General features: G+C 59.0%; 96 protein-coding genes (1 of these 96 running past the window's edge). 39 read left to right on the forward strand and 57 right to left on the reverse strand.

Annotated features, from left to right (window positions below):
• Nucleotides 1–34 precede the first annotated feature (34 nt).
• Nucleotides 35–1,063, forward strand: coding sequence for a metal-dependent hydrolase (locus Q669_RS17020; RefSeq protein WP_022993205.1), 1,029 nt, complete (start codon nt 35–37; stop codon nt 1,061–1,063).
• A complete protein-coding gene (locus Q669_RS17025; RefSeq protein WP_022993206.1) occupies nt 1,063–1,758 on the forward strand; it encodes a pseudouridine synthase in 696 nt (231 codons plus the stop codon). The genes Q669_RS17020 and Q669_RS17025 overlap by 1 nt, the downstream gene beginning before the upstream one ends.
• A gap of 10 nt (nt 1,759–1,768) precedes the next feature.
• Here the strand turns inward: Q669_RS17025 and Q669_RS17030 are convergent, their stop codons facing one another.
• Together Q669_RS17030 and pbpG are read right to left on the reverse strand one after the other, a co-directional pair.
• Nucleotides 1,769–2,248, reverse strand: a complete 480-nt coding sequence (locus Q669_RS17030) for an asparaginase domain-containing protein (RefSeq protein WP_022993207.1) — start codon at nt 2,246–2,248, stop codon at nt 1,769–1,771.
• A gap of 16 nt (nt 2,249–2,264) precedes the next feature.
• The gene (gene pbpG, locus Q669_RS17035) at nt 2,265–3,191 is read right to left on the reverse strand and encodes a D-alanyl-D-alanine endopeptidase (RefSeq protein ID WP_022993208.1); all 927 of its coding nucleotides are present in this window, start codon (nt 3,189–3,191) and stop codon (nt 2,265–2,267) included.
• Between the two features lie 229 nt (nt 3,192–3,420).
• On the opposite strand from pbpG, the gene Q669_RS17040 reads away from it, so the two are divergent.
• Complete coding sequence (locus Q669_RS17040; protein WP_022993209.1) at nt 3,421–6,024, forward strand: EAL domain-containing protein; 2,604 nt, start codon at nt 3,421–3,423, stop codon at nt 6,022–6,024.
• On the opposite strand, the gene Q669_RS17045 is transcribed toward Q669_RS17040, so the two are convergent.
• Nucleotides 6,021–6,311, reverse strand: a complete 291-nt coding sequence (locus Q669_RS17045) for a type VI secretion system PAAR protein (protein WP_022993210.1) — start codon at nt 6,309–6,311, stop codon at nt 6,021–6,023. The two genes, Q669_RS17040 and Q669_RS17045, sit on opposite strands and share 4 nt — an antisense overlap.
• Before the next feature lie 180 nt (nt 6,312–6,491).
• Here Q669_RS17045 and Q669_RS17050 point away from each other — a divergent pair, with 180 nt between their 5' ends.
• On the forward strand, nt 6,492–8,912 hold the full coding sequence (locus Q669_RS17050; protein ID WP_022993211.1) for a D-xylulose 5-phosphate/D-fructose 6-phosphate phosphoketolase: 2,421 nt from the start codon (nt 6,492–6,494) through the stop codon (nt 8,910–8,912).
• Here the strand turns inward: Q669_RS17050 and Q669_RS17055 are convergent.
• The 3 genes from Q669_RS17055 to Q669_RS17065 all read right to left on the reverse strand — a co-directional run bounded on the left by Q669_RS17055 (nt 8,893) and on the right by Q669_RS17065 (nt 14,282).
• A complete protein-coding gene (locus Q669_RS17055) occupies nt 8,893–11,625 on the reverse strand; it encodes a cation-translocating P-type ATPase (protein WP_022993212.1) in 2,733 nt (910 codons plus the stop codon). The genes Q669_RS17050 and Q669_RS17055 overlap by 20 nt on opposite strands.
• A gap of 103 nt (nt 11,626–11,728) precedes the next feature.
• On the reverse strand, nt 11,729–13,459 hold the full coding sequence (locus Q669_RS17060) for an alkaline phosphatase D family protein (protein WP_022993213.1): 1,731 nt from the start codon (nt 13,457–13,459) through the stop codon (nt 11,729–11,731).
• 211 nt (nt 13,460–13,670) lie between these two features.
• Nucleotides 13,671–14,282: a Yip1 family protein gene (locus tag Q669_RS17065; protein WP_011787018.1), complete on the reverse strand. Its 612-nt coding sequence runs from the start codon at nt 14,280–14,282 to the stop codon at nt 13,671–13,673.
• Nucleotides 14,283–14,542: 260 nt separating this feature from the next.
• Between Q669_RS17065 and Q669_RS17070 the strand changes: the two genes are divergently transcribed.
• Nucleotides 14,543–15,346, forward strand: coding sequence for a dienelactone hydrolase family protein (locus tag Q669_RS17070; RefSeq protein ID WP_011787019.1), 804 nt, complete (start codon nt 14,543–14,545; stop codon nt 15,344–15,346).
• A 62-nt stretch (nt 15,347–15,408) separates the two neighbouring features.
• Here the strand turns inward: Q669_RS17070 and Q669_RS17075 are convergent, their stop codons facing one another.
• From Q669_RS17075 to cysZ, 5 genes are all read right to left on the reverse strand, one after another.
• Nucleotides 15,409–15,615, reverse strand: a complete 207-nt coding sequence (locus Q669_RS17075) for a cold-shock protein (protein WP_008172950.1) — start codon at nt 15,613–15,615, stop codon at nt 15,409–15,411.
• Nucleotides 15,616–15,875: 260 nt separating this feature from the next.
• On the reverse strand, nt 15,876–16,256 hold the full coding sequence (gene crcB / locus Q669_RS17080; protein ID WP_011787020.1) for a fluoride efflux transporter CrcB: 381 nt from the start codon (nt 16,254–16,256) through the stop codon (nt 15,876–15,878).
• A 14-nt stretch (nt 16,257–16,270) separates the two neighbouring features.
• A complete protein-coding gene (locus Q669_RS17085; RefSeq protein ID WP_022993214.1) occupies nt 16,271–18,718 on the reverse strand; it encodes an acyl-CoA dehydrogenase in 2,448 nt (815 codons plus the stop codon).
• A gap of 138 nt (nt 18,719–18,856) precedes the next feature.
• Complete coding sequence (gene rapA, locus Q669_RS17090) at nt 18,857–21,718, reverse strand: RNA polymerase-associated protein RapA (protein WP_011787022.1); 2,862 nt, start codon at nt 21,716–21,718, stop codon at nt 18,857–18,859.
• Nucleotides 21,719–21,736: 18 nt separating this feature from the next.
• Entirely contained in the window at nt 21,737–22,486 is a 750-nt protein-coding gene (gene cysZ, locus Q669_RS17095; RefSeq protein ID WP_011787023.1) for a sulfate transporter CysZ, read from the reverse strand.
• Between the two features lie 95 nt (nt 22,487–22,581).
• Between cysZ and Q669_RS17100 the strand changes: the two genes are divergently transcribed.
• Nucleotides 22,582–22,986, forward strand: a complete 405-nt coding sequence (locus Q669_RS17100; protein ID WP_011787024.1) for a teicoplanin resistance protein VanZ — start codon at nt 22,582–22,584, stop codon at nt 22,984–22,986.
• A 463-nt stretch (nt 22,987–23,449) separates the two neighbouring features.
• Here the strand turns inward: Q669_RS17100 and Q669_RS17105 are convergent, their stop codons facing one another.
• Nucleotides 23,450–24,106, reverse strand: coding sequence for a 50S ribosomal protein L11 methyltransferase (locus Q669_RS17105; RefSeq protein ID WP_011787025.1), 657 nt, complete (start codon nt 24,104–24,106; stop codon nt 23,450–23,452).
• A 114-nt stretch (nt 24,107–24,220) separates the two neighbouring features.
• Here Q669_RS17105 and mnmH point away from each other — a divergent pair, with 114 nt between their 5' ends.
• From mnmH to Q669_RS17130, 5 genes are all read left to right on the forward strand, one after another.
• On the forward strand, nt 24,221–25,324 hold the full coding sequence (gene mnmH, locus Q669_RS17110; RefSeq protein ID WP_011787026.1) for a tRNA 2-selenouridine(34) synthase MnmH: 1,104 nt from the start codon (nt 24,221–24,223) through the stop codon (nt 25,322–25,324).
• A 133-nt stretch (nt 25,325–25,457) separates the two neighbouring features.
• Entirely contained in the window at nt 25,458–26,291 is an 834-nt protein-coding gene (locus Q669_RS17115; protein WP_011787027.1) for a mechanosensitive ion channel family protein, read from the forward strand.
• A 161-nt stretch (nt 26,292–26,452) separates the two neighbouring features.
• Nucleotides 26,453–27,010: an aminoacyl-tRNA deacylase gene (locus Q669_RS17120; protein WP_014422884.1), complete on the forward strand. Its 558-nt coding sequence runs from the start codon at nt 26,453–26,455 to the stop codon at nt 27,008–27,010.
• 77 nt (nt 27,011–27,087) lie between these two features.
• Nucleotides 27,088–28,383 (forward strand): FAD-dependent monooxygenase, encoded by a 1,296-nt coding sequence (locus Q669_RS17125; RefSeq protein WP_011787029.1) that lies wholly within the window; start codon nt 27,088–27,090, stop codon nt 28,381–28,383.
• Between the two features lie 36 nt (nt 28,384–28,419).
• Nucleotides 28,420–28,785, forward strand: a complete 366-nt coding sequence (locus tag Q669_RS17130; protein ID WP_011787030.1) for a histidine triad nucleotide-binding protein — start codon at nt 28,420–28,422, stop codon at nt 28,783–28,785.
• Between the two features lie 64 nt (nt 28,786–28,849).
• Here Q669_RS17130 and Q669_RS17135 read toward each other — a convergent pair whose 3' ends face one another.
• From Q669_RS17135 to Q669_RS17160, 6 genes are all read right to left on the reverse strand, one after another.
• A complete protein-coding gene (locus Q669_RS17135; protein WP_011787031.1) occupies nt 28,850–29,872 on the reverse strand; it encodes a CNNM domain-containing protein in 1,023 nt (340 codons plus the stop codon).
• Between the two features lie 102 nt (nt 29,873–29,974).
• Nucleotides 29,975–30,697: a phosphate signaling complex protein PhoU gene (gene phoU / locus Q669_RS17140; RefSeq protein WP_011787032.1), complete on the reverse strand. Its 723-nt coding sequence runs from the start codon at nt 30,695–30,697 to the stop codon at nt 29,975–29,977.
• 31 nt (nt 30,698–30,728) lie between these two features.
• A complete protein-coding gene (gene pstB / locus Q669_RS17145; protein WP_011787033.1) occupies nt 30,729–31,616 on the reverse strand; it encodes a phosphate ABC transporter ATP-binding protein PstB in 888 nt (295 codons plus the stop codon).
• An 11-nt stretch (nt 31,617–31,627) separates the two neighbouring features.
• Nucleotides 31,628–32,902: a phosphate ABC transporter permease PstA gene (pstA, locus tag Q669_RS17150; RefSeq protein ID WP_011787034.1), complete on the reverse strand. Its 1,275-nt coding sequence runs from the start codon at nt 32,900–32,902 to the stop codon at nt 31,628–31,630.
• Nucleotides 32,895–34,283, reverse strand: coding sequence for a phosphate ABC transporter permease subunit PstC (pstC, locus tag Q669_RS17155; protein ID WP_011787035.1), 1,389 nt, complete (start codon nt 34,281–34,283; stop codon nt 32,895–32,897). Before pstC ends, pstA begins: the two co-directional genes overlap by 8 nt.
• 141 nt (nt 34,284–34,424) lie before the next feature.
• Nucleotides 34,425–35,477 (reverse strand): substrate-binding domain-containing protein, encoded by a 1,053-nt coding sequence (locus Q669_RS17160; RefSeq protein WP_036149910.1) that lies wholly within the window; start codon nt 35,475–35,477, stop codon nt 34,425–34,427.
• 192 nt (nt 35,478–35,669) lie between these two features.
• Here Q669_RS17160 and Q669_RS17165 point away from each other — a divergent pair, with 192 nt between their 5' ends.
• Nucleotides 35,670–36,074 carry an acyl-CoA thioesterase gene (locus Q669_RS17165; protein WP_011787037.1) on the forward strand — a complete coding sequence of 135 codons (405 nt, stop codon included), beginning with the start codon at nt 35,670–35,672 and terminating at the stop codon, nt 36,072–36,074.
• On the opposite strand, the gene Q669_RS17170 is transcribed toward Q669_RS17165, so the two are convergent.
• The 8 genes from Q669_RS17170 to Q669_RS17205 form a co-directional block, all read right to left on the reverse strand.
• Complete coding sequence (locus Q669_RS17170) at nt 36,071–37,162, reverse strand: DUF3524 domain-containing protein (RefSeq protein WP_022993216.1); 1,092 nt, start codon at nt 37,160–37,162, stop codon at nt 36,071–36,073. The genes Q669_RS17165 and Q669_RS17170 overlap by 4 nt on opposite strands.
• 40 nt (nt 37,163–37,202) lie before the next feature.
• Nucleotides 37,203–38,378, reverse strand: a complete 1,176-nt coding sequence (locus Q669_RS17175; RefSeq protein ID WP_022993217.1) for an MFS transporter — start codon at nt 38,376–38,378, stop codon at nt 37,203–37,205.
• Between the two features lie 78 nt (nt 38,379–38,456).
• Nucleotides 38,457–39,254 carry an ABC transporter permease gene (locus tag Q669_RS17180; RefSeq protein WP_011787040.1) on the reverse strand — a complete coding sequence of 266 codons (798 nt, stop codon included), beginning with the start codon at nt 39,252–39,254 and terminating at the stop codon, nt 38,457–38,459.
• Nucleotides 39,241–39,849 (reverse strand): ATP-binding cassette domain-containing protein, encoded by a 609-nt coding sequence (locus Q669_RS17185; RefSeq protein ID WP_049756947.1) that lies wholly within the window; start codon nt 39,847–39,849, stop codon nt 39,241–39,243. The genes Q669_RS17180 and Q669_RS17185 overlap by 14 nt, the downstream gene beginning before the upstream one ends.
• Before the next feature lie 7 nt (nt 39,850–39,856).
• Complete coding sequence (locus tag Q669_RS17190; RefSeq protein WP_022993219.1) at nt 39,857–40,528, reverse strand: SDR family oxidoreductase; 672 nt, start codon at nt 40,526–40,528, stop codon at nt 39,857–39,859.
• Nucleotides 40,521–41,732, reverse strand: a complete 1,212-nt coding sequence (gene arsJ, locus Q669_RS17195; protein WP_011787043.1) for an organoarsenical effux MFS transporter ArsJ — start codon at nt 41,730–41,732, stop codon at nt 40,521–40,523. Before arsJ ends, Q669_RS17190 begins: the two co-directional genes overlap by 8 nt.
• Before the next feature lies 1 nt (nt 41,733).
• Nucleotides 41,734–42,738, reverse strand: coding sequence for an ArsJ-associated glyceraldehyde-3-phosphate dehydrogenase (locus Q669_RS17200; RefSeq protein WP_011787044.1), 1,005 nt, complete (start codon nt 42,736–42,738; stop codon nt 41,734–41,736).
• A 45-nt stretch (nt 42,739–42,783) separates the two neighbouring features.
• Nucleotides 42,784–43,140: a metalloregulator ArsR/SmtB family transcription factor gene (locus Q669_RS17205; RefSeq protein WP_022993220.1), complete on the reverse strand. Its 357-nt coding sequence runs from the start codon at nt 43,138–43,140 to the stop codon at nt 42,784–42,786.
• Nucleotides 43,141–43,230: 90 nt separating this feature from the next.
• Between Q669_RS17205 and arsH the strand changes: the two genes are divergently transcribed.
• From arsH to Q669_RS17220, 3 genes are all read left to right on the forward strand, one after another.
• Nucleotides 43,231–43,947: an arsenical resistance protein ArsH gene (arsH, locus tag Q669_RS17210; RefSeq protein ID WP_022993221.1), complete on the forward strand. Its 717-nt coding sequence runs from the start codon at nt 43,231–43,233 to the stop codon at nt 43,945–43,947.
• Between the two features lie 9 nt (nt 43,948–43,956).
• Entirely contained in the window at nt 43,957–45,027 is a 1,071-nt protein-coding gene (gene arsB / locus Q669_RS17215) for an ACR3 family arsenite efflux transporter (RefSeq protein WP_022993222.1), read from the forward strand.
• Between the two features lie 124 nt (nt 45,028–45,151).
• Nucleotides 45,152–45,949: an undecaprenyl-diphosphate phosphatase gene (locus tag Q669_RS17220; protein ID WP_011787048.1), complete on the forward strand. Its 798-nt coding sequence runs from the start codon at nt 45,152–45,154 to the stop codon at nt 45,947–45,949.
• A gap of 370 nt (nt 45,950–46,319) precedes the next feature.
• Here the strand turns inward: Q669_RS17220 and uvrD are convergent, their stop codons facing one another.
• Nucleotides 46,320–48,485, reverse strand: a complete 2,166-nt coding sequence (gene uvrD / locus Q669_RS17225; protein WP_022993223.1) for a DNA helicase II — start codon at nt 48,483–48,485, stop codon at nt 46,320–46,322.
• A gap of 189 nt (nt 48,486–48,674) precedes the next feature.
• A complete protein-coding gene (locus tag Q669_RS19960; protein ID WP_227501142.1) occupies nt 48,675–49,298 on the reverse strand; it encodes a hypothetical protein in 624 nt (207 codons plus the stop codon).
• Between the two features lie 21 nt (nt 49,299–49,319).
• Here Q669_RS19960 and Q669_RS17235 point away from each other — a divergent pair, with 21 nt between their 5' ends.
• Entirely contained in the window at nt 49,320–49,676 is a 357-nt protein-coding gene (locus Q669_RS17235; protein WP_052000837.1) for a phosphate ABC transporter substrate-binding protein, read from the forward strand.
• A gap of 66 nt (nt 49,677–49,742) precedes the next feature.
• Here Q669_RS17235 and Q669_RS17240 read toward each other — a convergent pair whose 3' ends face one another.
• On the reverse strand, nt 49,743–51,191 hold the full coding sequence (locus Q669_RS17240; RefSeq protein WP_022993226.1) for an NAD-dependent succinate-semialdehyde dehydrogenase: 1,449 nt from the start codon (nt 51,189–51,191) through the stop codon (nt 49,743–49,745).
• A gap of 205 nt (nt 51,192–51,396) precedes the next feature.
• Here Q669_RS17240 and Q669_RS17245 point away from each other — a divergent pair, with 205 nt between their 5' ends.
• On the forward strand, nt 51,397–52,410 hold the full coding sequence (locus tag Q669_RS17245; protein ID WP_022993227.1) for a histone deacetylase family protein: 1,014 nt from the start codon (nt 51,397–51,399) through the stop codon (nt 52,408–52,410).
• Here Q669_RS17245 and thiI read toward each other — a convergent pair whose 3' ends face one another.
• Nucleotides 52,411–53,865: a tRNA uracil 4-sulfurtransferase ThiI gene (gene thiI, locus Q669_RS17250; protein WP_022993228.1), complete on the reverse strand. Its 1,455-nt coding sequence runs from the start codon at nt 53,863–53,865 to the stop codon at nt 52,411–52,413.
• Between the two features lie 122 nt (nt 53,866–53,987).
• Between thiI and ppnN the strand changes: the two genes are divergently transcribed.
• Nucleotides 53,988–55,370 (forward strand): nucleotide 5'-monophosphate nucleosidase PpnN, encoded by a 1,383-nt coding sequence (gene ppnN, locus Q669_RS17255; protein ID WP_011787057.1) that lies wholly within the window; start codon nt 53,988–53,990, stop codon nt 55,368–55,370.
• A gap of 26 nt (nt 55,371–55,396) precedes the next feature.
• On the opposite strand, the gene Q669_RS17260 is transcribed toward ppnN, so the two are convergent.
• Nucleotides 55,397–55,735, reverse strand: a complete 339-nt coding sequence (locus tag Q669_RS17260; RefSeq protein WP_011787058.1) for a c-type cytochrome — start codon at nt 55,733–55,735, stop codon at nt 55,397–55,399.
• Between the two features lie 214 nt (nt 55,736–55,949).
• On the opposite strand from Q669_RS17260, the gene Q669_RS17265 reads away from it, so the two are divergent.
• Nucleotides 55,950–57,059 (forward strand): enoyl-CoA hydratase/isomerase family protein, encoded by a 1,110-nt coding sequence (locus Q669_RS17265; RefSeq protein WP_011787059.1) that lies wholly within the window; start codon nt 55,950–55,952, stop codon nt 57,057–57,059.
• Between the two features lies 1 nt (nt 57,060).
• Here the strand turns inward: Q669_RS17265 and Q669_RS17270 are convergent, their stop codons facing one another.
• Together Q669_RS17270 and Q669_RS17275 are read right to left on the reverse strand one after the other, a co-directional pair.
• On the reverse strand, nt 57,061–57,648 hold the full coding sequence (locus tag Q669_RS17270) for an ankyrin repeat domain-containing protein (protein ID WP_022993229.1): 588 nt from the start codon (nt 57,646–57,648) through the stop codon (nt 57,061–57,063).
• A gap of 69 nt (nt 57,649–57,717) precedes the next feature.
• A complete protein-coding gene (locus Q669_RS17275) occupies nt 57,718–59,859 on the reverse strand; it encodes a tRNA(Met) cytidine acetyltransferase TmcA (protein ID WP_022993230.1) in 2,142 nt (713 codons plus the stop codon).
• A 57-nt stretch (nt 59,860–59,916) separates the two neighbouring features.
• Here Q669_RS17275 and Q669_RS17280 point away from each other — a divergent pair, with 57 nt between their 5' ends.
• Nucleotides 59,917–62,241: an ATP-dependent helicase gene (locus Q669_RS17280; protein ID WP_022993231.1), complete on the forward strand. Its 2,325-nt coding sequence runs from the start codon at nt 59,917–59,919 to the stop codon at nt 62,239–62,241.
• A 168-nt stretch (nt 62,242–62,409) separates the two neighbouring features.
• Nucleotides 62,410–63,615, forward strand: a complete 1,206-nt coding sequence (locus Q669_RS17285; RefSeq protein WP_022993232.1) for an OmpA family protein — start codon at nt 62,410–62,412, stop codon at nt 63,613–63,615.
• A 77-nt stretch (nt 63,616–63,692) separates the two neighbouring features.
• On the opposite strand, the gene Q669_RS17290 is transcribed toward Q669_RS17285, so the two are convergent.
• Nucleotides 63,693–64,937 carry a methyltransferase gene (locus Q669_RS17290; protein WP_036149911.1) on the reverse strand — a complete coding sequence of 415 codons (1,245 nt, stop codon included), beginning with the start codon at nt 64,935–64,937 and terminating at the stop codon, nt 63,693–63,695.
• Between Q669_RS17290 and Q669_RS17295 the strand changes: the two genes are divergently transcribed.
• Nucleotides 64,936–65,307, forward strand: a complete 372-nt coding sequence (locus Q669_RS17295; protein ID WP_022993234.1) for a hypothetical protein — start codon at nt 64,936–64,938, stop codon at nt 65,305–65,307. The genes Q669_RS17290 and Q669_RS17295 overlap by 2 nt on opposite strands.
• A gap of 2 nt (nt 65,308–65,309) precedes the next feature.
• Here the strand turns inward: Q669_RS17295 and Q669_RS17300 are convergent, their stop codons facing one another.
• Together Q669_RS17300 and Q669_RS17305 are read right to left on the reverse strand one after the other, a co-directional pair.
• Nucleotides 65,310–66,581 (reverse strand): D-amino acid dehydrogenase, encoded by a 1,272-nt coding sequence (locus tag Q669_RS17300; RefSeq protein ID WP_022993235.1) that lies wholly within the window; start codon nt 66,579–66,581, stop codon nt 65,310–65,312.
• A gap of 10 nt (nt 66,582–66,591) precedes the next feature.
• On the reverse strand, nt 66,592–67,422 hold the full coding sequence (locus Q669_RS17305) for a polyphosphate kinase 2 family protein (RefSeq protein WP_022993236.1): 831 nt from the start codon (nt 67,420–67,422) through the stop codon (nt 66,592–66,594).
• 119 nt (nt 67,423–67,541) lie between these two features.
• Here Q669_RS17305 and Q669_RS17310 point away from each other — a divergent pair, with 119 nt between their 5' ends.
• The 3 genes from Q669_RS17310 to Q669_RS17320 all read left to right on the forward strand — a co-directional run bounded on the left by Q669_RS17310 (nt 67,542) and on the right by Q669_RS17320 (nt 71,233).
• Nucleotides 67,542–68,351 (forward strand): TatD family hydrolase, encoded by an 810-nt coding sequence (locus Q669_RS17310; protein WP_022993237.1) that lies wholly within the window; start codon nt 67,542–67,544, stop codon nt 68,349–68,351.
• Nucleotides 68,348–69,556: an HD-GYP domain-containing protein gene (locus Q669_RS17315; protein WP_022993238.1), complete on the forward strand. Its 1,209-nt coding sequence runs from the start codon at nt 68,348–68,350 to the stop codon at nt 69,554–69,556. Before Q669_RS17310 ends, Q669_RS17315 begins: the two co-directional genes overlap by 4 nt.
• 69 nt (nt 69,557–69,625) lie before the next feature.
• Nucleotides 69,626–71,233, forward strand: coding sequence for a Na/Pi cotransporter family protein (locus Q669_RS17320; protein WP_022993239.1), 1,608 nt, complete (start codon nt 69,626–69,628; stop codon nt 71,231–71,233).
• On the opposite strand, the gene Q669_RS17325 is transcribed toward Q669_RS17320, so the two are convergent.
• The 7 genes from Q669_RS17325 to Q669_RS17355 form a co-directional block, all read right to left on the reverse strand.
• Nucleotides 71,215–73,494 (reverse strand): diguanylate cyclase domain-containing protein, encoded by a 2,280-nt coding sequence (locus Q669_RS17325; RefSeq protein WP_022993240.1) that lies wholly within the window; start codon nt 73,492–73,494, stop codon nt 71,215–71,217. The genes Q669_RS17320 and Q669_RS17325 overlap by 19 nt on opposite strands.
• Complete coding sequence (locus tag Q669_RS17330) at nt 73,491–74,447, reverse strand: ABC transporter substrate-binding protein (protein ID WP_022993241.1); 957 nt, start codon at nt 74,445–74,447, stop codon at nt 73,491–73,493. The genes Q669_RS17325 and Q669_RS17330 overlap by 4 nt, the downstream gene beginning before the upstream one ends.
• Before the next feature lie 108 nt (nt 74,448–74,555).
• Nucleotides 74,556–75,464 (reverse strand): lysine exporter LysO family protein, encoded by a 909-nt coding sequence (locus Q669_RS17335; protein WP_022993242.1) that lies wholly within the window; start codon nt 75,462–75,464, stop codon nt 74,556–74,558.
• A gap of 61 nt (nt 75,465–75,525) precedes the next feature.
• Nucleotides 75,526–75,846, reverse strand: a complete 321-nt coding sequence (locus tag Q669_RS17340) for a DUF2288 domain-containing protein (protein WP_011787074.1) — start codon at nt 75,844–75,846, stop codon at nt 75,526–75,528.
• Nucleotides 75,847–75,915: 69 nt separating this feature from the next.
• Complete coding sequence (locus Q669_RS17345) at nt 75,916–76,308, reverse strand: response regulator (protein WP_022993243.1); 393 nt, start codon at nt 76,306–76,308, stop codon at nt 75,916–75,918.
• Nucleotides 76,305–77,444, reverse strand: coding sequence for a response regulator (locus Q669_RS17350; RefSeq protein ID WP_022993244.1), 1,140 nt, complete (start codon nt 77,442–77,444; stop codon nt 76,305–76,307). Before Q669_RS17350 ends, Q669_RS17345 begins: the two co-directional genes overlap by 4 nt.
• Before the next feature lie 24 nt (nt 77,445–77,468).
• Nucleotides 77,469–79,154, reverse strand: coding sequence for a diguanylate cyclase (locus Q669_RS17355; RefSeq protein WP_022993245.1), 1,686 nt, complete (start codon nt 79,152–79,154; stop codon nt 77,469–77,471).
• A gap of 161 nt (nt 79,155–79,315) precedes the next feature.
• On the opposite strand from Q669_RS17355, the gene Q669_RS17360 reads away from it, so the two are divergent.
• The 3 genes from Q669_RS17360 to Q669_RS17370 are packed head-to-tail and all read left to right on the forward strand — an operon-like array spanning nt 79,316 to nt 85,001.
• Complete coding sequence (locus tag Q669_RS17360; RefSeq protein WP_022993246.1) at nt 79,316–81,040, forward strand: ATP-binding protein; 1,725 nt, start codon at nt 79,316–79,318, stop codon at nt 81,038–81,040.
• Nucleotides 81,027–83,072, forward strand: coding sequence for a GAF domain-containing protein (locus Q669_RS17365; RefSeq protein WP_022993247.1), 2,046 nt, complete (start codon nt 81,027–81,029; stop codon nt 83,070–83,072). The genes Q669_RS17360 and Q669_RS17365 overlap by 14 nt, the downstream gene beginning before the upstream one ends.
• Before the next feature lie 12 nt (nt 83,073–83,084).
• A complete protein-coding gene (locus Q669_RS17370) occupies nt 83,085–85,001 on the forward strand; it encodes an ATP-binding protein (RefSeq protein WP_011787080.1) in 1,917 nt (638 codons plus the stop codon).
• Here the strand turns inward: Q669_RS17370 and acnA are convergent.
• On the reverse strand, nt 84,998–87,760 hold the full coding sequence (acnA, locus tag Q669_RS17375; protein ID WP_011787081.1) for an aconitate hydratase AcnA: 2,763 nt from the start codon (nt 87,758–87,760) through the stop codon (nt 84,998–85,000). The two genes, Q669_RS17370 and acnA, sit on opposite strands and share 4 nt — an antisense overlap.
• A gap of 215 nt (nt 87,761–87,975) precedes the next feature.
• On the opposite strand from acnA, the gene Q669_RS17380 reads away from it, so the two are divergent.
• From Q669_RS17380 to Q669_RS17390, 3 genes are all read left to right on the forward strand, one after another.
• A complete protein-coding gene (locus Q669_RS17380; RefSeq protein WP_022993248.1) occupies nt 87,976–90,876 on the forward strand; it encodes an MHYT domain-containing protein in 2,901 nt (966 codons plus the stop codon).
• Complete coding sequence (locus Q669_RS17385) at nt 90,870–91,856, forward strand: two-component system response regulator (RefSeq protein ID WP_022993249.1); 987 nt, start codon at nt 90,870–90,872, stop codon at nt 91,854–91,856. Before Q669_RS17380 ends, Q669_RS17385 begins: the two co-directional genes overlap by 7 nt.
• Before the next feature lie 120 nt (nt 91,857–91,976).
• Nucleotides 91,977–93,431 (forward strand): hypothetical protein, encoded by a 1,455-nt coding sequence (locus Q669_RS17390; RefSeq protein WP_036149913.1) that lies wholly within the window; start codon nt 91,977–91,979, stop codon nt 93,429–93,431.
• Between the two features lie 18 nt (nt 93,432–93,449).
• On the opposite strand, the gene Q669_RS17395 is transcribed toward Q669_RS17390, so the two are convergent.
• Nucleotides 93,450–94,901, reverse strand: coding sequence for a rhomboid family intramembrane serine protease (locus Q669_RS17395; protein WP_022993251.1), 1,452 nt, complete (start codon nt 94,899–94,901; stop codon nt 93,450–93,452).
• Between the two features lie 226 nt (nt 94,902–95,127).
• On the opposite strand from Q669_RS17395, the gene Q669_RS17400 reads away from it, so the two are divergent.
• Nucleotides 95,128–95,568, forward strand: coding sequence for an OmpA family protein (locus Q669_RS17400; protein WP_022993252.1), 441 nt, complete (start codon nt 95,128–95,130; stop codon nt 95,566–95,568).
• A 57-nt stretch (nt 95,569–95,625) separates the two neighbouring features.
• On the opposite strand, the gene Q669_RS17405 is transcribed toward Q669_RS17400, so the two are convergent.
• The 5 genes from Q669_RS17405 to Q669_RS17425 all read right to left on the reverse strand — a co-directional run bounded on the left by Q669_RS17405 (nt 95,626) and on the right by Q669_RS17425 (nt 99,834).
• On the reverse strand, nt 95,626–96,027 hold the full coding sequence (locus Q669_RS17405; protein WP_022993253.1) for an MAPEG family protein: 402 nt from the start codon (nt 96,025–96,027) through the stop codon (nt 95,626–95,628).
• A gap of 1 nt (nt 96,028) precedes the next feature.
• The gene (locus tag Q669_RS17410) at nt 96,029–96,271 is read right to left on the reverse strand and encodes a GlsB/YeaQ/YmgE family stress response membrane protein (protein ID WP_011787088.1); all 243 of its coding nucleotides are present in this window, start codon (nt 96,269–96,271) and stop codon (nt 96,029–96,031) included.
• Between the two features lie 71 nt (nt 96,272–96,342).
• On the reverse strand, nt 96,343–97,062 hold the full coding sequence (locus Q669_RS17415; RefSeq protein WP_022993254.1) for a lysophospholipid acyltransferase family protein: 720 nt from the start codon (nt 97,060–97,062) through the stop codon (nt 96,343–96,345).
• Nucleotides 97,063–97,111: 49 nt separating this feature from the next.
• Nucleotides 97,112–97,699, reverse strand: a complete 588-nt coding sequence (locus Q669_RS17420; protein WP_022993255.1) for a class GN sortase — start codon at nt 97,697–97,699, stop codon at nt 97,112–97,114.
• Nucleotides 97,696–99,834, reverse strand: a complete 2,139-nt coding sequence (locus tag Q669_RS17425) for a marine proteobacterial sortase target protein (RefSeq protein WP_022993256.1) — start codon at nt 99,832–99,834, stop codon at nt 97,696–97,698. Before Q669_RS17425 ends, Q669_RS17420 begins: the two co-directional genes overlap by 4 nt.
• Nucleotides 99,835–100,023: 189 nt before the next feature.
• Here Q669_RS17425 and pdsR point away from each other — a divergent pair, with 189 nt between their 5' ends.
• From pdsR to Q669_RS17440, 3 genes are read left to right on the forward strand one after another with little or no spacing between them, the layout of a single operon-like run.
• A complete protein-coding gene (gene pdsR, locus Q669_RS17430) occupies nt 100,024–100,725 on the forward strand; it encodes a proteobacterial dedicated sortase system response regulator (RefSeq protein WP_011787092.1) in 702 nt (233 codons plus the stop codon).
• 3 nt (nt 100,726–100,728) lie between these two features.
• Nucleotides 100,729–102,765 (forward strand): proteobacterial dedicated sortase system histidine kinase, encoded by a 2,037-nt coding sequence (gene pdsS / locus Q669_RS17435; protein WP_022993257.1) that lies wholly within the window; start codon nt 100,729–100,731, stop codon nt 102,763–102,765.
• Entirely contained in the window at nt 102,762–104,069 is a 1,308-nt protein-coding gene (locus Q669_RS17440) for a DUF3422 family protein (RefSeq protein WP_022993258.1), read from the forward strand. Before pdsS ends, Q669_RS17440 begins: the two co-directional genes overlap by 4 nt.
• A 4-nt stretch (nt 104,070–104,073) precedes the next feature.
• Here the strand turns inward: Q669_RS17440 and Q669_RS17445 are convergent, their stop codons facing one another.
• Nucleotides 104,074–104,853, reverse strand: coding sequence for an ATP-binding protein (locus tag Q669_RS17445; protein ID WP_022993259.1), 780 nt, complete (start codon nt 104,851–104,853; stop codon nt 104,074–104,076).
• Between the two features lie 181 nt (nt 104,854–105,034).
• On the opposite strand from Q669_RS17445, the gene Q669_RS17450 reads away from it, so the two are divergent.
• A complete protein-coding gene (locus Q669_RS17450) occupies nt 105,035–107,911 on the forward strand; it encodes a transporter substrate-binding domain-containing protein (RefSeq protein WP_022993260.1) in 2,877 nt (958 codons plus the stop codon).
• Between the two features lie 16 nt (nt 107,912–107,927).
• Nucleotides 107,928–108,899, forward strand: coding sequence for a cysteine synthase A (gene cysK, locus Q669_RS17455; RefSeq protein ID WP_022993261.1), 972 nt, complete (start codon nt 107,928–107,930; stop codon nt 108,897–108,899).
• Nucleotides 108,900–108,971: 72 nt separating this feature from the next.
• Here the strand turns inward: cysK and Q669_RS17460 are convergent, their stop codons facing one another.
• The 3 genes from Q669_RS17460 to Q669_RS17470 form a co-directional block, all read right to left on the reverse strand.
• Nucleotides 108,972–109,550 carry an outer membrane beta-barrel protein gene (locus tag Q669_RS17460; RefSeq protein ID WP_011787098.1) on the reverse strand — a complete coding sequence of 193 codons (579 nt, stop codon included), beginning with the start codon at nt 109,548–109,550 and terminating at the stop codon, nt 108,972–108,974.
• A gap of 120 nt (nt 109,551–109,670) precedes the next feature.
• Nucleotides 109,671–109,967: a hypothetical protein gene (locus tag Q669_RS17465; RefSeq protein WP_014422941.1), complete on the reverse strand. Its 297-nt coding sequence runs from the start codon at nt 109,965–109,967 to the stop codon at nt 109,671–109,673.
• Nucleotides 109,964–110,881 (reverse strand): esterase/lipase family protein, encoded by a 918-nt coding sequence (locus tag Q669_RS17470; RefSeq protein WP_227501135.1) that lies wholly within the window; start codon nt 110,879–110,881, stop codon nt 109,964–109,966. Before Q669_RS17470 ends, Q669_RS17465 begins: the two co-directional genes overlap by 4 nt.
• Nucleotides 110,882–111,085: 204 nt before the next feature.
• Between Q669_RS17470 and Q669_RS17475 the strand changes: the two genes are divergently transcribed.
• On the forward strand, nt 111,086–111,685 hold the full coding sequence (locus tag Q669_RS17475) for an ATP-dependent zinc protease (protein ID WP_011787101.1): 600 nt from the start codon (nt 111,086–111,088) through the stop codon (nt 111,683–111,685).
• A 1-nt stretch (nt 111,686) separates the two neighbouring features.
• Here the strand turns inward: Q669_RS17475 and Q669_RS17480 are convergent, their stop codons facing one another.
• The 3 genes from Q669_RS17480 to Q669_RS17490 form a co-directional block, all read right to left on the reverse strand.
• A complete protein-coding gene (locus tag Q669_RS17480; RefSeq protein WP_031211824.1) occupies nt 111,687–112,574 on the reverse strand; it encodes a DNA ligase in 888 nt (295 codons plus the stop codon).
• A 51-nt stretch (nt 112,575–112,625) separates the two neighbouring features.
• On the reverse strand, nt 112,626–113,063 hold the full coding sequence (locus tag Q669_RS17485; protein WP_014422944.1) for a YtoQ family protein: 438 nt from the start codon (nt 113,061–113,063) through the stop codon (nt 112,626–112,628).
• A gap of 88 nt (nt 113,064–113,151) precedes the next feature.
• Nucleotides 113,152–114,471 carry a glycerophosphodiester phosphodiesterase family protein gene (locus tag Q669_RS17490; protein WP_022993264.1) on the reverse strand — a complete coding sequence of 440 codons (1,320 nt, stop codon included), beginning with the start codon at nt 114,469–114,471 and terminating at the stop codon, nt 113,152–113,154.
• 201 nt (nt 114,472–114,672) lie between these two features.
• Between Q669_RS17490 and Q669_RS17495 the strand changes: the two genes are divergently transcribed.
• Nucleotides 114,673–115,343 carry the 5' portion of an SPFH domain-containing protein gene (locus Q669_RS17495; RefSeq protein ID WP_022993265.1) on the forward strand. It continues 739 nt past the right edge of the window, so the window shows 671 of its 1,410 coding nt (coding positions 1–671); it begins with the start codon at nt 114,673–114,675; its stop codon lies off the right edge, out of view.

A 115,343-nucleotide genomic window follows, 5' to 3' on the forward strand; every position in this document is an offset into this window, starting at 1 on the left:
CTGGTATCACCCAGTCACCACGAATCGGGACATTATGGACTCCATCACACAGGCCGCCCTTGGCGCTTCCATTGCGGGCGCGGTTGCCGGCAAAACCCTGGGGCGATCGGCCCTTCTTACCGGTGCGTTGCTCGGCACATTACCCGACCTGGATGTGGTCATCGACTATGGCACAGCGGTTGCCAACTTTACCCAGCACCGGGGGTTCAGCCACTCTCTGTTTATTCTGGCACCACTGTCTCTGCTTATCGCCTGGGGCCTGTGGCGCTGGAAACCGCTCATTTCCTATCAGCGATGGCTGGCTCTGGTTGGTCTGATCCTGATCACGCACCCGTTGCTGGATGCCTTTACCACCTACGGCACCCAGCTGTTCTGGCCCATTGGCCCGCCCGTGGCGATCAACAGTATCTTTATTATTGATCCGCTCTATACCTTGCCACTACTGGCGGGTTGTCTGGCCTTTCTGTATCGCCCACCGGCGTCAAGAACCGTTGCCGCCGGACTGCTTCTTTCCAGCCTTTATCTCGGCTGGACCCTGATTGCACAACAGATCATCACCGATCGGGTGCGACCGGCGCTGGCGAACGCCGGTATGGAGCAGGCGGCCCTGATGGTTCAACCCATGCCATTCAACACCGTTCTCTGGCGTGCCACAGCGGTCAGTGCCGGGCAAAGAATCGAAGTAGTGACCGGTTTCCTCGATGCCAGCGACGAGCTGGTACTGGAACGCTTCCCGCGGCAACCAGAGCTTGCCCGCCTTGTCGCCGAGCTGCCGGAAGCCCGGCGGCTGGAATGGTTTACCGGCGGTTTCCTGGACTACCAGCAGAACGGCACTCAGATAACCGCAACGGATATCCGGCTGGGCATACCCGGCGCTCACCCTTTCACCTTCATCCTGGCGGAAACCGCCGAAGACGGACTGCAGCCACTGGCCAGCGATCGCCTGCCCCGCCCGGCGCTGAACCGGGCCGCCCTGCCCCTGTTGTGGAATCGAATGACCGGCCAGGTACCGGTATTGTGCCTGGCCACGCTGTCTGCTCCCAACCACGGGAGCTCCTGCTGATGCGGCTGGATCAATATCTGAGCAACGGTACAGAGCTTTCCCGCAAAGAGGCGAAAAAGGTCGTGTCAGCGGGACGAGTGAAGGTGGATGGCGAAACCTGCCGGCAGGCCAATCGCCAGGTGGAGGCCGAACAGTCCGTTCATCTTGATGGAAAACCGGTTAACCCACCCGGCGATATCTACCTGATGATGCATAAACCCGCTGGAGTGCTCAGTGCCACCACCGACAGCAGCCAGCCAACGGCACTCGACCTGCTGCCCCGCGGCCTGGCCAGTCGGGTTCATATCGCCGGGCGGCTGGACAAGGACACCACTGGCTTGCTATTGCTGACCAGTGATGGCCAATGGTCCCACGCGGTCACATCCCCCCGCCGGGAATGCCGCAAAAGCTATCGGGTCTGGCTGGCTGAGGCTATCCCGGAACAGGCCTGCCGGGCGCTTGAGAAGGGAGTCATGCTGAACGGTGAAACCACAGAGACCAGACCCGCCGAAGTTCGTGTACACAACAACCAGCTGATCGACCTGACCATCAGCGAGGGCCGTTACCACCAGGTCAAACGGATGCTGGCGGCGGTTGGCAATCGTGTTGAGGCCCTGCACCGTTTCCGTATCGGCAGCATTGAACTGGACGATAAGCTGGCGCCCGGAGAATTCCGGGCACTGACCTCTCAGGAAATCCGCTCAGCAACAGAGTGAACTCTTCGGCCTAGGCACGTTCGAACCGCTGGGCTGCCAGATTTTTCCGCACTGAACCTGCTTCAAACACCTCACCGTTCATGGCGATATAGACCCCCGCCGGTAACAGCGACACCGCGGCCCAGGCAAAGCCAACGTTGAAGGTAGCATCGCTGCGCCGCATGCGCGCAGGTTGCATGGCGCCCGTCAGCACAATCGTGCGATCGGCTACCGATTTCAGTACCTCGGCGGTCTGCGCCATGGTATCGGTGCCATGGGTAATCAGGATACGCTGGCTGGCCGAAGCCTTGACTGCTTCCAGAATGGTTTGGCGGTCCGCATCGGTCAGCTCCAGGCTGTCCTTGCGCATCAGGGGGCGAACCTCATAGCCGTCATGGATGTTGGATTCCGTCAACAGTTCCGGCAACAGGCTGTCCCCGATTTCAAACTTGCTGTTGGCATCAAAATAGACCTTATCGATGGTGCCACCGGTGGTCAGTATCTCAATCATGGTCTGAGCTGTTCCTTTATTGTGAGGACGCCGTGGTGGTTCGAGACTGTTCTGCCTCTGCCGCCATCAGAGCTGAATTTTTTTCCTGTGCATAACGCTTCGCGGCGGGCGCCACCGAACCTGGTTGACCCGTGGCAAGCCAGCGCTTGATTCGGCCGGCATCCCCCATCGGAGACCGGGTACCCAGAGAGTCCAGCAAAACCGTGATCACGGGCGTTCCGTTCATCTCCGACACCATCACCAGACAACGCCCCGCCTCTGTCAGGTATCCGGTTTTACTCAGGCTCACGCCCCAGCTGTCCCGATGCACCAACGCATTGGTATTGCCAAACGACAGGCTGTACCGGGGTTTGCGGAACTCGGCCCGGTAGTAGCCGGTGGTCGAGGCTTCACGAATTTCGGGATGCTTGAGCGCAGCACGCGCCAGGATCACCAGGTCCGCTGCCGTGGACACATTGCCGGTAGAGAGACCGGTCGGGTCAACAAATCGGGTCTGAAGCATCCCCAGAGCTTTTGCCTTGGCATTCATCGCGGCAACAAAACCGTCGAAGCCACCCGGATAGACACGCGCCAGAGTGTAGGCAGCAAAGTTCTCGGATGACATCAGGGCAATCCGCAGCACGTCGCGGCGCCGAAGCTGAGAGCCCACCCGGATCCTGCTCCAGGCGTTCGCAGCAGCCTCGACATGACGCTTCTCGAAGGTCAGCCACTCGTCCATAGCCTGGCCGGATTCCACCACCACAAGCGCTGTCATCAGCTTGGTAATCGACGCTACAGGCACCGGACGGTCAGCATGCTTCCCGAACAGCAAGCCCTCTTGGCCAACCTCCGCCGCAGCTGCCTGCACCGACGCCAGGTTCGGAACCCGCTCCGTACTGGCAGCACTCTGGCAGGACGCCGCCAGGAGAAAGACGACAACAGTGAGAAATACGGAGTAACGCATGGTGAACTACCTGCCTCTTAGGCCTTAACTGTGAATTGATCGATAGCGCGAACTATATCAGCGCACATGGGCCGGGCGCAGGTCTCATTTTCAATCATGCGTTTTAAACAGCAAATGCAAAAAATCTTAAATTCATGTAAAATTCCATTCAAATCAATTTGTTACACCTTGTTAATTATTGTAAACAGAGTGTAACGGTACCGCTTTCCAGTTTCAGGATGCGTTCAGGATGGACTCTCCGTCGCTCGGCCAGACTCTCTCCAGGGAAACCCGCTCGGACAGATTACCGGCGTGGCTGCACCAGTCGTTCCCGTTTGTCATCCTTCTCCTGGCCATTACCTACGGACTTGCGACGACCTTCTGGCAGGATCCGCCGACTCTTTCGGTCAGTCCTTCGGTGCAGACCGACAGCGCCACAAACGGCCCTCGCATCGCTGGCCAGATCGAATATCTGATCCACCCACTGGGCAAGGTGCTGCAAGACAAGCTCTGGCAATCCCAAGCCTGGAGCCGCACGGATACCCGCTATTCCGGAATCGGGTATCCCTACAAACCCGCAACTTTCCGGCTAACACTCGAGAATCCGACATCAGAACCTGCCACCAGCCAGGTGACGGTACCTTCACCTTACCTGGACCACCTGCAGCCGGCCCTGATTCATCCGGACGGAAGCATCGAACACCTACCCGCCATGGGCGATCGATACCCCTTCGATCAACGATACCTGGCATTACCGCAGTGGGTCTGGCCGGTCACGCTGCAACCGGGCACCACCACCCTGCTGATGGAAGTGCAGAATCGCGGCCCGGTGCTGTTGCCGGTCACCCTGTCAGACAGCGCCGAGGCTCTCGGCGCTGGCACTGCCATCACCGCCTGGAAGTCCTTTGTCACCGGCCTGCTGGTGTTTGCCCTGTTACTCAACCTGAGCATCGTCGCCAAGCTTCGCCGACCGGGCTTGGCGTGGCTAAGCGTGCTGATGATCAGCGTTATCTACAGTCAGCTGGTGATGGACGGCCTGGGGCTATGGCTGATATGGCCGGCACTGCCAGAGCTCAACGCCCTGCTCAACATCAGTCTGCCGCTGTGCCTGATCGCGCTTTGCGAATTTACCCCGCATTTTCTCCAGCTGGCCCGCACTGAGGCCCGAATACTCCGGGCCTTCAGCCTCCTTGCCGGAGCGCACCTGCTGGCTGCGCCTTTGGGGTTTCAGTTCCTGGGACAACACGCCTTCCTGATGAGCAGCGCCATCGGCGGGCTGTTCATCGTTGCCCTGAGCCTGCGCCAGCTGAACAACCACGTTTACGCCCGTTACTACGCCTTGTCGGTGCTGGCGATTTTGCTTGGCGCCGTTACTTCATCGCTTCGCACCATTGGCTGGTTACCCGTCAACGCACTGACCGACTCCGCCTTTTTCCTGGGCGCGGCAACCGGCTCCCTGATCCTGACCAGTGGTGTGGGTAAACTGCTGCTGGAAGAACGCAAGAAACGCATGAGTTCGGATATACGGGTGCAGGAGGAACAGAAACTCCGGGCCAGCATTGAGCGCGATTATGACCGCCTGCTGAAAACCCACAGGGTAACCGGCAAGCCCAATCGGCCCATGCTGGAGGAAACCCTGGGCGCTCTGGACTGCCATAAAACGCCCTACACCCTGTGCATGATCCGCCTGGCCCGGTTCAATGAACTGGAACAAGCCCTGGGCTACCGTGCGGCAGAAGAGCTCCTGAAGCAGTATCTCCGGCAACTCAACCGGTATCTCAAGCAAACGGTGGGCGATCAGCTGGTCATGATCAATGGTTACAGCGTAGCTACCCTGGACACCGTCAACCATGCCTTTGCCCTGTTGCGCCACCCCGACGAGGCGCTGGAGAGACAACGTCTGCAGGCCATTAGCCGCTGGTTGTCCGAGAATTTCCGCGAAGGCCGTTTTTCATTTTCCTGGGCCGCCTCGGTTGGCGTCGCCCACGCCCCGGAACACGGAGCGGAACCGGCAGGGGTACTTGCCTGTGCCGGCTTTGCCTCACTGGACGAGAGCCAGCCGCTGGTGGTTTATGACCCCGCCATTGCCGAGTGGCAATACCGCCAGCAAATGTTGATGCTGGATGTGGAACAAGCGCTGCGTTCCGGCGAAATGTGGCTGGAGTACCAGCCCAAGATCAACATCCGCGATGGCCGGATTGGCTCACTGGAAGCCCTGATTCGCTGGCAGCATCCGGAATTCGGCAGAATTTCGCCCAGTCAGTGGATTCCCCTGGCCGAGGAGGTGGGGATCATTCACACGGTTACACTCTGGGTGCTGGACCGTGCCTGCAGGGACAGCCATCAGCTCCGTGAACAGTATGGCCGCGATATCACCGTAGCTGTGAACATTTCCGCCAAGGACCTGGCCCACAGCCTGTTCCACGAGGAAGCCGGTGCCATCGTTCGACGGCACAAGCTGGAACCGGCCAATGTCAGCCTGGAAATTACCGAAACCGCCATGATGACCGACCCGGACACGGCCCGCAGCACCATCCGGACTCTGAGCGCGATGGGCTTCCGGATTGCACTGGATGACTTCGGGTCCGGCCACTCCTCACTCGGAGCCCTTGCACAGTTCGAGCTGGATGAGCTGAAAATCGACCGGAGTTTTCTGGAGGGTGTGCTGGATTACCCGTCGAGACAGAAAATCCTGCGTGCGGCCCTGGAGCTGGGCACAGCCCTGGATCTGGATGTGGTGGTCGAAGGCGTGGAACACGAAACCATCGCCCTCTGGCTGCATCAGTTTCCCGGTTTGCAGGGGCAGGGTTATTACTGGGGCCGCCCGTTCAGCCTGGAACACAAAAACCGTTAACTGCCGATTATTACCGTTCCACTACCAACGGTGACACCGCCGCAGGATACTGCACTACCGGTAACCGCAGCCGGCTTGCCATTGATCATCACGGTACCGGAACCGGCCGCAATGGCCCGGGGATGGGGCGGGTGTTTGGGCTTCGAATGGGGTTGCAGCGGATCGCCAACCCGGGCAACCGGTTTGCCGTCAACAAGAACGTCGGGGGAACCGGCAATCACCGGTGTGGGGGGAAATCCCTCATGATCCATACCGAGATCGCCCAGCAATACAATCGCCTTACTCATGGATTGATTCCTTTCATCATTGAGTCCAGAACCGCCATCCTATACCGAAAACCGTACTGACCCAAGCCCCGCACCAGCCCAGTGCATGCTAAAAGATGCAGATACGACTGACCTGCATCAAGGGGGCTGACCGCGGTCCGTTTTACACTTCCTTCACACTCATCAGCCATCGAGGCCGTCATGTCATCGCCCACTGAACCCGTTCAGGCGCCCAACGAGGCAACACCAGGCTCAGCCTTCCAGTGCTGGCAGCAGGGCTATGGCGTTATCCGGCACTCCGAACAGACCTCCGCCAGAGTCCGGGAACTCGCTGGAAAACTGGTTAGTGCCGGGCACCAACCGGATGAAGATACGGTGTACCGGAAGCTGATCGCCCTGGACCGGCTCACCAGCGCCGGCCTGTGGCTGGTGGTACACATGACCTATTGCAACCGGGTGGACATTGCCGGCGCCCCCCTGGTCGCCCAGGATTTCAAGGCTTCGCCGGAAGGCCATACCGGAGGCGCCCTGAACATGGTGCCTGCCTACGCGGCCTACCTGGCCCTCAACAACCTGACCGGAAAAACCCGCAGCTGGCTGATGGGACAAGGGCATTGTGTGGCCGCCGTGGATGCACTCAACGTTCTGACCGGCAATCTGCATCCCGAGCAACGCGCCCGTTACCTGGCGCCTGAGGGGCTATCTCGACTGGCCTCCGACTTCTACAGCTATCGCCAGAAACCGGATGGCACGATGGCGGCGCCCCTCGGTAGCCACGTGAACCCCCATACCGCCGGGGGCATTATCGAAGGTGGCTACCTTGGGTTTGCCGAGCTGCAATACGCTCATATGCCTCTGCCCGGTGAATCCCTGGTGGCCTTCCTTTCCGACGGAGCCGCTGAAGAACAGCGCGGCAGTGACTGGATACCCCGGTGGTGGCGGGCCGAGGACTGCGGACTGGTCTTGCCGGTGATGATTGCCAATGGCCGTCGCATTGAACAACGAACCGAGCTTGGTACCCGAGAGGGTCTGGAACGGTTTGAGCAGCACCTGCAACACCGGGGCTTTGACCCGGTACGATTTGACGGCCGTGATCCCGCGGCCTTCGTCTGTGCCATGTACGACATGGAGCAGGCACTAGCAGCCCATGGCACTGCTGCGCAACAAGGTGAGACCGGCTACCCGGTTCGCATACCCTACGGTATCGCAGAGACCGTGAAAGGCTATGGTTTCTATGGCGCCGGAGAAAACGCAGCTCACAATCTGCCTCTGCCCGGCAATCCTCGTATGGATGCCATATCCCGGGAGCTGTTCAATGAGTACGCAACACCGCTATGGGTAAAGCCGCAGGAGCTAAACCTGGCGGTATCCGAGCTGAATGAACACAGCCAACAGGGCCGGCCACTGGAGCGGGATCACCCGCTGGCGCTTCGCCGTCCCTCGGAACCTGCCATTCCGGTTTTGCCCTGGGCTCAGAACAAATGCTCACCCATGACTGCCGTTGATGAATTCTTCAAGGCTCTGGTCGCGGACAACCCGGAACTCCGGCCCCGGGTCGGCAACCCGGACGAACTCGCCAGCAACCGACTCAAAGGCGTGCTCCACAGCCTCAAGCACCGCGTGAACGACCCGGAGAACGAGGCCGAGTCAGTACACGGCAAGATCATTACGGCACTGAATGAAGAGGCGGTCGTCTCTGCCTGCCTGGCCAACAAAGCGGGATTGAATCTGGTGGCCAGCTACGAAGCCTTCTGCGTGAAAATGCTCGGCGCTATCCGCCAGGAGTTGATCTTCGCCCGACATCAGAAAGAAGTGGGCCGGCCACCCCAATGGCTGGGACTGCCAGTGATTGCCACCTCGCACACATGGGAAAACGGCAAGAACGAGCAATCCCACCAGGACACCAGCTTCTGTGAGGCTTTACTGGGAGAAATGAGTGATGTCTCCCGGGTGATTTTCCCGGCTGACTACAACAGCGCCCTGGCGATTCTGCCATCGGTTTACCGGGAGCGGGGCCGCATCAGTTGCCTCGTTATCCCGAAACGGGAGCGCCCGTGCGTCTTCAACGGCAGCGAAGCCGAAGCACTGGCAAGACACGGCGCACTGGTGGTGGACGAGGATACCTCAGCTGGCGAAGAACCACTGCTGCTGATTGCCAATGGCGCCTATCAGCTTTCCGAGGCCATACGGGCTTGCGAGCGTCTGCGCGAGACCGGCACACCGTTCCGGCTGGTCTATCTGCAGGAACCCGGGCGCTTCCGTCAACCCCGGGATCCGATGGAAGCCACCTCCTGCCTGACCGAGTTTGAGCGGGAGCGTCTGTTCCCCCATCGCATGCACCGACGGGTTGCCCTGACCCATATGCGGCCGGAAGTGTTTCGCGGACACCTGCACACGCTGTTCCCGCAGCCCGGCCATTCCCGGGTACTGGGCTACATCAATCGGGGTGGTACCCTGAATGAAGCGGGCATGCTGTTCGCCAACCGTTGCTCATGGGGCCATGCCCTGGCGGCCTGCGCCGAGGTGATGGACAAACCTCCCGGAGAATGGCTCTCCAGCGCCGAACTGGCCGCGGTGGAGGGCCGAGGCGATCCGGGAGTGATTACCCGCGGACTGCCTTGACCCGGTTACGTATCGCAGTTTCCAGTTCCAACACCAGCAGAACCACAACACCAGCCACCACAGAAAACGCCAGCTGCTCCAGGCTCAGGGCCGCAGTGGTAAAGGTGTGCTGGAACCAGGGCAGGTAGGTGAACAACAACTGCAATATCACGACCGCCGCGATCGCTGCCAGCACAACGGGGGTGCCGAGCACCCCCCGCAGGGTAATCGAGGCACTGTCGAGATAACGCACCGCAAACAGGTAGAAGACCTCCATCGCCACCAGGGTGTTGACCGCCAGGGTGCTGGCCAGCACTGGGTCCTGATGGCGATGCATGACCCAGAACCAGGCCGCGAAGATGCCCACCAGAAACAGCAGGGATACAAACGCCACCCGCCAGACCACAAAGCCCTGCAGCAAGGACTCGTCCCGCGGTCTGGGAGGTTGCCGCATAACTCCGGGCTCGGGCGGTTCAAACGCCAGTGTCATGGCCAGCAACACCGAGCTGACCATATTCACCCAGAGAATCTGCAAGGCGGAAATGGGCAACGTGAGCCCCAGCAACAAGGCGGTGATCAGGCTGACGGATTCCCCCCCGTTAATCGGAAGCATAAAGGCAATGCCCTTACGCAGGTTGGTGTAAACCGTGCGCCCTTCCCGGACAGCCGCAGCAATGCTGGCGAAGTTATCATCCAGCAGCACCACCGATGACGCCTGCCGGGCCGCTTCCGAGCCCTTGACACCCATGGCAATGCCAACATCCGCCCGCTTCAGTGCCGGGGCATCGTTGACGCCATCACCGGTCATGGCCACCACACCATGCAGTGCCTGCAGCGCTTTCACTAACCTGAGTTTGTGCTCGGGGCTGGTGCGGGCAAACACATCCACCTCTCCGGCCAGACTCCGGAGCTGATCTTCATCCAGGTCATCAAGCTCATTGCCGGTCAGTACCCGGTCGGCATTACGCAGCCCGAGTTTTCGGGCAATGGCACCGGCCGTCAGGGCGTGGTCGCCGGTAATCATCTTCACCCGAATACCGGCATCGTGGCACTCTTTGATAGCGCGGATAGCCTCCTGCCGGGGCGGATCCAGCAAGCACACCACCCCCAGCAATTCAGCGCCCTGTTCCAGCTCTTCCAGCACCAGTTCCCGGCTGCCTTTCGCCATTGGCCTGCGCGCCAGTGCCAGCACTCTCAGACCTTCGGAAGCCATCTCCGTGATGACCTGTTCCCAGTGCTCTTTGCTCAGCGATTCGGTTCCACCATCCGGGGATACCTGGTGCGCGCACATAGCCAGGATCCGTTCCGGAGCGCCTTTGAGATAGGCAATACCGTGGCCGTGGTGGTCATGGTGCAATGTGGCCATGAACCTTATGCGGGTATCGAAGGGAACCTCATCAACCCGTGGCCAGGCGGAGGCACTGTCCACATGATCAAATTCCGCCTTGCCGGCAAACACTTTCAGCGCGGCTTCCATGGGGTCACCATGAATAGAAGGCTGCCCGTCTTTGCCAATAATGCTGGCGTCGTTACACAGTGCCGCCGCCCGGGCAAGCTCAGCCAGCACCCCGTCGCCGGTGACCGGCTGACCCTCCCGGCAGACCATGCCATCGCGACCATAACCTTCGCCGGTAATCTCATAGCGCTCACCAGAGGTCACAGCTGTGGTCACCATCATTTCGTTACGGGTGAGCGTGCCGGTCTTGTCCGAGCAGATGACCGAAACCGCGCCAAGGGTTTCAATCACCGGCATCCGGCGTACCACCGCCTTGCGACGCGCCATCTGGCGCACACCAATGGCAAGGGTAATGGTGAGAATCGCAGGCAAGCCTTCAGGAATGGCTGCCACCGTCAGGCCCACCACCGCCATGAACAACTCCCGGAACTCCAGGCCACTGAACGCCAGGCCGCCAAAGAAGATGAGAATGCCGGTCACGATGACAATCAGAGAAAGCCCCCGAGCAAACCGGTCCATCTGTTCCAGCAGGGGCGTTTTCAGGCTGGTAGTGTCGGCCAGCAGGCCGGAAATGCGGCCGATTTCGGTATGCATACCGGTACGTACGACAACGCCCCGGGCGGTGCCCGTGGCCACCATGGTGCCGGAGAACGCCATGCCAGTCTGGTCGCCGAGGGCCGACTGCTCTTCCACCGGATCGGGGAACTTGTCCACCGCCTCGGATTCGCCCGTCAGGATAGCTTCCTCAATCTTGAGGTTGTTGGTTTTTTCCAGGCGAAGATCGGCGGGCACACGGTCACCAGCCTCCAACAGCACGGTATCACCAGGTACCAGCTCGCCGGCATCCACCTGATGCTGGCCGCCGGCCCTGACAATGCGGGCGCGGGGAGCCAGCATATGACGGATAGCGGACAATGCCTGCTCGGCCCGACCTTCCTGGATGAAGCCGACCAGGGTCTGGACAATCACCACCGCCAGAATCACCCCGGCGTCGACCCAGTGTCCGAGAGCACCGGTGATGGCCGCTGCGGTCAGCAGTACATAAATCAGGAAATTACGTAACTGGCGACCGAGCCGGGCCAGGGGGCCGGACGTCCTACCCTCTGGCAACTGGTTGGGACCAAACCTCTCATACCTGGCCCGCGCACTTTCGTCGGTCAAAGGCTCCGGCGCTTCCAGAAGAACCCGCGCCTGTTCTGCGGCCAGGGCATGCCAGGCCTGAGACTGTGCGCCCCCGGCTAGTGTCCGCTGTGAACCTGGCGTGCTGACTTCTGACATATCCCTGCTCCCTGCCTAAGGTCTGGGTCAACTACACAGGATTCTGCCGATACCGCCAATGCGCCAGGTCAAACCGAAGGCTGGTATAGCCGCGCCCGGTTGGCTATACCGGATCGACCGTTCGGTTCCCGGCACCCGGCAAGGTCTTCCGCGCCGCAGACCGACTGTTATCAACGGTGTATTCCCGGCTCTTGACGGTATCCACGAAATACCAGTTAGCCAGGGCTTCGTCCTGAGTGAAAGTAACCACCATATAACCACGTTGATTGATGTTCAGGTAGTCTAGGCCATCCACCAGCAGGCCAATGCCCTGCTCCGCATCGGCAATCAGGGCATCAGGCAGTCCCAGATAGTCCTCCAGTCCGGGAGAAGACACCGAGGCGGTGGCAAATTCCACACCCACCTGCTTGCCATTCATATCCTTCAGATTATTGGCCCAGGCGTTATGGGTATCTCCGGCCAGCACCACCAGGTTTTTGTCCAATTGCCGCGCCATGCCAAGAACAACTTCTCTTTCTGCCTGATAGCCGTCCCAGGCATCGAGATTGTAGGGCGCGGCCGTGCTGATTCGGCTCAGTTCCTGCTCAGTGAGTGTGGGGTCGCCCTGCAGGGCTCGGAATTTGATAGTCGCGAGTTCCGCCAGGGCTTGCGGCAGTTCCGAAACGTTTCCAGTGGCAATACCCAGCAACAATTCCGCAGGCAAATCCATACGCCCCATCAACACCTGCTGTCCCAGCACCTGCCATCGCCCGGTCGACGTGGCCAGCTTGTTCTGCAACCACAGACGCTGCTCTGCTCCCAGCAATGTCCGGTTTGGATCGGTCACATCGGCCCTGAATTGATCCACGTTCAGTCCGGCTTCGCTAAGATAGTTCAGGTAATCCAGTTGCTGATCGCGCCCGATAACACGGGTGTCCAGCATGTGCAGATCCACCAGATCGCCAAAGCGGAAGCTGCGATAGATGGCCTCGTCATTACCTTCAATCACCGGTCGGATCGGCATCCACTCGAAGAAGGCCTGCAGCGCCGACAGCTTGCGCTGATCAAAATCGCCTTCAGAATCATCGTGATTTTCAGCACCGTTTCGCCAGGTATCGTTAGCCACTTCATGGTCGTCCCACACCACAATGAACGGTAACCGCTGATGGGCCAGCTGCAGATCCGGATCCTGCCGGTAAATGGCATACCTGCGGCGATAATCGGCCAGTGTCAGCAACTCCCGGTTATTGTTTTCCGGGAAGGTCCGGCCCAAAGCGCGGGCATCTTCCGAGGCATAGCTGTCCGGGTCACTGCTGTACTCATAGATATAGTCGCCCAGATGAATCACAGCATCCAGGTCCGCCTGGTTTGCCACTTCACGGTATACGTGAAAGTAACCGGCCGGGTAGTTGGAGCAGGACACCACAGCCAGTCGCACCTGCTCTACCGACCCTTCCGGCAAGGTAGTCGCGGCCCCTACGGGAGAGGTGGCACCCGAGGAGCGGAAACGGTAATAGTAACGCTGGCCCGGCATCAGCCCCTGGGCATCCACCTTAATGGTGAAATCATGATCTTCGGTGGTTTCGGCGGTTCCTGAGCGCACCACCGAGGCAAACTCCGCATCGGTGGCGATTTCCCAACCTACTTTCACCTTGCTGCCACGCTCGGGCACGGCCCGGGTCCAGAGAATAACGCTGTCCTGTAGCGGATCACCACTGGCCACACCATGGGTAAAATCAACCCGCCGTTTGTCGTCGCTGTCCAGCACACACCCCGCCAGGCCGCTGGAAATCGCCACCGCCCCCATACCCAGTGCCGATGCTTTCAGAAAATCCCGTCTCGTCAGTCTAGCCATTGTCCACCCCTGTCATGTTCGTCATATGCTTTTTATCGTGCCCGGAAACCAAAACCGGTTGGCCTGAAAAGCTAGACCAGAGATATGAAGAACGCGTTGCCGGATTACGACAAGGCTATGGCAAATTCCGACAGGTGCATCGCAAGCAGACGGCAGTCACAAAAAACGGGAGCCGAAGCTCCCGTTTTGACAGAGTGATTAACGTGTTTGGCTAGCCGCTGACGAACACCGGCCCGAGCCCCAGATTCCAGAGAATGACCGAACCGACACGGGTGGATACCAGGATCACCAGTGCCACCGTGAGTAGAGCCCCTCCGTACATGACCGCCCGCTCCTTTTCGATGCCCATGACGATCGGTAAGCCGTCGTACATCAACCAGGCGCCGTAACAGGCCGCTGCCAGAAACACCACAGCATTGAACCAGGGCACCGGGTACAGCAGCGCAAAACCGGCCAGGAACAGTGGCGTACAGGAATAGGCTGCCAGGGCAATACCGTTAGACGGCACGTGCTCTTCCTTGGCGCCATAGGTTTTCGCCATCCAGTTAATGGCGTACCCGAGGGCGAAGACCCCCACCAGCATGGCGAGGTAGGTCAGAACGCTCATCTGGAGGGCACTGATTTCGGTGAGCTTGATCAGCCGTTCGCTACCGATAGACCAACCAAAATGGGCCGTCGAGATGTAGGCACAGATTGGCGCTATGGCCGCCAGAACGACGACGTACGCCACATAAAGACGAGTTGGATGTTCGTGTTCTTTCTTAATGGATACCCACTCATCTTCCGGGTGGGTGAAGAGACCAAACGCATGGGACAGAAGCATAAACCACCCCCTTTATTGCTGTTGTTGGTATGGGTGGATACGGTGCCCGAACCATTTCGGACTTAAAACCGTTCCTGTTCTTAACTATAGTCAAGAATCAGATTCGGGAAAGCCGGCATTGATTCTCTTTACTTATCAGATCCGGCCTATAAGACCGTTTTGTTCTGAGAACAGGACACGCCAGTGAGTCTGGATCGATTTTCTGGCTGCCAACGTAATCATGGAAGTGTCACCAATCCTGGCAAGGAGTAAAAAACGCGATGATCCGTATCAGAACCGCAGTACCCACAGCAATCCTCTCCCTTTTTATGACCAGCACACAGGCGCTTGCAGAAATGCAGACCGAAACCATTGAATACACCGTAGACGGCCAAACCTTCACCGGCTACCTGGCCTGGGACGACGAGTCCGACCAGAAACGCCCCGGCGTGCTGGTGGTACACGAATGGTGGGGCCACAATGACTTTGCCCGGGAGCAGGCGGAAAAGCTGGCAGCCTCCGGCTATACCGCCTTCGCACTGGATATGTATGGCTCCGGCAAACAGGCCGACCATCCGGATACCGCCCAGAAGTTCATGCAAGAAGCCACAAGCAACATGGAGCAGGTTAAAGCCCGCTTCCTGAAAGCCAAGGCACTTCTGCAGAACCATGACAGCGTTGACCCAGACCGTATTGCTGCCCAAGGCTATTGCTTCGGTGGTGCCGTGGTCCTGAACATGGCTCGTATGGGCGTGGATCTGGATGGCGTAGTCAGCTACCACGGTGCCTTGGGCAGCCCGCTGCAGGCCGAAGCTGGCGCTGTAAAAGCAAAAGTGCAGGTCTACACAGGCGGCGCAGATGACATGGTTCCCTCGGAACAGGTGGCCGGGCTGGTTCGGGAAATGCAGAATGCCGAAGTGGATCTGACGCTTGTCAGCTTTCCCGGCGTGAAACATTCCTTCACCAATCCCAATGCCGATAAGGTGGCCGAACAGTTCGGCATGCCAATCGCCTATGATGAAGCAGCTGCGCGGCGCTCATGGCAGGGCACCATGCGTTTTTACGAGGAAATTTTCGGGGAATAAACAGGCAACAAAAAAGGCAGCCTCGGCTGCCTTTTTTGGGTTATTGCTGAATCCTCAGGGGATTACAGAGCAACAACGTTCTCCGCCTGAGGACCTTTCTGGCCCTGAGTTACGGTGAACTCGACCTGCTGGCCTTCGGCCAGGGTCTTGAAACCAGAGCCCTGAATGGCGCTGTAGTGAACGAATACGTCCGGGCCGCCTTCACGAGTGATAAAGCCAAAGCCTTTTGCTTCGTTGAAGAACTTAACAGTACCGGTAGTAGTAGACATACTTAAACTTCCTGAAATCAATCATATTATCTGCTGCCACACACTCATAGGGTGCTGGTCAGCGTGTAACGGAAAAACAGAACTCGCGGGATCAAAAACAGGACGGTCACTACTAACTGCGGAGGTACGTCTTATTCATGAACTGCTTTACTGATTCTTTCCTACGAACCCACTCTACTCTGGAATTTCGGGCTTGCCAAGCGTAATTTCAATAATTTGTGTAGGTAGTGATACCCACAGATTCTGACTCGCCCGCAGGCTTACCCACGCACCAGGGAAAAAGTCAGAAATCCGAGTGCTGTCATCAGGATAGAGCCAACAACATGGGCCAGAATTCCGACCAGGGCCATACCCCACTTGCCTTCCTGAAGCGCGGCGAACATCTCCAGCGAGAAGGTCGAGAAAGTCGTCAGGGCGCCACACAAACCTGTCACCGCAAACAGACGCCATTCCGGCGAAAGCACACTGCTCTGGCTGAAAAAAGCCATCAACACGCCAATCAGCCAGCCACCACTGAGGTTGGCAACCAGTGTGCCCCAGGGAACGGCGTGATAACTGGCGTTAAGCCAGAGCCCAAGCCCCCAGCGCAGGTTGGCGCCTATAACGGCACCAACGCTGACTGCAAGAACCGACCACCACATGCTACCCGGCCGCCTCAGGCCGGGTTGTGGTCGATCAGGGTTTCCCGGTTTCGGGCAAACTCGTCAAACGGGAAATCATCCACGGTGAGCATTTCCAGCACCACCTCTTCATACTGGCGCATGAAGTCGGCTTCTTCCTTGCTGAATACACCGGCCTCCAGGGCGGCCTCAAAACGCTCCTCGGGATGCAGTGCGGTCATCGGCAGTTCGCCCTTGGCGTAAGCCTTGGTGGCCTTCCGATACAGCTGCTCGGCCTTGTCGTAGTCTTTCAACAGACCGTTATAGCGGGCGACGGGATTTTCCACCGTGCCTTCCCCGTCTGTAGTCCAGGCACCAGCCATCAGCTTGTTGCGAACCGGAGTATCGGTGGTGATGGAACGGGCCAGCTTGCGCGCCAGATCATCATGGGGCGCATCCCAACGGCATCCCAGCGGCAGGGTAATAGCTCGCAGAGCCAGTGCCACCGGTCGGTTCGGCAGGTTCTGGAGGAACTCGTCCAGTGCCAGCTCGGTACGATGCAGCAGATAGGCCAGGCTGTACTGCATCAGTTCTTTCTCGCCATCCACCGGCTGGGTTTCGTGCCAGTTCTTCAGCACCATGGAAGCCAGGTACAGATTCGCCAGCATGTCACCCAGGCGTGCCGAAATCAGCTCGCGCATTTTCAGCTCGCCGCCCAGGGTTGTCATGGCCGCATCGGCACACAGGCCGAAGGCAGAGCTGAACCGCGCCAGGGCCTGGGCATACTTGCGGGAGGCACTGTCGAATGGCACATCAGCCTTGCCCAGGCCCAGCGCCTGCGTAAAGGCGCGGGCGGCATTGCCAAAGATTAGCCCGGCATGACCAAAGAACGCCTCATCAAACGCCTTGATATCGTCATTGTCCTTCGCGGCAAGCTCTTTCAGCACATACGGATGACAACGGATGGCACCCTGACCGAAGATCATCAGGCTGCGGGTCATGATATTGGCGCCTTCAACGGTGATCGACACCGCCGCACCACTGTAACCAATGCCCAGGTAGTTGCGGGGTCCAAGGGTTACGGTTTTACCACCGTGCACATCCATGGCATCGGTGAGGATTTCACGCTGAAACTCGGTCAGGTGATACTTGAGGATAGCGGACGGTACCGCCGGCTTCTCGCCCCGATCGATCATATTAGCGGTGTGATTAACCGCCGCCTGAGCAATGTAGGTTTTAGCCGCAATGCGGGCCAGCGGGGCTTGTACCCCTTCCATCTCCGCCACCGGCGTATTGAACTGGCGGCGAATTCGGGTAAAGCCACCGGCCGTGCCCACAGCATAGGCAGCGGCGCCGGCAGCACCGGACGGCAGGGTGATACAGCGACCCACCGAGAGACACTCAACCAGCATACGCCAGCCCTGGCCCGCCATTTCCTGGCCACCAATAATATAGTCCAGCGGGATGAACACATCCTTGCCCTTGATCGGGCCGTTCATGAACGGGGACCCGATGGGGCAATGGCGCCGTCCGATTTCCATGCCCTCGGTATCCCGGGGGATCAGCGCACAGGTAATGCCGTAGTCTTTGGTGTCCCCCAGCAGCCCGTCCGGGTCAAACATCCGGAACGCCAGCCCGACCACCGTGGCGACTGGCGCCAGCGTAATCCAGCGCTTTTCAAAGTTCAGGCGGATACCCACCACTTCTTTACCATCCACTTCCTGCTTGCAGACGATGCCGGTGTCTGGCAGCGAAGTGGCATCAGAGCCTGCGCGAGGCCCGGTCAGGCCAAAACAGGGGACTTCCCGGCCATCGGCCAGTCTCGGCAGATAATAGTCTTTCTGCTCTTCGGTACCGTACTTCACCAGCAGCTCGCCCGGGCCGAGGGAGTTGGGCACGCCGACCGTGACCATCAGCATTTCGTTGGCGGCCAGCTTCTGCAGCACTGCAGTCTGGGCCTTGGCGGAAAACCCGAGGCCACCGTATTCCTTCGGAATGATCATGCCGAAGAACTTCTCTTTCTTCAGGAAATCCCAGAGTTCCTTGGGCAGATCGGCACGCTCAACCGCCAGATCCCAGGCGTTACACATGGAAATGGCGTGGGTGCACTGGTCGTCGACGAAGGCCTGCTCTTCCTCACTCAAACCGATGTGGCGGTTAATCAGCAGGTTGTGCCAATCCGGGCGACCGGTGAACAGTTCGCCATCCCAACCAACGGTACCCGCTTCCAGAGCCACTTTCTCAGTGTCTGACACCTTGGGCGCCACCTTCTTGAACATGGCAAACACCCGAGGGGTGAGCCAGCTCTGCCGGAACTGGGGCAAACCCGCAACAGCGGTAACGGCCGCGCCCGCCAGAAGGACAAAAGCAAGCCAGCCAGAGGCCAGAAACAGGGACAGCACACCTACCACAACCATCACGCCAATGGCGGGTTTGGCACCGGATTCCCGGCGCATCACGTACAGCAGGCCGGCCAGAGCCACCAGAAAAAGAATCAAAGTCATCTCAGGATCTCTCTGTCTTCCATGGATTGGAGTCTCCGGCCAGTGCCGGAGCCCTTTGACTACACTTCGTTACGTTCAACTTACCCTAACAGATGTCTGTTCGCCAGATAATGACCAGTGTTCAGTCGGTTAGCACCATTACGATGTGACAATCACACGGATACCTTCCAGGGCCAGGGACGCATGCTCTACAGCACTGCGGGCGGCATCCAGCTGGGTGCGCAGGAAGTCGATTTCTTCGTTGCGGATGGCCGGGTTCACTTTCTGCAGTGCTTCCAGACGCCGAATCTCCGGCATGAAGCTGTCTTCTACCCTCGCCAGCGCCTGTTCGCGAAGCGGTGACAGATGCGGCTCCGCCAGTGTCTCGACGTGGTCGACCATGGTTTCCACCTCGGCCCGGATTTTCGGCACGATGGCCTGGGCCGTGCGTCGACGGATATTGGAACAAAGCTCATTCAGCCTTTCATGGGGCAGAGCCTTGGACAGATCCCGGCCATTCACATCCACCACCAGGCGCAGGGGCGAAACGGGCAGATACCGAGTCAACTGCAGCGATTCGGGCGCCGGACAATGCACCGCGAATACGGCTTCCAGCAGGAGCGTCCCCGGGGGCAGAGCCTTGACCGAGAGATTGGCCAGGGCAGCCTTGCCCAGACCGGAACTATTCACCGAATCCATCACCCCGGTAACCATCGGGTGCTCCCAGCTCATGAACGCCATATCTTCGCGCTGCAACGCCTGCTGACGATCCCAGGTAACGGTCAGCCCGTCTTCCGGAAGCTCCGCCACCAGGCCGGCCTGGAACTGCTCGCCCGGCTTCAGGATATCCGCATGCTCACTGTGGTCTTCCAGGTCGACGCCGAGGATATCGAAAGCCTGAATCATGTAGTCCCGAACTTCAGCGGCGTTCTCCTCTTCCTCGATCCCGGCGATCAAAGCCTCAGCCTCATCAACACGACAGGAGTTCAGTTCAATCAGCGCATCCCGGCCGTTGTGCAATATGTCTTTCAGACGCGCCGTCTCAGACGCACTGGCCGCCACCAGTGGCTCCAACTGGCTTTCGTCTCCGTCCAGGGCCTGCTGCCACTGGCCCTGAACATGTTCCTGAACAGCAACACCCACGGCGCAGCTCTCGGCAAACGCATTCAGCCCTTCCTGGAACCAGCGGTACTGTACCTCCTGACTGGTGCCCTGAAGATAGGGTATGTGAATACGGATCGCTTCGGTCTGGCCGATCCGATCCAGGCGACCAATGCGCTGTTCCAGCAGATCCGGATTAGCCGGCAGATCAAACAGCACCAGATGGTGGGCAAACTGGAAGTTGCGCCCCTCGCTGCCGATTTCCGAACAGATCAGCGCCTGTGCCCCCTGCTCCGTATCGGCAAAATAGGCCGCGGCCCGGTCGCGCTCAATCAGACTAAGGTGTTCGTGGAAGGCTGCACTGCGAATACCGGCCCGTAACTGCAGATAATGCTCAAGTGCCATGGCCGTGCTGGCTTTGGCACAGATCACCACCACCTTGGCCGGGCGCAGGCTGGCCAGTTTCTTCTCCAGCCAGCTCACCCGGGGATCCTGAGCCAGCCAGTCTTCTTCATCCACTGACTGCTCGGGCGCCAGCCCGGTGACACCGTATTGATGGTGTTCATACAGGTCCGGGCACGGCAGGGGTTCCGGTAACGGCTGTCGCTCCGGGAAGCCCTGAATGGCGGCCCGGGTATTCCGGAACAACACTCGCCCGGTGCCGTGACGATCCAGCAACGCATCAATCACCGCCTGGTGGGCATCATTCCGGGCCAGCAATTCGTCCAGCTCATCTCCCAGCCAACCGGCCAGGGCCTGCCGATCGTCTTTTGAGATAGTATCCGGCGCCTGCTGCAGGCGCCGGACCACCTGATTGATCACTTCATAGTGCTGTTCTTCTTCCCGGAAGGTCTCCAGATTGTGGAACCGGGCCGGGTCGAGCAAGCGCAGGCGGGCAAAGTGGCTGGCCACGCCGATCTGTTCCGGTGTTGCGGTCAGCAGCAGCAGGCCCTGGCTGGCACCGGACAACTGCTCAACCACATCGTATTCCGGGCTGGACTGTTCCGGCGACCAGGCCAGGTGATGAGCTTCGTCCACCACCATCAGATCCCAGCCCGCCGCCACTGCGTCTTTGCGGGCCTTCTCGCTGCGCACCAGGAAGTCGAGGCTACACAGCACTAGCTGGTCAGATTCAAACGGGTTAACCGCATCGTCATCACCAAAAATATGGTTAACCAGAGCGTCGACATCATCTTCTTCGGCCTTGAGGTCGTCGTACCGGGCCTGATCAATAATGGAAAAGCGCAGATTGAAACGCCGCAGCATTTCCACCAGCCACTGGTGGATCAGTGAATCGGGCACCACAATCAGCGCCCGGCGGGCTCGACCGGTCTGCAGCTGATAATGAAGAATCAGACCTGCCTCAATGGTTTTACCCAGACCGACCTCATCGGCCAGCAGAACCCTGGGAGCATGCCGGCGTGCCACTTCGTGGGCAATATAAAGCTGGTGCGGCAGGTGCTGGGTGCGTGCCCCAATCAGCCCCTGGGCCGGCGACGCCCGCAGACGGTCCATGTGCTGAAGGGTGGCGACTCGAAGCCGGAAGGCACCGTTGCGATCAAACTGGCCGGCAAAGAGGCGCTGATGAGGCGCGGAAAAATTCACAGAGCCCGCCAGCTTAACCTCGGAAATCGGCTGAATATTCTCACCGTCATCGGCGTGATACACCAGAACGCCATCGAGATCTTCCACTGCGCGCACGGTATAGCGCTCACCGTCAAAGGTCTCTATTTCCTCGCCCTGTTGATACACGATCCGTGACAAGGGCGCATTATCGATGGCATAGGTGCGCTCTTCATCGGCAGCGGGGAACCCCAGGGTGACTCTGCGCCCCGAGATGTCCGTTACGATACCCAGACCCAGGGCAGTATCGCTGTGGCTGACCCAACGCTGGCCGATGACAAATTCCGATGTTTCCAAGAAACCTCCGATGACTGATTACTGAGTGTTTGAACCGTTTTCCCGAACCCAATAGGCCGTTGCACCACACACCGCCGCTGGCACCACAAACAGGTTGAGCACCGGCACCATCGCCGCCAGGGCGACCGGCAGGCCGAACCCGAGAGCCGACAGCCGGGTATCTCCCAACAGCTTGCGCAGAGCCGGAAAACTGACCTTGTGGTTGTCGGCCGGATAATCCACATATTGCAGCGCCATCATCCAGCTGTTGAACAGAAACCAGAGCACAGCGGCCACCAGGTTGACCACGGGAATCAGGCCAATAATGAACAAGCCCAAAGCCCTGGGCAGGTAATAGGCAATCTTCTGAACCTCCCGCCAGAGCGCACGGGGAATGTCCTTGATAATGGCGGACCAGCTATCGTCAGTAGATACCTCCTGGCCGGTCAGCTGTTTCTCGGTGAGTTCCGCCAGGTAACCATAGAAGGGAGAGCCGATCAGGTTGGCCACGATCACGAAGCCATAGGCCAGCATCAGCAGAATCACCACGCCGTACAGCAGCCAGAAAAGCCAATCGAGTGCCTGCAACCAGGCCCAGTCCGGCAACCAGGCCATGGCCGCAGCGATCATGGCGGTGAACAGTTCGGCCAGAAAATAGAACAGCAGACCGAAAAGCAGGATGTTGATGATCAGCGGGATGACAACAAACAACCGGAGGCCCGGCTGGCGAATCAGCCCGAAGCCTTCCCCCAGATAGCCCAGTCCACGAAAAAAGTTACCCTTGAGCATTACTGGTGTTCCTCCGCTGCCATGACAATAACGGGGCGCAAAGCATATCATGTCGGAACCATTCCCACAGCCCGCGAGGACTCTCGGATTCCACTATGCCCCGCATCCGTTCCATTATCGTCTCCATTCTGGCCATGCGACGGCTATGGCAGGCAGCGCTGTTTGTTTCCATTGCAGCCATCCTTTACCTGGCAACCACCAGTAACAGTTACCCCATCCCTGCGGCGCCCAATGACAAGATCAATCATCTGATTGCCTTTCTGGAGCTCACCCTGGTGACCCGCCTGGCATGGCCACGGCTTTCTGTGCTTTGGTTTGCCCCCGCCTTGCTGGTTTTCGGCCTGATACTGGAGGTGGTGCAAGCCAACCTGCCGTACCGGGATTTCTCCCTCGCAGATCTGACAGCGGATGCCGTTGGCATCGGGCTTGGCCTGCTGCCTTGGCCGGGACTTCGACTGGCTCAAGAAACGGATTTGCGAAAATCGCCCGAATCCTTGTGAGACATTTCCTACATGCCTGTAGGAACTCCCTGTGACATCTCGTACGCAGTCTGTAACTCCAGTTACAAACCAAAATCTACATGAATGATTTGTAACAACTTTCCCATGCTTGACGAGTTCGGCAACGCGTTCTGCGTGCATAGTTCACACGTTTGTAAAGCTGGCATTGGTAATATGAACACCGTCAAGGATGACAGGGAAAGGACGACGCACTGGATGCACCCCGGCACGGACTGCGGGGAGAAGCAGGGACACAGGGACGCTTCGCTTAAGGGATAACGAATCGGATCGCCGGCTCGGATGCTGGCACCAGGGAACGGCAGCAAGGAATGGCAACACGGCGGTTGCCCATCGCGCACGGAGGCGCCAACCTGTTCCGAATCTGAACTGCCCCGGACGGCGGTTCAGTACCTGTTCAAGGGCAGCTTGATGGCTGCCCTTTGTTTTTTCTGGTCAGAAAAATTCAGTCACCGCCGGCCAGATAGATCCTCACCTTGTTGAATTCCTCAAACTCATTCAGATCCGGCCAGGTTCTGGCTTCGATCACAGCCTGCTGCACATAACCGGAATGACCAAGATCCTTCACTCGCGAATCCGCCAGCAGCACTTGGGTCGAGGCTGCTTCGAAGGCCGCCAGTAACGGGCGATTTTCAGGGTCGTACAGAACATCCGCAGCGGTAATCAGATCGACGCTCCCGGGCCGGTTTGCCCAGTCGTCACACAGATCAATCTCCACATTGTTCAGGCGGGCATTGGCGGCCGCGGCATCCAGCGCTGCCGCGTCGATGTCGCAGGCTATGGACCGGGCAGCACCGGCCAGTGCGGAGGCGACAGCCACTACCCCTGAACCGGAGCCAAAATCCAGCACGGTCTTGCCAGCCACCACGTACGGATGCTGCAGAATCCACCGGGCCAGCACCTGCCCGCTGGCCCAGCAGAACGACCAGTACGCCGGTTCGGCCACCACAGCCTGGGCTTCATCATGGCTCAACGGTCCATCCAGCACCCCCGGGTCAAACAGATACAGCTGGATATCCGGGCAGCCCGCAGGCGCCGAAACCGCCACCCGACCTCGACTCAGTGTTTTCTGAAGATGCCGATTGAGAACATCCGGGCTCATAATTTTCCCTCGCCAGTGCTGAAAGGACGTGGGATTGTACCCTTGTCCGGGATGCCGGGATATCGCCGGTTCGGTATACTGCCGCCTCACCCTGAATCACAGTGATCCGTTGATATGGCCAGCAGACCCGATACCGACGACTACCTCAACCTGTTCCTGAACGATGTGCCGCTGATGGACGTCCGGGCGCCGGTGGAATTTGCCAAAGGTAGCTTCCCGTCTGCAGAAAACGCCCCGCTGATGAACGACGAAGAACGGCACCGGGTGGGCATCTGTTATAAGGAAAAGGGCCAGGACAAGGCCATTGAACTGGGGCACCAGTTGGTCTCCGGCGACATCAAGGCCCAGCGAATTGAAGCCTGGAAGCGCTTTGTGGCACAACACCCGGAGGGGTATCTGTTCTGTTTCCGGGGCGGATTGCGCTCGCGCCTGACCCAGCAGTGGATCAGGGACTCCGGCATCGACTACCCGCTGGTGAAAGGCGGCTACAAGGCCCTGCGTCGCTTCCTCATTGACAGCCTGGAAGCACAGATCGAATCAGGTCAGTTCCGGATTCTCAGCGGCCGCACCGGTACTGGCAAGACCCGGGTACTGATGCAACTGCCCAATCCGGTCGATCTGGAGGGCCTGGCGAATCACCGGGGCTCCAGCTTTGGCCGGCAGGTAACTCCCCAACCCTCCCAGATCGACTTCGAGAACCGGCTGGGGGTGGCCATGCTCAAGGCCAGGCACCAAGCGGGAGGGCCAATCTACCTTGAAGACGAAAGCCGCCTGATTGGCCGCTGCGCCCTGCCGGAAACCCTTCGGGCCCGGATGTCTGAATCACCCCTGCTGATTCTGGAACAGGCCATGGAAGAGCGTATTGCCATCATCCGGGCCGACTACGTTGAAGGCATGCTGGCCAGTTACCGGGCCAGGGACGGTGAAGACGCCGGCTGGCTGAATTTCCGGGACTACCTGTTGAGCGCCATCGACCGCATTCGCAAACGCCTGGGCGGCGAGCGTTACCAGAAACTCCGTAACCTGATGCTGCAGGCTCTGGATCAACAGGAAGCCAATGGCTCCCTGGAAGGGCATCATGGCTGGATTGAGGCCCTGCTGACCGACTACTACGACCCCATGTACGACTACCAGCTTACCCAGAAACAGGGCGAAATACTGGTACGGGGCGGCCCCGAAGTCATCACCGAGTGGGCCAGATCCCGCACCAGCACGTAATCCTGGGCGTTGGCAGTAATGCCGTGTACAGCTTTCTCTGCTATATAGTTGGTTCAGACAAATCCCGCTGAACCACGTCATTTGTCGATAAGAACTCACTCAGAAAATATTAACGATCAAGGAGTTTTTCCCTATGGAAGAGTTATTCGGTGCTAACGGGCAGGCCTCTGAATGGGCGGATCAGGCCATTGCCCTGATCATGGCTTATGCCCCAAAGGTTCTGCTGGCGATTGTTACGCTGATTATCGGCCTCTGGCTGATCAACCGGTTCGTCAGGGTGCTGGACAACCGCCTTGGCAAAAAAGATCCGACCCTGAACAAGTTTCTCTGTGGCCTGATCAGCGCCATTCTGAAGATTCTGCTGCTGATCTCCGTCGCCTCCATGGTGGGCATCGCTACCACTTCGTTTGTCGCCATCATCGGTGCCGCCGGCCTGGCGGTGGGCCTGGCCTTGCAGGGCAGCCTGGCCAACTTTGCCGGTGGCGTGCTGATCCTTATCTTTAAACCCTTCAAGGTCGGCGATGTTATTGATGCCCAGGGCTTTCTGGGCTCGGTGCGGGAAATCACCATCCTCTACACCATTGTCGACACCTTCGACAATCGCCGGATCGTGATCCCCAACGGCCAGCTTTCCAACGCCAGCCTGACCAACCTGAGCGCCTACGAAACCCGCCGCTGCGACATGAGCTTCGGCATTGGCTATGGCGATGACATCGACAAGGCCAAGGCCATCTGCAAACGCCTGATCGAAGAGGATGAGCGCGCCCTGAAAGACCCGGCGCCGCTGATCGTTGTTGGCGCCCTCGGCGAAAGCTCGGTAGACCTGACGGTGCGCGCCTGGACCAAGGGCGCCGATCTGTGGCCGTTCTACTGGGATATGCAGGAGCGGGTGAAAAAGGCCTTCGACGCCGAGGGCATTTCGATTCCTTTCCCGCAACGGGACGTGCACATGTACAAGGCTGATTAAACGGAACCATTTCACATGGAAACATCCGGTAACTCGCAAAGTGCGTATCCTGAACTAAGCTGACGACAAGGCGGGGTAAAAACCCCGCCTGCCATCGGGGCCCGGCCCGGGAAAGGCGGATGGCTCCACAACACTGTCGATGCTGTCAGGAGGTTGTGAACATGCCGGCAAAGCAGCTGAAAACATTTCTGGATGAGGCAGGTGTGGACTACATGTGCCTCTCTCACCCCCCAGCCTTTACCGCCCAGGAACTTGCCCATCACGTCAAGATCGCCGGAGATCGGGTAGTCAAAACCGTCATTATCGAACTCGATGGCAAAATGGCCATGCTGGTGATGCCGGCCACCTGGCGTATTCGCTGGGACAGACTGAGCAAGATTCTGGACACCGATTTTGTCGACCTGGCCGACGAACAAGCCTTTCAGGATCGCTTCCCCGATTGCGAAGTGGGCGCCATGCCGCCGTTTGGCAACCTCTTTGGCATGAGCGTTTACTGCGCCGAGGCTTTAACCGAGCAACCGGAACTGGCCTTTGCCGCCGGCAGCCACAGCGAATCCATTCACATGAACACCCGGGACTTCCTGAGCCTGGTACAACCCATGGTTATCAACCAGGGCTTCACCCGTCCGGGCGCCCGCAAACCGGCCTGGCTGGTCCGCAACCCCCGCCGCTCCGGCAATCGGGAGGAGACACCGGCTACCTCCATGGCCGGCTACTGATCCACCCGGGATTGACCCCGGTCGCTTGTCTGCAGCACGGCATCGCGTAAACTGAGGCCAGCAGACAGGAACCGGATATGACACAGACCTTTGACACCATCATCGTAGGCGCCGGCATGGTCGGCGCCGCACTTGCCACCGGGCTGGGCCAGCAGGGCATCCGCGTGGCCCTGATCGACCAGGCTTCCCCCGCCCCCTATCAGCCAGACAGCCACCCGGATATCCGGGTATCCGCCCTCAGCGCCGGCAGCGAACGCTATCTGGCCAGCCTGGGTGCCTGGCCACGAATACTGGCCATGCGCGCTACCCCATATTGCCGCCTGGCGGTCTGGGACGAGACACCAAATCCGCTCAAACGACTGGTGCCCCGAAGCCTGACCGAGGTGGAATTCGACGCCAACAGCCTGGGCGCGCCGCATCTTGGCCATATCGTTGAGAACAGCATTACCCAACTGGCTCTGTGGCAAACCGCCGAAACGGAAACTGACGTCACCCTGATCACAGGCCACAGCGTTCGGGACCTGGTCCAGAGCACAGAGTACGCCACGGTGACCCTGGATGATGGCAGCCAGTTGCAGGCCCAGCTGGTGGTCGGCGCCGATGGCGCTATGTCCCGGGTGCGGGAGTTAGCGGGTATCGGTGTTACCCGGGATCAGTACGAACAGCAGGCCCTGGTGATCTCGGTGCGCTATCGGGGCAATGTGGAAGACATTACCTGGCAGGGCTTTTACCCCAGCGGTCCCAGGGCCTTCCTGCCCTTGCACAGCGCTGGCGAGCAGCACCCTGGAGAGAGCTGGGCCTCCCTCGTGTGGTACGACCACCCGGCCCGACTGGACGAACTCAAGGCCATGGGCGAACAGCAACTGATGGCTGAGATCCAGCAGCATTTCCCCGAACGACTACCGGAGCTGACCCACATTGACGCCAGGGCCAGCTTTCCCATCGCCCGCCAGCATGCCAAGCACTATTACCAGAACCGGGTGGTGCTGGCAGGCGACGCCGCCCACACCATCAATCCGCTGGCGGGCCAGGGCGTCAATCTGGGCTTCCAGGACGCCCAATGCCTGCAGGGCGTGCTGAAAGAAGCCCGGCGCGGGGGCGAAGACCTGGCCAGTGCGCACTGGCTCAAACTCTATGAACATCGCCGCCGGCCCGCCAACCAGCGGATGATGCTGACCATGGATCTGTTCTACCACCTGTTCAGCAATGCCATTCCGCCAGTGCACCTGGCCCGCAATCTCGGGCTTGGCGCTGCTCGGGTACTACCGTTCGCACGCAATCGCGTCGCTCGCTACGCCATGGGCCTGGATGAACAGTTGCCCGCGCCGATTCAACAAATCGTTAATCGCCTGCCCGGCCTGGGTGGCCTATAGTGGCGTACGCGCATTTACTCGACACAAGGAGCCGTTATGTCTGAAACCATCTTCACCAAGATCATCAACCGGGAAATTCCCGCCGACATCGTGTACGAAGACGACATCAGCCTGGCCTTCAAGGACATCAATCCACAGGCCCCGGTGCATCTGCTGATCATTCCGAAGAAAGCCATTGCCACCATCAATGACATTGGGGAAGACGACCGTGAGCTGGTCGGCCATCTTTACTGGGTGGCGGCAAAGCTGGCCAAAGACATGGGCTTTGCCGACGATGGCTACCGGGTAGTGATGAACTGCGGTGAGAATTCCGGCCAGACCGTGTTCCACATTCACCTGCATCTGCTCGCCGGCAAACCCCTGGGCTGGCCGCCGTACACCGACAAGATGAAACAGGCCTGAGCATCCTTCTCACAGACTTGTCGCACAGAATGACAAAGGGCAGCACTGAGGCTGCCCTTTTTGATTACTGCACGGCCGACCGCTTCAATCGTCGGCTCCAACGCTGTTTGGCATAGCGGCGCAGGTTGGAGACATTATCGGTCTCATCCATGATCTCCGTACCCAGCAGGGTTTCCAGAATATCCTCCAGAGTCACCACCCCGAGCCAGGTTCCCAGCTCGTCGTACACCACCGCAATGTGCTGGCGCTCCCGCAGCATTTCCGAAAACAGGAACTCGATGTTGGTGTTGGCCTTTACCTGTTTGATCTGGCGCAGCCGGCTTTGCAGGTCGTCATCGTCGCTCATGCTGATCAGGTCTGCCCGATGCACGTACCCCAGGGTCTCCCCGTCTTCATCAATCATCGGGTAGCGTGAAAACGGCGACTTCATCACCTTTTCCCGGAATTCCGGCACGGTGGTGTCCGGATCGATAAATTTGCACACCGTACGGGGGGTCATGACGGAACTGACCTTGATCTCGTGGAAACGAAGTACGTTGTGGATAATCCGGCGCTCTTCCTCATCCAGAGCCTGCTGATCACGGCCGATCTCTACCAGCGCACTGATTTCGGCGCGAATATCGGTATCGCCGTCACCCGGGGCAATCCTGCGCGTAACCTGCTTCGACAGCCAGACAAAAGGTAGCAGGGCTTTCATCATGAATCCCAGCACCGCCGGCAGCGAAGGGGCGATCACACGCCAGTACTTGGCGCCGATGGTTTTCGGGATAATTTCCGAAAAGATCAGGATCGCCAGGGTCATCGCCGCTGATGCCGCACCCAGCCAGACCTCACCGAAGACAACCGCCACCTGGGCTCCAACGCCGGTAGCGCCGGCCGTATGGGCAATGGTATTGAGGGTCAGGATCGCGGAAAGCGGATCGTCGATTTCATCCTTGAGCCGGCGCAAGCGTGCAAACAGTTGCGGCCGATCATTTTTCAGGGACGCAATGTAACTGGGCGTGATAGACAGCAGGGCTGCTTCGAGAATAGAACAGAGAAATGAAAAGCCGATGGAGATAATCGCGAATGCGACAAGGAGAATCATAGGGCCTCAGAAATGAATTTGTCCCCGCCATGATAGCGCAACTGCGGGCAGGGACAAGAGCGGAAACGGCCACCGAAAGCAGCCGTTCCCAGCCACCCGGGATTAGCGGCCAACCACCCGTTCCGCTTCCTCCATCGGGGTATGGCGAACGTCTTCGCCCTTGACCATGAAGATCACGTTCTCGGCAATGTTGCAGGCATGATCCCCCACCCTTTCCAGGGCACGAAGCACCCACATCACTGACATGCAGCGGGAAATATTGCGGGTATCTTCCATCATGAAGGTCAGCAGGGTACGGGCGGCAGCCTGGTACTCTTCATCCACCCGCTTGTCCTCTTTCATGATCCGCAGTGCCTGCTCGGAATCCAGCCGGGCAAAGGCATCCAGTGCATCATGCAGCATGGTCAGCACGTGGTTGCCAATGTGACGGATTTCGACGTAACCGCGGGGTGCCTGACCTTCCTCCACCAGCTTGATGGCCATTTTGGCAATCTTCTTGGCTTCGTCTCCAACCCGCTCCAGATCCGCCACCATCTTGATCACAGAAATTACCAGGCGCAGGTCCCGGGCAGTGGGCTGACGACGGGCGATGATCAGGGTAGCCTCTTCGTCCAGGTCCACTTCCATTTTATCGACTTTCTTGTCGTTGGCGCGCACTTCCTCCGCCAGGTGGCTATCGCCATCGACCAGGGCCTGCACTGCCCTTTCAACCTGGGTTTCCACCATTCCACCCATCTTGAGGAACTGGGTCTTCAGCTCCATCAGTTCATCATTGAACTTGTGGGAAATGTGATCCCCGTAAACATCATCCTTTTTATTAGGCATAGTGTCTGTCTCCGTTATCCCCGAACATGCATCAGCCGAAACGGCCGGTAATGTATGACTCCGTCAGCTCATGTTCCGGAGAGGTGAATACTTTGTCGGTTTCGTTCACTTCCACCAGGTGGCCAAGGTGGAAGTAGGCGGTGCGATGGGAAACCCGGGCCGCCTGCTGCATGGAGTGGGTCACAATGACAATGGTATAGCTCTCGGACAGCTCCGCAATCAGCTCCTCAACCTTGGCCGTGGCAATCGGGTCGAGTGCGGAACAGGGTTCGTCCATCAACACCACCTCCGGGCTCACGGCAATCGCGCGGGCAATACACAGCCGCTGCTGCTGCCCACCGGACATCCCGGTGGCGGTGGCATCCAGACGGTCTTTTACTTCGTTCCAGAGCCCCGCCTTGCGCAGGCTGTTCTCCACAATGTCATCCAGATCGGACTTGCGATTGGCCAGGCCGTGGATGCGTGGGCCATACGCCACGTTATCGTAGATCGACTTGGGAAACGGGTTCGGCTTCTGGAACACCATGCCCACTCGGGCACGCAACTCCACCACATCCCGCTTGGAATCGTAGATGTCCTGCTCGTCCAGCTGCAGCGAGCCCTTGACCCGACAGATGTCGATGCTGTCGTTCATGCGGTTCAGGCAACGCAGGAAGGTGGACTTGCCACAGCCCGACGGCCCGATAAACGCAATCACCTCGTTACGGGCAATATCCAGGCTGATGTTCTTGATGGCCCGGTCTTCACCGTAGAAAACCTCGACGTTGCGCAACTTGAACTTGGGATCGTCGGCAAACGGCGTTCCGACCGTTTTACCCTCTTCAATCACTGTCTCTGCCGGTCGTTCGTCCTGCACCGGAATGGCCTTCTCTTCGGGCACATCAGCCTCACTGGTTACCGTTGTATTCAGGGTATTCATATAACTCCTCCTCACCACCGGCGCTCAAGACGCTTACGAAGCCAGATGGCCAATGCATTCATTCCAATCAGGAAAGTCAGCAGCACCATGATGGCTGCTGACGCTCGTTCGATAAAGGCAAGCTCCGGGCTGCCGGCCCACAGGAACACCTGTACAGGCAATACCGTGGCGGAATCGAAGAAACCATCGGGCACATCCACGATAAAGGCCACCATGCCAATCAACAGCAAGGGCGCAGTCTCTCCCAGGGCCTGGGCCATGCCGATGATGGAACCGGTCAGCATGCCAGGCATGGCCAGCGGCAGCACATGGTGCAACACCACCTGCATCTTGGAGGCACCGATGCCCTCGGCCGCCTCACGGATGGAAGGCGGCACACTCTTGATCGCCGCACGGCTGGAAATAATGATAGTGGGCAGGGTCATCAGGGTCAGTACCAGACCACCCACCACTGGCACCGAACGCGGCATGCCGAACAGGTTGATGAACACGGCCAGACCCAGCAGACCGAAGATGATCGAGGGTACCGCCGCCAGGTTGTTGATGTTGACCTCAATGAAGTCGGTCAGTTTGTTCTGGGGCGCGAACTCCTCCAGATAGATGGCCGCAGCCACCCCGATCGGGAACGACAGCGCCAGAGTCACAACCATGGTCAGCAAAGAGCCAACAATCGCCCCGAGAATGCCGGCACGGGACGGATCCCGGGAATCGCCCCGGCTGAAAAACACGTCATTGAAACCGGTATCCACCACGCCGCGCTCGTACAATGTATCTACCCACGCCTGCTGCTTCTCGTTCAGCTTGATGGAGTAGTTCTCATCCCCGGCATGTTTGACGTACACATCCACATCGGTATGGGACAGGAAGGTCATGGTCTGGGTGGTATTAAGCAACTCCGGGTTTTCCCGAAGCGCATCCCGCAGCTGATTGGAGGCATAGGGGTTGATCAGATCTCGGACATCGTCCCTGTCCGACTCCCCGGCTTCCGGGATTTCTTTCATCAAGGCGCGGATCAAGGGCTCGACAAAGTCGGCCATTTTCATCTGGCGTTCGTCGGACGCGTCGTCCAGATACATGGCCTCACCGTCGATATCCACCTCCAGGGTAACGGTGGTTTTGATAAAGGCGGTATGGCCCTTGCCAATAATATCGGCAAACAGGATCACCAGAGCCGACAGGGCAATGGCGATGGCAGCGATACCATAGGCACGGAAGCGGCGCTCCTTGCGGTAACGGCGCTTGAGTGACTGGCGGACAAGTTCCGCCTGTGAACGTTGATCAGTCATACTGTTCCCGATATTTGCGGACAATTTTCAGAGCAATAACGTTAAGCAGGAGCGTGGCCAGGAACAGCATCGCACCCAGGGCGAAGGCGGCCAGAGTTTTGGCGCTGTCGAATTCCTGGTCACCGGTCAGCAGGGTGACAATCTGCACGGTTACGGTGGTCACCGATTCCAGCGGGTTAGCGGTCAGATTCGCCGCCAGGCCTGCAGCCATCACCACAATCATCGTTTCACCAATGGCCCGGGATACCGCCAGCAGTATCCCGCCCATGATCCCGGGCAACGCCGCAGGAAAGATAACCTTTTTCATGGTCTCGGACTGGGTGGCGCCGAGTGCCAGCGAACCATCCCGGAGTGTTTGCGGCACGGCGTTGATAACGTCGTCGGAAAGAGAGGAAACGAAAGGAATAATCATGATGCCCATCACCCCACCGGCTGCCAGGGCACTTTGGGAAGACGCATTGATACCCAGGGAAGCGGCAAAATCACTGATAAACGGCGCCACCGTCAGGGCGGCAAAGAAGCCGTAAACCACAGTCGGAATACCCGCCAGCATTTCCAGCAGCGGCTTGAAAATACCCCGTACCCGCTTGTTGGCATACTCAGACAGATAGATGGCCGATAAAAGCCCTACCGGTACCGCAACCACCATGGCAATGGCAGAGATCAGGAGCGTGCCTGTAAACAGGGGAACCATCCCGAAGGCGCCCTCGGCTGCCACCTGATCGGCGCGCAACGCCGTCTGGGGGCTCCATTGGGTGCCGAAGAAAAACTCAAAGAAGGAAATCTTCTGGAAGAAACGGAAGGTTTCAAAGGCAACCGAAAAGACAATGCCAACCGTGGTGAGGATCGCCAGCGCAGCGCAGGCGAAAAAGATCCATTTCAGGGTGGTTTCAACCTGGCTCCGGGCATTCAGCTTCGGGCTGATCCGGATCCAGCCCAGAAAGCCGGCCAGCACCGCAACGGCAACAACCAGAACCGACATGTAGAGCCGACTTTGAGCACGCAAAGCCTGCAACCGCTCGGCTGCCTCGGCAATCGGAGCCTCGACAAAGCCCGGAGGCAGGGCGCCACTGGCCACGTTGCTGATTTTGCTGAGCAGCAGACTGGCTTGCCCTGCCCCTTCCGGCACCAGGTCTGGTGGCAGGGAGCCGATCACCAGCAACTGAATGACTTTACCCTGAAATGCCGCCCACAGTGCCAGCACAATCAATGCCGGAATGCCGCACCAGAGCGCAGCACGGGCACCGTAATAGAACGGCAGGGATTTGAGATGCCGGATACCACCCATCGGCATGGCCAATGAGCGGGAGCGGGCATATCCAAGACCATAAGCCACCACCACGAAGGCAATGACCAATAGCATGAGGTTAGCCGGTTGCATGAAAATTCCTGTTTGACACGTTTAGCAGGTCACAAGTGTAAAGCGTAAAAAACCAATTCGCACTTTCAACTATCTTACGTGCGAAAGGGTGCGGCCCTTCAGAGCCGCACCCTTTCGCTCACTACTCGCGGTAGTCCGCGCTCACATCAGCTCGTCTTTGGTCAGGTTAGGCATCTTTTCAGCCTTCTCCTGCAGATCCATCAGCGCATCGCGCGGCGGAACGATCAGACCAACGCTTTTCAGGTAGCCATTCGGGCCCATGGCGCCCATGCCGGTAAACTCCTGAGCGTACTCCTGGATGCCAGGAACAACACCAACGTGGGCTTTTTTCACGTAGAAGAACAGTGAACGGGCAACCGGGTACTCATCGGCAGCGATACCTTCGGCAGTTGGCACCTTCCCGTTCAGGGTAGCAGCCTGCAGACGATCAGCATTCTCTTCCAGGAAGCTGTAACCGAAGACGCCGTACATGCCGGTATCACCAATCAGCTTCTGGACGATCAGGTTGTCATTCTCACCCGCTTCGATGAAAGCGCCGTCTTCGCGAATGCTCTGACACACACCTTCCATGTCATCTTCACTCATGTTGGCAACTGCAGGCAGGTCTTCACAGCCGCCCTGCAGAGCCAGCTCGTTGAAGGAGTCACGGGTACCGGAAGTCGGAGGCGGCCCCATCACACGGATCGGCTTGTTCGGCAGGCTGGAATCGATGTCGCTCCAGTTCTTGTACGGGTTGGCGATCAGCTCATTCTCGTTTTTCGGGTTGGGTACTTCTTTACCCAGCGCCAGGAACAGCTGCTCCAGAGTTACTTCAAGATTTTCGGCTTCTTTGGAGCTGGCGATCACGATGCCGTCAGAACCAATGCGGAACTCGGTGATGTCCTTCACGCCATTGCTCTGGCACAGATCAAACTCGGACGGCTTCATACGACGGGAAGCGTTGGTGATGTCCGGGTGCTGGGTGCCTACGCCCTGACAGAACAGCTTCAGGCCGCCACCGGAACCAGTGGATTCCAGCTTGGGTGTCGGGAAATCGGTGTTGGCACCAAAACGCTCGGCTACCACAGTAGCGAACGGATACACGGTGGAAGAGCCCACGATGCTGATGGTGTCACGGGCCATGGCCGGTGCAGACAGGGCGGCAACAGAGCCGGCCAGCGCAACGGTTGCAAGTGCTTTGTTCAGTTTCATCACGTCGAGTCTCCATTATTTACTTTGGACGTTGTGTCGGATCTGCTTTACCGATGAATGCATCCTAGGGGCACTCTGTGACAACTTTGTTACAGCTTTTGAAATATAGCTGTCATTGTTCAAATTTTCTTGCAGCCCCGCGCCAGCCCGTTACCATGCACAGAAAACAACTCACAAGCTGTACAGGCGATCCTGATGACTGCGTACGATGATGACAAACCGGCCCCCCGGGGCGAGATGATGCTGCAGGTGGTGCCACTGCCGTCAGACACCAATGCCAACGGCGACGTCTTCGCCGGCTGGCTGGTCAAACAGATGGATATTGCGGCAGCGACCATGGCTGGTCGCATTTCCCAGGGCCGTAATGCCACCGTCGCGATGGACAGAATGGAGTTTCTGTCACCCTTGCGTGTGGGCTCCCAGGTGGGCTGCTACTGTGAATTGGTGGACATCGGCCGCAGCTCCATGAAAATCAACGTGGAAGTCTGGACACTGGACCGCGCCTCCAAGACACCCCGCAAGGTGACTGAAGGGCTGTTTGTGTACGTGGCGATTGATGAGCATGGGCGCATCCGGGAAGTCCCGGAGCAGAACCACTAAGTCCGCGCCATCAGGTGCTGAACCAGCGCCTGGTACTTCGGGGCCAGTTCTGACGCCCGCCAGCCTTGTGGCGGGTTCGGCTCGGGAGATTGCTTTAACAGCCGTGCCAGCTGTTCAGCCGCCGCCAGGGCTTCCCCGCCGGGGTCAGAGTCCAGGCTCCGGTATCGGCAGTCTGCCGGCACATATTCCCGGTAGGCCAGCCGGTCCGGTGCCAGCGGCAAGCACCCGGATGCCATCGCCTCCAGCATCGCCAGGCCCTGGAAATCGTGCAGTGCCGTCGACACCACAATATCGGCACTGCGCAACAGCCGATCGTAATCTTGCCGGTGTTCCAGAAAGCCCCAGTGTTCAATGCGGCGGGCAAATTGCTGGTAAATCCGGTCAAAGGCTTGCGGGCGGCTGCGAAAGCCTTCACCCACCACACTGATGCGATAGTCCAGCTTGCGCTGCTCCAGCTGTTCCAGCAGGCCGAACAACCGGTCGGGCCCCTTGTCGTATTCCCAGCGATGATTCCATAACAGATGCGGCCGTTCCCGGTTCACGGACCGTGGCTGCTCGATAAACAAGCGGTCTTCAATCGGCACCGGCAGCACCGAAGACCTTTCCCTGAGCGTTTCTATCACCCCGCAAGGCACCGCATCCGGCATCTTGTTGAGAAAGTCTTCGACGCCCTGCAGAAAGCTGTCCCGGTTCCAGGCACTGTTAAAGACCACCGCATCGGCGGCCAGAGCGCTGTAGAGATTGACCATCTGCGGCTCTACCCGGCCTCGCTGCTGATCGCTGACCGGAAAGGCAAACTGGTTCTCATGCATATAAAGCAGACAGGGGGTGTTCGCGATTCGAGGATGCAGCCCGCGCAAGGTGGCCAGATCAACCATGGAAGTGGCAATGACCAGGTCCCAGGATTCTTCAAGGTAGGGCTGATCCAGCCAGCTCACCGGATTACCTCGAATCCGCCACTGGAAGAACCTGGGCGGAAGCGCCAGCGTCTGCCAATGATAATCGGGCAGCATGGCGACCAATTGCTCGCGCCAGCGCTGATGACTGGCAGCATCATAAGCGGACAATAACAGAATGCGTTGGGTCATGACGGTCCAAAGCAGGAGGTCGAAGTAATCGGCAAGTATATCAGGCCTCGGACTTCCCCCGGCTCAGGGACCACAGGCCGAACACCGGTCCCGGCAAAAGCAGCAACGCGACCCAACCCCCCCAGGCATTCCAGAGCCCACTGGTGAGCCAGATGGCCGGCAGGGTCAGGCCAAAGCCGACCGCGTTCATGACCGCCAGAGATGAGCCAACGGTTTCTTTCGGGGCCGTGACTGCAGCCAGCGCGGAGAATTGCGGGGAATCGGCCACCACAGCGACGCCCCAAACCAGTAGCACCGCCAGCAACAACTCCGGTGGCAGCCCGTTCATCCAGGGATAGAGCAGGCACAATGCCCCGGACACCATCAACGCCCGCCGGGCAACCCACTCACTGCCCCGAGTCCGACTGATCCGGCCGCCGCCAATACATCCAGCCGCACCCATACCGATCACCGCAAACGACAACCAGGGGATCAAGGCATCACCCTGTCCCAGGCGCTGCAGTTCTCGCCCGATCAACAGCGGCACCAGCGTCCAGAAGGCGTAAAGCTCCCACATGTGGCCAAAATAACCACCGGCCACGGCCCGGAACCGGGGCAGGCGTAAAGCCGACAAGCCCTGTCTCAGGGGAAGCCGCCCGCTGGTTTTGGGCAGGTGCGGCCCGTCACCCAGCAGAAACACCAACAGCCCGCCCAGTAGCGCCAGACAGGACGATGCAAACAGTGGCCACTCCCAGGGCATACCTGCTGTCGCCCCTCGCATCAGATGTGGCAAAGCGGTGCCCAGGGTCAGCATACCCACCAGCCAGGCCAGGGCGGCGCCGGCATATTTGGGTGTCCAGGCAATCACCAGCTTCATACCGAGGGGGTAGATTCCGGCCAGACACAGGCCGGTAGCGAACCGGAACAGGCTGTCCAGTGGAAACACCCCGGCCCCCGCTACAAAGCCGGCGTTCGCCAGTGCGCCCAGCAGGCTCGAAATAAGGAAGATGCGGCTGGCGCCGAAGCGATCCGCCAGGCCGGTCACCGCCAGAGCAAGCGTACCGGCAATAAAACCCGCCTGAACAGACAGCGTAAGCCGGCCCAGATCCGATTCCGCTAACCCGAGTTCGGCGGACAGGGATAGCCAGACCCCGTTGATACTGAACCAGAGGGAGGTGCCGAACAATTGTGCGAGCACAATGACTGGCAAAGGATAACGTTGCAGTAGGCTGGTCATATTATTGTCTTTGTGGTTACCGGAAAGCCAAGCCTAGCTCGAAACCCGACTGAGACCCCATGCGACTTTGGTGCCCGGTCACGGTTTGGTTAAACGATCCAGCCGCAGGCGCTCCCGGTCATCAAACAGCCGCCGGCCTCCCCAACTGACCGCCATCACCGCGCCAAACCCCGTGCCGACGGTAATAATCAGCATAACCAATATCTGGTACTTAACGGCGACCGCGGGCGGGCTGCCCGCCAGTATCTGACCGGTCATCATGCCGGGCAGGCTGACAATGCCGGCTGCTGCCATGGCGTTAATGGAGGGCATCATGCCACTGCGCATGGCTTCCCGACGGATATCTTCCAGTGCCTGTTGCCAGGTCTGGCCCAGCATCAGCCGGTTCTCGATTACCGCCCGCTGGCGCCAGACCGAATCATTCAGACGATCCAGAGCCAGGCTGACCCCGGTCATGGTGTTGCCCAGCATCATACCCAGCAAAGGAATCGCGTACTGTGGGGTATACCAGGGCTCCGGACCAATCACCACCGCCAGTGCCAGCACGGTCACGGTAAACGACGACACGAACATCGCGCCAGTGCCGATCCCGAACGCCCACCCGCCTTTCAGGCGTCGGCCCTGGCGCGCCACCACTTCCCGACCAGCCACCAGCAGCATGACCGCCGCCAGCAGCGCAATCCAGTAGAAGGCGGAAGAGGCAAACAGGGCTTCCAGTACCAGGCCAATCAATGCCAGCTGAATAACCGTTCGTATGGCCGCCACCAACAGGCTGCGGGTGATGCCCAGCCGACCCAGGTAGGCTGTCGCTGCCAACGCCAGTACCAGCAAGGCCGCCAGGCCCAGTTTCCACCAGGCCAGGTCAATCACTTCCATGGACAGGCTCCAGTGCGGATCCTCGAATCCGATAGTGAACGTTGGCTACCCGATGAATCTGGGCGGAATCATGGGCGACCCACAAAGTGGCGATCTGCCGCTGTTCAATCTCCTGCAACAGCCAGCGTTCGATCGCCTCTGTCGATTCGTTATCCAGATTGGCGGTCGGTTCATCCAGCAGCAGCGCGTCTGGTTCCAGAACCAGGGCCCGCCACAACGCGAGCCTTTGTCGCTCACCGGAGGACAACCGGCTGATCGACCAGTCCATCACCTCGGCAGGGAAACCCAGAGCAGCAGGCAAACGCTCACCAGCCCCCTCGGGAAAGTGGGCGCTTACCTCATCAAACCACCACTGGCTTTCCGCCGGCACCATCACCACCTGGCGCCGCCACTGATGTGCCGGTACGCTCTGTTGATTGAGGTTATCCAGAGAAATCTGACCGCCGTGGGGCTCCAGATCGGCCACCGCGCGCAGTAACCGGCTCTTGCCACTGCCAGAGGCACCGGACAGGCACACTACCTGTCCGCCGGGAACGGTCAGCGTTACTTCACGCAGCGCGCCAACGCTGACCCCTTGCAACAACAGCCCGGTCAAAGCCAAGTCACCAGGGCAGTTCCTCACCATTGCTGTGCCAGAACGACCCGGTGTTCTCCAGAGTCAGATTGGCAATGCGCTCGGCCAGCCCCCTGGCAGACTCCTCCGGCGTGATCAGCCCGCCAAAGTTCACCATTCGCGTTTTCACATAACCGGGGTGCAGCTGCGCCACGGCAATGCCCCTGGGTTTGAGATCCACGGCCAGTGATTTACCAAAGGCATTCAGGGCCGCCTTGGAGGCGCGATAGCCGTAGCGGCCGCCGGAGTCATTATCGGCAATGGAGCCCATCCGGCTGGTGATATTGGCGATCTTGCTGCCCTGCCCCATCAGAGGCGCCAGGGCTTCGGCCACGCGCAGCGGGGCGTAGGCGTTGATTTCCATCTGGGTGCGAATGGAATCGAAGTCGATACTACCCAGCTGCTCGTCCTGCAGCAGCCCGGCGTTATTGATCAGCAGGCTGATGGACTTGCCGGCCAGACCGGATTTCAGCTTATCGATGCCGGCATCGGTGGTGACATCCACGCCGTCGATCACCTGAGCCGCCACACTGGCAAGCTCGTCCGACGACTGCCGGCATACGCCAATGACTTCACAGCCTTCGGCGGCATAATGCCGGGCCAGTTCCAGACCAATACCCCGATTGGCACCGGTGATGACCACTACATTGGAATCAGACATAGCCTTTCACTCCTGTTGATTTGTCCGCACGCTCCGGCAACCATACTGACAACAGGGCCGCTGTGGCTACCAGGGCAGCGGAAATCCACAAACAGGCTTCCAGCCCGTAAGCCTGGTACACCCAGCCAGAGAGAATGGTGCCCAGCAGCCGGCCGGCGGCGTTGGACATGTAATAGAAACCCACATCCAGCGACACGCCGTCGCCCCGGGCGTAGCTGACAATCAGGTAACTGTGCAGCGAGGAGTTGATGGCAAACAGCACCCCGAACAGCAGCAAACCGCCAATCACCACCACCTGTGCCGACCAACCGACCAACAGAGCCCCGGCAATGGCGGCAGGAACCAACGCCAGCACTGCCGCCCAAAGCACGGCACCGGACTTACCGTTGGCGTGGCCGGTGATTCTGGGCGCAATGGTCTGGATAAAACCGTAACCGATAATCCAGCTGGCCATAAAGCCGCCAACTTTCCAGTGGTCCCAGCCGAACACCGTGGCCATGTACACCGGCAACGCCACTACAAACCACACGTCCCGGGCGCCGAACAGGAACATCCGGGCCGCCGACAACACATTGATGGCCCGGCTCTTGGACAGGATCTCGCTGAACTTGGGTTTGGCCTTGCTCTTGCCCAGGTCCTGCCCCAGCAGGAACAGACTGGCCAGCCACACCAGCCCCAGCGCTACCGCCATGAGGATTACCGCACCGGTAAACCCGGCGGCCATCAGCAACACGCCGCCCAGAAAGAATCCCACCCCTTTCAGGGTGTTCTTGGAGCCGGTGAGAATCGCCACCCACTTGTACAGGGTGCCCTGCTGCTCATCCGGTACCAGCAGCTTGATACCGCTCTTGGCGGACATCTTGTTGAGGTCTTTGGCAATACCCGACAACGCCTGTGCCGCCATCACCCAGGGCACCGTGAGCAGAGCCGCCGGCACCGCCAGCATGGCCAATGCAACAATCTGCAGGAACAACCCGATATTCATGGTGCGGTTCAGGCCCATACGGGCGCCGAGATAGCCGCCCACCAGGTTGGTCACCACCCCGAAGAACTCGTAGAAGATGAACAACAGGGCGATTTCCAGGGGCGAATAGCCCAGCTGGTGAAAGTGCAACACCACCAGCATTCGCAGGGCGCCATCGGTCAATGTGAAGGCCCAGTAGTTGCCGGTGATCACCAGGTACTGGCGAATGGCCGCATTCATATCAGGCCTGGCCTACCTTGCGTGCCAGTTCGACGGTGCGGTTGGCGTAGCCCCATTCGTTGTCATACCAGGCGTAGATTTTCACATGGGTGCCGTTGACCACCAGGGTGGACAGGGCATCGACGATGGAAGAGCGGGGGTCGGTCTTGTAGTCGATGGACACCAACGGCCGCTCTTCGTAGCCCAGAATGTCTTTCAACTGGCCCTCAGCCGCCTCTTTCAACAGTTGGTTGACGGTATCCCGGTCCGTCGGCGTCTCTACTTCAAACACGCAATCGGTCAGTGACGCATTGATCAGCGGAATCCGCACCGCGTGACCATCCAGCTTGCCTTTCAGCTCCGGGAAGATCTCGATAATCGCCGTGGCGGAACCGGTGCTGGTGGGGATCAGCGAGCTACCACAGGCACGGGCCCGGCGCAGGTCCTTGTGGGGCGCATCAATGATGGTCTGGGTATTGGTCAGGCTGTGGATGGTGGTCAGGGAGCCGTGCTTGATACCCAGTTTCTCGCGGATCACCTTCACCACCGGCGCCAGACAGTTAGTGGTGCAGGAGGCCGCGGTGATGATGCGGTCGTTGGCCGGGTCGAAGATGTGCTCGTTTACGCCCAACACAATGTTTTTGGCGCCCGACTCTTTCACAGGCGCGGTCACCACCACCCGCTTCACACCCTGATCCAGGTAGCCCTGCAGCACGGCGACCTTTTTATTCACCCCGCTGGCCTCTATCACCAGGTCACAGCCGGACCAGTCGGTCTCGGCGATGGCCTTGTTATGGGTTACCCGGATGCGCTGGCCGTCAATCAACATATCGTCACCATCGGCCATCGCTTCACGACTCCAGGTGCCGTGTACGCTGTCAAAATTCAACAGATGCGCCAGCGTATGGGTGTCCGCGCCGGGATCGTTGATGGCGACGAATTCGAACTCTGGCCAGCCCCAGGCCGCCCGCAGCGCCAGCCGGCCAATGCGACCAAACCCGTTAATGCCTACTTTGATCTTGCTCATGATGTTCTCCTTGCGACCTTCGCGATCCGCATGTGCGATAAAGGATCAGGGGCACTGCACCGCCGGGCGATCCGCCATGGCCTGTAATCTGGCCAGCGGCTGCTTAATCAGTGCCGGGTTGTTAACGGCAGTTTCCTCCAGCACCCGCACCATCCAGTCTGGCAGGTGCGGACTAAGGTAATAATAGACCCATTGGCCCCGGCGCTCTGTTTCCAGCAAGCCAGCTTCACGCAGCGATGCCAGGTGGCGGCTGACTTTTGGCTGAGGCGCCTCAAACGCCGCCATCAATTCGCACACGCACAACTCACCCTGACGGTGGATCAACAGCGTGGCCGCAAGCCGGAGTTCATCTCCCAGGGCCTTGAACAGGGTCATCGGATTGTAATGGGCTTGACCTTTCATATTTACCGACCAATATATACGCTTATTCGAATATGCAGTTTTTCGCATATTAGTGTGACACAGTGATGACGTAAAGGATCGACGATCAACATGCCAACCGCGGATCTTCCCAATATTAAATCTGAGCTGTTCAATGCTCCCACGGCATCGAAGGTATTCGAGGCCCCGGCCTCCGAGCATCCAGCCCGGATTCTCTTGCTATACGGCTCCCTGCGCGAACGCTCGTTCAGCCGCCTGGCGGTGGAAGAATCCGCCCGCCTGCTGGAAGCCATGGGCGCAGAAACCCGTATCTTTAACCCCCGCGGCCTGCCCCTGGCCGATGCCGAAGACGCCAGCCATCCCAAGGTTCAGGAACTGCGGGAACTGGTGCAGTGGAGTGAGGGCATGGTGTGGTGCTCCCCGGAACGCCACGGCGCCATGACCGGCATCATGAAAACCCAGATCGACTGGATACCGCTGTCCCTGGGTGCGGTTCGGCCGACACAGGGCAAAACCCTGGCAGTGATGCAGGTATGTGGTGGCTCCCAGTCATTCAACGCCGTTAATCAGCTGCGGGTGCTGGGCCGGTGGATGCGCATGGTCACCATTCCGAACCAGTCCTCGGTGCCCAAAGCCTTCATGGAATTTGATGGCAATGATCGCATGAAGCCCTCGCCTTACTATGATCGCATCGTGGATGTCATGGAAGAGCTGGTAAAGTTCACCCTGCTGGTACGGGACCGCAGTGATTACCTCACCGACCGCTACTCCGAACGCAAGGAAAGCGCCGAAGAACTGTCGAAGCGTGTGAACCAACGTTCCATTTAAGGATATGCCATGAGCAGCAAAAGCGATGTGAACACGGTTGAAACCACTGACGGCGGCCTGGACCTGTTCGGGCGTTACCTGTCCGTGTGGGTGGCACTGGCCATTGTGGCCGGTGTAGCCCTCGGGCAGCTTGCCCCCTCGATTCCCGAGACCCTGTCCCGCTTTGAATACGCCCAGGTGTCCATCCCTATCGCCATCCTGATCTGGGCGATGATTTTCCCGATGATGGCGCAGATCGATTTCAGCGCCGTGGTCGGGGTGCGAAAAGAGCCGAAGGGCCTCGCCATCACCACTATCGTGAACTGGCTGATCAAACCCTTCACCATGTTCGCCATTGCCTGGTTTTTCCTGATGGTGGTGTTTAAACCCTGGATCGCCCCACAACTGGCCAGCGAATACCTGGCCGGCGCCATTCTACTGGGGGCTGCGCCCTGCACCGCCATGGTATTTGTCTGGAGTTACCTGACCAAAGGAGATGCCGCCTACACCCTGGTGCAGGTATCCCTGAACGACATCATCATGCTGTTCGCCTTTGCGCCCATTGTGGTCTTCCTGCTGGGGATTTCCGACATCCAGGTGCCCTGGGATACGGTGATTCTGTCGGTGGTCTTATACATCGTGATTCCCCTCACCGCCGGCTACCTGACCCGCCGGACCCTGATCGCCCGCCACGGCGAACAGTGGTACGACAACGTATTTATGAAACGCCTCAGCCCCGTGACGCCTGCCGCGCTGATCGTCACCCTGGTCTTGCTGTTCGCCTTCCAGGGTGAAGTCATTCTGCAAAATCCGTTGCACATACTGCTGATTGCGGTGCCACTGGTTATCCAGACCGTGTTTATCTTTCTGCTGGCCTATGGCTGGGCCCGGCTGTGGAACGTGCGCCACTGCATCGCCGCCCCAGGGGCCATGATCGGTGCCAGTAACTTCTTTGAGCTGGCAGTGGCGGCGGCCATCGGCCTGTTCGGCCTGAAATCCGGCGCGGCCCTGGCCACGGTGGTGGGCGTACTAGTGGAAGTGCCCTTGATGCTCGCCCTGGTGCGCATCGCCAATAACACCCGGGACAAGTTCCCGGCCTGAACGATAAAGCCGAACAGGCGCGTCGCTATCCGCGCCTGTTCAGCCGACAACCACCCTGCTAATATCGCGCTCGTTTTTTGAGCGTCGAACCCGTTAATCAGCACCACCGACCGGAATTAAAAGAATGGATATTTTCCAGGCCCTTTTCCTTGGCCTCCTCCAGGGACTGACCGAATTCCTGCCCATATCCAGCTCCGCCCACCTGATCCTGACACCGGCCTTCTTTGGCTGGGAAGACCAGGGCGTCGGCTTCGACTTGTCGGTGCACGTGGGCACGCTATTGGCCGTGGTGCTCTACTTCCGCCGGGATGTCTTCGGCATCGCCCGGGACGGCCTGATTTCCATGGGCCAGCGCAAAATCGTCGGCCAGGGCGCCCTGGCCTGGTACCTGGTGATCGGCACCATCCCGGCGGGCCTCGCGGGCCTGGCCCTGCTCGACATGATCGACAACGAACTGCGGGGCGCCTCGGTGATCTTCTTCACCACCCTGGTGTTCGGCATCCTTCTTGGCATCGCCGACTGGCTGCCCAAACGCCAACGCACCATGGATTCCCTGAACTGGAAAGACGCCGTTATCGTCGGCATCGCCCAGGCCATGGCCCTGGTCCCCGGCACCTCCCGCTCGGGCGTCACCATCACCGCCGGCCTGTTCCTGGGCATGACCCGGGAAACCGCCTCCCGGTTCTCATTCCTGCTGGCGATTCCTATTATCGTGCTGGCGTCGGCGGTAAAGCTGCTGGAAGTGGCCACATCCGACGTAATCGTGGACTGGAATGGTTTCCTGATTGGCGGCGTCACTTCGTTCCTGATGGCCATTACCGCCATCCACTTCTTCCTGAAGTGGCTGAACAAGGTGGGCATGTGGCCGTATGTGATCTACCGGATCATTCTGGCAGGTGTAATTTACGCCGTCTTGATGTGACCGTCTGCAGTTTGAATTGCTGACCTTGGAGTCAGGCAGGCATCGGGGTGTGCCTCCCAAAAACCGCTCCTGGCGGCACATCCCTGTGGCGCTTCTGTTCCGCCATCCCTGGCTCCACATATTTTTGGGAGGCACACCCCGATACCTGCCCCGAACTTCTGAGCTAGCCTTCCAAGAAATCAAGGATCATGGACTATTGCGGATTGCCGAAACGTCAGAGCATGGCGGTGGGAACGTCTTTCCAAAAATTTGTGGAGCCAGGGATGGCGGAACACAAGCGCCCATGGAGGGCTCGAGCGCTTTTTGGAAAGACGTTCCCACCGTCATGCAGCCCCCTTACTCGAAGGCTGCATGACGCTATGTCAACCGTTTAACAGGCCTCCAAAGGCGCATAAGCCAGCACCAGCCACTTGGCACCCTCATCGAAGTTCACCTGCACGCGGGTGTGATGCCCGGTGCCCTCTGAGTTCATCACGATACCCTCGCCAAACTTGGGATGGCGCACCCGCTGGCCCAGACTGAAGCCAGACTGCTGGGCCGAATCCTGGGCAAACAGACTCTCATTCGGTCGCTCCACCATCGCCGGCCGCGTCACCGTATTACGCAACCGCACCTCCTGCAGGCAGTCCCCCGGGATCTCCCGCACAAACCGGGACAGTGCGTGAAACTTCTCCTGACCATACAACCGACGGGATTCCGCGTAAGTAAGTACCAGCTTCTTCATGGCCCGGGTAATGCCCACATAAGCCAGGCGGCGCTCTTCCTCCATGCGCCCGGGCTCCTCCAGTGACATACTGTGCGGGAACAAACCTTCCTCAACACCTGCCAGGAACACCATCGGAAACTCCAACCCCTTGGCCGAATGCAGCGTCATCAACTGCACACTGTCCTCATGGGCATCGGCCTGTGATTCGCCGGCATCCAGCGCCGCCTGGGCAATAAACTCCGCCAGCGGATCTACGCCTTCTTCTACATCATAATCCGCCAGCGCGCTGACCAGTTCCTCCAGGTTCTCCACCCGGGCCTGACCCTTCTCGCCCTTCTCACTGGCGTGGTAATCCTTCAGGCCACTGGACTCTATGGCCTGCTTCATCAGCCCCTGCAGGGAAGCGTGCCCCGCCATTTCAGACAGCGTGTTGATGATCTCCATAAACTGCTGCAGGCCGGTTTTCGCCCGGCCCTTTACCTGGCCCGCGGCCAGTAACCGCTCGGACGATTCCCACAGGGAAATACCCTGGCCGGTGGCGTATTCACGAATTTCCTGCAGGCTCTTGGCACCAATGCCGCGGGTGGGAATATTCACCACCCGCTCAAAGGCGGCATCGTCCCGGTGGTAATGTACCAGGCGCAGGTAAGCCAGCGCGTTTCGGATTTCCTGACGGTCGTAGAACCGCAACCCGCCGTAAACTCGATAAGGAATACCCTGGCGCATCAGGGCTTCTTCGAGCACCCGGGACTGGGCATTGGAACGATAGAGAATGGCGCACTCGCTGCGCAGATTGCCCTCGCTGACCCAGGCCGAGATGGAATCGGCAATATAATTGGCTTCATCCTGCTCGTTGAACGCGGCGTACAGGCTGATCGGCTCACCTTCCACCCCGTCAGTCCAGAGTTCCTTGCCCAAACGCCCCTGGTTGTTGGCAATCACCGAGTTGGCGGCTTTCAGAATGGTCTTGGTGGAGCGGTAGTTCTGCTCCAGCCGGACCAGCCGGGAATTGGGGAAATCCCGCTGGTACTGCTGGATATTCTCGATCTTCGCGCCCCGCCAGCCGTAGATGGACTGGTCGTCATCGCCCACCACCGTCAGCGGCACCCGGTTGCTGGCCAGCACCTGAAGCCAGGCGTATTGAATGGTATTGGTGTCCTGGAACTCGTCCACCAGTATGTGCTGGAAGCGCTGCTGGTAGTGGCTCAACAATTCCGGCCGGTGCAGCCAGAGCTCGTGGGATCGCAGCAGCAGTTCACCAAAATCCACCAGGCCGCCCTGCTGGCAGAGCTTCTCGTACTGGCGGTAGATCTTCAGCATGGTATTGGTGAAGTGATCGCCCGGATTCTCCTGGATATGATCCGCCCGCAAGCCCTCATCTTTCTGGCTGTTGATAAACCACTGGGCCTGTTTCGGCGGCCACTGGCTTTCATCAATGCGGTTTTCCCGCATCACTCGCTTGATCAGCCGCAACTGATCGTCACTGTCCAACACCTGGAAGTTTTCCGGCAAGCCGGCGTCTTTCCAGTGGGAACGAAGCAAACGATGGGCAATTCCGTGAAAGGTGCCGATCCACAGACCACGGGTGGGAATCTGCATCATCTGCTCCACGCGATAACGCATTTCCTTGGCGGCCTTGTTGGTGAAAGTCACCGCCAGAATGGACGTGGGCGGCACCCGGTCAACCGACATCAACCATGCCATCCGGTGCACCAGCACGCGGGTTTTGCCACTGCCGGCACCGGCCAGCACCAGCAAATGGTCGTTCTGCGCCGTCACCGCTTCGCGCTGGGCGTCGTTCAGGGAATCAATAATATGAGAGACATCCATGGAGCAAGGCTTCATTACTGGTTAAATTTACAGCCCAGTATACCAGCCAAGAGCCCGGCTGCCTCCCCTGGCACAAACTACCCCCTCAAGAGTATATACAGGCCAATTCAAGGCTCTAGGCTTAAAGAGACAGCCAGTTTGGCCGATACAGCACTTAACACACTGACACATTAATTCTGTGTCATGCGTTCAAAAAAACAACCTACACTCGCGCTGCTGGTGATTGTAGCCGTGGTGGCTTTCGTAGTGAGCCAGACCTTTTCCGTCATCACGGAACGAAACAACTCGGAACGACTGGGAGAGGTGCGCAACCAGCTCTATCCGTCCCTGGAACTCTCCACCATCAACCGGGGTCTGCTGCAACTCATCGAAAACTAGATCAACAGCGCCGTCACCACGGGCGACGATCAGCAGATTGCGGCTACCCGAGAGCAACTCGCCGAGATCATCGAGAATCTTGACCGCATTGCCCAGCTTAACCCGAGCCAGCAGAGCGACGTAAAAGCGCTGAAATCCGAACTGAACGGCTACTACAGCACCGCCACTCGCATCGCCACCGCGATTATCGAGGGCACCGCCGATTTCAGTCGCATAGGCCAGGAAGCATCCGCCAACGCCGAGCGCCTGGCGGGCCTGCGCTCGGATCTCGACCAGATGCGTAATGCCATGGAGAGCCGCCTGACCCAGGCCATTGACGACACCACGGCGGCCAGCAGCGAAGCCGTCTCCGTGACGATCGTGGTGGTAGCCCTGGTTGTCCTGATTGCACTGAGCTTGATTATCGGTCGATCGGTCTCCGGCAGCCTGCAGCAAATCATCAGTTCCCTGCGGAACATGGCTTCTGGCGAAGGCGATCTGACCTACCGCATCGAGTACACCGGCAAGGATGAACTTCGGGATCTGTATCTGAACCGCAGCAAAGCCCTGCCAAATGGCCAGAGCGCGAAGCCGTTTGAACTCCCGGAAGGCAACGCCACCCGTGCCGAGTTCCACGACAAGGTGACCGGCCGTAACGATGCCCAACTGAAGGCCTTCTGGTCCCAGCAGGTGTTCACCGGTCGTGGTCAACCTCCGGCGGAAGCCGGCAGTGCTTCGGGCATGAAGGCCCAGGTCGCCTCCACACCAGGCGCCATCGGCTACATCGATTCCGCGGATGTGGACGACAGTGTCAAGGTTATCCTGACGCCCTGATCACAGCCGTGCAGAACGCAAAAAGGCGAGCCGAAGCTCGCCTTTTGCTGTTTGAAGACCGGCTGCCTAGAAACCTCTCGGCACGGTCTGGGCTTCCACGAATTCAAACAGCCCTTCCAGACCACCTTCCCGGCCAATACCCGAGGCTTTCATACCGCCAAACGGCGCCTCCGGTGTCGGCCCGGTGCCGGTGTTCCAGCCAACGTGACCAAACCGCAGGCCGGCAGCCACCCGCTGGGCACGTTCGGCATCGGCGGTGAACACGTACGAGGCCAGGCCAAACTCCGTGTCGTTACCGGCATCAATGACTTCTTCCTCGGTCCGGAACAGCGCCATGGGCACCAACGGACCGAAGGTCTCCTCCTGGTAACAGCACATCTCCCGGTCCACGCCCTGCACCACCGTGGGTGGGAAAAACAGGCCATCACCCAGTTCCGCTGGCAGTTTGCCAGCCACCAGGCTGGCGCCCTTGTCGAGGGCGTCCTGCAGGTGCCGCTTCACCTTGTCGAAGCCCTGCTTGTTGATCAAGGGCCCAATGTCGATGCCATCGTTCATGCCGTCGCCGACGGTCATCTTGCTCACACGTTCGGCCAGCTTCTGGCCAAAGGCATCCGCCACCTTCTCGTGCACAAAAATCCGGTTGGCGCAGACACAGGTCTGGCCGCCACCGCGGAATTTGTTGGCAATCAGGTTATCGGCGGCGGCCTCCAGGTCGGCATCGTCAAAGACGATGAACGGGGCATTACCACCCAACTCCAGTGCCAGCTTCTTCACCTGCTCGGCGGTGTCTACGATCAGTTTGCGGCCCACTTCGGTAGAGCCCGTGAAACTGAGCATGGGTACATCTTTATGTTCACACAGTACCTTGCCGATCACGCTGGCCTTACCCATCACCAGGTTGACCATGCCATCCGGCAGGTCGAGTTTATCCATCACGCTGAAAAAGGCGATCATGGTCAGCGGTGTCTCGCTGGCCGGCTTGATGACCGAGGGGCAACCCGCCGCCAGGGCCGCCGACAACTTCTTGGCGATCATGCCAATGGGAAAGTTCCAGGGCACAATCAGCCCGGTTACACCCACAGGCCGGTAGTGAACCGTCCAGGTGCAATCCTTGGGCTTTTCCGGAATCGTGTGGGAATCAAGAGCGCTGATGTGCTTGGCACAGTAATCGAAGAAACCGGCGGCGTAATCCACCTCGCCCTGGGCTTCTTTCCAGGGCTTGCCATGCTCCATACACAGGATGCGGCCAATCTCTTCGCGGTTTTCTTTCAGGCCGTCACGAATATCCTCCAGCCACTTGCGGCGGGTTTCAATCGGCCAGGGATTGGTGAGCCGGAGCGCTGATTGTCCAGCCTCCACCGCTGCCACAACATCTTCCTCCGGCATCGACGGCACCTTGGCAATCACCGAGCCGGTGGCCGGGTTGTAAACGTCGAACGTTGCACCGCCGGCGGAGTCTTTCCAGCGCCCGCCAATGTAGCCTGTGAGGTTTTCCAGTAGTGGTGACTCGATCATCTCGGCTCCTCTTGCATGACTGGTGACGCCCCGGACCGGGGCGGAGTTCAAAAGCAACGCGTGCCTTTCATAGTGGATCCTGAGTGGCGGCCTGTAAAGTCAGGGGGAGATTTCCTGGCCGTCATTTTTGACCCGGGCGGGTGACTGCCTATACTCGAAGGAGAGTTTTTACAGGCTCTCCCTGACACCCCAAGGAGACGGATTCATGAAAGCATTTTTTCATCCGACGCAGGACCTGCACGTCCCGAAGACGTATTTCACCCGAGGCCAGATGCGCCAGCCTCAGGAGGTGCCTGATCGCACCGGCCAGATGCTCGAAGGCCTGAAAGCCATGGGCATCCCGGTACTGCAGCCGGCCGACCAGGGCGCCGGCCCGATCTCCAAGGTGCACGACCTGGGTTACCTGCGATTCCTCGAATCCGCCCACCGGCGCTGGATGGAAATGGAAGACTGGGGCGACGAGGTAATGTCGAATATTTTCGTACGTTCCCCCAACGCCATGCGGGGCATCCTGGCAGAAGCCGCCTGTTACCTGGCAGACGGCAGCTGCCCCATTGGCGAGAATACCTGGAAAGCGGCCTACTGGTCGGCCCAGACCGCCCTGGGTGCCGCCGACGCGCTGATCGCCGGAGAGCGCAACGCCTACGCTGTGTGCAGGCCACCAGGCCATCACGCCCGCAAGGATGCCGCCGGTGGATTCTGCTACCTGAACAACGCCGCCATCGCGGCCGAGCACTTGAAGAGCAGGTTCCCGCGAACGGTGATCCTGGACACCGACATGCATCACGGCCAGGGCATTCAGGAGATCTTCTACGACCGCAGCGACGTGCTGTACATCTCCATCCACGGCGACCCCACCAATTTCTATCCGGTGGTCAGCGGCTTCGAGGACGAACGTGGGGAAGGAGAAGGCTATGGCTACAACATCAACCTGCCCATGCCCCACGGCTCCAGCGAGGACGATTTCTTCGCGAAACTGGATGAAGCCTTGGCCGCCATTCGCCTGTACCAGCCGGATGTGCTGATCCTGACCCTGGGCTTCGATATCTACAAGAACGACCCGCAGGCGAAAGTTTCGGTGACTTCCGAAGGCTTCTGTCGGCTGAGTACGCACCTTCGTCAGTTGGGCTTACCCACGCTGGTGGTGCAGGAAGGCGGGTATGACCTGGACGCCCTCAGCGAGAACGTCCAGCAGTTTTTCAAGGGGTTGGAGGGCTGATCAGACCGCCGGGGCATACACCTTGATATTGCCATGCCCCTCAGCCTTCAGGTGGCCGGCGTGCATGCGGCTCATGGTGCCCCGGTCACAGTACAGCAGGTACTGGCGGTTGCCCGGCAGTTCCGCCACCTGCTGATTCAACTCGTAGAAAGGAATCTTGAGCACGTCGTTGTTGGTCAGGGTCAGTGGCGAGCGTTCTTCTTCAGACGGGTGGCGAACGTCGATAATCACGTCATCTACCGACGGCGTCTGGATCAACTCCACCTCTTCCGGCGTCTGGGTGCTGTCCAGGAGCTGGCTGACCATGGTGTCGGTGCGGTTAGCGATGGCATCGGCCAGGGCGGCCGGGTCCATGTTCGCCTCTTCTTCCTCCACGCGATGCAGCTTGGCACGGGTGACCGGCTTGCTGGAAATCACGCCGCAATACTCCGGCATGTTGCGGGCAAACGGCTCGGTACCGATGTCCTTGGCAATTCGAATGATTTCCTGCTTGTCCATGGCAATCAGCGGGCGCAGCACCACCTCATCACTGGCACGGTCCACCACATTCAGGTTGGTCAAGGTCTGGCTGGAGACCTGAGCCACCGCATCGCCCATCACCAGCCCCGAGGCGTTGTAATCCCGGGCGATCTCGGCTGCGGCCTTGAGCATCATCCGCTTGAGCACCACACCCCAGTGGCGATGGTTGACCGAGCGCATGATCTCAGCGACCACACCCTCAAACGGCACAGAAATAAACTTGACGTTGTGGGACGAACCATAACGCTCCCACAGATAGTGAGCCACCTGGCGCACGCCCACTTCATGGGCCGCACCGCCCAGATTAAAGAACAGATAATGACTGCGAATGCCGCGGCGCATCATCAGGTAGGCAGCCACCGACGAGTCGTAGCCGCCGGAAATCAGCGTCATCACCGTTTCCACCGTCCCCAGCGGATAACCGCCAAGACCCTCATGGCGACGATGGGCAATATGGTAGCTGTCGTCCTTTACCTCAATACGAACTTCCAAATCCGGTGATTTCAGATCTACGCCTTTGGCGTCGGAGCCCTGCAACAACGCCGCGCCCACTGAACGCTCAAGGTCAATGGAACGGAAATCATGATCGCCATGGCGGCGGGCGCGAACGGCAAACGTCTTGCCTTTCAGGCGTTCGGCATAGGCCTGCACCGCCTTTTCGCCCACATCGTCAAGATCGACAAACGGAAACACCCCGATCTCCTGAATGGTCGAGATGCCGGGAATGCGCACCAGCTCATCAATCACCGGGCCGGCAAGGCTGCGGCCATCGGGCACATCCACATCCACCCGGTCCCAGCTGCCATCCACACGGATCTCCGGATCCAGACGGGCCAGTAATTTACGGATATTCTGCCGCAACTGGCGCATCTGCTGCTGGCGAACGGGTTTACTCTTGATAGCCACTTCAGGGGCGGGACGAATCAGCAATTTCATAAAAAAAGACTTTGATCGGAATAACGTCGGGTGGCGTAAAAGCCGGAAAGGCCTTAGTGTACCCTTTCGCCAAACTGGCTCAAAATCCGTCATTGCCGAAACCATCAGGAGCTTCACCACCGATGACTGAAACCACCATGAATGCCCTGGTCTCCCCCGAGGGCAGCCTCGAGATCCTTTCCAACTACGAGGTAAACCGGCTCAAGGACAAGAGCGAGGGTGGTCTGTATCGCCTGTTCCGTCAGTGTGCACTGGCCGTGCTCAATACCGGCGTCGAAACCGACGACTGTAAGGAATTGATGGAAGCCCACGCCGACTTCGATGTACGGCTGGTGCCCCAGCCCCGGGGACTGAAACTGGAGCTGATCAATGCGCCCGGCCACGCCTTTGTGGACGGCGAAATGCTACGTGCCATCCGGGAGCACCTGTTTTCTGTACTGCGCGATATCGTTTACAGCCATTCCCTGCCCAACAGCGTGGCCGGCTTCCGCAAAGACAACCCCGAAGACCTCACCAACCTGGTGTTCCACATTCTGCGCAACGCCAGGGTACTGGAGGCGGGGCGTCAGCCAGACCTGGTGGTGTGCTGGGGCGGCCATTCCATCAGCCACGACGAATACCAGTACAGCAAGGATGTCGGGCACCAGTTGGGGCTGCGCGGCCTGAGTATCTGCACCGGTTGCGGCCCGGGCGCCATGAAAGGCCCGATGAAAGGCGCCACCATCGGCCACGCCAAGCAACGGGTGAAGAATGGCCGTTACATCGGCATTACTGAGCCGGGCATTATCGGTGCCGAGGCGCCGAACCCGATTGTAAACGAGCTGGTGATCATGCCGGATATCGAGAAGCGTCTCGAGGCCTTTGTTCGCTGTGGCCATGGTGTGATTGTATTCCCGGGCGGCGTAGGCACCGCAGAGGAGATTCTGTACCTGCTCGGCATTCTGCTGCACCCGGACAACGTTGACCTGCCTTTCCCGGTGGTGTTTACCGGCCGCCAGGAAAATGCCGAATACTTCGAAATGATCGACAAGTTTATCCGCAACGCCCTGGGCGATGAGGCTGCCAGCAAATACGAGATCATCATCGATGATCCGATACGGGTCGCCCAGACCATGAAGCAGGGCATGAAAGACGTGGAGACCTTCCGCCGTGCCATGCAGGATGCCTACTACTTCAACTGGATGCTGAAGATAGATCCGGTATTCCAGCTACCGTTCGAGCCGAACCATGACAACATGCGGGCCCTGGAACTGCATCGCGATCAACCGGTTCACCTGATTGCGGCGAATCTGCGCAAAGCGTTCAGCGGGATTGTGGCGGGTAACGTGAAGGAAAGCGGAATCCGGCAGGTGCAGGAGAAAGGGCCGTTTGAAATCGCTGGTGACCCGACGCTGATCAAGCCTCTGGAGGCCATGCTGGAGCAGTTTGTGGCGCAGAACCGGATGAAGCTACCCGGGTCCTCAGCCTACCGTCCGAGCTATCGCATTGTCAGTGGTGCGGCCTGAGCCGCAACACTGACAAACACAACGTCTTACTTGCCGCCGTCGGCCGGCAGGCTGGCGTAGTAAGCTGCCAGGTTGGCAATGTCAGCATCGCTCAGGGCTGTGGCCTGACCCTGCATCACCGGAGCCTGTCCACCCTGACGCTGGCCTGCCTTGTACGCCTTCAGAGCTGCAACCAGGTACTGCTCTTTCTGGCCAGCCAGGTTCGGATAGATGGGCACCTGAGAGATACCGTTCTGGCCATGGCACGCGGCACAAACGGCGGCCTTGGCCTTACCAGCTTCGATGTCACCGGCGGCCATGGAAGCGACCGGTACCATCGCGCCAGCTGCGAACAGGCCCGCTACTGCAAGATGCTTCAGATTCATTGTGTTAACCCTCTCATCGTTTTAACGTTCACATTCCGGCATAAAACCGGTCAGTAACTCAGGTTTCACTTATAGCACACCCGCCCGTGAGCTCAAATGTGATAGATCAAGGACTTTCGTGCGACCATAGTCCTCTTTTACGCCTGAGCGTAGTGAACGACAGTACGAACAAACCACAAATACCCAATCAGAGATACCACCGGAGAACCAAGCCATGCCAGTTGAGGTACAGGAGCTCCCCTGCCGGGAAGGACACATCGGCCTGCTCACCCTGAACGAGCCGGGCACACTCAATGCCCTGACCGAGGAAATGGTCAACCAGGCGCAGCAGGCGCTGGCGCAATGGGCCGAGGATTCCCGTATCTGCCTGGTGGTTCTGCAGGGGGCGGGAGACCGGGCGTTCTGTGCCGGAGGCAACATCCGGGCCCTGTACCCGGCACTGACCGGCGATGGCGATAAAGCCGCACCCGCGCGGTTCTTTGCGGCGGAATACCGTCTCGACTTTACCCTGCACCGGTTCCCCAAGCCGGTGGTGGGCATGGCCGGCGGCATTGTCATGGGCGGGGGCCTGGGCTTGCTGGCGGCCTGCCGTTACCGGTTAATCTACCCGAATGTCACCATGGCAATGCCCGAGATCAGCATCGGTCTGTTCCCCGATGTGGGCGCGAGCTGGTTCCTGAACCGTCTCCCGGGCCGGCTCGGATTGTTTATGGGTCTGACTGGCGCTCGACTGAATGTCGCCGACGCCTTGCGAGTGGGCCTGGCGGATATGGTGATCGAAGCAGACCAGAGCAGCGCCCTGCTTGAACGACTGCAGGAGGAACGCTGGAGCGGTGAAACCGCCGCCGACGACAACCGCCTGTTCCGCCTGCTGAACCAGCTGGAAGCGCTGGATTACCGCACGCTGGCTCCGGGGCACCTGGAACAGCACGAACAGACCATCGCACGCCTGAGTGCAGGCGATGAGCTACCGGCCATCGTTGAAAAACTGGGGAATTCGGAGAGTACCGACCCCTGGTGGCAGGCGTGCATCCATACCCTGAAGACCGGCTGCCCGGTCACCGCCTGGCTGATCTGGCACCAGATACAGAAAGGCCAGCAGATGTCGTTGAAAGATGTGTTCCGTATGGAGCTGGCCATGGCCGAAGAGTGCACCCGGAGACCCGATCTGGCCGAGGGCATTCGCGCCCTGCTGGTAGACAAGGACCGCTCCCCAGAGTGGTCTTACGCCTCGGTTGCCGAAGTGCCGCAAGAGGTGGTTGAACGGCATTTCCAGCCGGTGTGGGATGACACGACCGACCCAATGATGCTGGACAGCCTCTGAATCAGCGGGCGGCGCCCGCCTGCACCAGCAGCATTTCAAGATCCTGATTGTTGCTGGCGCGGGCAAGATCCAGAGCGGTGGTGCCATCCGCCCGGCGATAGTGCACATCGGCACCGGCCGCCAGCAGCATCTCGGCGGTCAGAAGGTCACCGCTGGCCACCACTTTCATCAACAGGGATTCGCCACCCTGGCTGACGTTCACGTTGGCGCCCGCCGCCAGCAAGGCCCGGACCACCGCAAGATGACCATTTTCAGCAGCCTGGATAACCGCGGTATTGCCGTCGGCACTGCGTGCATTCACCTCTGCGCCCGCAGCCAGTAACAACCGGACAATGCGGCGGTTACCGTTGGTGGCAGCCACCATAAGCGGGGTTTGCTCCGCTCCGGCCTGGGCATCCGGCCTTACCCCTTTGGACAGCAGCTCAAGTACCGCCCGATCCTCATTGGCGCGCACCGCAGCCATCAGTTCCTCCGGGCCGGCATCGGCCTCTCCGGTTTCAGGTGCTGACCCGGTTGTACTGCATCCGGCCAGCAGCGTCAGTGCCAGGAAAAATACCAGGTGGAAATAGCTGCTCGCGTCCCTGCCCATGTCGGAAGTCTCTTGTTTGCGTTTTGCAGCTATTCTGCTCAGCCAGTCACCGGAATTAAATCGAACCGGTCACAACTCCGTCTCGTTTTGCAGAAGTTCTCGAGCCAGCAACCGCAGCTGCGCCTCTGCATCGCGCTGGCCCCGGCACAGGCCGGCCTCCTGCAACTGCACCCAGGACCAGCCCTGCAATACCGCACGACACCAGAGCTTTGCCTCCGGATGGCTTTGAATTCGGTGAGCCATACCCTTGCAGGCAGAGAGCTCCTGCAAAACCGGCAAGGTTAGTTCAAAGCCGCGAAAGCCATACGCGAAGTTAGTCAGATCCCGGCGATCATCGTCGTCCAGCCACGCCGATGATGGCAGGGCGTCGCAGATGGCCAGCAATAGTTCATGGTCCAGTTGGCACCAATGGCGGGACACCAGATGTTGCCAGTGTCGGGCGAACCGGCTGCTCAGCTGTTGCTGAAGCTGCTGCCCCGGCTCAGAGGTGCCCATCAGCATTTGCAGGGGAAACTCTCCGGTGGACGCCTCCTGGCTCAGCCCCATACGCACGATGCGCAGGCCACATCGGTGCCAGAACGCCAACAAACCCGGTTCGCCGCCAAAGCTGGTACCCAATGCATCCATTCCATCCTGAACGCAGGCCTCACGGGCAGCCGCCACCAACCGTTGGCCGACCCCAAGCCTGCGTGCCGATTCCGCTACCGCTACGCGGACCACTCGAAGGGTTTTCAGGGTAGCAGCGGCGGGGGCGCCGCCATGATTGGCCAGTGACTGGGCCAGCATATGGCCCCTGAGCCGTCGTTTTCCAGCGACCACCTCTTCAGCCAGATCAGGTGCCAGGCCACCTTCGGTGGATGCCCAGAGCAAGCCGATGGTCCGCCCCTCTGCGCTGGCCCGCCAGGTCATCGCGGCGGGGTCATCCAGCCATTGCCGAAGATCGGCGGGCGTGGTCCGGTAATGGGCATTGACCAGCAGACCAAAGGCCTCCGCCAGGGTCTGTTCGCTGGCCGCGGCAGGTTGCCAGCGTTCAATGTGTACGTCGCCGGCGACGAACGGTTGCGGCTCCGGCGCGTCTGCCGATAACAGATACAGCTGGAAAACCAGTCGCTCCAGCGGGTCGCCCTGCGCCCAGCGAATGGGCTCGCGAACGCTAACGGCGCGCCAGTTCGGAGTTTCCTGCTCCAGAATCTGTCGAAAACGCAAGGCAAAGCCCCGGCCGGTACCTTCATAGCCATGCACCGTACTGGCAAACACCACCCTCGGCCAGCCCAGCAACACGGCTTTCAACCACTGGGCCGGCAAACCCGCCGCTTCATCGACCATGACCACTTCCGCCTCCGGCCGCTGCGACAGCAGTTCCTGTGGCGGCAGAAAGCAAAGTTCGTGACCGGACCGGGTGGTCAGATGGGTCGCCGTATCCAGTGCCAGAGCATCACCCAGTGCCTGCCGGGCGTGAGCGAACAGGGTAGCCACGTTATCAGCCGAAGGTGCCGTTACCAGCACCCGTTTCCGGCCGGTTTCGAGCAAGCGGGCAGCAGCCATGCCAAGGGCCGAAGATTTGCCTCGGCCGCGATCGGCAGTAATCACCAGCGGCCGTCGGCGGCGGCCCTGGCCAGCGCGCACAACGTCGGCAACCAGCGTCTGCTGCTCGGCCGTCTGCCCGGGTTGAAAGCCCGTCCTGACCGGTTCCGGCCGGTTAAGATCAGGCACGCTGGCATCTTCCGCCACAAGCCGAATGACATCGGGATCTTCGGCCAGTATCGCCGCCAACCGGGCAGCAAAGGGATGAGCACTCGTCCGATCCAGCCCGGTTCGGCCATAGTCCGGATCGTCAAAGTTCGACCACTTCGCCAGCGGGGGCATCAACCAGAACAGCAATCCACCGGCCCGCAATGTGCCGGACAGTGCCGCAAACGCGTCTGGAGACGTTCCCTCCCAGCCATCCCAGACCAGCACGGGCAGTTCCCGGCCCAGTACACGCCGGTAATCTTTGACACGGATATGGCCAAGCCCGGCCATGATCGCATCCTGTTCACGACCGACCCATAGCCCCTGCGCGGCCGACAATTCCGGCAAGAGCCCGGCTACCCGGGCTATCGCAGCCTGCCGATCACCCTCAACCAAGACCAGCCGGCGATGGCCGCGAGCTGCCAGGATGTGCTGGAACGCGCGCCAGCCTGAGGCGATTGTCTCGGTTTTATCATTCACGTCAATTCGGACCTGCTGGCCATAAGAAGGTATTTGCGCCTGAGCTATGCCGGGATTATGCGGCAGCGCTATCCGCACTACCAGTTGGCCAGTACAATAGCGACTATGCCGAGCCAAACCCAAGCCCCCGACCACCTGTCCCTACCGGATTACCTGACCGACGAGCAGCGCGCCATCATCACCTCCGGCTACGAGCACGCGGTGATAACCGCCGTCGCGGGCAGTGGCAAAACCTCCACGCTGGCCTGGCGCATCCGCTACCTGCTAGCCCAGGGCCACGATCCGGACCGGATGCTGGTGCTGATGTTCAACCGCAGCGCCAAGGTGGACTTTGAGCGCAAGTTACAGTCCGTCTGCGATCAGAGCGGGCTGGCTCTGCCGGAAATCCGCACCTACCACGCCATGGGCCTGCGGCTGTATCGTCGGTTCGTCCGCGAAGGCTATCTGCCGGGCTTTTCGGAAAAGATCCTGACCGAACAGGAGATCGGCTTCCAGGCCTGGCTGCTGACCCGGCGGCTGGCACCGGAGGAACTGGCCGATGAAATCCGCCGCAACAAGAAGGATTTTGTCGAAACCGCCACCGGCTTTATCGACCGCGTCAAAACCGGGCTGGCACCCGCGGAGGTGGTGTTCGAGGAGCTGGGCTACTCCGACAAACACCGCTACCTGATTGACCTGTTCCATTCCTTCGAGCAGTGGCGTAAAAGCGAAAGCCGTATCAGCTACGCCGACATGCTGTATGAGCCGGTGATGGCCATCCATCAGAACCCGCCATTGCAGCGCCTGGTGGGTAACAAAATGGATCTGATCCTGGTGGACGAGTACCAGGACACCAACGAGATCCAGCACCTGCTTCTGCGTTATGTGGCCGGTGACCGCGCCCGGGTAACCGTGGTCGGCGACCCGGACCAGACCATCTACGAATTCCGTGGTGCCCGGCCCGAGTTCATTCTGCGCAAGTTCAGTGATGAGTTTGAAAGCCCGCTGGAGCAGACCCTTAGCTACACCTTCCGTTACGGCCACCGGGTGGCACTGCTGGCCAACCATCTGATCTGCCACAACACCGGCCGCCGGGATGTGATGTGCCATTCCCACCCGGGTACCCCCGACACCGAAATCCATCTACATCAGGCCGAAAACGATGGCAACCAGGTGCTTTCTATCCTGCAGGGACTCGCGCCGGAACAACAGAGCCAGAGCGCCATCCTGTTCCGGGTCTGGAGCCAGAGCGTGCCGATTGAACTGAAACTGCTGGCACGCCAGATCCCCTACCGGATCGACGCCGGTAAGGGCGCGCTGTTCAGCCGCGAGGTTCAGGCGGTGCAGGCCTTGCTGCTGGTGGTTACCCGTCGGCTCGACAAGCTCGCAGAAAATGACCGACTGGACATTGCCCGCCAGATTCTGAGGTTCCCCCATGTGGGCCTGAAAGAACCGGAACTGGAAAACCTGGCCCGGTTCCTGGCGGCGTTCGACACCGGCTGGCACGAACGGCTGCTCAGTCTGGATTTCGACGCCCTGGCGCCCATGGCGGCCAGAAAGCTGAAAAAACTCGGTGAAGTCCTGCAGCAACTCGACCGCTATCAGGGGCCGGTAGCTGGCCTGATCACCGTCTATGCCGAGCACATGGATCTCTATGAGGGTATTCGCAGTCTCGCACTGACCCATGACAGTGCCGAGGAGCGGATTGATACCATTCAGGGTTTTCGCGACTACCTGAAAAGCCTGGAAGTCAATGCCGACGGAGCCCTGGACCACCTGAGCCTGCTGAAACAACAGGCCAGCGAACATCGGGACGAGGGTGTCCTGCTGTCCACCATTCACCGGACCAAGGGACTGGAATGGCCCGTGGTAATCATTCCCGGCCTGCAGGAGAAATATCTGCCCTACAGCCCGCGTCCCCAGGACGATGCCCGGGCCCTGCTGGAAAGCGAGCGCAGGCTGCTTTACGTGGGCATGACCCGCACCCGCCACCATCTGCACCTGATTACCCGGCCCACCCCGGCCAGCCCGCATCTGTCGGGCGACCAAGGTCCCAGTCGATTTGTTTCCGAACTGTGCTTTGGATTAGCCCAGGAACTCGGCTCCGCGCTGGATACCGGTACTGCCCCGACAGACCAGCCCCTGAGGCTGGATCACCCATTAACCCCCGTGAGTCTGCGATACGCTGAACGCGAGGGCGTTCAGCTGGAAAGTGAAGGAACGGTCAGCCAAAACACGGCGGAACCAGTGTGGCATCAGCAGCGTCTGACCCATGCCATCTTTGGCACGGGCGAGGTTATCTCGGAAGATGAAAGCTCGTTCGAGGTCCGGTTTGGCAATGGCGACACGCTGAATTTCAGTAAAAAAAGCGCGCACCTGTATTTCAGGCCAGCGGGTGATTGATCTGTCGCTTGTGAAGGCTGCGTACAAATGCGAAGACGTCGAGAGATGCCAAATTTTGTGTTTTATGGCTTACTGGCCTAGATTTTCAGTAACGTGGTGTTTTACCGGAGTTTATCCGTCTTCAACGGAGACAGCTTCAGGACATAATAATCAGACAGGAGGTTCTGCATGAAACTCATGCGCCCGGTCGCTCTGGCCGCCCTTGCAACATCCCTTACGACGCCAGCCCTGGCGGAACGCCAGGAAACCATCTACATCAACCCGTTTGCCGGCTTCCAGCTCTTTGACGATAAACGGGACCTGAGTGAAACCGGCACCTTCGGTGTTGGTGTTGAGTACCGTTTCCGCCCTCACTGGTCAGTCGAAGCCGTGTACTCACGGGCCGATGCCGACCGCAAATATGTGTCTGGCGAATCCGATTTCGACGAAGTCCGGGTAGACGGCACCTATTACTTCGCGGGCCCGGAAGCTGCCTGGAACCCTTACGTTTCTCTTGGTGCAGGCCATGCCGACTTCGGGCTGGGAGATTCCATTTCCTACCGCTCGGCAGGTACCGATCACGATGAAACCCGTGTCAATGTGGGTACCGGCTTCCGCTACAACGTCAGTGATGGCATCTCCATTCGTGGCGATCTGCGGGAATTCCATGGCATTGATGAAAGCACCTTCGACACCATGGTCTCGCTTGGCTTGAGCTGGGCCTTTACCCGCACGGTTTCTGCCCCGGCCCCGAAAGCCCCGGCCGATGCCGACAACGACGGCGTGCCCGATAATCGCGACCAGTGCCCGGGCACACCGGCCGGGGCCAGCGTCGACAGCCGCGGCTGCGAACTGGACAGCGACAATGACGGCGTGGCGGACAGCCGCGACCAGTGTCCCAACACCCCAGCCGGGGCCGAGGTTAACAGTCGCGGCTGTGAGCTCGACAGCGACAACGATGGTGTGGTGAACAGCCAGGATCAATGCCCGGACACCACCGCGGGCGCCACGGTGGATGAAACCGGCTGTGAGGGCATTACTGAAACGGTGGAAACCATTGAACTGCGGGTTCAGTTCCCCACCAACAGCTCTGTTATCGACAACGCCTATGACAACGAAATTCGTCGCGTCGCCGATTTCATGGAGGAATACCCGGAAACCACCGTTGAGATCGCTGGCCATACCGACAGCGCCGGTGAAGCGGGCTATAACCAGTTCCTGTCCCAGCGCCGGGCGGAAGCGGTTGCCGGTCGACTGACCGGGCCTCTGGGTGTCGATCCGGACCGTGTCAGCGCAGTGGGCTATGGTGAAGCCGAGCCTGTTGCCACCAATGATACGCCGGCTGGCCGTGCCCAGAACCGTCGTGTTGAGGCACGCATCCAGGTTCGCCGTTAAGGCAATCCGGGCAACCTCGGTAAGGCGCCTTCGGGCGCCTTTCTTTTTGATTCCGCAGTCAGAAAGCGCTCAGGCTTTCAACCGCCCTCACGTTCTGCATCCAGTAACAGGTTTCTTGGCGTCAGCTGACGATCACAGAAGATACCCAGTCGAACCCGGTAACCCTGTTCTTCCAGAAACACGGCATAGTCCAGGACCAGCCAGAGCTCCAGGGGCCGCCGGAAAAGATGGCGCAGCAGTTCATGCCGGCGCACCTGACGATATCGCGCCTCACCGCGCGCCAGCCATTCTGCCCAGTCAACATCGGCGGGCAGAGTCAGTTGTTTCTTTGCCGCCGCCCAGCGACAGAAGTCCTCGAAACGGCCATTATTGAGCCGGGCCGGGTGCGACGGCACCGGCAGGTAGTGCCCGTTGCCGGTCAGCTCCCGTTGCAGCGCATCGAACCCCAGACGCCAGGTACTGATGCGCATGGTTTGCTCGCGCACACGCTCCGGTGCCGTGACCGTCTCCTGAACCGCCAGCCTCAGATCGTTGCGGTCTACCGACAAACACTCGCCATACTCCCGGGTTTGCCGGGCCTGCAGCTGATACCGTCCCCCCCCGGTCAAGTGGTAGCAGCAAGGTGAGAGACTGAGCCGGGGCAAACGCGCCTGGGCACCAGATTGCATCAGCCGGCGGTGCAGATCGCCACAGGCGTGCAGCGCCACCCCATGGTGGCGCTCAGGCAATTTAAGCCCATCGACCATCACATCCTGATGAGACAAGCGAACCGGGTCGCCGTAGTGTTCGGCCAGGCGGTTGCCATCGGTCACCAGTTCCGGATTCCACTCAAATCCGGTTACCTGCACCGCACCCCGCCTGGCCAGGGTCCGGCCCAGGTGCCCCTTGCCACAACACCAGTCCAGTACCGGATAGCCCAGGGGTGAAATTGCAGCGGCGAATGCGCCGGCCTGCTGTCGTTTTCGGCCAGGCATATCAACGGCGGCCACCTCCGCCAGTTCCGCCTGCCGGCCCTCGGCCTCGGTCGCCAGACGGGGTAAATCAAGCAGATCCCGGTACCGGGCCAGTGCCGGGACATACCCGGCTAACACCGAGGACAGTTCCGGGAGCCGCTCCTCCCAGTCCTGACAGTCCCCCTCTGGAAGCGCCTCCAGCCAGCGCGCCAGGTCCGGATGCGCGTCGCGCCAGGCGGGGGCAGGTTCCATGAACGGGATGGGGCGCCAGAGTGGCTCCAGTTCCCGCAGCCAGTCATTCAAAGACTGCCAGCGCTGGTAAAAACAACCCGAGGCTTGGTGTAAACTCGCCGCCGGAGGTAATGTCATGAAACTGGCCTTTGTACTGGTTGAACCGAAAGTCCCGGAAAATGTCGGCGCCGCTGCGCGGGCCCTGTGCGATCTGCTTACCGGCTTTCCGATGGCGGTCAGCTATCCGTCCCTGAATCTGTCCCAGGCGGTCATGCTGTATGCCTGGGAGCTGTCCGGACTGGCGCGCCAGAGTAACAGCACGCCCGAGGTCGCCTCGGATGCCAGCCTCGGCGCCTTGCGACAACGCCTGGAAACACTGTTACCGGCGCTGGAGGCACCGGCCGACAGCAAGCTGTCGCAGTGGGTATTCCAGCGCCTGCCCATGCTTTCCGAACGGGACGTCGGCTTTGCTCACACCCTGTGCGGCAACCTCGAGCGCAAACTCTGAGCCTATTCCTGGAACCTTCCGGGCCGGAAGGCATCCAGTGGCACCGCCGGCTCCTCACCGTCGATGACCTGGGCAATCACCGAGGCGCTGCCCGCCGACAGGGTCCAGCCGAAGGTGCCATGGCCGGTATTCAGAAACAGGTTCCGGCGGGGTCCGCGACCAATAATGGCCGGGCCATCCGGAGTCATGGGGCGGAAACCGGTCCAGGTTTCGGCAGCCTCAAGATCCGCGCAGCCGGGAAAGCGTGAACGCACGGATTTCTTGATAGTGGCGATGCGCGCCTCAGGAATGTCGCGATTGAAGTCCGCCAATTCGACAAAGCCCGTGGCCCGGAGCCGATTACCCAACCGGGTAGACACCACCTTCAGGTTATCGTCGTGGATCGTGCTGGCCGGGGCCTTGTCCGGATCACTCAGGGGCACCGTCAGGCTGTAACCCTTGACCGGGTAGATCGGGAGGTCCAGCCCGAGGGGCCGAACCAGCTGCGGTGACCAGCATCCGGCGCAAACCACCACCGCATCGGCTTCCAGGGTGACCAATTCGCCGCTGCGGGCTCGATACTCGAGCCCGTTCACAGTTTCATCATCAGACAACAGCCGCTCAACCTCGACACCATAGTGAAAACTTGCACCTTGCTGCTCACACACCTGCGCCAGTGCCCGGGAAAACAGGTGGCAATCGCCGGTGCCGTCCGTGTCATAGCTGATGGCACCATAGAGAGGTCCATCTCCGGTCATACCCGGCTCCACGGCGCGCACCTGCTCGGGCGTGAGCAGCCGCGAGGCGATGCCCAGCTCATTCAGCAGGTCGTGGATCTCACGATAACCGTCCATGGCCTCAGGGCTGCTGGCCAGGTGCAGAAGGCCCTTGTGGTCGCCATCAAAGTTCAGGTCATGCTCCTGTTCCAGAGCCAGAAATCGCTCCCGACTGTGGACACCCAGGCGCAGCATGGCCCGCTTGTTGAGACCAAACAGGCCAGGACTCCAGGCATAGCGCAGGGTGGCAAACATAAATTTGACGGCGTCGACCGAAGGCGGCACCCGCAGCTTGAGCGGGCCGTCGGTTTTCAACAGCCAGGGCAGTGCCTTGAAGACCATGGAGGGATCAGCCCAGGGGTAAACCACGCCGTAAGACCGCTGGGCGGCGTTGCCTTTGCTGGTCTCGTTACCGGCAAGGTCGTGTCGCTCCAGCAGGGTTACCTGATGCCCCCGGCGAATCAGTTCCCTGGCGGTGGTGACACCGACCACGCCACCCCCTACCACTGCGATGTGCATATTGCCTCCATTAGCTGACGCCATTCGCTGCCAGCAGCTGACGATAGTCTTCCAGTACATCCGGATGCTCCGCCGGGTAGTCCGGCGCAAGCTGTTTCAGCACCCCGGCCAGCAAGGCCGCCACAATCGCCCGGGCCTGGGGTTTGCGGTCCCCGGGCACAATGAACCAGGGCGCTTCCTCGGTGTGGGTCTGCGCCAGGGCTTCCTCGGCGAAGGCCTGATAACGGGCGCGCTGCTTCCAGCCCTCGATGTCGGAGCGGTCAAACTTCCAGCGCTTCCTGGGCTTGTCCAGGCGTTTGAGCAATCGCTGTTTATGTTCATCCTCGGAGAGGTTGAGCCAGATTTTTACGACACAGGTGCCTTCGCTGACCAGGTGACGCTCAAAATTCCGTATGGCCTCGAACCGGGCCGGCCAGTGATAGGTGCCGGCATCTCGCACGGGCCATACTCGCTCGCCGATGACGGCCTCGTGATGACTGCGGTTGAAGGCCACCATCTGGCCATAGGCGGGGAGATAGGGTGTCACCCGCCAGAGAAAATCATGAGCGGCTTCCGATGCATTGGGTCGCCCGAATGACCAGGCGTGAAAGCCGGCCGGATCAGCGTAGGTGGCCAGCGTCCGGATCAGGCTGTCCTTGCCGCTGGTGTCCGGGCCATGGATGACGACCAGCAATGCCTGCTTACGATTGGCCCACAACCGCCGCTGGTACTCTCCGATCTCCTCCAGACTGGCTTCAAGCGCAGGCAACTTGTCGTCGCCCTCATACAGCGACGGATAACCTTCGAGAGCCGGTTGATCAGGATTCAAGAACCAGGAACGGGCAAATGCCGTATATTTCATCAAGGAAACTCCCTATCGCCCCGTTGCAGGTCAATAATCGTACAAAGTGATACACTTACGTGATCAGATTCTCAGAATAGCATCCATACACCGACCCTGATGGAGTCTAGTACCCTGGCATGAGCAAGAAACGTCGTGAGATTCCCGTATTTGATCATCCGATCATCGAGACCCACTGCCATCTGGACTACCTGAAAGACCGGCCGTTGTCCGATACTCTGGAGCAAAGCCAGCGGGTCAACATCGAAAAGGTGATCACCATTGCGGTGTCGCCAGATAACCTCGCCGCCGTGCGCGAACTGGCGGGTTCCGCTGACTGGGTGTTTGGCACCCAGGGCATTCATCCCCATGAAGCGGAAACCTATACTGATGAGGTGGAAGCGGAAATCCGCCAGCATGCCACCGACGACAAGATCGTGGCCGTGGGCGAGATCGGGCTGGATTATTTCTACGACAATGCCGATCGCTCCGTGCAACGAGAGGTGTTTCGCCGGCAGCTTCAGATTGCCTGCGACAGCGACCGTCCGGTGGTGATTCACAGCCGCGACGCCGACGACGATACCATAGCTATTCTGAAAGAGTTCGAGCATTCTCTTGAGCGCCGGGGGGTTATTCACAGCTTCACCTCCGGGCCCGGGCTGGCACGATACGCCATCGACCAGGGCTGGTGCCTGGGCTTCAACGGCATCACCACTTTCAATAAGGCCGAGAACGTGCGCGATATCGTACGCATGACGCCCATCGAACAGATCCTGCTGGAAACCGATGCCCCGTTCCTGACACCCGTACCCTATCGCGGCCGTGAAAACGCACCGTTTTACCTGCCGTTCGTGGCCGAGAAAATTGCCGACGTTAAGGAGTTGCCGATGGATCAGGTATTAAGTCAGACCTATCAAAATAGCCTGAGAACGTTTTTCCCCCATCAATGATCAAGCGCATTCCTGTCTCCGCCCTGAAGGTCGGCATGTACATCACCGACCTGAACAACGACTGGATCCCCCATAACACCCAGCGCAAGCAAGGGGTGATCAAGCGGGAAGAGACCATTGAAAAAATCCGCAAGATGGGCGTGCAATATATCTACATTGATGTCACCCGTGGCGCCGACTGCCAGGATTCCGAGCCGGCGGCGCATGTGGATCAGCGCAATGAAACGGCCCTGCAGAACGCCGGAGCCCTGAAGCCGGGATACACCCCGAAGGCCCCTCTGGCAGAAGAAATAGTTATTGCTCAACAGGTGCACAGCCAGGCCCAAAGCCTGGTGGGCAGTTTCATGAACAACGTCAAGATTGGTGGTGCAATTGATGTGGCCCCGATTCACCAGCTCGCAGACGAGCTGCAAAATTCGGTACTACGCAATGCCAATGCCCTGAGTTGCCTGGGACGGATCCGCGAGAAAGACAATTACCTGTTGGAACACTCAGTCAATCTGAGCGTATTGATGTCACTGTTCGGACATTACCGGCAACTCTCTCAGGATGTTCTGCACCAGACCATCGTAGGCGCTTTGTTGCACGACATCGGAAAAATTCTTACGCCCGATGAGGTTCTGCACAAACCTGGCCGACTGACGGCGGAAGAATTCGAGGTCATGAAGCTGCACGCCCGCCATTCCCGTGACATTCTTGCCAGCACCGAAGGCATCGGCGAGATCACCGTGATAACCGCCGCCCAACATCATGAGAAACTGGACGGCAGCGGCTATCCAGAAGGTCTCAAAGGCGACGAAATCACCGAGTACGGACGCATGGTTGCCATCACGGATGTTTACGATGCCATCACTGCCGACCGGGTTTACCACAAAGGCCTGACGCCGACTCAAGGGCTGAAGAAACTGCTGGAGTGGTCCGGGGATCACCTGGATCCGACGCTGGTGAAACAGTTTATCCGTTGCGTTGGGCTGTACCCGATAGGTTCATTGGTCTTGCTTGAAAGCGGCAAGCTGGGCGTGGTCATCGAAACGAATGAATCTGACCAGAGATTGCCCGTGGTGCGCGTTATGTACAACACGAAGTTCCGAATGCCTGTAACCGTGCATACCATCGATCTGTCTCGCCCCGGCAACCAGGACCGGATCGTTCGGGCGGTCGATCCAGACGATTACAAACTCGACATCCGGAAGTTTCTGGTCTGACACTCTGAAAGCTACCCGGGCTCTGCTAGGCTTGTGTTAACGCCCCATCCATAAAAAAGATAATCCATCATGCTGTCATCGGTTTTCCAGGTTCTGGGCGGTCTGGCCCTGTTTCTCCTGGCCATGGAGATGATGACCAATGGTCTGAAAAACGCCGCCGGCCATCATCTCCGCCATATGTTGGGGCACTGGACCAGAACGCCTCTGCGGGCACTATTCGCCGGCTTTGTTATTACCGGTATCGTGCAGCATTCCGGGGCGGTAACCGTGGCAACCATTGGGTTTGTGAATGCCGGCCTGATGACTCTGGCCCAGTCCCTGGGCGTTGTTTTCGGTTCCAACATCGGTACCACCATGACCGGCTGGCTGGTCAGCCTGATTGGCTTCGGCTTCAAGATCGAAGCCATGGCGCTGCCACTGCTGGCCGCCGGGGTGGGCTTCAAACTGGTCAGCCGCAACCCGAGAAACCAGTTTCTGGGGGAAGCTCTGGCAGGCTTTGCCTTGTTTTTCCTGGGGTTGTCGATTCTCAAAACCGCGCTCGAATCCTCGGCTCTCGGCTTCCAGAACGGCCACCTGATCAACGCCGATTATGGCCTGCCGGCCTTCATGCTGATTGGCCTGCTGGCCACGGTTCTTACCCAGTCCTCCAGCGCCGCCCTGGCCATCGTACTCACCGCTGCAGCTGGCGGCCTGATCCCGCTCGACAATGCCGCCGCGGCCGTGATTGGGGCCAATCTGGGCTCAACGTCAACCGCCGCGCTGTCGGCCCTGAAAGCCACGGCAAACGCCCGCCGGCTGGCCACCGGGCATATCCTGTTCAACCTGGTCACCGGCGTCATCGCCCTGCTGGTGCTGCCGGCCATGCTCTGGCTGGTGAATACCCTGACCAACCTGTTGGACCTGGAAGCCAACCCGGCGGTTTCGCTGGCCTTATTCCATACGCTGTTCAACGTTCTGGGTGCCGCCATCATGCTGCCCTTCACCCAACCGTTCGCCCGTTTTCTCGGCCGGCTGTTTCGCAGCAAGGAAGAGGACAACGCCGAACCCCGCTATCTCGATGACACTCTGGTGACGACACCGGAACTGGCCATCGGCGCCGTGGATCAGGAAATGAAGCGGTTGATTGGTCACAGCCGGGGTTTGCTGCGGGTATGCCTGGACAGGGAAAGCCTCGAGGAATCCGATGTGCGCCCGAAGGCCGATGCCGTGCGCAACCTGAACCTGGCCATTACCGACTACATCGGGCGCCTGAGAGCCGAGAAAATGCATCCATCGGTGGTGGATGCCCTGACGCTGAGCATTCGCACCTGCCGTTACCTGGCGGAAGCCACCGAGCTGACCCTGCATCTGGTTCGACTCCGGGCGCTGGCCCGGCGCAGGGATTTCGAGACGCTGGAGTCGGTTTTCAACCGCTATTTCGAGGTTATTCGGGCGCTGGTGGCCTCAGAAACGCCCGTACCGGAGCAGCTACAGGAAGCCGAAACCGTCTACCATCAGCTGAAAGCAGCCACCCTGCAGAAGATGATCCGGCGGGAATTCAGTTCCAGCCTGGGGGCCGAGGTTCTGGATGAGCTCAGCGCCGTGCGCCGGCTCACCGATCAGTGGAGCAAGGCGCTGTATTGGCAGGACGGCGTGGGGCTACTCAACCAAAGCCATGATCAGGCATCGGCATCCTGAAAACAGTAATAGCGGTTCTTGCCTTCACGCTTGGCCCGATACATGGCCTGGTCAGCCTGGCGAAGCAGCTGATCTCCGTCTATTTCCTCGCCTTGAGGGTACAGGGTGTAACCCATACTCGCAGACACTTCAACGCTGTGATTGGCCACCCACACCGGTTCGGCAATGACCGTTAGCAAACGCGAGAGCAATATATCCAGGGTAACCGCGTCCGGGACATTGACGATGATGGCGGCGAACTCGTCGCCGCCCAATCGTGCCAGACTGTCCTCCTCCCGGAGGGTCGCACGCATGCGCCGGGCCACTTCCACCAGCAAGCCATCACCGGCATCGTGACCAAAGGCATCATTCACCGGTTTGAACTGGTCCAGATCGATGTAGACAACCGCCAACCGGTAATTCTGCCGACGGGCCTGGGCCATGGACTGGTGCAGACGATCCGAGAACAGTACCCGGTTCGGTAAATTGGTCAGGGCGTCGTAGTGGGCCATGATCCGAAGCTGCTTCTCGATCTCTTTCTGCCTTGTGATGTCACTGAAGACACCCACAAAGTGAGACAGTTCGCCCTGCTCGTCCAGCACACTGCTCAGACTCAGGTTCAAGACAATGGCCTGGCCGTCCTGGTGCCGGGCTGCAAACTCTCCGCTCCACACTCCATGCCTGCTGGCGGCCACCAGTATGGCACTGCCCTCATCTACCGGCATGGGCGGCAGGCTGCCAATGGCAGACTTGTGATCCCGCCCGGTGATCTGGGTGTAGGCCTCGTTGATGTCCATTACCACGCCGTGGGCATCGGTGATAAAAATCGCTTCCCGGGCATTCTTGAACACCCTTAACGCCAATCGCTGCTGCTCCTCGGCCTGCTTTCTGCGCGTGATGTCATGCCAGGAACAGAGTACCGAAGGGATGTCGCTGCCGTGTTCATAAACCGGGGCCAGGGTCATGGCCACCCACACCCGCTCTCCGTTCGAACGCACAAACAGCCATTCCGTCTGGGACACTTCTCCGGCCGTCACCCGGGTAAAGAGCGCCTCGGATTTCTGTGACGACGGAGCTCCATCCGGCTGGCTATGGGGTGAGAAGGCCTCCAGCGACTTGCCCAACAACGAAGCTTCGGAGGTATAGCCAACCAGATCCACGGCCGCCCGGTTGCAGTCCACCAGTTCACCATTGCGGATCATCAGCATCGGCTGGGGCCAGCTGGCAATCAGTGTGCGCAGCCTGCGCTCTTCAGAGGCCAGCTGCTTTTTCTTGCGGCCGAGCCAGAGACTGGTGATCACCAGCAGTACAAACAGCACAGCAACGGTAATCACCCAGTTCCGGTACTGGTGGAGAATGTCGACCCAGGTTACCCTCGGCACCTGATCGTACGGCGGCATCCGCAGGGTTCGGGTCAGCATTTCGACCGACTGGTAATCTGCAGGCGGCGAAAACCCGGCCAGACCCGCCGCCTGCGCCGCCGCATGCTCTGGCTCCAGAGCAAACAGGGCGGAAGCAACCCGGCGTACCGTCCTGCTGTCGACATGGGGCAGAGAAACCAGAGGCCACTCCGGGTACAGCCGGGTAGACAGGACAAACGGGTAGCCTCGCAGCTGCTGCGGATTGATGATTTTCAGCTCATCTGCAAGGCTCGGGTTCTCGTTCAGCAGTTCTTCATAGATGCCGGTTCGGATGAATCCGACATCGGTATCGCCCGTCAGCACCGAGCGGATCACCCGGTCGTGATTACCCAGAAACACCATCCGGTTATGGCGCCGAACATCCACGTCCACGCTGGCCAACTCCAGCGCCTGGGCCTGATAGCCACCCAGATAGGTCAGCCCTGGCGTGGCAATACTCTTTTTCTCCAGATCCTGCAGGCGGTTGATATCGTCCCGTTCAACACGGGTAATAATCACGCCACCAATACTGCCCGTGGTTTCACCCCGCCAGCTGCGGCGCAGGGTTGCGAGGGCTCCGGTCAGACTGCGTTCACTGCGAATCACCAGAAAGTGGCTGGGATTGGTGAGGAAGAAGTCGATCTGGTTGGCCGCCAGGGCACGGTTCATGTCATCCTGATTGAAAACCTTCAGGTTCACTGCCATGCCGGTTTCCAGGGTCAGGTAGTCGGCCAGCGGCTGATAGCGTTCGTTGATCACATTGTCAGGCCGGTAGGCAAAAACGCCGAGCGTGACCGAGTCGCTGGCTGCCAACTGCGCCGGCACGTTGACAGCAACCACCAACAGCGAAACCAGGCAGCGGTAAAGCATCCCCTTCATCATGGCAGGCTCCGAGGCAGGAAAGCCGGATCGGTCAGATGCTCATAGTGCAGGGGCGCATCTATCAGCCCCTCACGAGCCATAATACTCGCCAGCATCTTTGCCACCACTTCCAGCCGGCCATTGTGGGTGAGATAGCGGTGGTTGGCAGACAGTTCCGGCAACATCACCGTCGCCAGAGACTGACGCACCATCTCCGGAGATACCTGCTGGCGCGTAGCAACACGATAGACCGCATCGTGCGTGTTGCGCACCAGATGTTGCAGGCCCAGAAAATGACCTTTTACCAGATCCCTTACCGCGCCTGGCTGCCGACTGACCGCTGCATCAGTGACCACCAGAAGATCGAAGATGGTTTCCGGCAGCTGGCTGCTGTCGAACAGACGCACCGCGCCTTCGGCCGCCAGCCGGGAGGCCTCCGGTTCGTAGCTGATGGAAGCGTCGATATCACCACGCTGCCAGGCCCCGATGTGTTCGTGGACCGGTAAATCCACCACCGATATGTTGTTACTGGTCAAGCCGGCGCGCTCAAGCACAGAAAACAACATGATGCCGGACACGCCGCCGAGCTCCACCGCGACCCGTCGGCCCCGCAAACCCGAAAGGCTGGTAATTGCAGGCCGCACCAGAAGCACATCCGCGCCCACGGAAACATTAGTGACGGCAACGGCCTTTACGGGCACCCCGGCGGCAAGAACCCTGAGGGTTTCATCCAGAGTCAGGGCTGCGGCGTCCAGATTGCCGGAGACCAGTCCGCTGATGGAATCACTGGCCGCCAGGCCTTTCACCAACTGCACTGTCTCCGGCAGCCAGCCGAATTCTTCTGCCAGGTACAGGGGTTCGTAACCAATCCAGGGATGAATACCGGTTCTCAGAGGATCTCGCCGGGAGCAACCACTCATTCCCGCAGCAACAGCGGCAGCTATCGTCAGGTGCAGAAAGTGACGGCGGTGCATCCAGAAGCTCCGGGACAGAGGTGGGTATTCTTTGCATACTAATCCGTAGCCACTATAACCGTAAATCTGACCAAAGCATTGCACCGGGTCAAATTGAGCAAAATCAAGCTATCCCAGCGACAGAAAGACTCCCATCAGCACCGGCGAAAGGAAAGACAGCAGAAAGCCGGAAGCGATGGCCACCGGCACGCAGGCCAGGCCACCACTACTGCGAATTACCGGCAGTGTGAAATCCATGGCGGTGGCTCCGCCGTAGCCGATGGCCATGGCTGGCCGGGTATGGATTACCAACGGTATCAGGGCGAGGGCAATAATTTCCCGCAGCACATCGTTCAGGAAAGCGACGCCGCCCCAGGCGGGTCCCAGGGCATCGCCAATGACAATGCCTGAAAGTGAATACCAGCCAAACCCGGAGGCCAGGGCCAAAGACTGATGCCAGGGGATATCCAGTACCGGCACCAGAGCCAGCCCCGCCACCAGGGAGCTAACCACCAGGGCCAGTGCAATCCCCACCCCTTGGCGGTTCATCAGCAGTTTGCGCAATGACAGGCCGGCATTGCGTAACTGAAGCCCTATAAGGAACAGCAACAACATCAGCGCCCAGGTGGCCACGTCGTCCACCATCGGCAAATCCGGGAACAGGAAATACCCGAGCAGAGCACCGATAAGCACGGACAAAAGCGGTTTGAGGCCTGCCAGAAACAGGCGGCCATAACCGGGCCTGGAACCGGTTTCAGCCGCCTCCGTGTGCATTGGCTGCCAACGGTGAAACAGCCACAGGCCCGCCATGTTCGCCACCAGCAAGACCAGCACAAGCCCCGCTACCTGGGCAGCCATGGTACCCAGTTGGCCCAGCAGCCCTTCCATCTGTCCCAGCCCCAATCCCAGCAGGGCCAGGATGAAATACACCAGGCCCTCCACCGAATAGTGAATCACGGTCATCAACTGACGATTGGAGAGGGCAATGGCAAAGCCCAGAAATAACGGGGCCAGGATCAGGAGCGCACCGGTCAGCATGAAAACCTCGAACGAATACAGGGATAAAGAGCAGGACAACTAGGGAGAAAACCGGGGACGTTCAGTGAAGACGCTCACCAGAACGGTCCTGTACCAGCACCCAGGGGGCAATGACGACTGCCCAGAGTTCCGCATTGCGGTCGTACCAGGCGCGCGCGAGGTCAGGCGCCACCTCGCCCACCTGCCCACCGGACATCCAGTGCTCAAACTGGGCCTTGTTGTCCGCCGCCAACTGGGCCGCCACATTCAGCAGGTCCAGCTCTGGCGCTACTCGCACTACCTGGCCCCGGGCATAATAGGTTTGCAGCTCATGCCAGTGAATGCGGGAGGTCTCCAGGTTGAGCTTGGCCTTGATTTCTTCCGGCGACTGGGGGGATGACATGACAACCTCGGTGATCAGTTCATTTGCGGGGCGCCAGCCTACCCTAAAACCAATGACGACGCACCCGGTTCAACGCTCCGGGTTGTCGGCCACCAGACGCCGGATATCATCGGCCAGAGTCATGGGATCAAAGGGTTTCGGAATGACACCGATGGCGCCCAGCAACCGGTATTCCTCAATTTCCGAGGGCTGTAAACGAGCGGTCATAAAGATAACCGGAATATTCAGCCCCTCCGGGCGCTGCTGCAGGGCTTTCAGAGTCTGAGGCCCATCCATACCCGGCATCATTACATCCAGTAAAACCAGATCCGGTCCAAACTCCTTAATGCGCGATAAGGCTTCCTGACCAGAGGCACACAGGCAGACATCGAAGCCGCCCACATCCACCAGTGCCAACTCAGCCACACTGCGAATGTCCTCATCATCCTCAACGTAAAGCACGCGATCAACTTGTTGGCTCACGAGGGCTTTAACTCCTTTGGTTCAGTCTCATCCAAGCCCAGCCGCCGGAGTAAACGCTGGCAGTCCTCGCCAGACTTCAAACCCAACGATTCCAGTGAAGCAGCCCGCATCAGCAGTCTGTCCTCCCGGGTACAATCGGAACCGAGCGTGTGCACTGCACCAATGAGCTCCCTTAAACCAAGAGATAGGTGCCAATGAATTTTCAGGCGATTACCAAACGGTGCCGACCATTCCCGGAACAGCGCTTCAAACGCGGTCTCCTCAACCTCGCCACCCAGCGCTACGTATTCGTCCAGCACTTTGACCAGGGCCATCTCACCAAGGCGACTGAGCAGACCAGCCTGCTGGAACAGCATCGGCTGCTTTTTGAGTCTCAGCGCCAGAGCCTGGGCGGATTTTGCGACACTGAGCGCCTGGCCATAATAGACGTCAGCCCGGGCGCGCAATGGCGGATGCTGGATATTGCGCGAAACATCCAGAGACAATGCCAGCGCCTGGTTTAACGCCATCGCAACCCCGATCGAACTTATCGCGTCCCGGACTGTATCCAGAGGTTCACCCGTGCGCCGAAAGGAGGTGCTGTTGGCCACATCCAGCAGACGCAGCGTCAGCGCTGGGTGATCCCGCCACCGCTCTGCAAGTTGCGAAGCAGAAAGCTCGTCCTGACGCCGGTATAAATCCAGAATCTCAGCAGCATCCAGATCGGACGGCAACTGCGTAATATTCTCCAGCGCATCGGCCAGATAACTCGAGATCGAAGGCAGCTTCGCAGGAGTATCGGACAGGAGATCGGTGAGTTTCTTATGCAGGACACGAACGTCCAGAGGCTTGGTGATATAGCCATTGATGCCGTAATGGGCGGCCTTCAAAACGGAGTCCCGATCGGCCCGGGCCGAGACGATCACAACGGGCATGGTCGCTTTAGCCGAACGCACCCTGCGAACCAGCTCCAGCCCCGAGCCATCCGGCAGGTTCCAGTCCGCAATAATCAGATCAAAATCGTCATCTTCAACATATCGGAAGGCTTCGGACAGCCGGCTCGCCACCGTCACCCGCATGCCTGGACGGAGCCCCGCCACTACGGTCTCCAGCAGTTCCGCGAAGAGATCATCGTCTTCAAGCACCAATGCTTTCAAGGCATTCTCCGTAGCATGATTGACCTACGCGTTAGCTGTATACAGCGTAACGCCATTGCGGCCGTTTCGTTTCCGCTCATAGAGTGCCTTGTCAGCCGCTTCAATGATTTGATCACCGGCAGAAAAATCATTGATTTTTGCGACCCCGGCGCTGAACGTCACGTGGAACACGTCGTCTTCACTGGAAAACTCCAGTTCAGAAAAGCTCTCAAGAATACCGGACATCAGTCGCAGGGCTGCTGACGGCTCACAATGCGGCAGTACCACAAGAAATTCTTCACCACCGTAGCGACCGATGGCATCGGATTCCCTCAGCCGGTTGCGCAAAAGATTGGCCAGAGTCCGGATGACGACATCACCCTGTGCATGCCCCCAGGTGTCATTCACCTGCTTGAAATGATCAATGTCCAGCAGTACCGCAACAGAGCTGTAATCGCCCCGGGTGCAACGCTGACGCTCCCTTTCCACTTCCTGTTTGATTACCGAGTGCTTCAGCAGTCGCGTCAGACTATCGCGGTTCATCAGCTCAGACAGCTGCCGAGCCCGATGACAGCGCATCTGGACGGCCCGGATGAGGTAATCATCGGAAATCGGTTTGACCAGGAACTCATCGGCACCGCCGGACAGCGCCCGAAGCTGGCGCTCCGGATCATCTTCGGAAGACAAGTAAACAATCGGCAGGCTCAACCAGCGGGCATGGAAGCGGATCATTCGAGCCAGAACTACGCCAGAATGCGCGCCAAGCTCAATATCCATCAGCAACAGCTCAGGCTCGAACGCATAGAGTTCTGACAGCAGCGTCAAAGGGTCAGAGACGGCATGGGCCTCAATACCGGCAGACTTGAGCACCAGGCAATAGTGCTCGGCCAGTTCCCGGTCGTCGTCGACGATCATCACGCGGCCTTTGGTGCCGGCGGCCAGTTCCTGAACCAGGGTTTCCAGCCGCTCCACCAGTTCGGGCAGGTCCACCGGCGCCGACATGAACGCACGTGCCCCGTGCTGGGCAACGTGATAGCGACGATCGAAGTTTTCGGCCTGTCCGATGCAAACAACCGGCACCGGTGGCTGATAGGCGCCGCGGGGATGGGCCTCCAACCAACGAGCCACACTTTCAATACTGGCATCGCTGCAGAGCACGGCTGCGGCATTACCAGGATCAGTACTTGAAGCCTGCACCACGCCTTCCCGGCTCTCTATCGTCTCGACAGAAAACCCGTATTTCTGCAATTCATCCGGCAAGGACGCCAATTGATCCGTGGCGTCAAGAACCACGATCAGCCGAACCTGCATGCCATGGGAGACCAGCTCTTCATCGGCTTGCGCCGATCGCTCCCGCTCCGTGGACAACGGGTTATCCAGATCGGCGATGCCAATCAGGAGTTCAAGCTGGTCGGCGACATTTTCATCAACGGGAAGACAATCGAACTGGTCGTCGGATTCCTCCGCCAAAGCTTCTTGCTCCCGCTTGAGACGTTTTTCGAGCTCTCGCGCAAATTCTCCAAGGGAGGGGAAACCAAACGTGCCCGCAGATCCCGCCAACTTGTGCAACCTTTGACTACAGTCGCTGAGGGTCAGCTCATCCACCCGGCCCTCTCGAATCAGGGTCGCGAACCCCGAAAGGTAGGTCAACTCGCCCCTTAAACGCTCGATAAAACGCAGTTTCAGAACGTTCAGGCGATCACTGATGTCGTCTTGCCGTTGGTTATCCAAAAAAACTCCCCGAATCCTGGTTTTTCCGACTCTGGAAATACTCTAAGCTCTATGTAAGCACATTTTTCCGCTCTCGACCACGCCACTAAGGATTACCGTTGAGATCCCCATCGTTAGGTATACGCGTTACCCTGATTACGATCTCCAGCAGTATTGCGACCATGGCAGCCGTGTTGTTTTTTGCCTACAACGGGCTGGTAAGGGATTTCGAGAACGTTCTGACCCAAAGGCAGCTGCTGGAAACCGACTCGGCTGCGCGCATTGTGGACCAACAGCTTCAGATTCGCCTGGAGGCACTGAAGGCCTTCTCGGCTTTTCTCACGGACGGCGACAACCTGCGCCCTCTGCCTGAGTTGAAAGAGCTTCTCGGGCGCCAGCCCAGTCTTGAACGCTATTTCGAAGGCGGCCTGCTCATTTTTGATGACAAGGGTGTCGCCATTGCAGAGAACCGTTTTGTGCCCAGACGAATCGGCACTGACTACTCAGACCGCCCGCATTTCCGGGAAGCCCTGACTAGCCGGCAAGCGGTGATCAGCCGTCCCATTATCGGCCGCACCACCGGATTGCCACTGCTATCTTTTCTGGCTCCCATTGTCAGTGACGACGGCGATCTGCTGGGCTTGGCGGGCGGCAGCATCAACCTGGCTGAATCCGGCATCATTCCCGACTCCTTGAGTGAAAAAAGTAACGCCATCTTCAAGGTGCTCGATACCGGGCACTTCACACAGGTGGATTCGCTGACCCCCGGCGCTCCGATGCCTGAGCTACCGCCACCCGGCGAGAACCTGATTATCGACGCAGCGCTGTCTGGCGTCACATCGGGGGTAGTGACCGACAAATCCGGTAAACGCTGGATTTATGCGACCCGTCATCTGGAGCGTGTCGGCTGGTTGTTTCTGCGCGCCGAGCCCTATGAAGGCGTGACCGGCCCGGCCAGGGCCTCATTTGAAAACTTTCTGCTGCTCAGCGTAATGGCTGCACTGATTCTGGCCACAGCAGCCTGGCTACTCGGGCGCACTGCCACCCGGCCCCTGGAACACATGTCCACGCGGATAAGGGCCATGGTGGATGGCGCATCGGATACCCGCCACTTGAAGCCCAAGGGGCCACCGGAAACCCGCAATCTCGCGCTGGCCTTCAACCGGCTGATGGAGGAACGGGAAGCTCTGGACCAGATGAAAGACCAGTTTGTGGCCACCGTGAGTCATGAATTGAGAACGCCTCTGACCTCAATCAACGGTTCTTTGAAACTGCTGGACCGGGAGGCGGCCGGCGAGCTTCCGGAAAAGGCCAAGAAAATGGTGGAAGTAGCGCTGCGCAACGGCGAACAACTGCAGCTGCTGATTTCAGATCTGCTGGATTTCAATAAAGCCATCGCCGGAAAAATGATGTTGCAGATTGGCACAATCCAGGTCAGTGAAGCCCTGGAGCAGGCCATTGAAGGCAATCGCTCAATGGCCACCCATTATGGTGTCTCTTTGTGCGCAGTCCCGGCCGCTGAACCCTTGGTGGTCCGAGCCGACCCCCAGCGACTCCGACAGATACTGGACAACTTTATCAGCAACGCCATCAAGTTCTCTCCCACTGGCGCCGCCGTTCAGCTGTCCGCCCGAGCGGTTAATCAGAACACCATCCGATTCATCATTTCGGACCACGGCCCGGGGGTGGATGAGCAGTTTATTCCACATCTGTTCGAGCGGTTTGCACAAGCCAACCCATCCTCAAAACAGGCACAGTCCGGCACTGGCCTGGGGCTGGCCATTTGCCGTGAGCTGGCCCATCTGATGCACGGCCAAGTGGGCTACTATTACCAGCAAGGGGCCCATTTCTGGCTCGACATTCCCCGCCAGGAGACCTCAAGGGAGCCTGATCATGAAGTCACCTGAGTACCCACTCGAAGAACCACAACGGCTCTCCGCCCTGGAGGCGACAAAGCTGCTCGACACTCCCCCGGAGGAGCGCTTCGATCGGGTAACAAGGCTTGCCGCCGAGGCGTTCGATGTGCCCATTGCGTTGGTGTCACTGGTCGACCGGGAACGCCAGTGGTTCAAGTCCTGCTATGGCCTGGGAGTCCGGGAAACCGGTCGTGACATTTCGTTCTGCGGCCATGCCATCCTGAAATCCGAGGCTTTCGTGGTTTCCGACGCACTGGCCGATGAGCGGTTCTCCGACAACCCCCTGGTCACAGGAGAACCCCATATCCGTTTCTATGCGGGCGCGCCGCTGGAAGACCGCTCGGGCTTTCGCATTGGCACCCTATGCATTATCGACAAAAAACCTCGAGGCTTTTCGAACCGGGACGAGAAAACACTCAGAGACCTGGCCGATATCATCGAACGCGAACTCCAGTTTCAGGAGCTGGGCAACTACTACAGTGAGCGCACCCGGGCACTGAATGCACTGAACGAAATCGTTCTGGAAGTGAAAGGCAACCTTGATACCGCCATTCCGCTAGCGCTCAACAAGGCCAACCATTTCCTGGGGACAGAAACGGCCATTGTCAGCGAAATCAATGGTGGCGCCTACACCGTACTCTGGCACCATGCGCGCCGAAACAAGGCGCTTGAGAACGGACTCACCTTGCCCGTTGAGCAAACCTACTGCTCCATTCTTCTCGAGCGGGGTGACGTGCTCGCCATCAACCACATGGGGCGCTCGCGATTTCAGGACCACCCCTGCTACGCCGAGTTTGGTCTGGAAAGCTACCTGGCCGCGCCAATCTGGATAGATGACACACTGTTCGGAACCCTGAACTTTTCATCCTCCATACCGCGCAAACCACCGTTTACCGAAACGGAAAAGATGTTTGTAAACCTGCTGGCCCGCTGGGTCGCCGACGCCATTCACCAGTCCCGGCAGGCCGAGACCCTGGAAAAACTCGTCAGCAACGCCCCGGGAATGCTCTACCAGTACCGCCTCTGGCCAGACGGTCACAGCACTTTTCCCTACACCAGCCAAGGTATCCAGCAGATCTACAACATCAGCGCCGAAGCTGCGGCAAACGATGCCGGCCCAGTCTTCGGCGTCATCCACCCTGAAGACCTTCCACAGGTTGCTGAGAGCATTCAAGAGTCCGCAGACAACTTGAGCCGTTGGCACCAGCGTTATCGAATTCAGTGGCAAGGCCAGAACTGGCACTGGGTCGAGGGGCAGGCCAACCCCGAAAAACTGCCGGATGGCAGCATTCTCTGGCACGGCTATATCGTAGACATCAACGAGCGATACGAAGCCGAACAGATGAAGAACCAGTTCATCTCCACCGTCAGCCACGAACTGCGCACTCCCCTCACTTCGATTTCCGGGTCCCTGGGGCTGATTTTGGGCGGCGTTACGGGAAACATCGACGAGAAAAGCCGTCACATGCTCTCCATCGCAAAGCGCAACGCCGACCACCTGAAGCTGCTGATAGACGATCTCCTGGATATCGAAAAACTGATTGCGGGCAACATGCCCATCGCGTCTGAGGAACAGGACATTGGAACGTGCGTAACCACAGCCATTGAAGAAATCCAGCCCTTCGCCAAACAGCGTCAGGTGCGCATCACTCTGCGGGACGGTTCACCGGGGCTCACGGCGCTGTTTGACAGCATCCGGCTGAAACAGGCTCTCACCAACCTTTTGTCCAACGCCGTCAAATTCTCACACGAGCACGGCGAAATCCTCGTCGATATTGAATCGTCAGAATCGGCGGTCCGCATCTCGGTGAAAGACCAGGGGATCGGCGTACCTGAGAGCTTCCGATCCAGGATCTTTCAGAAGTTCGCGCAGGCAGATGGCTCTGTTACCCGCGGACAAGGCGGGACCGGCCTTGGACTGGCAATCACCAGAGAAATCATGACGAAGATGGGTGGCAGTGTCGGGTTCAACTCGGCCGAGCGGCAGGGTTCCACCTTTTGGCTGGAGTTACCCTTAACATGAGCTTGCATTGACATGAGCACACAAAAACAAGAACAAGCTTTTTTCGGCCTGGTCTGGCTTGCTCGATTGACGGTTTGCCTGCTGACGGTCGGGCTCGCGCTGGCGATCGACTCAACCGCAACGGAACGACACCGGGCTGATGTGCGGGCGAAATGGCAAGAGAAGGTAGATGATCTGGGGCTGCGTCTGCGCGCCACCATTCTGCAAAACACACAAACAGTGTGGGGGCTCGCTGCAAACGTTGCGGTCCAACCAGATATCGGTGAAGAGCGATTTCAGCGGCTGGCTTCCGTCATCTTCAAACTGGCACCAGAACTGCTGAATATCGGTTTGGCCCCCGGATTTGTCATAAAACACATCTACCCTCTGGATGGAAATGAGGCTGCCCTCGGGCTCGACCTTCAGGCTCAGAGCTTGTCAAGAGATCAAATGGCCCTGCTACTGGAAAGCCGGCGAGCAGTCTTCAGCGGCCCTATTAATCTGGTACAGGGAGGCCAGGGCCTGGCCGCGCGTATTCCCATTTTCGAGAACGACACGGGACGGGTTTGGGGCGTTATCTCCACCATTCTGGATCTGGATCGACTTTACACCGCGATTGGGCTGGACAGCCTCCCTCCCGAGGTTGTCTTTGCGCTCTCAACGACAGGCTCAGGCAACATAGATAAAGGCTTGTTTTTCGGTGAGCCCGATGCAGCCTGGCAAGAGCCGGTCTCAACAACCATGGCCATGCCGGGGTTTTCCTGGAAGCTCTACGCTCAGCCAGCGGATGGATGGCCGGACCATCCGGACTCTCCGTGGCTGCTGCGTAGTCTGCTCGGCCTGGTCACTCTGATCATCATTGCCGGCACACTCTGGATAACGACACTCATCCTCCGTGATCGCCAGATGCAACTCCGATTCTGGGGCCTGTTTGAACTCGCCCCGTTCGGCATCGCCCTCTATGACGCGATCTCTGGGGAGTTGCTACAGGCCAACCCGGGCTTCACCCGAATACTGGACTCGAAAGCCAACAACATCGGGTATTTCGACGATGTGCGCAGCCTTTCCGGCGATAAACAACGCAGCGAACCTTCAATATCCAACCGCCTGGCAAGCCAGGTTCGCTTCACCGGAGTTGAAGGCTTCTTCCCAATGGCAGATGGGACTCTCCAGCCGCTCATGCTCCACGGTTTGCGCCTGGACCTTCAGGGAAAAGAATCCGTTATCTGGATCATCGTCGAGGACATCTCCCAACGAAAAGAGGCGGAACGATTAAAGAGCGAGTTTATCTCGACCGTCAGTCATGAACTCAGAACCCCTCTCACCTCCATTTCCGGGGCGCTGTCGCTGTTAACGACCAATGCTGTCGGAGAGCTTTCAGGAAAAGCACAACAATTGCTGAAAATCGCCCAAAGAAACAGCGATCAGCTGGGTTTTCTGATCAATGACCTGCTGGACATCGAGAAACTGATTGCGGGCAAGATGGATTTCAATGTGATCGAATTTCCTGTGTCTGAGGCGATCACCGAAAGCCTGGAAAACATCCAGAACTACGCCACCGAAAAAAACATCACTCTGAACGCACAAGAACTTTCAACAACCACGGTTAAGGCGGACAAGCAAAGGTTGGCACAGGCACTCAACAACATCCTGTCAAACGCGATCAAGTTCTCACCGGTCAACGGCCAGATTCGTATCTGGACAAAACTGCATGGTCAAGGGCTCCGAATCTACGTGCAGGACGAGGGACCTGGTATCGCTCCGGAATTCAGAGAGCGCATGTTCCAGAAGTTCTCCCAGGCCGACAGTTCGGATCGACGCAGCAAGGGTGGCACTGGCCTGGGCCTGGCCATCACCAAAGAGCTGATGGCCAGGATGGAGGGCGACGTCGACTTCACGTCAGAAGCTGGCCAGGGAGCCACCTTCTGGCTGGAAGTCCCGGCCGCCTAGGCGTTTTTCAGCATCTCCCGCACCACGTAATGCAGGATACCACCATGCTGGAAATACACTGCCTCGTTGGCAGTATCAATCCGTGACTTCAGCTCGCAGGTTTCGGTAGAGCCATCCTTGTATTTCACCGTCATGGTCAGGGTCTGGCCCGGTTTGATCTCGCCAGACAGTCCCTGAATGCTGATCGTTTCCTCCCCGGTGAGTTTCAGGCTCTTGCGATCAGTCCCCTCCGGGAATTGCAGCGGCATCACGCCCATGCCAATAAGGTTGGAGCGATGGATGCGCTCATAGGATTCCGCTACCACGGCTTTTACGCCCAGCAACCGGGTGCCCTTGGCGGCCCAATCCCGACTGGAGCCGGTGCCGTATTCCTTGCCGGCAATCACAACCAGCGGCGTGCCCTGCTCCTGGTATTTCATGGCGGCATCGTAGATGGCCATTTGTTCCCCGGTGGGCACAAATTTGGTGAAGCCGCCTTCCACGCCGTCGAGCATTTCATTGCGTATGCGCACGTTGGCAAAGGTGCCGCGCATCATCACCTCGTGATTGCCCCGGCGGGAGCCGTAGGAGTTGAAGTCTTTTGGTTTAACACCATGTTCCTGCAGGTATTTGCCCGCCGGCGTATCCGGCTTGAAGGAACCGGCCGGCGAAATATGGTCGGTGGTCACCGAGTCTCCCAACAGGGCCAGGATGTTGGCATCCGTTATGTCATCGATGGCCTCGGGCTGCTCACCCATGCCTTCGAAGAAGGGCGGATGCTGGATGTAGGTGGATTTGTCACTCCACTCATACACCTTGCTTTCCGGCACCTTGATGGATTTCCAGATGTCGTCGCCCTCGAAGACCTCGCCGTATTCCTTGCGGAACATGTCGGTCTTGACCTTCTCGACCGCTTCCGCGATCTCGGCCTGGCTTGGCCACAGGTCTTTCAGGTACACCGGGTTGCCATCCTGGTCTGCGCCCAGAGGATCCTTGGTGAGGTCCACCCGTACGTTGCCAGCCAAAGCATAGGCAACGACCAGTGGGGGCGAGGCCAGCCAGTTGGTTTTCACCAGCGGATGCACCCGGCCCTCGAAATTGCGGTTACCGGACAACACCGAGGCCACGGTGAGATCCCCATCAGTAATGGCTTTCTCGACTTCATCCGGCAGCGGGCCGGAGTTACCGATACAGGTGGTGCAGCCATAACCCACCAGGTTGAAACCCAGTTGGTTCATGTCATCCTGAAGGCCGGCCACTTTGAGGTAGTCGGTCACCACCTTGGAGCCCGGCGCCAGTGAGGTTTTGACCCAGGGTTTGGTTTTCAGACCCTTGGCCACGGCCTTTTTGGCAATCAGGCCAGCCGCCATCATCACGCTGGGGTTGGATGTATTGGTACAGGAGGTAATCGCCGCAATCACTACCGCGCCCGGGTCCAGCCGGGTAGATTCACCATTCATGTGAAGTGGCTGGCTGGCGGGGTGTTCGAAATAGGCGCTCTGAGCACCGACCGCTGTACCACCCCCTTCCGATTCCAGCTTGGCCTCACGGCTTTCTGCCGGGCCTTCCGACGTTTCCATCAGCAATTCAAACGACGCTTTCATGTTGGTGAGGGCGACCCGGTCCTGGGGCCGCTTCGGGCCGGCAAGGCTGGCTTCCACTTCACCCATGTCCAGCTCCAGGGTGTCGGTGTATACCGGCTCATGACCGGGTTCCCGCCACAATCCCTGGGCTTTGGCGTAGTTTTCAACCAGTTCCAGCAGTGCTTCATCCCGCCCGGTCAGGCGCATGTAGTTGATGGTTTGTTCATCCACCGGGAAGAAACCACAGGTAGCACCGTATTCCGGCGCCATATTGGCAATGGTGGCACGGTCGGCCACTGGCATGTCTTTCAGGCCGTCCCCATAGAACTCCACAAACTTGCCCACCACGCCTTTCTTGCGCAGCATTTCCGTGACGGTCAGCACCAGGTCGGTCGCCGTGATGCCCTCCCTCAGCTTTCCGGTGATCTTGAAACCGATCACCTCCGGAATCAGCATGGAGACCGGCTGGCCAAGCATGGCGGCTTCCGCTTCGATACCGCCCACGCCCCAGCCGAGTATGCCCAGACCGTTGATCATGGTGGTGTGGGAATCGGTGCCCACCAGCGTGTCCGGGTAGGCGATGGTTTTACCGTCCACCTCCTTCTGCCACACCGTTTTGCCCAGATATTCCAGATTCACCTGATGGCAGATGCCGGTGCCCGGCGGCACCACCCGGAAGTTGTCAAAGGCCTGCTGGCCCCAACGCAGGAACTCGTAACGCTCCTGGTTGCGCTCCATCTCTATGGCGACGTTTTCCTTGAAGGCAGACGGGTTACCATATTTGTCCACCATCACCGAGTGGTCGATCACCAGATCCACCGGCGATAACGGGTTGATCAGGGCGGGATCTTTACCAGCGTTCTTCACGGCCTCGCGCATGGCCGCCAGGTCCACTACCCCGGGCACCCCGGTGAAATCCTGCATCAGAACCCGGGCCGGACGGAACTGGATTTCGGTATCCGAGCCCCGGTCTTTCAACCATTGCACCATGGCATCAATGTGGGAGCGGTCGACCGTCGTATCATCTTCGTTGCGCAGCAGGTTCTCCATCAACACTTTCAACGAGAACGGCAGGCGGTTGAGGTCGCCCAGGGTGTCCGCTGCCTTGGGCAAACTGTAGTAGTGGTAGGTCTGGCCACCCGCGCTCAGGGTGGAGAGGGTATTCAGGCTGTCTTTACTCAGGGATGAACTCGACATGCGATGCCTCCTCTTCGGAAATCTCCTTTAACTATTGCATCGAATGGCGAGAGTTCAACTGCAGTCCCGTGAATGTTCCGCATTACCCCGGTGAATACTGTCAGTATCATCCGTGACCTGGCGTATACAAATGACACAAAAAGACGATACTTGTGCCATTCCCGTACTGATACCGTACACACCTTAGCGTTCCCCGACTGTTACAGGAATCTCGCTTGCTAGCGCTTGATCATTTCTTTGTTCTGAATCCCGAGGCTGACAAACTGGTATCGGGCCAATACGACTATGGCCTGGTGATGTTGTCTCTGCTGATCGCAGTGGGCGCTTCCTACATGGGGCTGACCCTGGCGGCCGCTGCGCGCCGCAGCAACACCCTCTACATGCAGCGCCTCCATCTGTTCAGCGGTTCAGCCGCTTTGGGCTTTGGCATCTGGTCCATGCATTTTATTGGCATGCTGGCCTTTGAAATGCCCACCCATGTGCACTATCACCCCTGGATTACCGCGCTTTCCGCCGCTCCGAGCCTGTTTGCCTCCTGGGTAGCGCTCAGCCTCCTGGCCCGGCACGACCTGACCGGGCAGCGACTGATCGGCGGTGGCGTGGTGGTCGGCGCCGGCATCGGTGCCATGCACTATCTGGGCATGGCCGCTATGGAGATCGGGCCGGCACTTCGCTACGACCCAACGCTGTTTGCGCTGTCGATTGTGGTGGCGGTCATACTGGGCACCCTGGCGCTGTGGATCAGCTTCGGGCTGCGCCATAGAACTCGCCTTCGGGGTTACAAGCGCCGTTTACTCGCCGGTACCGTGATGGGGCTGGCCATCGCCGGCATGCATTACACTGCGATGGAAGCCGCCCGGTTTATCGGCCAGCCTGATCCGGATTTTCTGCCCGGAAGCAACCGCCACACCATTCTGGCACTGACCATTGCGTTCGTAACGGTAACCCTCAGTCTGCTCGCATCCGGGGTCAACGCGGTAGCCCGTTATCGCGCCCTGATGAGGCGCAGTCAGGAAACCGCCAGCGAACTGCGCACCATTGTCGATGCCGCCGTAGATGGCATTATCAAAATTTCCGATCGGGGCATTGTGCTTTCCTTTAACGAATCGGCAGAACGCATTTTCGGTTACCGAGCCGATGAAGTCGTGGGCAAGAATATCAACATGCTGATGCCCAACCCTCATCGGGACGCCCACGACGGCTATCTGAAAAACTACCTGCGTACCGGGAAACGCAAAATCATCGGCTCCGGCCGGGAAGTCTGGGCTTTGCATAAAGACGGCCACCAGATTCCGGTTCGGCTAGGCATTGGGGAATCCCGACTGGGTGGCATCAGCACTTTCGTAGGCTTCATCACTGACATTTCCGAACGCCATCGAATGGAAACCGATCTGCGCCGGGCGAAAGAGGAAGCTGAGCAGGCTGCCGCCGCCAAAAGTGCGTTTCTGGCCAACATGAGCCATGAAATCCGCACCCCGATGAACGCCATTATCGGCTTCACAGACCTGGTACTGGACACACCGCTGGATGAAACCCAGGCACGGCATCTTGGCGTGGTGAAAACCTCGGCCCGGTCTCTGCTTAACCTGCTCAACGATATACTGGACACCGCCAAACTGGACGGTGGTCATACCGAACTCGAACTGCAAGATTTCAACCTGCGACGCCTCTGTGACCAGGTGATTGCCACGCAATCCCTGAATGCGGCGCGCAAAGGGCTGTATCTGACACTGGATTACCAGGCCGGAGAATACTATCAGGGCGATCCCCTGCGCATTCAGCAGGTGGTGCTGAATCTGTTAAGCAACGCCGTAAAGTTCACCCAGACAGGCGGTGTCACCCTGAAGGTGCAGGAGCCCTCTGCGCGTATGGTCGTTATCCGGGTTGAGGATACCGGCATTGGCATTTCTGCCGATCGCATCGACAGGATTTTCGAACCGTTTACCCAGGCCGATTCCAGCATGACCCGTCGCTTTGGTGGCACTGGCCTGGGCACGACCATTGCCCGACAACTGGTAAAACTGATGGGTGGCGCCATCAGCGTGACCAGCAGCCCGGGTAAGGGCTCGGTTTTCCAGGTAGAACTGCCCCTGCCTACCGGCCTGGCCGTGGACGAGGATACGCTGGCAGACCAGGAAGTCGCTCTTCCCCCTTTGCGCATTCTGGTGGCTGATGACGTGCCACAAAATCTCGAACTGCTGAAAACCCTGCTGCTTCACCGCAAACATGAGGTCACCACGGCCGGGAACGGACAAGAAGCGATAGACCTCTATCGTAACCAGGTTTTCGATCTGATTCTGATGGATGTGCAAATGCCCGGAATAAACGGCCACGAAGCCACCCGGGCAATACGTCGACATGAAGCAGCCGCCCAGCGACGATACACGCCCGTAATTGCTCTTACCGCCAGCGTGCTGGAAGACGATCGGAGGCAGGCTTCCGAGGCAGGGATGGACGGCTTCGCCATCAAACCACTCAATCTGCCGGAACTCACTGCCGAGATGGCCAGAGTCCTGGGCATAGAGGCTTCGGCACCGAGCAATGCAGGTCATGATGTCGACGACAGTACGATAGATACCGTCACGCTCAGGCAGCTCTGGCCGGACGCCAAAAAACACCTACGGGCGGCAGGACGTCTGTTGCAAGCGCCAGAGAATCAACCCGAAGCAATCCGGCTCTGCCCCGATAACCCGACAGCCGAAGCCCACCGGGTTAGCGGCATTGCCGGTAATCTGGGTTTCCGGCGTTTAGCGGCAACGCTGGCAAACCTGGAGACCCGGCTGAAATCGGAAAAACCGGTGCCGGAGGCCCTGTGGCAGGAGCTCCAGAACGATTTTGATCGGGCACGCCAGTGGCTGACCGAACAAGCAGCGGACTCTGAAACGCGCCCCGCAAGCTGGACTGAACCGGATGCCATAGACCCGAAAACGCTGGCACAAGTGATCGAACGCCTGAGCCAGGGCGAAATTCCGGAACGCGCTATCGACCAGCTGAAGCCAGGACTGCCCACGGAGATCGCCGATGCGATGAACGAGGCTCTCGACGACTTCGAACCAGAGAAAGCGGCCAAAATTCTGATCACTTTTCGCGATACCCTGGAGGCCTCGCAATGCTGACCGACACCAAGACCCTGCTGCTGGTGGACGACGAGCCAGCCAACCTTCAGGTGCTGCGCAACGTACTTTCCGACCACTACCGGCTACTGTTCGCCAAAGATGGTGAACGGGCGCTGGAACTGGCACGCAGAGAGAAACCGGATCTTGTCCTGCTTGATGTGATGATGCCGGGCCTGTCCGGTTACGAGGTGTGCAAAACCCTGAAAGCAGACCCGGATATCCGTACTATTCCGGTGATCTTCGTCACCGCATTGTCGGACGCAGATGACGAGGCCCGGGGCTTTGAACTGGGCGCGGTGGACTATATAACCAAACCCGTGAATGCGGCGATAGTCCGGGCCAGAGTGAAAAATCATCTGTCTCTGGTGCGTATGGACGAGCTGATAGAGACCCGGCTGGCCGTCGTTCAGCGGCTGGGGCGAGCGGCAGAATACAAGGACAACGAAACCGGCCTGCACGTTATCCGCATGAGCCATTTCTCACGGCTGATTGCACTGGAGGCTGGGCTCGGGGAAGCCTGGTCTGACACCCTGCTCAATGCTGCCCCGATGCACGACATCGGCAAAATCGGCATTCCGGACGCTATCCTTCAGAAACCCGGCAAACTGGATCCGGATGAGTGGGCTGTCATGCAGCGCCACGCGGAAATCGGGGCGGAAATTATCGGTGAAGACGGCTCAGATCTGCTCAACATGGCGCGGGAAGTGGCACAGAACCACCACGAGAAATGGGATGGCAGCGGCTATCCTCAAGGCCTGAAAGGCGCCGCTATTCCCATTTCTGCGCGGATTGTGGCCCTGGCCGATGTCTTCGACGCTCTCACCAGCGAGCGCCCTTACAAGAAAGCATGGCCGATAGAACAGGCAACGGATTTGATTCGCGAGCAAAGCGGCAAGCATTTCGACCCGGAACTGGTCGGAGCCTTCTTCCGCTGCCTGCCGGCGATACTTGAGGTGCGCCAGCGTTGGCAGGAATCCTGATCGCGTCACAGTTGAGAGGCGGCCATGTCCGCCTCTCAACTGTGAACACAGCGGGTGCGGCTCGGGTCGAGTTCTGTCATGATTGGCGGCTGATTTCTGACGGATCAGGAACTGTCTCACGTGAAGCACGATTGTCATTACCATCCGGGTGACCCTGCCAAGTGGCATTGTGGCGAATGCCAGATGCACTATTGCAGCCGTTGCATGCCGGATGCCGATACCCGCCAGCGCCGGGCGCTATGTCCCCGCTGCAGTAAAGCCATGCGTTATCTGGGCGCCGCCACTGAGGTGGTGCCCTTCTGGCAGCGGGTGGGGGCGTTTTTCCGTTACCCCTTCCACACCGATCCGCTGATCGTGATCGCCATCTGCACTTTGGTTCCTGTGGTGGCGCCGGCCAATATTATTGGCCTGATCATCTGGCTCGTGCTGGCCCTGGCTCTGTTCAAGTACACCTATGCGGTGATCAACCACACCGCGGAAGGCCATCTGAAACCGCCACCCGTGTCGGTGGCGTTTACCGGCAGCGGTTTTGACATTGTGGTGCTGCAACTGCTGGTGTTTGTGCTGATGGGCGGTTTGGTAGGCGCCGCCGCCATGCTGGGCGGGCCGATACTGATGATGCTGGCCGTGGCGTTTGTGGTACTGGCACTGCCGGCCAGCATCATGGTGCTTGCCATGGAACGCTCTGTGGGCGCTGCTGTAAACCCCATGAACCTGGCGGTGCTGATCTCACGCATCGGCACGCCCTACTTCCTGCTTTACGGGTACCTGATTCTGCTCACCCTGGCTTCCGGCGCGGCGCAGGATTTTGCCGTGAACCATTTCCCCATGTGGGTGGCCCAACCCCTGGCCGGTTTCCTGAACAGTACCTTTACCCTGATCCTGTTTCACATGCTGGGCTACCTGCTGTTCCAGTATCAGGAAGAACTCGGTTTTGCCTCAGACCTTCAGGACGAGATTTCGGAAACCGACCAACACCAGCGGGATCGCAGCAGCCGGTTTGATGCCGATCTGGATATGAACCTGAAGGATGGCAACTACGACCGTGTGCAGAGCATGCTCAAGGAAGCCCTCAAACGGGACCGGACCAACCCTGCCCGCATCGGCCAGCTTTACCAGCTGCTGACCGCCCGCAATGATGCCGAAGAGCTGTACCGCTACCACCCCAGGATTATGGCCTGGCTGGCCCAACGGCATGATGGAGACGGGCTGAATCAACTGTTACAGACGCTGCAAATGGTGGAGCCGAAGTTCCAGCTGGACGACCCGGAACTGGCGGTGCAGTGTGCCGGCACCCTGTACCATCGGGGCCATCACAAAGCGGCCATCCGTTTACTGCAGGATTTCCACAAACGCTTCCCGGACAGCGAGCAGCTGGCACCCGCCTATCTGATTGTGGCCCAGGCCCTGGCCAATGGCCTGCAGCAATGGGAAAAAGCCAGTGCTTTCCTGTCGTTCATCAAGAAGCGCTGCGTGAACCATCCGGCCCACGAGCATATTGATGTCTGGCTGGAACAGGCGGCGAACCAACAACCGTTGAAAGGGCCAAAAGCGAGCTTTCAGGTTTCAGACTGAGGGCGTGCCTGCCACGCCTCAGCCGTGAACCTGCAACAGCTGCCGGTAATGGCGCGCTTTCGGCTCCATCTGCAGTTTCTCGAACTCCGCCACCAGTAGCCGGCAGGCTTCATTCACCATGTCCGGTTCGGCCTTGGCTCGCATGCGTTCAAACGCCTTCTCTGCGGCTTTGAAATCATGGCGTTTCAGGCTGGCGAACAGCACACGATTGTGCGCCTCCGGTGCCAACGGATGATAGGCCTCGCCCTTGCTCAGATACTCCTGCCAGACATCCACCATCTGTTCCGGCTGCCGCCGGGCGATGGCATCGGCCATCATTTCTTCGGCACGCATCCGGTAGCTGTCCAGGTCCGGCCTTAATTTAGCCAGTTGATACAGGTGCTCGAGCAGCACGGGCCGTTCCGGATAACGCTCCCGCAACGCCTCGAACTGGCGCCGGGCCAGGTCGAACTCCATGCGGCCGAGGCTGGCCATGGCCTGGCCATAGGCCTTGGTGAACTGTTCGTCCTGTTCTTCCTGCTCCGGTTCGAAGAACTCGTCTTTCACCTGCAGCCAGCTCTGACCCAGCAGCCACACCAACCCTGCACCGGCCGCCAGGCCACCGGCATGGGCCATATAGGCAATACCGGTGGCACCGGCAAACCAGTAGTCATAGATTTCCTTGCCCAGCCAGACCGGCAGCATGGCGATGGCCGGTGCCCGGAAATAGTTGAAGTAAACGCCCAGGAAGTAGAAGAAGCGGATGCGCTGCAGCCCGTAAATAGCCACATACATACCCATCAACCCGGAAATGGAGCCGGACGCGCCCACCAGAGGTACCTGACTACCCATGGAAAAGGCGGTAAATACCAGGCCGGACAAGGCACCGCAGACAAGATAAGCCACCAGAAAGCGCCCCGGGCCCAGCGCTTTTTCCACGGTAAAACCCAGCAGGAACAGGAACAGCAGGTTACCAATAATGTGGCCCCAGCCGCCGTGCAGGAACTGGTAGGAAATGAGCGTGTACAGCGAGAGCTCTGCCGGCACCAGTCCCAACTGATAGGCACTCATCCGGCTGATCCACTGTTGCTCGATCGCCGAGCGCTGCTCCAGCCAAAGGTTGCGCTGTGCCGGGGCCCAGATCAGATCCCGGTTCTGCTGCAGATACTGGTAAAACTCACGATCCAGCAGCAACGTCACCGCCTGCCAGAGTGCTTCCTCATTTTCCTGAAGTTGCTGGAATTCCTGCAACTCCAGAACCCGCTGCTGGCTGCCTTCGAACTGGATTTCCCGCTGCAGGTAGTCCTCGTAGGCGGGGGCCTCCAGGGCCAGCAGATCGCTCTCCAGATAGTCTTCCAGTGCGGCTTCGAACTTGCGGTCGTCTCCGCCCTGGTAGAACAGAAAGACCAGCAGGCAGGCCATGATCAGGCCCAGGGTTACCCAGGGTGGGCGTTTCCAGTTTACGGCATTCTCGGCAGGAATAATCAGCATGGGCGGTCACAATTCATCATAATCTGTCCCTGAAAAGCTGCTTTTTACCACAGCGGGGCCTTCTTTTCCCGGTGTAATCACACAGTCACACAAATGCCATTCAATCGGTAGCTATAGAACCCGGGCGGCTATCGACCATTCGCCAATTGCCGTTATGGCCTCTGACATCAATAGTGAAGGGGACATAACAAAAAAACGCCGGGCACTCGACTCGAGGAAGCAGCAAATGACCGTACTTGTTCTGGACAACCCCGATATGCTGGCCAAGGCCGCCCTGGCATTCGCCGGCGCCAACGGGCAACTGTCGGCCGACGCCGACCGCCCCCACCGTACCCGATTCCACTACGGTTTCAACAAACACACTCTGGATGCCCCGGATATCGATATGCTCAAGCGGCACGCGGCCTATATCAAAGGGCACCCCGGCATGCAGGTTCGCATCCACGGCCACGCCGACAACTTTGGCTCTGCCGAATACAACCGGTTTCTGGCCCGGCTCAGGGCCAACGCCGTGGCCCGGCTACTGATTCAGGAAGGCGTGTCGCAATCGTCCATCCTGCTGGCCACCTGGGGCTCGGATCGCCCGCTGACCCGGCCGGAGGACCACGCCGCCAACCGGCGTGTGGAACTGGAATACCTGAGCCTGGACGTCGCCCGGGCGCTGTAATCGACAGAAACACAAACGGGGCCCCAAGGCCCCGTTCTTCAATGGCTGGACACAGTTTCAGCCATAAACCTGCCAGACGTTCCAGAACAGCAACAGTGCCGCAACCAGAATCGCCAGCCAGGTTAGCAGGATACCAATCATGCGTGCCCAATGTGGCCCGCCCTTGCCATTGATCATGCCCCAGGCATGGAGAATGCGGCCCACCACCAACGCCATTCCGGTCCAGTAGATCAGCGAACTGGAAACGCCATTGAGCTCGGCAATGGCGAGCATGATCAAACCCAGCGGTGCGTATTCCACAAGATTGGCGTGGGCCCGCACGGCAGCCTCGAATTCCGGGTCATCATTAACCCCAAGGCCCTTGCGGTATTTCAACCGGTACTTGACCACCTGAGCCGACAACACCAGCAACAACAGGCCGGTGACAGCCGCGAAAACAGCAGTGACAGGTACGATCATGTCAGCCCTTCTTGATCTTGTTAACGATGGCCAGCAGCAGTACAGCGCCTACCGTTGCGGTGACCAGGCGGCCAATGGCGCCGTGGGCCGACAGCTGCAACAGGCCAAACAGGAAGCCGCCAATAAACGAGCCGACAATCCCGATACCAATGTTGGCCAACACGCCAAAGCCCTTGCCCTTCATGATCAGTCCGGCCAGCCAGCCGGCCAGACCGCCAATGATCAGAAACCAGATCAGGTTCATTATGTCACTCCCCAGATGTCCAGAATCAGCGTCAGTTTCGTCCGAAAGACTGCCCTGTTTTCACTGGCTGTTCAAGCAGTTCCGTGGGTAAGTGCGAGGTCAGCAATGGCCTCTTCCATCTGTTGGCGACAACGGTGCATCAATTCGGGAATGTCCTCGCTGGTCATGCCCTGTGTTTCGACTGGCGGGAGAATCCGCAAAGGCACAGGCTCCCGTCGTCCGGTCCAGCCTCTGGATTTGCCATGGTATTCGCCCGCACATACCATGGTGATGGGTGCGCCAGCGGCAACGGCCATGTGAAATGCCCCTTTCTTGAAGCTACCCAGGCCACGGCCACGGCTGCGGGTTCCCTCCGGAAACACCCAGATGCTCTTGCGCTCCCGGTTAATGGCATCGCTGGTGGCCTGCATGGTGGCCACAGCTTTCGCCGCACGGCCGCGATTCAGGATGATGTTGCCTCCCAGCCAGAATACCTGCCCGAAGAATGGCACCCACACCAGTGAAGATTTACCAACCGCCACCCCACGAGGCGGCAGCAAATCACCCATCACAAACAGGTCATCGTTCTGCTGGTGATTGGCGATAATCACGGTCGGCCGATCCTTGGGCATGTTTTCAGCGCCGTAGAGGGGGCGCTTCATACCCAGAATACATCGGCCGACTCTTGCCACGACCCAGCCCAGGATACGGTTGTTGTCAGGATTGAAAGGCCGTAAGAGGTAGAGCAACATCATAACCAGGCATACGACAGGAACACTGAGCCAGGCCAGGATTTTTCGAACTTGTGACATTCTGTTTGATCCGATCCACTGCATTTTGGCGCACAAGTGTACGCCAACATCACAGAGCGGCGACAGTATCAATTTGTTCCATACCGTAAGCCGGCTTTGCCTCCACCACATAACGCAACGGGCCGGAAGCGTCCAGGCTGTCAAACGGGTAACAGGTGATCAATACCAGGGTATCCCGGGCCAGAGACCGTGTATCCAGGGACTCCCGGGAACTGTCCACCACCCGGGTGGCTGTCACCTGATAACGTCGCCACTGCCGGTCCATGCCCTGCAGCCTGACCGCATCGCCCGGTTCCAGATGCTGCAGATGGTGAAAGTGAGTGTCACGGTGGCCCGCGAGCACCACCGGCGCACCGGGGCCTTCACTACCGGGCACCCGCCCCGGACCAAACGCAAGGCTTTCACCATGAACGCCCTCCAGCACGATCATGGACACGCCTTGTTCCGGTATATCCAGCTTCGCCACTGGCCAGGTATCGGCCCAGGGCCAGGGCCTCGCCTCGCTCTGTCGGGCCTGGCTCTCGGCCCAGGCCAACTCCAGCATTTCCTGGGCCACCAGTGCCTTGAAGGGAATCCACAAACCAAAAACCAGCAGGGTGGCGGAACAACCCACCAATAATAGCAACGCCCGGCTCATAGCGACTGCCTCCGGCTGAGCATGACAATGGCCAGCGAGAACATCAGCCCCACCAGCCCCAGGGCGGTCAGCAACGGACCGAAGGTGGCAGTTTGCGGGTAACGCAGCATTCCGGGCTGGCTGCCGGCCGGCAGCAAGGTGGGCACGGCCTCCTGATTGAGGGATTCCCCCTCTGGTCGGGATACACGCTCCTCAATGGCGACGAAGCTGGTGAACGGCGACATCACACCGTGGCTCAGTGATAACTCAACGATGGCCGCTTCATCGGGCCCAGTGCCCGCCAGGCGCGCGCTGTCCATCACTGCATCGATGCGCCCCCGGGCCCACTGTCGGTCCAGGCCCTTACCCGGCGCCGCACTGGCAAGATCCAGGCTGGTGCGCCACGGCCGGCCACCGGGCAAACGGCCGGAGACCGTCACTTCCCCTTCGGCCGGCGCACCACGAACCACCTGCACCAGAGGCTGACCATGGAACAGATCCCCCGGCTTGGCCGGCACCGGTTGTGCAGCGTTATCCGGCCATTGCACCTCGACATCCGTCATCACCGGCGCTTCCATGGCGGCAAACAGCTTACCCAGGGCTTTATCCACTTCCGCTGCGCTGTGTACCGCGGTGTACTGGCCCCGGCCCCAGCGCGCGGCTTCCCGGAGAAAATGCATATTTGGTGCAGAACCGATGGCGACGGTAAACAGCCGGCGGTTTCCAAGCCCGGTGCGGATCTGATCGAACAGTGCCGATTCATTGCCGACGGCCCCGTCCGTCATGAACACCATCTGCTGCACATGGCCGGACGGCTCCGAGCTGTTCATTCCCATCGCCAGTGACAGCGCACCGGCCATTTCTGTGCCACCGTCGGCATTCAGATCCTGCACATAATCCCGCGCCCGGGCCAGATAGTGGCCATTGGCAGGCACAGGTTGCGTATAAAGGGCATGGGCCTGGCTGTTGAACTGGATAACATTGAAACGGTCACCGGGGCGCAGGGTGTCGAGCCCCCTCAACAAAGCCGAGCGGGCCTGGCGGATAGACTCCCCGGCCATGGAGCCGGAGGTGTCGATAACGAACAGCAGCTCTCGGCGAAGAACCTGGCCGGTGGTTGCCGGCGGCATGACCATGGCCATCAGAAAATCCTCGCCTTGCCATTGCTGACGGAACAACGCGGCCGTCGGCGCTTGGTTGTCAGCGGGCCGCCAGCGCACAATTACATCCCGGTCCATCAGGATTTGCCCTTGTTCCGGCGCTACTGTTGCACGACTACCCTCCAACTTGACCTGCAGCGGGTGGCTGGGGCTGGTCACCTCATCAACAGGCAATCCGGCTTCGATATCCAACTGAATGGTTGCGCGGTGACTGCCGGGGTTTACGTCATCCGCAAGCACCGTGAACGGACTGATTTCATCGGCATCGGCTACTTGTGTGGTCGGTAATGACCAGCCGGATTGCCATGCACTGGCGGGCGTGGAAACAGGGGCGCCCGGCATGTACCGGGGTGTAAGCGTGGTAGGCAAACGCAACTCGAATTCGCCATGACGATAATTTACCGGTTGCTGATATTGCACCTCCACGGTCACTTCCTCGCCCGGTGCGATGTTGGCAATCCGGCTGGTGAACAGGTTAGGCCGGTTCTGCTCCACGGTCGCCGCTTTCTGCCCAGCCTGCTTCGCCTTTTCATAGTTCTGGCGGGCCTGGGCCCGGGGTTGTAGCTGGCCCACAATCCGCCTTTCGCCAACGGTCATGGTGAGGCCATAGACACTGGCCTGCTCCGGTAACGGAAATACAAACAGGCCTTCCTGCCAGACATCGCTGGTGTTGCGAAAGGTACGGGTCAGGTGCGTCTGCGCCAGCAACCCGGTCACCTGCACGTCAAACCGGCTGTCCAGTACCAGGGCCGGTTCCTGCCATGCACTTTTGCGATCAACCAGATACAGCTGCCCGGGCTGCTCGGATTCCATGGCGCGGGCCTCGGCATACAACGGATGCACAAACAACATCAACACCATGGCCAGCCAGAGGCTGATGCCCTCGGCGCAGCGGATCATGTTTCGTCTGGCCCGGGTCGACAGCAACGGTTTTAAGGAGGGACGGTGACATTCCGGCCGAACGACCGGGTGAGCAAGCAGCGATAGCAGCATCATTTGATTTTCCTTGTCTTGATAATGATGCCACTATTTCAGCTCAGCCACGGGGCAACCCGATGGCAGAAACAGGCAGGCCGACGATGAAAAATGATGAATTATGGCAATGGCTTCTACATCGCTTGTGTGCCATGGTCAGCGTGATTTAATGGCACTGCGATTTCGTCAACAAGGCAGACTGAACCGACCATGAAGAAGCACATCGTCCTGATTGAGGATGAAGCCGGCATCCGCGACAACTATCGCGCGGCCTTCGAACGCCGGGGTTACCGGGTATCCACCTATGGCGACCGGCCGGCGGCCTGGCAGGTGCTGCGCCAAAGCCTGCCAGATCTGGCCATTATCGATGTCGGGCTGGGCGAGGAAGCCGAGGGGGGCTTTACCTTGTGTCAGGATCTGCGCAGCCTGTCCGCCACCCTGCCGATTATTTTCCTGACGGCACGCGACAGCGACATCGATTCCGTACACGGCCTTAGGCTGGGCGCCGACGATTACGTCACCAAAGACATGAGTCTGGAACACCTGCTGGCGCGCATCACCGCCCTGCTTCGGCGCGCGGAAGCCTGGGCCGAAGCGCTGCAGAAACCCGATGACATCCTCACGCGGGGCAAGCTGACCCTGAATGTGGACCGGATGACGGTGGCCTGGCAGGGCCAGCCTGTGGACCTGACCGTAACTGAATTCTGGATGTTGCATGCCCTGGTTCAGCACCCGGGCCATGTACGCAGCCGCGAGCAGCTGATGGAAGCCGCCAGCACCGTGCTCGATGACAATACCGTGACGTCCCACATCAAGCGCATCCGTCGCAAATTCAGCCAGCTCGATGACCAGTTCGACGGCATTCAGACCGCCTATGGCATGGGCTACCGCTGGAATGCCCGTGAGGTCTGAGTCTTGAGCCTGAAACGGCAGTTGCTGCTGGCCAGTTTGCTGATGCTGCTGGTTCCCTGGGCAGGGCTACGCTTTGTGCTGGAACTGGACAGTGCCCTGCGCCAACAGGCCCTGCAGCAGCTTCAGGCCCAGGGCGCCCGTCTGGCAGACGTGGCCGGCGACCGGCTGCTGGATACCCCGGTCGCCACCGACCAGGGCGCCATCTACGCAGGCAGCACCGACCAGGCCATCACCATTGATGGCTATGGCCATGAGTGGCCCGGATTCGACGAGGGTGACCAGCCTGCCCCCTGGCAAACCGCCGGCACAACGTCCCCGTTACGCTGGCAGGCCAGTCACGATGACCAGTTCCTGTATTTGCTGATCCAGCGACTGGATCAGGGCCTGGCGCTCTATAATCCCGCCCGACCAGACCAGGCCCATGAACGCCTCGAATTATGGCTTCAGGCCCCGGCCCGGGAACTGGGCACCCACAACCAGGGGCAACGCTGGTTTATCCGTGCGGTGGCCCCTGGTGACGTACCGGTGTACCGGGCTGAGCCGGCACAAGCCAGAGATCACCGGCTACAGGCCAGTTGGCAGGACAAAGGCGCAAGCTGGGAACTGGAACTTAAACTCCCCTTGCCATCACCAGGCAGCAGGCTTGGCTTTCAGGCCACCAGGGAAGGTCAGCCAAACAACAACACGGGCACAACACTGGCGCCACCACCGCTGCTGGTGCAACAGGACAACCGTCTGGAGCACCTGCTGAAGAGTCAGATCAGCCCCGGACAGCAGGCCACAGTACTGGAACCGGGGTCCTGGATACTGGCCCACAGTCGGGTCGCTGCGCCAGCCTCAGCCTCGGTGTTTGATGACTTGTCCCCCGGGCAGATTCTGGAACAGATCAGCCTCAACGCACTGAGTGGGCTGATTCGCCTGTATCAGCCGGAACCGATGCACTTGCCGAAGGAAAACAATCGGCTGGAGATGACGCGGTTGCCCGACAACGGTCTGGTTCGACACGACGATGGCTCGGTCTGGCTGGCCACGCGGCATGAGTTGTTCGGCGGCCGAATCCTGTTACTGGAGCAGTCCCTGGATCAGTTACTGACCCTGTCCGGTTCAACCCTGGGGAGCGTTCTGGCCCGGAGCCTGTTGATCATTCTGGCATTGATGCTGGTGCTTCTGGGTTATGCCAGCTGGCTCTCCTGGCGCATTACGCGGCTGCAGGCACTGGTTGAGGCCAGTGTCGATGACGATGGTCGCATTCTGGCCGCCATTCCCTCACCCCGAAGCCGGGACGAACTCGGGCAACTGCAGCAGCACTTTGCCCAGATGGTAGCCCGCCTGCAAAACTACAATCAGTATCTGGAGAGCTTTTCCAGACGCCTCTCCCACGAGCTGAAAACCCCGGTCGCGGTGGTGCGCTCTTCCCTTGAGAACCTGGCCCAGGGAGTCGCCGAGAAAGAACGGCAGCAATACCTTGAGCGTGCAGCTACCGCCACCGAACGCCTGCGACGTATCCTGCACAGCATGAGTGAAGCCGCCCGGCTGGAGCAGAGCTTTGAGGACACCGAAAAAGAGCCGTTCGATCTGGCCCGGGTGCTGGCCGAAGCCACCTCCGCGTACCAGCAATTGGATACCGGGCATCGAATCGTTTATTCAGGCCCGGCTTCTGACTGTGTGATGAACGGCTCGCCGGAAATGCTGGTGCAGATGCTCGACAAGCTGGTGGACAACGCCAGGGACTTTACGCCAGAAGGCGGCGGCATTGATGTTTGCCTGCACATTCACGATGGCCATTACCTGATCGAGGTGTTTAACGAAGGCTCCCGACTGCCTGACCATGACGGCGTCGATATTTTCGGCGCGTTCGTCTCGCAACGCAGCGGCGCCCACGACGGGCATCTTGGCCAGGGCTTGCTGATCGTGCGACTGATTGCCGACTACCATGGTGGCCGGGTAGAGGCCAGAAACCAGCACCAGAGTGGCATTGACGGGGTCTGCTTCCGGGTTATCATCCCCGCTACCGAGGCCAAAACAAGGACATTACCGTGAGTGCCGACACCAGCAGCCTGGATTTTCACCCGCTCCGGGCGGATCTGTACCAGGAACTTCATTCCCGACCGTTCCAGATTATTCCGCCCCATGCCCGGGTCACTCAGATTGCGGTGATCACCACACCGGAACAACGAACCCGGCAGTTTGAACATCTCCAGAAACTGCACCGGCTGCTGGGTGAACCCTGGCCGGAGCAAGAGGTAAGCTGCTACGAACAGAGCTTCGGCAAGCTTCGGATCCGGCGTGAAGTGCATATGGAGTTTACCTCCTACACCTTCATCAATCTGGCCGATTCAGACGCGGATCCGTTTGCCGAAACCGGCCTGAGCCTGTTGCCGGACGGCTGGCTGGCGCAGCTGGAGGGTACCGTGGTGGGGGCCTTTCACGTTGAGGTGCGCGCCTCCTCCGAGGACGCACGCAGCGAGCTGGCCTTTATGCGCAAACATTTTGAAGGTATGCGCCTGGTGGGTAGCAGCCCGCAGGAAGGGGCAGCCCGGGTACTCGGCTCATTCCAGTTGCACAGCGACAATTTCGGGCGGTTCATGGTGCTGAACCACCATATGTCCAACAGCCAGCTTGGTCGTCTGGTTCAGCGTTTGATGGAGATCGAGACCTATCGCCTGATGTCGTTGCTGGCCTTACCCGTGGCCCGGGAAATCACCCCTTCCCTGAACGACATGGACCAGCAGCTTGCCCGCATCACCCAGTCTCTGGCGGACAACGAGAGCCTGGATGAACAGCAGATTCTGGCCGAACTGACCAACATCGCAGCCCGAATCGAAGCCTACCGTGCCCATACCACCTTCCGGTTCTCGGCGACCCGGGCCTATCACCGGCTGGTGCTGACCCGGCTGGAGGAACTACGGGAAGACGAAGTCTCCGGCCACCTGACCATCACTGAATTCATGACCCGGCGCCTGACCCCGGCGGTAAAAACCTGCGAAGCCGTCAACGAACGCCTGGAAGATCTGTCACGCCGGGTCGACCGGGCCTCTGAAATGATGCGCACCCGGGTTGAGCTGGCCATCCAGAGCCAGAACCAGCAACTGCTCAGTTCCATGGACCGCCGTTCCCGCATCCAGCTGATGATGCAGCATACCGTGGAAGGCTTCTCTGTGGTGGCCATCTCCTATTACCTGATTGGCCTGTTGAAACTTGGGCTGGACGCCCTGAAGGGTACCGGGCTACCGATCAACGAATCACTGGTGACAGCCCTGGCCATACCGGTGGTGATGGTGCTGGTGTTCATCGGCATCCGCATCATCCACCATCGTTTCATCCGCATGGCACGCCGGCAGTAGCGGTTCAGCAGAAGCGCGGATCCCCGGCGAACTGGCGATAGAACTGCTGGGCAGTGCGGCCATTGCGCACGCCCTTGCCGGTGGCAAAGCGCACCGCCTCCAGGTGCAGAGCTTCACGGTCCTGTACCTGGGGAAACAGCAGATCCACCGCCTGCAGATAGACATCCTGCGAAAACGGGTAGAACGACAACTGAAGACCGAACCTGTCGGCCAGCGACACCTGCTCCTCAATAGCCTCGGCCGGATGCAGTTCGCCATCCCGGACTTCGCTTTTGAGGTTGTCGCTCATGAACTCCGGCATCAAGTGGCGCCGATTAGACGTGGCATACACCCGCACATTCTCCGGCGGCAGCTCCAGTGAGCCTTCCAGCACGCTTTTCAGTGCCTTGTACCCGGATTCCCCCACATCGAACGACAGGTCGTCACAATAGATCACAAACCGGAACGGCAGATCGCAGATGTCGTCGACAATTTCAGGCAGATTGACCAGGTCGTCCTTGTCCACCTCGATCATGCGCAAGCCCTGATCGCAATAGCGGTTCAGAAGGGCCTTGATCAGCGAAGATTTGCCCGTCCCCCGCGATCCCCAGAGCAGCGCATTATTGGAGGGCTTACCCGCCAGAAAACGTTCGGTGTTCCTTGCCAACGCCTGCTTCTGGTGGTCGATGCCGGTCAGCGCCGGCCACTGCACCGGGTCCAGCCGGCGAATGGCCCGCAAGCCTGAACGATGCCTCCGCCAGACGGCGGCTGGTGTGTGTTGCCAATCAAACGCCTGTTCTGCCATGGGCTGCGGTTCCTCGTTGAAGATTTCACAAAGTCTGTATGAATTCTGGCCAGCTATGGCTGTCAGAGGTTACGATTTGCAACTACACTGTAGCGGTAAGCAACATAGAAGGTTCATTTTGACATTCCCCACGTTTTCAACGCTACAGCGCCCGATCTTAGTCGTCTCCCGGCTATCTTTCATGGCTCTGCTATTGTCGTTGGTTGTTGCCGGGCTCGCCCAGGCAGAGTCCCCTGAGGACAGGCCTCCGGTGATTACCATCGGCGTAGTCGCCGACAACGAGCCATACACTTTTTTCGAAGGGCGCACTCCAACGGGATTTTCCATTGACGTCCTGCGAGAAGTCGCTCGTAACGCCAACCTGACCTTCGATTTCCGGGCCGGCAGCTGGCCAGACATTTACGCGGCATTCCTGCGGGGCGATCTGGACGCCATTGATGGTATTTCCTGGCGCCCGGAGCGGGCTGAAAAGATCCTGTTTACCGAACCCTACCATTTTCGCGAAGTCTACCTGATGCGCGACAGCGCTCGTTACCTGCCCCCAATCCAGAAACTGAAGGACCTGGCAGGCCTGAAAATCGGGGTGGTGGAGAACATATACTACCTGGATCGGCTGCAGGAAGAAGACCTCACCATAGAGACCTACGACACCCTGCCCAGCCTGGTGCGGGCCCTGGCCTTTGGCTGGGTGGATGTAGCCGTTGGCCCACGCCTGACCATGGAGTACCTGGCCAACCAGGCCGGCTTCCGTTTTCTGGAGATGGCCGGGCCCGCACCTCTGAACCAGTTATCGCGGGAAGACTTTCGAATTGGCGTCAGAGTTGGCGACCGGCTACTCCTCGACCGCTTACAGGCCGGGCTGGATGCCATTCCGACAAACCGTCTGAGTAATCTGCGCGAACGCTGGCAGGAGTTCGGTGGCTATTCTTCAGAACAATCCGCCAGGCTGCCTTTAAGTTCCGAACAACTACGGTTCCTGGCCAGCCTCGGGCCGGTTCGAGTTGGTTTCATGGACGATTATGCTCCGTTCAGCTTTACCGATGGCGGCCGAACCCTGGGACTGAGCGTGGACGTTATGGATCGTCTGGCCGACCTTACCGGCCTGCAGATCATTCCGGTACGCGGCCAGTGGGACGAGCTGATTCCAATGCTGCAGAACGGCGATATCGATATCATGGCAAACATGTCCTATCGCCCGGAACGGGAAGCCTTTGCCCGTTTCACCGAGCCCTATCACACTATCCCCAATGTCATATTTACCCGCAGTGACAGCCTGAACTACACCCGGCTGGAAGACCTGAGAAACTACCGCCTGGCCATCGGTGCCGGCATCTATTACGAAGAGGCCGTCAAAGAGATTCTGGGCACAAAAAATCTGCTCACCTTCAGCACCCAGGAGCCTATGTTCCACGCCTTGGCGAAGGGCGACGTGGATGTAGTGATCAATGCCCTGCATTCGGGCAATTACTGGATACATGAACTTGGCATCAGCGGCGTGCGTATTGCCGGCGAACTGGTACTTCCCGGTTTTACCGGAGAGGATCTGCGCTTCGGCATCCGACCGACCCTGTCGCCCCTGGCGGATATCCTGAATCAGGCTCTGGCGTCGATCTCACCCACCGAGCAGAGAACCATCGAAACCCGCTGGCTCGGCGCCACGGCCCGCCGGGCTGACCAGTCAGGTGGCCGAATTGAGTGGAATGAAACGGAAGCCGACTGGCTGCAACAGCATAATCGCAGAGTCCGTATTTGTGTCGATCCAGACTGGAGCCCGCTGGAAGCCGTCGAGAATGGCCAGCATGTTGGACTCTCAGCCCAGGTACTGGAGCTGTTCCGGGAACGGGGTGACCTCAATTTCCAACTGGTGCCAACCGACAGCTGGCGGGAATCCATTGACGCCGCCCGCGACCGCCGCTGTGACATGTTCCCTATGGCTATGGAAACCCCGGAACGCACCAGCTATATGAGCTTCACCACACCCTACCTTGAAGTGCCTAATGTCATCATGGGGCGCATTGAGGCACCGTTTATCGAACGGCTGAGTGATATGGGCGACAGGCCCGTTGGCGTGGTCGACGGCTACGCGTTTGCCGAGCTCCTCAAGCAACGTTACCCCTCGCTGCAGCTCGTTCCGGTTGGCTCCGAGCAAGAAGGGTTACGGCAGTTGCAAAACGGCAAACTGGCCGGCTACATCACCACGCTGGCGACCGCCAGTTATTACATGCAGTCACTCGGCCTGGCCGACCTGAAAGTGATCGGCCGGGTTCCTGCCGACTGGTCTCTGGCCATTGCTACTCGAAATGACGAGCCTATACTGCACAACATCATGCAGCGGCTGGTTTCCAGCCTCACTCGAGAGGAGAGGGAAAACCTGGAGAGTACCTGGCGTAATCTCCGGATTGAGGAACGGGTTGATTACACCCGTTTCTGGCAGATTCTGATTGCCGGCCTTGTGATAACGGCTCTGCTGGTGTACTGGAATCGCAAGCTCGGCCGCCTGAACCGGGAGCTGGCCGAGGCCAACGAAGCATTATCACGGCTGAGCGTAACCGACAATCTCACTCAACTGGGTAATCGCAGCTATTTCGACCGCGAGTTTCCCCGCAGCTTCCAGTGGTGCCAGCGCCATAAAACCGGATTCGCGGTGGCCATGGTGGATGCCGACCACTTCAAGAAAATCAACGACACCTGGGGCCATGAAGCCGGTGACCAGTGCCTTCAGGCACTGGCTGATGTGATGCGGGAGCACTTCCGCCGGGAAACCGACCGGTTGTCGCGTTTTGGTGGTGAGGAATTCATAATTTTCACCAGTTACGAAGACGCATCCGATATCATGGACCGACTGGAACGTTTCCGGACAGCGGTTGCCAACCGGCAGTGCGATACCTGCCAGGGTAGCCCGATCGAGCTGACGGTCAGTATTGGCCTCGCCTATGGCGTGCCCGAGCCGACCGGCTCACCGGCAGAGTATCTGAGGCAGGCCGATCAGGCGCTCTACGCCGCCAAGGGCAATGGTCGAAACCGCCTGGAAGCAAGACAGACCGGACGCAAGACATAAGGAACAGGAGCAGAACATGGCACGTATCTATAACGACAATTCCCTTTCCATCGGCAACACACCGCTGGTGAAGCTGAACCGGGTAAACGATGGCGCAACGATCTGGGCCAAGATCGAAGGCCGGAACCCGGCATACTCGGTCAAATGCCGGATTGGTTCCGCCATGATCTGGGATGCCGAAAAACGCGGTACCCTGAAACCCGGCATGACTATTGTCGAGCCCACCAGTGGTAACACTGGCATTGCCCTGGCCTATGTTGCCGCTGCCCGCGGTTACAAGCTGATTCTTACCATGCCGGCCTCCATGAGCCTGGAGCGGCGTAAGGTTCTCAAGGCCCTGGGAGCCGAACTGGTACTCACCGAACCCGCCAAGGGTATGCCGGGCGCCATCGCCAAGGCCGAGGAGATTTTTGCCTCCGACCCGGACAACCACTTCCTGCCGCAGCAATTCCAGAATCCCGCTAACCCGAAGATTCACGAGGACACCACCGGCCCGGAAATCTGGGACGATACCGACGGTGAAGTGGATATCTTTGTTGCCGGCGTTGGTACCGGCGGCACGCTGACCGGCGTATCCCGATACATCAAGCAAACCCGGGGCAAAGCGATTACCACCGTGGCGGTGGAGCCGGCGGATTCACCGGTCATTGCCCAGACACTGCGGGGCGACGAGATTAAACCCTCCCCCCACAAGATTCAGGGTCTCGGGGCCGGCTTTGTACCCAAGAACCTCGACCTTGACCTGGTCGATCAGGTAGAGGCCGTGTCCAACGAGGACGCCATGGCCATGGCCCATCGCCTGATGCGGGAAGAAGGCATTCTGTGCGGCATTTCCTGCGGCGCTGCGGTGGTGGCCGCGATTCGGGTCAGCAAACAGCCGGAACACCAGGGCAAAAACATTGTGGTGGTATTGCCGGATTCGGCCGAGCGTTACCTCTCGTCGGCCCTGTTTGCCGATACCTTTGGCGAGCTTGAGAACCAGCAGTAATTCTCACCGTGCCTGAAAACAAAAAAGCGCAGCCTCTAAGGGCTGCGCTTTTTTTAACGACTGACGTCAGTGTCAGAACTGGAATTTCAGACCAACCCGACCGGTATCGAAATCCGGACCGTCGTTGGTTACCTGGCCGTTGAAGTCGTCTTCATCGATGTCCACATTGTAGCGGTTGTACTCAGCAAACGCCGTCAGCTGTTCGGTTACCCGGAAGTCGACACCGGCACCGACAAAAGGATTCACCTCATCGTAGGTTTCGTCCTCATCGAAGGCTTCAACATCAAACGCGGAAGCAAACGCACCGGCCTTGGCATAAACGCCAAAGCTGTCGGTCAGTGGCAGGCGACCGATGGCACTCAGGCCCGCGCCTTTAAGCTTACCTTCCACGTCATCATCGCCGAAATTGCCAAAATCGATGTATTCGGCTTCAAGGGCAAAGAATTCGTTGAACTGATAGCCCAGAGCCGCGCCAAGCAGATCGTTCTCGTCCTCGAATTCGCCACCGTGGGCCTTGTATCCCCCGTAACTACCACTGATGTACGGTCCTGACTTGTCGCGGCTGACATTATCCTGAGCCCAGACAGCAGGGGCAGTGAAGACGGCAGCAGTCAGAACAGTTGCACACGCAAATCCAGCTTTGTAGCTCATAACGCGTTTTCCTCTGTGGTTGGGTTTTCCATTCGTCGAAACGATCAATCGGAAATCCTGTTTCCCGATTGCGTAAAACCAGCCTACAGAAGAATTCAGGGGTACCGGGTTAAAACCGGACTAAGATTTCTTCACATTCCTGTCATCTCGTTCCCGCAGATAACCGTCGGTAATCCGCGTCACGGCCGCTCCCGCCATCGCCACACTGCCATAACTCAGCCGGGAAATGCCGTGGTGCCATACCCGAACCACTCTCGCTCCGGGCCGGGTAACCGGCACAGCTTCCAGTATCCGAAAGCTTTCTTCGGCCACCGACAAATGAACCCGCTGCAGTTTCACCGCGCCGTGTTGCACCCCGTGAGCGAGCAGATCTACCAGGTCCAGCCACCAGTGCATGTCGCCATTACCCTTGTTCATACCAACCAGTCCTCCAGTTGCTGGCACACCGATGTATGGTGAGCCAGGCGGATATGATCCACACCCGGAAAATTCGCACAGCCCGCCAGCTGCCAGCCGGATTGGCCAGCGCCTTCAGCACTGGCCTGCTGCACCAAGGCGTCACCAAAGAGCAGGTTCGCAGGGTGTTGTTGACCGCGCAGGAGCAAGCCACTGATCACATAATGCCGGGCCTCCGGTAACAGTGGCTGAGGCTCCACACCGGGTTCCAGGACATCGCCCCGGGACAGGTTACGGATACCCTCGCTACGCAGGTCGATCACTTCACCAATCACCCTCAGATAGTCCCGGGATCTCCGGTTTAACCAGCCGGCCGCCCGGTGGGCACCAACCGCCAGCCAGGAGCCATCGTGTGGCGAACCGATGTACACGCAATCCGGGTTCCGTGTGACCCAGGAGTGCCCATTCACCAGACCATAGTGGCAGGCACTTCGAATCAGCAATCCGCCCATGCTGTGCCCGATCAGGATCAACCGCTGCACCGGAACGGGCCAGTTACTGACCAGGGATTCAAGCAGAGCCGCCAGCTCCTGACCGTTACGATAAATCGGCCGACCGGTGTTGAAACGCAGTTTCAGGGCGCTGGCATCGCCAAGCTGTTCCGCCAGGTAGCGCCCATAGTGGTAACCCGGTCGCGAGGGAAAATCCCATACCGACTCCAGTTCCATGAGGCCGTGGATCGACAGGCACAGGGTACGGCCGGGCGCCTCGGGTTCCGGTTTCTCTACCTGCAGCTCTGTATCTCCGGCAAATACGGACATAGGAACGGCAAGACCATTGCCACGATGCTCCAGCCAGTCGCCAAGAAAACCACTGGCGATGGCCGCTACCTGTTGCTGGATTCGCCCGGTTGAGACCTGAGGTGCCATCATCATTCTCCTGTTGATAACTCCAGTGTACGCCTGCCAGGGACAATGGCTATGGCGATAATCGGGCCAGAATACGGCTCACGGGCGAATGGCTGCCAACGCTTCGGCTCAAGGAAGTTTAATCTGCCCGCAAGGGCGACAGAGAGGGAATCCTGATACGCTTTCGAACCGTATTTGTCGTTTAACCGGGAAAATACAAGGAAGCATCCAATGCGATCTGCTGTTCTCTTACTCACTCTGACAAGCCTGATTTTCTCCGCGCTTCCGGCATCGGCCGAAAGCACAGAAGAGGCCACACCGGAACCCGAGGTTATGGGGTTCGTGGAATGGGTGGTAATGGGCGAAACCGGCATACGCCTGAAAGCCCGTCTCGACACCGGTGCCAAGACCTCCTCTCTGCATGCGGTCAATGTTGAACCGTTCGAGAAGGACAATGAAGAGTGGGTCCGGTTCCAACTTCCACTGGGCGACCACAAAGACCAGCCCAGTGAAGGGGATATTGATCACGAAGAAGTGATTCTCGAATTCGAACGGCCGGTATACCGGACCGTTCTGATCAAGCGCAAGGGCGCGCCGTCACAACGCCGATACGTGATAAAAATGGACTTCTGTATTGGCGGCAAAACCCATGAAACCCAGTTTTCACTGACGGATCGGGGCAAGTTCTCTTATCCGGTGCTGCTGGGCCGTCGCTTCATGCGCGATGACAACATCCTGATCGACTCAGGCCGCAGCTTTATCGTTGAAAACGAGTGTGAATACAGCACCCTCGAGGAACTCGCCGAGAGTAAGAAGGCGCTGGCAGGCTGAACTATTCGATACTCTCCGGTTCGTCATTACGAATTCTTAGAAAGCTGGCGAACCGGGGTAAGCCTGTAGCCGTGAGGCCGCGATAGCGGAACGTAACCCGGGCGCCAATAGCAGGCGGATTGTGCCGCTCCTCATCGGTAAACCCGGTGCCAAGCCGGAACCGGCGACCACTTTCCAGCTCTACCTCCAGTGCCCCCAATAATCCCTCATACTTGCCCTTGCCGGGAAGATGAGCAACCACTGTGGCTTCCGCATCCTGATGTTTTTTCACTTTGAGCAGGTCATCTGAACGGCCCGCCTGATACCAACTTTTGCGGCGTTTCAGCATCAGTCCCTCACCACCGGCCGCGACCGTTTGCTCAAGCCGGGCCATCAGCTCATCGTGGCTGGCAACTACCCGCTGTTCCACCAGTACCAGATAACGCGAATCTGCTGCGGTCACCAGCTGTTGCAAGCGTCTATAGCGTTGCTCAAAAGGCCGATCTGGCTCGGGCAAATCAAAGACGTAGAAGCGCACCTGACGCCATTCCTGGTCTACTGGCTGAACTTTGCGGACTACGCCAGATAGTTCCGCAAAACGGCCACGACCGCTCCAGAGTTCGCCATCCAGCGGTTGAGCGGGAAACTGACGGGTAAACCAGGCCGGTGCGCTATACCTGTACCCGCCCCGAGACCAGAGCGTCTCGCCATCCCAGAATACCCGGACACCGTCCAGCTTTTCACTGACCCAGTACTCTTCCAGATTGACCCCGGGATGGTAGACATTGGCGAGCGGAAGAGCCGGCGGCCGGCCACTGGCGTGCCCAAACGCTGAAAGGAAGATTGATACAACAATAAAACTGAATGCCAGAGGCATCGCCCTGACACGGGTGGTATTGCAGAGTGGCATAGTCCTTTGCCCTGTTACGTCCCTGTTTACAGAATTCCGATATTGCGGCTCTTAAGCCGTTACATACTTCAGCAGCTCTACCACCTGTTCCGGCGTTTGAGCCCATGCCATGGCGGCGGCGTCCACTTCTTTGAGCGGATGCACAATGTCTTCGTCATGCAGGGTAATGTATGGCGTGCCCATGGCCGCACAATAACCGGCGTCGAAGGCCGCGTTCCACTGCTTGTACTTGTCACCAAAGCGGATGACCGCCAGATCACACTGCTCAAGCAGGGTTTTGGTGCGGATGGCGTTTACCTTGGACGACTGGTGGTCACGCCAGAAATTGTTCTCCGGCTTGCCCAGGAAGTCACCTGCGGCATCACTGGATTCGTGATCGGTATTGGCAGACGTGAACTCTACCGGCAGGCCCGCCGCCTCGGCACCCGCAGCAATCTGCTCGCGCCAGTCGGTGTGGATTTCGCCGGAGAGGTATACGGTCCAGATCATGTTGGGCTCCTTACGCCAGTTTAAAGCCGGCCAGTCTAACCTACAGGCCGGCTTTAATGTAGGCATCAGACAGGTGTTACAGCTCCAGCTAACGGCGCCCTTTCGGGTTCATCATGCAGTTGGCGTAATAGGTGGTCGTGGCCGGCCAGTCCGAGAATACACCAATGACGCCCACCTCCCGAGCCAGCACATCAATCACATTCATGACATCGCCGTCGTTATTGATGGCATCCGAAACTGTCTGGTAATACCAGCCACCGCCATTTGCCAGGGGACCACTACGCTCCACGGTCCAGGCGATCAGATCAAGACCAGCCATGCGGGCATTGCGGGCATACTCAGACGGTTCAATCTCGCCATAACTATCCAGCGCCAGCATTTTCCAGAGCGCTGGCGCCAGAATGTTCACGCCCCGGGACTTCAGGCTTTCCATGTGCGCCAGAGACTCTGTATCCGGCGTGATCGGCGACTGATCCAGAAACACTGCCTGTTCACCAAAGCGCGGCATTTCATTCACCCAGAAGAGTACGTCGTCCAGATTAAACGATTGCGGCCACACATCTTTCGGGTTAATGCCAGCGTCGATGTAATCCTGAATCATCTGACGGGCGTAGTCCCGCTGGCTGTACTCGCCCTCAAACGGCATATCGACCACTGGCGTTTTAAGCTCCGGTGTGAACTTGGCGCCCAGTGACTTGAACAGCTCTATACTCTCGCGGTGGGTCATCAAGGTGCCCCGGCTGGCATACAGATCGGTGCGCCAGTCAGCAGTGCCGCCGACATACTCTTCCGGTGTGGTCGCCATCGGATCGTAGGCGTCCATCTTACCCTCGAGGGTCTTGAACTCCGCCAGGGTGATGTCACTGGTCCGGCATTCAGCCTTGGCCGGAGTGCCGGATGCCGGATCAGCAGGGACGAACGGCTGGGTACACTTCGCGTTCAATTCCGGAATGGTGACAATGTTGGTGGTGGTGTGCAGATCATTCTGGGCGTGGCGACACACCAGCTCGCGATCCTTGGTGAAAGCAACATCACACTCCAGAATGCCAGCGCCCATCCTGGCGGCGGCGATGTAGGACTCCCGGGTATGTTCCGGGAACTGCAGGGGCGCTCCCCGGTGGCCAATCGAGAAGTCCGTAGCCTGGAAGTTGCGCACGTCACAGCTCTTGAGACGTTCCTTGAGCGGGCCGTCATCCATATCCTCAACCAACCAGTACGGCCTCGCGCCCACCTGAACCGATGGCTTGCCCTGATACTTGTACCAACCTTTATGCCCCTGGTGATCGTGCCATGCCTTTTCCAGCCCAGGCGGCATCCACTGACGTTCATCATGCCAGCCCGGTGTGGCATTGGCGGCTCCGGCCATCAGAGTACTCAACACCACACTTGCGATAACGCGTAACTTCATAACCTGCTCCTTGTGAAATGAATGATACTGCAGCGTCAGTGTTCACAAGAGCCATGACCACCGCATGACGTTTTTTTGACCAGCCGATCAACTTCTCTTCATATGCAGACTTTTCCTACAAGGATCTGACTGATCTTCCTACACACTATTTACGACATTCCGGTACATTCGGCCGCCCCAAGAACCCATCTGGAGTATCGAATGGACGCCCCGGCAATCTCACGGACAGAGAAAATGCTCTCTGCTGTTCTGAATAATCTGAAAAAATATCTGTTGGCCATCGCAAGCTCGCTGTTCGCGGTCTTCCTGGCCATGTCTTCCTTCTTTACCACGGAGCTGGGCTACACCTATGTGGTTCAGGACACCCTGTTTGGCACCATCCGCGTGTTCACCGAGCCCGGCCTGCACTTCAAAGTGCCGTTCTTCTCAAACGTTTATACCTACAATCAGGCCATGACCCTGAGTTTCGGTAACCAGGAGAGCGGTGAAAAGATCAAATCCACCCGCCAGCTGGGCGAAGTGGAAGTGCAGTTCGCTGACACCTACACCGCCCGGATTCCGGCCACTTTCCGGTTCCGACTGTCAGCAGATCCCGAAAAGATTGTGGCTATGCATCGTGAGTTCCGCAGCTACGACAACCTGATCGATTCCCTGCTGATCAAGAACGCCAAAAACGTGACCGTAGTGACCGCCACCCAGTACACCGGCGAAGAGTTCTTCCAGGGTGGTCTGAACAAGTTCAAGGTTCAACTGGAAGACCAGTTGCAGAATGGCCTTTACGAAACCGAGCGACAGCAGGTGGAAGTGGAGCAGACCGACCTGGCTGCCGTATCTTCAACCAATGACGACGGCGACCGGCTGGAGCGGAAAGT

The organism is Marinobacter sp. C1S70 (genome assembly GCF_000475355.1).
Lineage (GTDB): Bacteria > Pseudomonadota > Gammaproteobacteria > Pseudomonadales > Oleiphilaceae > Marinobacter > Marinobacter nauticus.

Excerpts from the sequence above, each read along its gene's own strand:
- Q669_RS17205 (WP_022993220.1), bottom strand. The coding sequence starts at position 43,140 with ATGAAAGGTCAAGCCCATTACAATCCGATGACCCTGTTCAAGGCCCTG.
- arsJ (WP_011787043.1), bottom strand. The coding sequence starts at position 41,732 with ATGAATGCGGCCATTCGCCAGTACCTGGTGATCACCGGCAACTACTGG.
- arsH (WP_022993221.1), top strand. The coding sequence starts at position 43,231 with ATGCCAACCGCGGATCTTCCCAATATTAAATCTGAGCTGTTCAATGCT.
- Q669_RS17320 (WP_022993239.1), top strand. The coding sequence starts at position 69,626 with ATGCTGTCATCGGTTTTCCAGGTTCTGGGCGGTCTGGCCCTGTTTCTC.
- Q669_RS17385 (WP_022993249.1), top strand. The coding sequence starts at position 90,870 with ATGCTGACCGACACCAAGACCCTGCTGCTGGTGGACGACGAGCCAGCC.
- Q669_RS17335 (WP_022993242.1), bottom strand. The coding sequence starts at position 75,464 with ATGCTGACCGGTGCGCTCCTGATCCTGGCCCCGTTATTTCTGGGCTTT.
- Q669_RS17470 (WP_227501135.1), bottom strand. The coding sequence starts at position 110,881 with ATGATGATGGCACCTCAGGTCTCAACCGGGCGAATCCAGCAACAGGTA.
- Q669_RS17415 (WP_022993254.1), bottom strand. The coding sequence starts at position 97,062 with ATGTCACAAGTTCGAAAAATCCTGGCCTGGCTCAGTGTTCCTGTCGTA.
- pbpG (WP_022993208.1), bottom strand. The coding sequence starts at position 3,191 with ATGCGTTACTCCGTATTTCTCACTGTTGTCGTCTTTCTCCTGGCGGCG.
- crcB (WP_011787020.1), bottom strand. The coding sequence starts at position 16,256 with ATGTGGTGGTCGGTTCTTGCAGTCAGCGTTGGTGCCGTTATAGGCGCC.
- Q669_RS17295 (WP_022993234.1), top strand. The coding sequence starts at position 64,936 with ATGAAACTGGCCTTTGTACTGGTTGAACCGAAAGTCCCGGAAAATGTC.
- Q669_RS17460 (WP_011787098.1), bottom strand. The coding sequence starts at position 109,550 with ATGAGCTACAAAGCTGGATTTGCGTGTGCAACTGTTCTGACTGCTGCC.
- Q669_RS17280 (WP_022993231.1), top strand. The coding sequence starts at position 59,917 with ATGCGGCAGCGCTATCCGCACTACCAGTTGGCCAGTACAATAGCGACT.
- Q669_RS17075 (WP_008172950.1), bottom strand. The coding sequence starts at position 15,615 with ATGTCTACTACTACCGGTACTGTTAAGTTCTTCAACGAAGCAAAAGGC.
- pstA (WP_011787034.1), bottom strand. The coding sequence starts at position 32,902 with ATGACTGATCAACGTTCACAGGCGGAACTTGTCCGCCAGTCACTCAAG.
- ppnN (WP_011787057.1), top strand. The coding sequence starts at position 53,988 with ATGACTGAAACCACCATGAATGCCCTGGTCTCCCCCGAGGGCAGCCTC.
- Q669_RS17330 (WP_022993241.1), bottom strand. The coding sequence starts at position 74,447 with ATGCACCGCCGTCACTTTCTGCACCTGACGATAGCTGCCGCTGTTGCT.
- Q669_RS17475 (WP_011787101.1), top strand. The coding sequence starts at position 111,086 with ATGCGATCTGCTGTTCTCTTACTCACTCTGACAAGCCTGATTTTCTCC.
- Q669_RS17170 (WP_022993216.1), bottom strand. The coding sequence starts at position 37,162 with ATGACCCAACGCATTCTGTTATTGTCCGCTTATGATGCTGCCAGTCAT.
- Q669_RS17240 (WP_022993226.1), bottom strand. The coding sequence starts at position 51,191 with ATGATCGAGTCACCACTACTGGAAAACCTCACAGGCTACATTGGCGGG.
- phoU (WP_011787032.1), bottom strand. The coding sequence starts at position 30,697 with ATGCCTAATAAAAAGGATGATGTTTACGGGGATCACATTTCCCACAAG.
- cysZ (WP_011787023.1), bottom strand. The coding sequence starts at position 22,486 with ATGCTCAAGGGTAACTTTTTTCGTGGACTGGGCTATCTGGGGGAAGGC.
- Q669_RS17325 (WP_022993240.1), bottom strand. The coding sequence starts at position 73,494 with ATGATGAAGGGGATGCTTTACCGCTGCCTGGTTTCGCTGTTGGTGGTT.
- pdsR (WP_011787092.1), top strand. The coding sequence starts at position 100,024 with ATGAAGAAGCACATCGTCCTGATTGAGGATGAAGCCGGCATCCGCGAC.
- Q669_RS17105 (WP_011787025.1), bottom strand. The coding sequence starts at position 24,106 with ATGAGCCCGGATGTTCTCAATCGGCATCTTCAGAAAACACTGAGTCGA.
- Q669_RS17490 (WP_022993264.1), bottom strand. The coding sequence starts at position 114,471 with ATGAAGTTACGCGTTATCGCAAGTGTGGTGTTGAGTACTCTGATGGCC.
- Q669_RS17360 (WP_022993246.1), top strand. The coding sequence starts at position 79,316 with ATGGCAGCCGTGTTGTTTTTTGCCTACAACGGGCTGGTAAGGGATTTC.
- acnA (WP_011787081.1), bottom strand. The coding sequence starts at position 87,760 with ATGTCGAGTTCATCCCTGAGTAAAGACAGCCTGAATACCCTCTCCACC.
- Q669_RS17060 (WP_022993213.1), bottom strand. The coding sequence starts at position 13,459 with ATGGCTAGACTGACGAGACGGGATTTTCTGAAAGCATCGGCACTGGGT.
- Q669_RS17045 (WP_022993210.1), bottom strand. The coding sequence starts at position 6,311 with ATGAGTAAGGCGATTGTATTGCTGGGCGATCTCGGTATGGATCATGAG.
- Q669_RS17425 (WP_022993256.1), bottom strand. The coding sequence starts at position 99,834 with ATGATGCTGCTATCGCTGCTTGCTCACCCGGTCGTTCGGCCGGAATGT.
- Q669_RS17070 (WP_011787019.1), top strand. The coding sequence starts at position 14,543 with ATGATCCGTATCAGAACCGCAGTACCCACAGCAATCCTCTCCCTTTTT.
- Q669_RS17245 (WP_022993227.1), top strand. The coding sequence starts at position 51,397 with ATGAAAGCATTTTTTCATCCGACGCAGGACCTGCACGTCCCGAAGACG.
- Q669_RS17130 (WP_011787030.1), top strand. The coding sequence starts at position 28,420 with ATGTCTGAAACCATCTTCACCAAGATCATCAACCGGGAAATTCCCGCC.
- Q669_RS17100 (WP_011787024.1), top strand. The coding sequence starts at position 22,582 with ATGCCCCGCATCCGTTCCATTATCGTCTCCATTCTGGCCATGCGACGG.
- Q669_RS17260 (WP_011787058.1), bottom strand. The coding sequence starts at position 55,735 with ATGAATCTGAAGCATCTTGCAGTAGCGGGCCTGTTCGCAGCTGGCGCG.
- pstB (WP_011787033.1), bottom strand. The coding sequence starts at position 31,616 with ATGAATACCCTGAATACAACGGTAACCAGTGAGGCTGATGTGCCCGAA.
- mnmH (WP_011787026.1), top strand. The coding sequence starts at position 24,221 with ATGGCCAGCAGACCCGATACCGACGACTACCTCAACCTGTTCCTGAAC.
- Q669_RS17300 (WP_022993235.1), bottom strand. The coding sequence starts at position 66,581 with ATGCACATCGCAGTGGTAGGGGGTGGCGTGGTCGGTGTCACCACCGCC.
- Q669_RS17400 (WP_022993252.1), top strand. The coding sequence starts at position 95,128 with ATGACCGTACTTGTTCTGGACAACCCCGATATGCTGGCCAAGGCCGCC.
- arsB (WP_022993222.1), top strand. The coding sequence starts at position 43,957 with ATGAGCAGCAAAAGCGATGTGAACACGGTTGAAACCACTGACGGCGGC.
- Q669_RS17120 (WP_014422884.1), top strand. The coding sequence starts at position 26,453 with ATGCCGGCAAAGCAGCTGAAAACATTTCTGGATGAGGCAGGTGTGGAC.
- Q669_RS17175 (WP_022993217.1), bottom strand. The coding sequence starts at position 38,378 with ATGACCAGCCTACTGCAACGTTATCCTTTGCCAGTCATTGTGCTCGCA.
- Q669_RS17290 (WP_036149911.1), bottom strand. The coding sequence starts at position 64,937 with ATGACATTACCTCCGGCGGCGAGTTTACACCAAGCCTCGGGTTGTTTT.
- Q669_RS17135 (WP_011787031.1), bottom strand. The coding sequence starts at position 29,872 with ATGATTCTCCTTGTCGCATTCGCGATTATCTCCATCGGCTTTTCATTT.
- Q669_RS17030 (WP_022993207.1), bottom strand. The coding sequence starts at position 2,248 with ATGATTGAGATACTGACCACCGGTGGCACCATCGATAAGGTCTATTTT.
- Q669_RS17065 (WP_011787018.1), bottom strand. The coding sequence starts at position 14,282 with ATGCTTCTGTCCCATGCGTTTGGTCTCTTCACCCACCCGGAAGATGAG.
- Q669_RS17115 (WP_011787027.1), top strand. The coding sequence starts at position 25,458 with ATGGAAGAGTTATTCGGTGCTAACGGGCAGGCCTCTGAATGGGCGGAT.
- Q669_RS17190 (WP_022993219.1), bottom strand. The coding sequence starts at position 40,528 with ATGTCTGATTCCAATGTAGTGGTCATCACCGGTGCCAATCGGGGTATT.
- Q669_RS17485 (WP_014422944.1), bottom strand. The coding sequence starts at position 113,063 with ATGATCTGGACCGTATACCTCTCCGGCGAAATCCACACCGACTGGCGC.
- Q669_RS17085 (WP_022993214.1), bottom strand. The coding sequence starts at position 18,718 with ATGACTTTGATTCTTTTTCTGGTGGCTCTGGCCGGCCTGCTGTACGTG.
- Q669_RS17410 (WP_011787088.1), bottom strand. The coding sequence starts at position 96,271 with ATGAACCTGATCTGGTTTCTGATCATTGGCGGTCTGGCCGGCTGGCTG.
- Q669_RS17420 (WP_022993255.1), bottom strand. The coding sequence starts at position 97,699 with ATGAGCCGGGCGTTGCTATTATTGGTGGGTTGTTCCGCCACCCTGCTG.
- Q669_RS17270 (WP_022993229.1), bottom strand. The coding sequence starts at position 57,648 with ATGGGCAGGGACGCGAGCAGCTATTTCCACCTGGTATTTTTCCTGGCA.
- Q669_RS17200 (WP_011787044.1), bottom strand. The coding sequence starts at position 42,738 with ATGAGCAAGATCAAAGTAGGCATTAACGGGTTTGGTCGCATTGGCCGG.
- Q669_RS17220 (WP_011787048.1), top strand. The coding sequence starts at position 45,152 with ATGGATATTTTCCAGGCCCTTTTCCTTGGCCTCCTCCAGGGACTGACC.
- uvrD (WP_022993223.1), bottom strand. The coding sequence starts at position 48,485 with ATGGATGTCTCTCATATTATTGATTCCCTGAACGACGCCCAGCGCGAA.
- Q669_RS17265 (WP_011787059.1), top strand. The coding sequence starts at position 55,950 with ATGCCAGTTGAGGTACAGGAGCTCCCCTGCCGGGAAGGACACATCGGC.
- Q669_RS17445 (WP_022993259.1), bottom strand. The coding sequence starts at position 104,853 with ATGGCAGAACAGGCGTTTGATTGGCAACACACACCAGCCGCCGTCTGG.
- Q669_RS17315 (WP_022993238.1), top strand. The coding sequence starts at position 68,348 with ATGATCAAGCGCATTCCTGTCTCCGCCCTGAAGGTCGGCATGTACATC.
- Q669_RS17020 (WP_022993205.1), top strand. The coding sequence starts at position 35 with ATGGACTCCATCACACAGGCCGCCCTTGGCGCTTCCATTGCGGGCGCG.
- Q669_RS17125 (WP_011787029.1), top strand. The coding sequence starts at position 27,088 with ATGACACAGACCTTTGACACCATCATCGTAGGCGCCGGCATGGTCGGC.
- Q669_RS17165 (WP_011787037.1), top strand. The coding sequence starts at position 35,670 with ATGACTGCGTACGATGATGACAAACCGGCCCCCCGGGGCGAGATGATG.
- Q669_RS17370 (WP_011787080.1), top strand. The coding sequence starts at position 83,085 with ATGAGCACACAAAAACAAGAACAAGCTTTTTTCGGCCTGGTCTGGCTT.
- Q669_RS17235 (WP_052000837.1), top strand. The coding sequence starts at position 49,320 with ATGGCTTCTGGCGAAGGCGATCTGACCTACCGCATCGAGTACACCGGC.
- thiI (WP_022993228.1), bottom strand. The coding sequence starts at position 53,865 with ATGAAATTGCTGATTCGTCCCGCCCCTGAAGTGGCTATCAAGAGTAAA.
- Q669_RS17025 (WP_022993206.1), top strand. The coding sequence starts at position 1,063 with ATGCGGCTGGATCAATATCTGAGCAACGGTACAGAGCTTTCCCGCAAA.
- Q669_RS17055 (WP_022993212.1), bottom strand. The coding sequence starts at position 11,625 with ATGTCAGAAGTCAGCACGCCAGGTTCACAGCGGACACTAGCCGGGGGC.
- Q669_RS17180 (WP_011787040.1), bottom strand. The coding sequence starts at position 39,254 with ATGGAAGTGATTGACCTGGCCTGGTGGAAACTGGGCCTGGCGGCCTTG.
- Q669_RS17310 (WP_022993237.1), top strand. The coding sequence starts at position 67,542 with ATGAGCAAGAAACGTCGTGAGATTCCCGTATTTGATCATCCGATCATC.
- Q669_RS17405 (WP_022993253.1), bottom strand. The coding sequence starts at position 96,027 with ATGATCGTACCTGTCACTGCTGTTTTCGCGGCTGTCACCGGCCTGTTG.
- Q669_RS17395 (WP_022993251.1), bottom strand. The coding sequence starts at position 94,901 with ATGCTGATTATTCCTGCCGAGAATGCCGTAAACTGGAAACGCCCACCC.
- Q669_RS17365 (WP_022993247.1), top strand. The coding sequence starts at position 81,027 with ATGAAGTCACCTGAGTACCCACTCGAAGAACCACAACGGCTCTCCGCC.
- pstC (WP_011787035.1), bottom strand. The coding sequence starts at position 34,283 with ATGCAACCGGCTAACCTCATGCTATTGGTCATTGCCTTCGTGGTGGTG.
- Q669_RS17480 (WP_031211824.1), bottom strand. The coding sequence starts at position 112,574 with ATGCCACTCTGCAATACCACCCGTGTCAGGGCGATGCCTCTGGCATTC.
- cysK (WP_022993261.1), top strand. The coding sequence starts at position 107,928 with ATGGCACGTATCTATAACGACAATTCCCTTTCCATCGGCAACACACCG.
- Q669_RS17305 (WP_022993236.1), bottom strand. The coding sequence starts at position 67,422 with ATGAAATATACGGCATTTGCCCGTTCCTGGTTCTTGAATCCTGATCAA.
- Q669_RS17450 (WP_022993260.1), top strand. The coding sequence starts at position 105,035 with ATGGCTCTGCTATTGTCGTTGGTTGTTGCCGGGCTCGCCCAGGCAGAG.
- Q669_RS17040 (WP_022993209.1), top strand. The coding sequence starts at position 3,421 with ATGGACTCTCCGTCGCTCGGCCAGACTCTCTCCAGGGAAACCCGCTCG.
- Q669_RS17465 (WP_014422941.1), bottom strand. The coding sequence starts at position 109,967 with ATGAACAAGGGTAATGGCGACATGCACTGGTGGCTGGACCTGGTAGAT.
- Q669_RS17050 (WP_022993211.1), top strand. The coding sequence starts at position 6,492 with ATGTCATCGCCCACTGAACCCGTTCAGGCGCCCAACGAGGCAACACCA.
- Q669_RS17340 (WP_011787074.1), bottom strand. The coding sequence starts at position 75,846 with ATGTCATCCCCCCAGTCGCCGGAAGAAATCAAGGCCAAGCTCAACCTG.
- Q669_RS17285 (WP_022993232.1), top strand. The coding sequence starts at position 62,410 with ATGAAACTCATGCGCCCGGTCGCTCTGGCCGCCCTTGCAACATCCCTT.